Raw genomic sequence first — 115,343 nt, forward strand, 5'->3', positions numbered from 1 at the left:
TCGCTTCATCTTGGCGCGAACCGACTCGAAGTAACGCTCGTCTGATACAGTTTGCAACAAATGATAGAAGCTGCGCTGATTGAACAGCGGCGTCGCCAAATCGGCGATCGCTTTGACATTGGCCAGCCCAGCCGCAAAAAGACAGACCCTCTGGCAACCAGACAGCCGATGCGCAAGCCAGGCGCAATCACTTTGCTGTAGCCTTTCAAATAGATGACATGCCCGTTTTGATCCATGCTGCAAATGCTTGGCGGTATGGTTGCCGTATAATGCAGCTCTGACCACGGATCATCCTCGACGATCAGGCAGTGAAAACTTTCAGCCAGCGCAAGCAAACTTCTCCGCGTCTGCTCGCTCATGATTTTTCCGGTTGGATTTTGCCCGGTCGGAATCACGTAGATCAGCTTGGGCGGCCGCTGGTCGAACATCCGTGTCAGCAGATCGATGCGGATTCCGCTGCTGTCGCAAGGAATCGGCAAAATCGTCGCCCCGCGCGAGCGAAACGCATCCAAAGCAGCAGGGTACGTCGGAGATTCCACCATGACGATGTCGCCCGGCCCTGCGAAGGTGCGAGCCACGAGGTCAATCCCTTGCTGGCAGCCCGTCGTCACCATCAGCTCGCTTTCCGTAACGCGTATGCCTCTTTGCTGAAAAGCATGCGCCAAATGCTCGCGCAGCGGCAGATCGCCGAGTGGAGAGGAATATTCGGCAAAAGTATGCGGATCACGCGCTGCCAAAGCGGTTGCCTTTTGCAGCGCTTCGAACGGAAGGTGCTCTTCTTTTGACAAGGTCGCAGAGTGAAAAGGAAAAAGCAGGCGGCTCCCGCGCGGCGTCTGCTGCCCGAAAATCGACCTTCCCACGTAATCGTAATACGACTCCTGCCACTCGTAGTCGTGACTGGCAGCGGGTGGAGCCGCTTTTTCCAGCCTCCTGACGTATGTTCCCTTGCCATGCAGCGTCACGGCATAGCCTTTTTCCTCGACGATTTTATAGGCGCGAATGACCGTCAACACGCTGACCCCGATTTCTTTTGCCAGCTTGCGCACAGACGGCAACAGCTCGCCCGCCTCGTATATCCCGGAGCTAATCCGTTCGATCACGGCTTGGGCGATTTGGACGGTCAACGATTCTTTCCCGGTTTTGTCCAATGAAATATGCATCCGTTCCCCTCCTTACTTACCAACTGTTTTACCACGAGCTGTACTGTTATAACAACGGTTTGCTTTACTGGAAGAAAAGATGAGGGAGTGGATGGCAATGGTCAGCAAAATGCAAGCAGATCAGCAGGATTTGGCGGCCCTTTTGAATCGGGTGGTGCAGGAATCGCTCCAGTTTTTTGCCGGACTGGAAGAGCGGCCAGTCGCTGCGCAAGCGAAAACGGAAGCGGTGGAGTCGTTGCCGTCAGATGGCCGCGGGGGCTTGCAGGCATTGGAACGGTTTCAGCAGCTGTATGCGAAAAAGTTGAGCGCAAGCGCCGGGCCGCGTTACCTCGGATTCGTCACAGGCGGGGCGACCCCGGCTTCCATCGCGGGCGACTGGCTCGTCAGCGTCTACGACCAGAATCTGTCCGGGATTTCCGATTCGATCGCAGGTTACGTGGAGCTGGAGACGATCGCCATGCTCAGAGAGCTATTCCTGCTCCCGGACGATTTCAGCGGCGCATTTGTCAGCGGCGCGACGATGGCGAATTTCGTTGGTCTGGCCCAAGCCAGACAGTGGGCTGCCCGCAAGCAAGGGGTGGACGTGGCAAACGATGGCCTGTACCAGTTGCCTCCGCTCAAAATCGCCAGTGGCGCTCCGCATTCCAGCATCTATAAATCTCTCTCCATGCTCGGCATCGGCAGAAAAAGCATGCACTTGATCCCGTGCCAGCCGAACCGGGAAGCAATCGACATCGCTGCGCTGCGCGCTTTTTTGGAGGAACATCGCAACGAGCCGTGCGTGGTCGTAGCCAATGCCGGAACCGTCAACACGGTCGACTACGACGATCTTGCGGCTATCGCCCGGCTGAAAAGCGACTATGCTTTCTGGCTGCATGTCGACGCTGCTTTTGGCGGGTTCGCGGCATGCTCCCCTCGCTTCAGCCACCTCGTAAACGGCTTGGAGCACGCTGACTCCATCACCATCGACGCGCACAAATGGCTCAATGTCCCGTACGACTCCGCCATGCAGTACACGCGGCACAAGTCGCTCCAGGTAGACGTTTTCCAAAATAACGCCGCGTATTTGGGCAGCGCAATCGCCCAACCCGAATTTGCTCATCTCACTCCGGAAAACTCCCGACGTTTCCGCGCCCTCCCCGCCTGGTTCAGCTTGCAGGCTTACGGACGCGCTGGGTACAAAGAAATCGTGGAGTCAAACGCCGAGGCAGCCCGGCTGTTGGGCGAAAAAATCGCGGGCAGCGACAGCTTCGAACTGCTCGCGCCCGTCAGGCTGAATATCGTGTGCTTTTCGCTGAAAAGGAAAACGCGTGCGGAAGAACCACTGACTATGAATGACATCACTCGGTTTCTCGACCATCTCAGTCGGGATGGGCGTGTGTTCATGACCCCGACGAACTATCAAGGAAGCCCGGCAATTCGAGCCGCCTTCAGCAACTGGCGAACAGTGGGCCAAGATGTGGACGTGATCTGGCAAGCGTTGTGCGATAGTTTTGCCGGATATTCGCGGGAAGGGTGACTGCTTCGTCAGCATGCAAAAAAGCGAGACCCTGTGTGGGCCTCGCTTTGCACGTCTTTTGCTGAACAGGAAGATAGCTGCTGCTATTCAAATCTTGTAAACTTTTCTTCTGCTCTCGTCCGCGGACGAGCTTCCGGCACGTCTTCCTGGTCGAAAAAGCCCAGGTGCAAAAAGCCGACGATTTTCTCGCCTGGCGCAACGCCCAGCAGCTGGTGAGCCTTCGGGTCCCAGTTGTGCGCGTTCGTTTTCCAGACCACGCCCAAATCGCGCTCCCAAGCCAACAGCTGAAAGTTTTGAATCAACGCGCAAACGGCGCTGAAATCTTCCTCCCACTGTTTTTGGCGCGGGTCTTCCTTCATAATGACGATCAGGTAAGCAGCCGGCTGGTTGTACATTTCTCTGCGCGCCTCGTGCGATTCGGCCGGATAGGCTGTAATCAGTTTCTCTACAAAAGCGGCCTTGTTCTCCGTCGGCACAAACAAGAAGCGCCATGGCTCGCGCAAACCGTGATTCGGTGCGTACACAGCATCATTCAACAGTTCCAGTACGAGTTGTTCGGGTACGGCATCCGGTTTATAAGCCTTTTTAATCGAGCGGCGCTCGCGAATGACTTTGGCAATGGACACATCGTTCACCTTCTTTGGACGGACATAATTATATCCTGATAATGGTTATCAGTATCATATGTTATCGTTTGGCTGGGAGAAAAGCAAGGGGAAAAGCATGTTGGCTGCACTTTGCTTTTTGGGAAGCAAGGTTGGTAGGGCAGGAGAAAAAAGCTTCACCCTGACCACCTCTTGTTTCGCGTCTGGGATGAAGCTTTTTCTATCTGTTTGACGTATGCGAGCAAATAAAGAAACTTACACAGCCTGTTAACTATTCTTCATCGTATAGTTATAGAGTTTAGCTAAAAATTCACTGAAGCTCGCTGCCAGTGGGCTGATCGCTTGTCTTTGCCATTCATTTAATGTTTTCTCTTGCAGATCCGATTCATCTAAATCTGATTCAGAGATCAAAAATTCATGGTCAGCGTACACGACCACCGGGTCAGAAAGCGTTCCATTCGTATAGTCAAAGCAGATATCACCACCGCCAGCATCGTAACCAATCGGAATGACCCCTTCTGGCAAGTAATTCTTGGTGGCATTATATGCATCAAGTATATAGTAATGACCAACTGCATCACTCAAGCTATAAAATGTATGAAACACTTTCCCTTCCACTTCGCCATAATCAAACGCGCAAGGAACTGGGGAACCATCATTATTTTCCAGCATGCATTCTGTAAAATCCTTGGGGAAAGTTACTCCTAGCGCAGCTTCAACTTTTTTTATATCATCCATTGTGATTTTTTCACTGCAATTTTCAAAGATCACATGGTTCCACTTGTTCATTTTCATAGCCTCCAAAACTTCAGCAATATAAAAAAATAGACCAACAAGAAATGTTTTTCTAAATTCAATCTTTTATCAAACATACCATAATTCGGAATCTATCTTCAATCAGTCTTTCTCTTTTGTTTCCCCGGTAAATAAAAAAGGATGGCCTCCTCAGCCATCCCGCTTTCCGCCATCACTTCGGCCGCCGCTCCTCCAGCCAATGCCCTCCGGCGATTTTGCCGACGGACGCCATCAATACGGACAAATGCTCCTTGCCATCGATTCCCAAAAATTCGTTCATATCGTGATCCATCCAGTGGCCGACCGTGCTGACTCCAAGTCCCAAAGCGTTTGCTGCCAGATGCAGGTTCTGCGCGGTGTGGCCGGAGTCCCACCAAATGTAGCGGTAAGCCCGTTCGTTGTATTTATGCCGCACCCGATCCACTTTGGCCGTCCAGACAAAATTGACGGCTGCGCGCCGCGTCATCTCCTGCTCCTCTGTAAGCTGATAGGCTACTTCAGACACGTCTTGTTTTTTCAGGCCTTCCAGGCACCAATTTTTCACGTCGAGATGATACAAGCCTTTTTCTAAACCTTCGACATGGTTGATCAGCAAAAACGTCTCGATCGGATACAAAGCGCCTGCCGAAGGAGTCGTGCGCAGCTGGTAGTCTCCCATGTCTGCCGTGATGCCTTGCGTGCCCCAGAGCAGCAAGTTCAGCTCGTTCAGGCTGAGCGGCTGGGGCAAAAAGTTGCGTTTGGAGCGGCGATTTTGCAGAAGCTCCCACAAATCAGCCGAATCACCGGAGCTTGGAAAGTCGGGCTCGCCCAAAGGAATGCGCACAAACGCCTCTTCATACTGTAAATAGGTCGGCGGCCGTTTGGAAAAGTCGTAGCGGGCGGCCCAGCCCTTTTCCAGATCACCCAGCCGATACGATGTAGCCTGGATAAATTCATTCGCAATTCGTTGCCATTCAGGATGCATGCCAAAATCCTCCCCGTTTTTCAAATCGTTGTTGGTCTTGCTACGTCTTTTACTATACGGGGAGGTTTTCTATCAGTAAAACAATGCTTTATAATACATTCCATAAGATTTTACTAATGGAAAAGGAATGAGCCATGATGACGCTCACTCAGCTTCAGGTACTGGTCGCCGCAGCCAAGGCAGGCAGCTTTACTCGCGCTGCGGAGGAAATCGGTTTTACGCAATCGGCTGTGTCGCAAATGATTCAGGCGTTGGAAAAAGAACTCGGCGTCTGCCTGTTTCTGCGCAGTCGCAGCGGCATCACTCCGACGAGCATCGGCGAACGGATGCTGCAGCATGCCCGCGACATTTTGACGATTACCGCTTGCATGACGGAAGAGGCCAATCTGGCGAGGGGGCTTGCGTCCGGTACTTTGCGCATCGCCTCAATTCCGAGCGTCGCTTCGCGCTTTTTGCCGGGACTTCTCGGGAGCTTTCGCAAACGGTTCCCGGCGGTGGAGATCATGCTGCTCGAAGGCGACAGCGACGAGATCGACAAATGGATGAGCAGCTCGGTGGTGGACATCGCTTTTACCGCGATTCCGGGCCGCGAGCTGCAAACGATGCCGCTGCTGTTGGACGAAATGATGGTGATTTTGCCTGATACGCATCCGCTGAAAGATCGGGCGACTTTGCGCTTCGACGAGATTGCCGATCGCTGTTTTATCATGCCAAAAGACGGGTGTATCAAAAAGATGTTGCAGGAAAACGCGATTACGCCCGCAATTACGTTTGAAGTCCGGGAAGTGTACACGATTTTGACCATGGTTCAGGAGTACATCGGCGTCACGATCATGCCGGAGCTGTATATGCCCGCTGTTCTGCCCAAGGTCGTCGCCATTCCGCTCGACCCGCCGATCCGGCGCGAGGTCGTTCTCGCGGTGCGCGACTGGCAGACGATCTCCCCCTTGACCGCCGAATTTGCCGTGCACAGTCAAAAGTACGTGCAGGCAATGGAGCCGTTTTTGCCTGACCGCAAAGCTGTTGGGGAGGTTTAGTGACGTGGGCAGGTTAGCAGATTAATGACACCGTTACAAACAATGGAACCTTTTCTCCCTGCACAAAAAGCTGCTGGCGCGACATTATAGCCACTGGCAGGCGAGCAAACCAGCGCCGCTGTTACAAGCAATGAAGCCGCTTCTCCTTGACCACAAACCTGCTGGCGGGACATTACAGCCGCTGGCAGGCGGGCGAACCAGTTGGCAGCCGTTATACAGGCAATGAAGCCGCTTCGGCCTGACCACAACCCTGCCAACGAGACATAACCCGTTGTCACCAAGCCAAGCGAGCGAACCCGTTGCCGCCGTTACCGGAACAGGAGCTACTCTACTCCCCCGCCCCGCTCGCCCTCCTTTATTTCTGCAAAAGCGCAGCGACAATCTTGCCGAGACGCTCGATCCCGGTGTGCAGCTCTGCCACCGAAGCGTAGGCATAGGACAGGCGCACGTACCCTCCTTGCGTCTCGCCGTATATATAGCCCGGATTAATCAGCAACCCTTGGCGCTGCGCCGCGGTAAACAGCTCCGTCATGGACAGCTTGCCATTGATTTTCAGCCAGATAAAAAAGCCGCCCGCGGGCACTTCCCAGCTTGCCAGCCCGTTCATGTGCATGTTCAGCGCGTGGACGGCTGCCTCCTGGCGCATGAGCAGCTGCCAGCGAACCTCGTTCATCTGCTGCTCGTACATGCCGCTTGCCAGCCACTCCGCTGCCACCCGTTGCGACAGCGAGCTTGCCCCGTAATCTGTCTGCATTTTCAGATCGGCGAGCCTGGCAATCACAGGCTCCGGGCCAACTACCCAACCGATGCGCAAACCAGGTGTCAACGACTTGGACAAGCTGCCGAGGTACAGGACGTGTCCGTGGCGATCTCTGGCCTTGAGCGGCGGTGGCGGCGGTTCTGTCGTCCACAGCTCGCGGTATATATCATCCTCGATGACTGGCAACCGTTCTTGCTCGCACACCCGCAGCAACTCGCGGCGGCGGCGTTCTGTCATCAGGATGCCTGTCGGGTTGTGAAAGCACGGATTCGTGTAGAGAATCGCCCCGCTCCCCTGCTTGTTCCCCGGTGCAAGCTCATCCGGGACAAGCCCTTCCTGATCCATCCGCAGACCGGACAGCTTCATGCCCGCCGATTGAAACACGTGCAAAGAGTTCAAATAGGAAGGCTGCTCCAGATAGACCGTCGAGCCGCGATGCAACAGCCCGACAGATATCAACTGGAGCGCCTGCAAAGCTCCCGAGACGATCAAAATGGACGAGGCGGACGCCTGGATGCCCAACCTTTTCACGTATTCGCTCACCGCTTCGCGCAGCGGCAAATACCCTCTCGGCTCCTCGTAGCCAAAGCGTGACAGCCGCTGCGTCACCCGCTCCATCACCTGCTTCATCCCTTCCAGCGGGAAAATCTCCGGCGACAGCTCCCCTTTGCTGAGTTGAATCAGTTCGCTGTTAAATTCATCCTCGTTGATCTGATGCACAGCGGTCTGGCTCGGCTTGTGCAAGCCCGCCTTGACGTACTGGTCCCAATCCGGCGGAGGCGTCGTGGCGAGCAGTGTCCACGTATTGTTGACGACCACCGTTCCCATCCCCAGCCTGCCCTCGATCAAGCCGTCAGCAACAAGCTCCTCCAGCGCCGTGATGACCGTGCTGCGATTGACCCCAAAAGTAGCTGCCAGGACGCGCTGGCTGGGAATTTTGCTGCCGATGGGCCATTCCCCTGACGAGATTTTGCTTTTGATGTAAGCGATAATCTGCTTGTATTTTGGCGTTGCCTTGGCGCCGTTTGGCCCTTCGCTGCTCACTTGTCCCGCTCCCCTCGCCTTTTTCTTTTTGAGCAAAAGTGGTTGGTTTTTTTGTTGCCCGAGTGGTTGCAGCTATTTTACCACTTCTTGATTACCATGGAAAAAGCAACTCAACTGGTTGGGTTCATTTTATAGCGAGGGGATGTTGTACACGTGTCGGCTTATTCCAATTCCAAAGGACGAGTGTTGGCCGCTCACGGCGTCAGCCTGGTGCTGTGGGCATCTGCTTTTGCAGGCATTCGCGTCGGATTGCAAGGGTATTCGCCGGAGCATCTGTCGTTGCTGCGGTTTTTGATCGGTTCTGCGTTTTTGTTGGTGCTTGCTCCTTTCCTTCGCCTGCCGCTTCCCGCGAAAAAAGACATTCCCGCTTTCTTTCTGCTCGGAGGGTTTGGCTTTTCCGTTTACCATACGGCACTCAATATCGGCGAGTTGACGGTCAGCGCCGGAGTTGCCAGCCTGTTTGTGACGACTACCCCGATTTTTTCTGCCCTGTTTGCCTTTCTGTTCTACCGGGAACGCTGGGGGGCGCGAGGCTGGATTGGGGCGCTGATCGCTTTCACGGGAGTCGTTGTTTGTTCGCTAGGAACCGACAGCTCCTTGTCTTTTAATAACGGAATATTCTTGATTTTGTTGGCAGCAGTGAGTGAGAGCATCTACTTTGCCTTTCAGCGAAACTATGTAGAAAAATACGGCGTCTTCGCGTTTACCGCCTATACGCTCTGGGCAGGCACGCTGCTCATGCTCGTTTTTTTGCCGGGGCTTGGGAGCGCTATTTTGTCCGCCCCGTGGGCTGTCACGCAAAGTGTCCTGTACTTGGGCATCTTTCCGAGCGTCGTCGCCTATTTGGCTCTGGCTTACGTCACTTCGGCTGTCGGCACGAAGGAAGCGACCAGCTCCCTTTACTTGACGCCTGTCCTGTCCTTTTTGATCGCCTGGGGCTGGTTGGGCGAGGTTCCTTCCTGGCTGTCCATCGCGGGCGGTGTTGTGACACTTGCAGGCGTGCTGCTTGCCGTGAACAAAAAGCATCCTCAACAGCAAATAAAAGCGGATGCTCCGTTGTAACTTTCTACCAGTCAAGTGCGTATAATGAACGGGCTTGTCCCCTTTTCCACTAACGCTTGCAAACAGCAAAGGAAGTGACTGAAAAATGAAACCTTATTTGCTGGCAATCATGGCTGTCTTGTTTGCCACGCTGTCCGTTTTGCCTGCCAGGGCGGCAACTTTTACCGACGTGCCTGAACAACACTGGGCCAAAGATACGATTGCACGCGCCGTCGAGCAAGGCATTGTGCAAGGCTATCCGGGAAATCGCTTTGCCCCGGAGGAGCACGTTACCGTCGCCGCTTTTTTCACCATGCTGGCCCGGACTTATCACATCCAGATTCCGCCAAGCAAAAAGCAAGCCCTCCACTGGGCCGATCCCATTTATGACGCTTTGGCGCCTTATCACTACCCTTACTCAACTTTGCAGCAACAATACTTGTCCCGCTTCGAGCGCAACCAGTATTTGTACCGGGATCGACCGATTACCCGATACGAGGTAGCCGAAATCATCGCGGGTGCCGATGGCGAGAACTATCATGGCGATTTTGCCGTTCACTACCTGCTTGCCAAAGGCTATGCCAGCGGAAAAGCAGCGGGGCAGGCCAGCATCCAGTCTTACCAGGGCCAAAGCTATTTGACACGGGCAGAAGCCGTCGCCTTTTTGGAGAAGCTCAAAAGCAATGGCTTGAAACAATTAAAGGTTCGTCCCCAACAACCTAGCGATCCGCAAAAATTGCCGACGCTCTCTGGCCAGCAATTCGCCGATCCAAAAGAAGAGAAACTGTACACGGTGCTTTTTCAACACCCAGGCTATTTTGTGGAACGATACCAGCCGGGAGTAAACAGCATGTTCCGAACCATTCAACGCGAAATCACGCCAACCGAACAGGATGGAGACGACACGCAGGCCGTCCTCTATGTTCATTTTGACGATACTTCCGAATTGGGTCCCGATTTCCACGGCTTCAAAAACGAACAAGACCAGCGTCTGGCCGGGCTGACCAAAATTGACATTAACGACGTCCAAAACCAGACTGCGGTGCAAATCGCCATGGATGTGCTCCGCCAGTTCGGAATCGAGCCTCCTCCCCAGCTTCCGGCTACCATCAGCGAGATGAAGCAAGGCCCGGAGGACAAGGTGCTTTCTCACAACAAGGTGCGCTTTGTCATCACGTACAGACAACACAACTCGCTGTCGATTGCCTGGCAAAAAGAATAAAGCAAGCCTCCGCAAACAAAACGCGGCCTCCCGCCCAGGAGTGCCGCGTTTTACGTTCCAGACTCAAGCAGGCCAAGCTCAGCAGCAAGAACGAGAAACATCGCGTGCGACCACAACAGGGGAACCGCAGGCTGACCAGCCCTCTCTATCCATGCCGCATACTGCTCAGGCGCCAGCAAATGCTCCTGCACCTGTTCAGGCAGTCCCGCCGCTGCTTGCTTGGCGACAATCCAGTCCAAAATCTCTTGTGCCCTGTCCGTTTTGCCTGCACGCACATAGTACCAGCCAAGCCAGGCAGACAAAAGCGGCCACTGTCCTCCTCCGTAGTACGTATCCGCCGCATACCGATGCACGCCGCAGCCGAACAGCAACTCTTGCTCGATCGCCTCTACCGTTTTCACCATGAGCGGGTCTGTCACCTCGACCAGGCCGTACGGCAATGCCAACCACAAAAGACTGGCGTCTACCGCGTGATTGCCGACAGATTTGAGGAATTTTCCGTTTGCCGTCCCATGCTCAAGCACGTACTGACGAATCCGGTCCGCCAAAAGCGCAAGCTCGGATGCGCGCTCGGGCAGATGCCGCTCCATCGCTTTGACTCCGGCAAAAACGGCTGCGAGCGTGACAGGGTGAATCCGTTCGCCCCATTCCTCCCAGCAGTCGAAATTGGGCAGTGGCCAGCAGGCAGCCAAGTAGTCCAAAGTCAGCTCAATCGCCGGGGCGAGCCTGTCGATGATCGCTTGCTCCCCGCTCATCCGGACATGCTCGGACACCCCCCACAGCCATGTCCCATAGCCATCGAGTTGAAAGCTGCCCCACTCGCCCGCCACTTCTTTGCCATCCACGGTGTAGCGCGTGTGCAAAAACAGCTCGTTGCCTGCTTTGCCATCCCACTTGCCTGACTGTACGGCCAAAATGGCTGCTCTGGCCTTTTGTTCATGCCTGACGATGACATCTCCGCACCATTCATAAAAGCGGGAAGCGCTGTCATGTTGCCCTGCGCGATTCATCGCATACGCCGTGAACGTCCCGTCGCGCAGCCAGGCGTATTGATAGTGGAGAAAGCCAGGTGACGCGAGATACGCTCCACTGGCCGCCTGGTGCTGCAAGATCAACTGTACACTGTCAGCCATCAAGGTTTTGGCAGCCACACTCTTTCCCCCTTTTATGAGACAAGCCTTCTCCATGGAAAGCCTGACGATTTGTGCTCTCTTGTGCTCTGCTCGCTTTTTTGTAGCATATGCATCAAGCCCCGCGAAAGGCACCTTTTACGGCGCTCGCCTAGACAAAACCCACTGGCAGCCTGTGTCCAGTGGGTTTTGTCCGATGTGTTGCTCCCCTAATCGGTTTGCGTATTTTCTGCCACATGCAGGTATTGCTGCAATTCTTCGTAAAAAGTCGGGTTGCAGGCCATTACGCTGCTTTTTTCGTTGTAAGGAAGCGGCGTGCCCGTCATTGTCGTGACCCGGCCGCCTGCCTCTTCCACCAGGATTCGCCCCGCGCCAAAATCCCAGGCATTGAGCGAAAGGCTCACATAGCCGTCCAGCCTGCCTGCCGCCACGTAAGCCATCTCCAGGGCCGCGCTGCCGAGCAGGCGCATCCCGCGCACTTTTCCCGCGAGTTTTTTGACGATCAAGTCAATGCCCATCTGTTCGGCGCGCTTGTTCCAGAACACGCTCGTGCACAAAAGCGCCTCTTCCAGACTGACGATGCGGTCCAAATGAAGCGGACGGTCGTTCAAGTACGCCCCTTCGCCCTTCACCGCGTAAAACAGCTCGTCGCGGGAAGGATCGTAAACCACTCCAACCAGGCCCTCTCCCTTATGATAAACGGCAATGGAAACGGAAAAATTGATTTGCTGGTGCACGTAATTGGTCGTTCCATCAATGGGATCGATGACCCAAAGTGTCTCGAACTGTGCGGGGTCTTGCGCAAAAGTGCTCTCTTCCCCCAAAATCCCGTGATCGGGAAAGCGTTTCAAAATCATGCTGATGACATGCTTCTCCACTTCTTTATCTACTGCTGTGACAAGATCGGAGGCAGACGTCTTATATTCGACGGTAAAAGGCTCTTTCATTCGCTTCAGACTCAGCTCACCCGCTGAACGGGCGCATTGCAGAGCCAGCTCTTTTAGCGCCGCCAGAGTTGATGCTTGCACGCATATCGCCACCTAAAACTTGACTTTCTTTTTAGTGTACCATACTTTACCTGTTGATACACCACACGCAAAATCTGCGCTCACACTTGAATTTGCGTCTTGTTCACCGCGTACAAAAGGTGCCCACCCGCCATCTGCTGATGACAGGGGCACCTTTTGTTACAGACGTTGCAAACTAGCAGCAGCGCGTTACCCCGCCTTTTTCAAAGCGCTCTTGCAGGGCGTACATGTAGTATTCTCGCTCGGTCATCGGGAAAATGCCCGGCGCGCCGTGCGTCTCGTACCAATGCTTGAGGTAGCGGTCGTAGTCCGGCATGCCGAAAATCGTTTTGATCGCAGAGCTGACCCGCCGCAATGCCTTGCGCATCTCCCTCCACTTTCGCCTCATGCGACATGATGTCCTTTGCCGTCAATCACAACGCCTTTGGACTCGATGTACGGCGACTCGTGCAGCGGATACTTCTTGCCGCGCAGGATGTTGATCCACACCCGCGCTCCATCGAGAATAATCCCCGCGGTGATGACCATGAAAATCGCGCACACCGCTGCGTCGATATGGTCGTTCATGATCATTTTTTGCGCGGCCTCGATCGTCTTTACCCCGTTTGGCAGCGTTCCGGAATCCAACGCCTTCTGGAAAGCGTCTGCGTGAGCGAGGAAGCCGATTTTCGGATCGGCATGGAACAGCTTTTGCCAGCCTGCGGTCAAGGTAGCAGTCGTCAACCACGCCATAGGCACAAGCGTGACCCACGAATAAGCGGCCTTGCCCATTTTGAAAATCAGCGTCGTGCCAACTGTAAAGGCGATCGCGGCGAGCATCTGGTTGGCGATACCGAACAGCGGCCACAGCGTGTAGATGCCACCGAGCGGGTCCATGACGCCCTGGAGCAGGAAGTAGCCCCAGCCGAATGTAATGATCGCCGAGCCGATCAGGTTCCCCGGCAGCCAGTTGACTTGCTTCATTTTCGGGATCACGTTGCCGAGCATATCCTGAACCATGAAGCGGCCCACCCGGGTTCCCGCATCAATCGTCGTCAAAATGAACACCGCTTCAAACAAAATCGCGAAGTGGTACCAAAACGCCATCAGTGCTTTTCCGCCCAAAATGCCGGAGAAGATCGTCGCCATGCCGATAGCCAGAGACGGTGCTCCGCCTGTCCGGGACAAAATGGTTTTTTCCTGAATGTCGTTGGCAAGCGTCGTCAAATGATCGGGCGACACGGTAAAGCCCCAGCCTGTAATCGTCTGCGCGGCGGCCGCAGCATCGACGCCGATGACGGCAGCAGGCGAGTTGATGGCGAAGTAAACGCCGGGAGTCAAGACGCAAGCGGCAATCATCGCCATGATCGCCACGCCGGATTCCATCAGCATGCCGCCGTAGCCAATCAGCGGAGCATGCGATTCTTTGGCGATCATCTTCGGTGTCGTACCGGATGAGACCAAGGCGTGGAACCCGGACACCGCCCCGCACGCAATCGTAATGAACAAGAACGGGAACAGATTGCCTGCAAAAACCGGGCCCGTTCCATCAATAAACTTGGTGAGAGCTGGCATGTGCAGCGGCGGCAGCGTCAACACGATGCCTACCGCGAGCACAGCGATGGTGCCGACCTTCAAAAACGAGCTGAGGTAATCACGCGGCGCCAACAGCAGCCAGACTGGCAAGACGGAAGCGATAAAGCCGTAAATGATGATCATCCAGGCGAGCTGGACTTTGCTGAACGTAAAAGCTGGCCCCCACGTTGGCGATGCAGCGACAAGCTGGCCCAGCCAGAGGGAGAAAAACAGCAGCGCCAAACCGATGAGCGAGCCTTCCATGACTCGTCCGGGGCGAATGTAGCGCATGTACAGGCCCATCAAAATCGCGATAGGCAATGTCATGAAAATCGTGAAAGTAGCCCACGGAGATTCCGCGAGAGCGTTTACAACAACCATCGCCAAAACGGCAATCAAAATGACCATAATTGCAATAATTCCTACCAAGGCGAGGACGCCGCCGACCGGACCGATCTCCTCCTTGGCAATCTGCCCCAACGTTTTCCCGTTGCGACGCATGGAACCGAATAAAATGACAAAGTCTTGTACTGCCCCGCCGATGACGACCCCGACAATGATCCAGATCGTCCCTGGCAAATACCCCATCTGTGCCGCCAAAGTCGGACCTACCAGCGGCCCGGCTCCGGCAATCGCGGCGAAGTGGTGCCCAAACAAGATCCACTTGTTCGTCGGCACAAAATCTTTGCCGTCGTTGTTCACCTCGGCAGGTGTCGCCCGCTTGTCATCCAGCCCCATGATTTTTCGCGCAATAAATCGGCTGTAAAAGCGATAAGCAACCGCGTACGTACAAAATGCAGCGGTCAGCAACCAGAAGGAATTGACTGATTCTCCACGGCTGAGCGCGATAATCCCGAAGCCAACCGCACCCAAAGCGGCAATCCCGCCCCAAATCAGGAGAGAGAGAAGCCATTTTTTCATTCGAGTCGCCCCTTTCCATTTATCCAAAATTCAGGCAATTCACCTTGGTACAAGGTATCACGAAGGGGTTTCCTCACAGAACAAAAAATGGCTGAACCGTACAAAACCATGCACGAGATGCAACATATCCGTTTGAGCGAAAACGCATACATTTTCTTTTCCAAACCGAAACCTTTTCCCGCCTCGTTCGTAAACGTAAGGAATTGGATGATGCAAAAACGGAGGTACCCCATGCTGGCGCATTCTTCCGCACTGGTCCGCACATGGCTGGCAGCTCTTTTGCTTGCCTGTGTGTGCCTGTTGCCCACGGGCTCGCTGACAACCGAATGGACATCCGCAGATGACTCTGCTACATATACCCCCGCCCATCAGGGGATTTTTCATTGGGCTGGCTACCGTCCGCCTGCACCGATCGCTTCCTGCGACCTCAGACTCTCTCGGGCGATCCTGGTTGAACCGCCAGCGACGGTTCTGTTTTTGCTAGTTTTCCTGCTCGAACTGTTGCTGTTCCTCGTGCAAAAAAGACTGCACTGGCTCAAGCTGATGCCGCTCAAATTCGGGTCGCGTTTTTTGGACAACGCTCTTTTTCGGACCATGCAACTATCCGGAAAAGGAGCGTCGTCTAACTATGAAATATAGCAAAAAAGAAATGGAAATGATTCAGGGCACGGTCAAGAGCATCAAGATTTTTGCCGTCAGCCTGATTTTTGTCGTGATCGGTCTGTTTGCGTTGAAGTATTATATCGGATAAATCGATTCAGAACTGGCAGCCTCTCTCGCAATCTCCGGCGAAAGAGGCTGCTGCAGTCTGAGACACCCTCCGTCGCAAGGCCGATCCACGCTCCCGCCAATCGTGTTACACTTAGACATAATTGCCATTCCCACCCAAAAGGAGAACACGTTCATGCGACAAATCGGAGGCTATTTGCTGATTGGAATCGGCGCCATTTTTGTACTGACGACCTACCTCGGCATCCCCCTGGCCATTGACAAGCTGTGGCCTGCCTTTCTGCTCATCCCTGCTATCGGCTTTCATCTGTTTTTCTTCATGGACCCCAAGCCTCATCGTGCCGGGCTGCTCGTTCCCGGCGGCATTTTGCTCGTCTATGCCCCGCTGTTCTTTTTCAGCGCGGTGTTTGCGGACGGAGACATGAGCCATACGTGGCCTTTCTTCTTGCTTGGACCAGCGCTGGGACTGTTCGAGCTGTACGTGTTTGGCGGCCGCAGGGCAGCGCTGCTCATTCCCATCGCCATCCTGACGATTGTTGCGATCGTGTTTTTGATGGCCAACTTCCTGTCGACGCAAATCGGAGGAACTATCGGACTTTTGCTGATTCTCGTCGGCGGCTTCCTGCTGACGAAAAAGAAGCAGGATCAACAACCGTTCTAAACAAGCATTTCCGCTTGCCAAAAAGCCCCTTCTGCCCGACACGTTTTTCCGTGCGGGAGAGGGGGCTTTTTTTGCAAGCTCCGGCTGTCACTTCGCCCGAACGTCAATCCAGACGCCAGCCGACTTGAGCAGTATACGGACGATTGACGCCAGTTCCTCGCGTCTTGCGATGGAGTGCTTTGTTGGCACGTACTTGGGCGACAGGTAGATAGCCGCACTCATCTTGCGCTCACCCGATTGTATGGCGCATGATCGCTACGCCCTCTGCTCGCCGTGTCAAAACCCCAACCGCTTCTTCAGCTCCTTCACGACATTGCGGCTGACGGGCACCTCTGTTTTGCGGCTGTCCTGCATGACCAGATGAATCGAGCCTTTGAACCACGGAACCAGCTCCGCCGTCTTGGCCAAATTGACGATGAACGCCCGATGCGTCCGAAAAAACTGCTGGCGCGACAGCCTGCTCTCCAATTCTTGCAAAGTAAAGCTGGTGGCGTATTGCTCGCAATGGGTGTAAATGCTCGCATACCTGCCTTCCAGTGTGGCAAAGACGATCTCGTTCGGATCGATCAGCATGATTTTCCCGTTCTTCTCGACGGGAACACGGCGGGGCTGCTGATCAGCCAGCACGGTTTGCAGCAGGCTTTGCAATTGCTCCTCGGACAAGCGGACCGCCTCGGCAGGCGCTTCCATCGTCCGCAGCATTTTCCGGACGCGGTTCACCGTCTTTTCCAATCTCGCCTCGCTGAACGGCTTGACGATGTAATCGACCGCTTCTGTTTCAAACGCGCGAACGGCATGAATCTCGTACGCACTGGCAAAAATGATCACGGGCGGCCTCACCATCGACTCCAACAGCTCCTGTCCTACGTCGACGCCATCGCGATCCTGCAAGTGAATGTCCAAAAAGACGGCATCCGGTTCCAGCTGCATGACTGACTCGATCGCTTCCTCGCCGCTGGCAGCCTCGCCAATCACCGACACCTCAAAAAATTGCTCCAGCAAATAGCGCAACTCTTCTCGCGCAGGTGCCTCGTCATCCACGATGAACACTTTTAGCACTACTACTCACTCCTATTGGCAATTGTATCGTACACGTCGTCCCGCTCCCTGCACTGCTCTGGATGACGATTCCGTATGGCTCGCCGTATATGGAGGCAAGCCGGCTTTTCACATTCGCCAAACCGATTCCCGACAGACGCCGCCGCTCCCTGTTTGGCGTCTTCGCCTGTAAAAACGGGTCGGTATCCATCCCTACTCCGTCATCCGCCACCGTCAGTTCGAGCGTATCCGGCTGAATTTTTCGCGCCCGGATTTGAACGGTCCCGCCCTCACGCTTGGGCAGCAGCCCGTGCTTGACCGCATTTTCCACCAGCGGCTGCAAAATCAGTCCGGGCACTGTATAGCGTTCCACCCCGTCCTCGATGTCGTATTCGACGTGCAGCTTTTCGCCAAAGCGCGCCCGTTCAATCGCCAAGTACGCTTCAATATGCTCCAGCTCCCCCGCAAGGCTGACATAGCCGCTGGAATCGTGCAGGTTGCGGCGAAAATACTCGCCGAGATGGATCAGCAGCTCGCGAGCCTGCTCGGGCCGGAAGCGGATAAACGAGACAATCGTGTTGAGCGCATTGAACAAAAAGTGCGGGTTGATTTGCGCGTGCAGCGCTTTGATCTCGGCGTCTGCCAGCAGCCGCGACTGCTTTTCCAGCTCGGCCAGCTCCAGCTGGGTAGAAATCAGGTTGCCCAGTCCGCGCACCAGCTCCAAATCGACTGCCGACAGCATGCGAGAGCGATCCTGATACAGCTTGAGCACGCCCGCAACCTCCTGTCTGCGCATCAACGGGACGATAATCGCATAGCGCAGCGAACAGTTCGACTCCTTGCAGCCGATCTCTTCTTTTGTCCGGGCGATCATCAGCATTTTTCTTTCCAGCACTTCCTTGGTCGCCTTCGTCGTGATGCCTTCTCCCACCACATGATGCGATGAGCCTGCCCCTACATGGGCAAGCACGCAGCGTGTATCGGTGATCGCGACAGCGGCCACTCTCGTCGTGCGCAAAATTTCCTCTGCTACTTTTCGCGCGGATTCGTAGGTCAATCCTTCCCGCAAATAGGAAAGCGTCTTGTCCGCTACCCGCATCGTTCTTTGCGCTTGAAGCGCCCCGATCCGGTCTTCTTCTTTTTTCGCCAGGTCAATAATGATGATCAAAATGGCGATGCCGAACGAGTTGACCACAGACATCGGAACACTGATCGACTGCACGAGGGCAAGCGCATCCCCGTACGGCTTGGCGACGAGCAAAATGATGCCCATCTGCATCCACTCCGCCAAAAACCCGACGACGAGCGCCGTTGTCCAGCCGATCTCCTGATTGCGGTTGCGCCGAAACTGATAAATCCATCCGGCCATTACGCCTTCGCTGATCGTCGAAATCGTGCAGGCCAAATCCGTAAAGCCTCCCAGCGAGTAGCGGTGAATGCCGGCAACCAGCCCTGTCATCAGCCCTACCCCTGGCCCTGCCAGCAGTCCGGCTACCACCGTGCCGATCACGCGGGAATTGGCGATCGCGTCCTGATACCAGATCCCGTTGTACGTCCCGAGAATCGAGATCGCGGAAAAAATCACGACCATCACGGCTTTTTCCCGCCAGGTCGCCTGCTGGTTCAAAATGCTGCGGAAAGCCCGCACGCGCGTAAACAACAAAGCGACTACGATCAGAACTGCTGTACGCTCCGCCAGTGGAATCATCAAAAATACATCCATCTGCTCACCCTCTTCGCTCGCGTCAGGACGGGGCCACCTCCGGCTCGTCCGCCTTTGCTCCATTATCTACAGCGGGCAAAGATGCGGTCAAGACAATTGTCAGAGTAGGCAGATTAAGCAGAATAAAAGAACGAGACACAAACAAAGCCATCCATCGTGCTTTTGGGCACAACAGATGGCTTTTCTTGGGCGATGGAACGTATTACAGGTTGCCCCTGCGCTCTTGCTCGCGCTCCAATGCCTCGAACAGCGCCTTGAAGTTGCCGTTGCCGAAGCCGCGCGCTCCTTTGCGCTGAATCACTTCGATAAACAAAGTCGGGCGGTCGACGATTGGCTTGCTGAACAGTTGCAGCAGGTAGCCTTCATCGTCTCTGTCCACCAGGACGCCCAGTTTTTTCAGCGCCTCGATATCTTCGTCGATCTCGCCTACACGCTCCTTCAAATCCTCGTAGTACGTGTCTGGCACGGTGAGGAAGTCTACGCCATTATCGCGCAGCTTGGAGACGGTTTCGATGATATCGTTGGTCAACACGGCAATGTGCTGTACGCCTGGTCCTTGGTAGAACTCAAGAAATTCCTGGATTTGCGATTTGCGGCGTCCTTCTGCCGGCTCGTTGATCGGGAACTTGATTCGTCCCGTACCGCTTTGCATCACTTTGGACATCAAAGCCGAATACTCGGTGGAAATGTCGTCCTCGCTGAAATTTTGCACAGCGGTGAATCCCATGACCCGCTGATAGTAGCCAACCCACTCGTCCATCACTTCCACGTTTCCGACGATGTGGTCGATTCCGATCAGCCCGGTGCTTTCTCCTGTGACCGGAGCCTGATAAGCGACATAACCAGGCAGGAATGGACCGTTGTAATTTTTCCGTTCAATAAAAGAGTGCACGTTTTCGCCGTAAGTTCCGATTACCGCTTTTTTCACCGTACCAAATTCATCGGTGTACTCGGTTGGCTCCATGATCGGGATCGCACCGCGCGAGACGGCTTCGCGGTAGGCTTGCTCACAGTCGTCCACCCGGAGGGCAACGTCTTTGACGCCGTCTCCATGCTTTTTCGCAAAATCGGCGATGGGGCTGTCAGGCGTCAGAGCGCCACTGATGACAAAAGTCATGTGCTTTTGCTTGAGTACATAGGAAACTTTTTCGCGCGAGCCTGTTTCCAGCCCGGCGTACGCTACTGCTTCAAAGCCGAACGCTTTTATAAAATAATGCATGGCCTGCTTAGCGTTCCCTACATAAAATTCCAAATAGTCCCAGTCTTGAATCGGGAAAAAATCGGTATTGCTCATTGCCTACCCCTCCGCTTTCCTTCTTTTTCAATAATTATTACTTTTTGGTTTATTGGGATTATTTTGTCGTTATATTGAGATTACATTGGAAGCGCTTCCTCGCGCAAGAACACGGAACAACGCGAAAACGCTCAAACGCTTTCATCAATTAAAGTATGTAATTGAGCGCCCGCTTGGTACAATAAAGCCAGTTCACACTTTCATTAGGAGGTGGAAGAGTTGTCAGGTCAATGGAGCAAAGAAGCTGCCAGGCAGTGGGATGAGTTTGCCGCCGACTGGCACAAAAGAAGCGAGCAGATGTGGGAAAAAGGAAGCCGCAGCACGATTCTCCCGTTTTTACAGCGCCATGTGTCGGCAGAACAAGGGCCGATTCTGGATGCAGGCTGCGGAGATGGCTACGCAAGCTGCAAGCTGGCCGAGTACGGATATCAGGTCCAAGGAGTCGACATTGCCGGGGAAATGATTCGTCTCGCCCAAAGCAGGCAAACCGCTTTCCCGGAAAATGTCCGCTTCCAGACAGCAGATATCAGCAAGCTTCCCTTTGCAGACGGCACGTTTGCAGCAGTCATGTCCATCAATGTCGTCGAATTTGCGCCCGCTCCCTTGCAAGCTTTGCTGGAGCTGTATCGCGTCCTCGCTCCAGGCGGGATTCTCATCCTCGGTATTTTAGGCCCGACAGCAGGCCCGCGCGCCCATAGCTATCGGCGGCTGTATGAAGAAAATACGATTCAAAATACGATGATGCCGTGGGAAGCCAAGCAGCTTGCGGCTGAAAACGGCTTTGTGCTGCTTGCGGAGGAGCCTGTGTACAAGGAAGGCATTACTCCGGATATCGCCGGGCGCTTGAGCGTGGAGCTGCGAGAAGCTGTCAGTTTTCTGACTTTGTTTGCCCTTCAGAAGCAATAGGCAGGATTCCATAGCAAAAGGCTGCGGGAGCTAACTCTCCTACAGCCTTTTTTTGCCGTGTCTTACTGGGAATACGCGATGTTGTTTTTTTGCATCCATACTTGCTTGCTCGCGATCAGCTGAGCGATGGTTGGTTCCTCCATGCCGTGAAGCTGTTGATACAAGCGCTGGGTTTCTACCAAGTCGTTGTAAGTCAAAGTCGGATAGTCCCGCCTTCCGAAAGTTCCGTTCGGGAAGTAGGCATAGTGCAAGTCGCCGTTGGGAAGAATCCATTTGCTTCCCAGGTTAATGACCCCTGTCAGCATAACATCAGCCAAATCTTTGTCTGTCGGATTGCCGAATTGCTGGTAGCTGCTGTACAAGTAATTGATTTCCGCCAGCTGATGGTTGAGCGACACATGCGTCTGAATGCCAGGCTTGGCCGGATGGGCATAATCGGCCACGAGCCAGCCTTCCGTTACGCCTGCTGCTGAATAATGATGTTCAGCCGCGTATTTATGGAAATACGCGCTATATTTTTGCGCCGCCTGGCAAAATTGTTCTTCGTTGTATTTCTGGCAGCCCCGCAGCATCAATTCGGCTGCCCCTGTGTTAAACCGCGTGTCAAAAAAGCCTTCGGGAATCCCGTAATCGTCGCTCAGCCATTGGGAAAGAGGCAGCGTCTTCCAATCTCCCTCCGGCTCCTGCTGCAACATGCTCGCCTTCAACATGACGTATGCCATGTTTTCTCCCGCTCTGGCACCGCCCGTGTACAAAAAGGAGCGCAATACATAATTTTCTGGAATCCGCCAATAAGAAGTATCCGAAGTCGGTACATAGGTGGACGGACTTTTATAGTAATAGCCGTCCTGCAACCATTTCGCATTTTGCGAAACATCGAGTGCGAGCCAAATTTTGTCATAATGTTTCTCGCCCCACGGCACGAGCGGTTCCCTGGAGTCAAGCGCCCACATCTCGCTTGTATACCCCGCCCTGATCGGCAGCTTGATTTCCAGCTCGACCCCTTTTGCCTTCTGTTTGACTTCAACTGGCAGGGCAAGCTCGATATGTTCCTGTATCGTGCCCTGGCCTAAGTGGGCATATACTGTCGGCATTCCCAGCCAAATATACCGCCCTTCTGTTTCCACGAATCCGGCAGCCAATGGCAGCTCTTTTACCTGATCGAGCGAAACGGATTGCCAATATGGCTGTTTATCCTCCGTGTAGGCTCGATAGCGAAACAGCATGTTCTGGCTGTTGCCCTGGATCGGAACGGTAATCACGTGCGGCTGCTTATCTTGCTTGCCCGTGATCTGCTGGCTCCAATACACTTCGCCCTCGCCGAAGACAAACTCCCGCGTGGAAAGAGTACCGCCATTTACTTTGCTCGTTGTTGCTTTTTCAGCAGGCTTTTGCCAAAACTGCGCCGTAGCCGAACCGTAAAGAAACGAAGATACGGCAATCGTCACCATCAATAGAGTCAAGAAGCTCAATTTTTTAACCATCTCATCCTCCTGTTTGAAAAAAACTCCTCCATTTCATACTTGCGAATCAAACATTTCTTGTATCAGCTTGAAAATGATACCATCTAACGCGAAAGCACTCCCACGATGTCGCGTCGCACAGACTCAACAACAGCCGTCCTGAGCAACTCGATCAAGTTTCGACTGGCGCTTACCCCATTCCCGCAAGCCAGCGCCCAACCATATCCGCCTATCACGAATGGCTGCCAAGCTGGATCGGCTCGGCGTACACTGCCAGGTGTTTTTTTCCATAAAAAAAATCCCTCACCTTTAAAGACTGTGGTGAGGGACTTTTCGTTTCTAAAAAAATGAATTAGGACAATACTTTTTTGAGTTCCTTCAAACTTGCCTGCAAAAGATGATCGACCACACCCGCTTCTTTGACGTGCCCGATCAAATCGTCGTTCAAGCCGTCCAGCAAGTCCCGCGCTTCATTGACCTGGCCGGAAACCTCATCGGCAAAGCGTTTTTGCTGCTGGATGATCTGCATCACGCCTGCCACTTCGCCGTTGACTTCGTGGAAAGCACGCGCGATGCCCTCCATTTTCTCCGATGCTTCCTTGCTGATGGACAGTCCGCTTTTGATCGCGTTGCCGCTCTTCTCGCTGTTGGCGAGCGCTTCCTTCGTCTCTTCCTGGATTTTGCCAATCAAATCAGCGATCGTCTTGGTCGAATTGGCCGTCATTTCCGCCAGCTTGCGCACCTCGTCCGCTACTACGGCAAAGCCGCGGCCTTGTTCACCCGCACGCGCCGCCTCGATGGCTGCGTTGAGCGCGAGCAAATTCGTCTGGTTGGCGATGTCGCTAATCACTTTAACGATGCTGGTAATTTCCGAAGAACGTTCTTCGAGACGGCTCATGGAGCGGGATGTGTTCGTCGATTCCTTTTCCAGCTGGCTCATGACATCTACGACTTCTGTCATCGCCTTTTTGCCCGCATCGGAACGCTCTACGGACTCTTTGCAGATAGCCGTCAACCGCTCGCCACGAATGGAGAGCTGGTTGGCGGATTCATCGTCTTTTTCGTTGATGGCCTGAATTTTTTCTACGACGTTTTTCATTTGTGTCGCCAGACGGGCAAGCCCATCATGCTGAGCATTTACTTCATTGTGCTGCGAAATGATGGCGCCCATCTGCTCGTATAACCCGCGAAGTTCCTTTTTCCACGTGTCTGCCTGGTGTGCTGCGCTCTCTTTTGTCACGGTTGTCACTGCTGCCGCTGCTGCTGTTTCTTTTTCCGCAAGTCCTTTGTCCTTTTTCCAAAACATCCGCTTTCCCTCTCCTTTTTCGCTTTACATGTCTTTTCGCCGAGAGTACGCGCGGGATTCGGTGATCCCGGGGTGCTGCTTGGCGAGACTCAGCAAATTCTCCAAGAAATAGTAATGTCCCTCCAACAACTCCACGTCTTTGCGCTCAAATTGCTTGACCTGCAAATACTGTTGCATTTCCAGGGCATAGCGCTCCAATCTATCGTGAAAATCGTTGGCTCGAAGCATCTGATCCACTTCTGGATATTCTGTTTTTAACCGGCTGATTTCGCTGTACACTTTGCCGCCCTCCAAAATCATCTGGTAGGCCGTGCGCTCCAGCGAAGCAGCCGTAGCTGCCTCCTGCTCCTCACGCTCCTCGCGCAAAGCGGACAAGTACGTGATAAAATGGTAGACAGTCAAAAACAAAGGCCCTAAAAATAGAATGATCCCTGCCTTGTACACATGCTGATTGGACAAGTTGCTGATGAGCAGGAACAGGTGAAACAAGATCGCCCCCAACCATACATAGATGATGATCTGGTGATTGATCTTCCCTGCCTTTTGATGGCGGGAAAAGGCAAAGGTAAGCCCGAGCAGGTAAAAGGCGAGCAAAGTAAAGCTGGCCGAAAACAAAGCCATCTCCATATCCACAAGCCAATCTGCATCGGCGGGAATTTCGATGAAGAATTCAAAAGCGAGCACCAGCAGTGAGAAAAGCAACCCCATGATCCAAAACCGGCTGACTTCCGAGTCGTTCCTCCGCCGGGAGCGGTAGCGTTCTGCACGGGATCCCTTCATAAAAGCTCTCACCTCATTTTCTATGATTCGCCATGATTCTAGCTTTTCCTTTTACTTGCGGCCAAAATCTGACAACGGAGGCATTTATGACACAAAATCTACCCGGACTCTTCACAGAACGTATGAAAAGCCTGCTGAACCAGGAGTTCGCAGCGTTCCTCGCATCCTACGACCAACCTGTTACGCACGGATTGCGGGTCAATCCGCTCAAAGTCGCGCGCGAGCAGTTTCTGTCCCGCTCGCCTTTTGCTTTGGAGCCGGTATCCTGGTGTGTGAACGGGTTTCGCTACCAAGACCAGGAGCGTCCCGGAAAACATCCGTATCACGCCGCTGGGTTGTATTACTTGCAAGAGCCAAGCGCGATGTCTGCGGCCGAAGCGCTGGACGCCCAGCCAGGGGAGCGCATTCTCGACCTGTGCGCCGCTCCGGGAGGCAAGTCGACGCAGCTCGCTGCGGGCCTGAACGGTCAGGGCTTGCTCGTTGCCAACGAAATCCATCCGGTTCGCGTCAAGGCTTTGGCGGAAAACCTGGAGCGCTGCGGCGTCAAAAATGCGGTTGTGACCAACGAGACACCGGAAAAATTGCAAGAGCGCTTCCCGCAGTTTTTCGACAAAATCCTCGTGGACGCACCGTGCTCGGGCGAAGGCATGTTCCGCAAGCTGCCGGAAGCCATCGAAGACTGGTCGCCCGACAAAGTGACAGAATGCCACCTCATGCAGCAAGATATTCTCGACGCTGCCAGTGCCATGCTCAAGCCCGGGGGAACGCTGGTCTACTCGACGTGCACGTTCGCGCCGCTGGAAAATGAGCAGTCTCTCGTCGATTTCCTGACCCGTCACCCGGAATTTACGGTCGTGGAGCTGCCTGAGCCAGGATGGTTTGCGCCGGGGCAACCCGACTGGGCCAATCCTCGCTGCGAGCCGCTCGGCAAGACAGCGCGCTTGTGGCCGCACCTTTTGCAAGGGGAAGGTCATTACCTCGCCAAGCTGCAAAAAAGCCGCGATGCCGACTCTAGCGAGCTACCAGAAAAGCGCAAGGACAAACGCGCGGCAAAAGCCAAAGCCGCTCCCGCCGGACGCAAGGAAGCGCTCTTGGCCTGGCGCGCTTTTGCCGAGGAAGCGATGCCCGAGCTTCTCGCCGAGTTTGCGGACGAGTCCGCATTTCTTTTGTTTGGCGAACAGCTTTACTACTCGCCGCTGCCTGGCTTTGATTGGGACAAGCTGAAGGTCGCACGCGTCGGACTCCACCTCGGCACCGTGAAAAAAAATCGGCTGGAGCCAGCCCATGCGCTCGCGCTCGCCAGCACACCCGCACAGGCAGCCCGCGTAGCCTCCTACGCTTCGGATGATCCGCAAGTCGTGCGCTATTTGAAAGGCGAAGCCCTCGCAAGAGACGGAGCCAACGGCTGGACACTTGTCACCGTCGACGGCTTTTCGCTCGGCTGGGGCAAACAGTCCGAGGGGCAGTTGAAAAATCATTATCCGAAAGGACTGCGGTGGCTGTAGCCAGCACTGTCATCATTACACTGGCACAATCAAGTCTGAATCTTGATTACACAAAAAATGACCACCCTTATGCATGCAGAGCACGGGCAGTCATTTGCTGCAACCTATTGAACCGAACCTTTCGGAAACGACCGTCTTCATGTACTGAGGCCAAGCTGCGTGCACAGCTCTGGCCTCTTTTTAATTTGTCCACACACCGTCTTTGTACTGCGAAAGAGTGCGTAAACACGCTGGAGGATCTTTTTAAATAGTAATGGGCTGGATAACAACCGTTTCGATTTGCTTTTCGTGTGTATCCAGCGATTTCCTATATGTGTTGCAGAAAGCATCGACATTTGCTATTACTCCATGCTTATCGTAAATAAAGAAGTAAATGTACTTTTCTTGATAATGAAAAGCATCCGATCCGATTTGCTCGGTTAGCTCACGTTCTTGCATCGATGGCCGGGAGCATTTGACTTCGATAACCGTTTCGTATGCATCAAAAAAAATATCATAGCGATAACTTTTATATCCACCATCCCCGTAGATTTCAACTCTTGCATCAGGGAAAATCGGGCGGATTAATGAATAAAGCATACGTTGCACATCGTACTCATTCCCGAGAACAATCTTCTGTAAGTCCGCTTTTGTCAATGTCCCTCTGCCGTGCACAGGCTTTTGATACATTTCCTGAATATGCTTATAAAAATTGGCAAGGATTCTCCGAATAATGATGTGAAAATGCTCCGCGTCAATTTCATCTCGGGTTCCATTAGGTTCGAATAAACCTTTATTTATATCACGAATCAAGCTTTCAAGATAAGATACTCCAAGTAGATGGGAATCCCTCTTCATTGACCCAAAGACGCTTATTGCAAAAGACTGTCCGATTGTCTGATCAGAAAATAAGCGTTCTAAACCTCTGGCGGTGGTCGTTTTCCAAGAAGAAAATTGTTCCTCCAGAGTTAATTTCCGCCCTTCGTCTATCAGCTCTTGTATTGCTCTAATTGCATCAGCTTTACTTTGAATTAACTTAGTCAAGATAATCCCCCCTTTGAATAAACCTGTGCCTGCTACGTTCAGTCAAGCCTTCCCCACCGCAAATAGAAAAGGAAAAGAGGCTCTAGTATATAAACCTCGTCGTCTTTATATTCAAATACTTGATACATTGGTTCACTGGTTTGCATAATTGACTGCACTTGACCAATTGTCGTTTTGATTTTTAATCGATCCGGTTTATCTGTATCACTTACCAATGCATCCATTCTTCTTTTCATTTCATCGATAAAAAGACTTACCTTCGGCGGATCAACACTTAATGCCTTTAAAAGCAATTCGTAAATATCAACTTGATTACCACTGTTAATGGTGTACGTTTTCCGCTTTTGTCCTCTCGGATTGGGGCCATTTTTGAGCTTTCTAGCAACTTCTCTGTAAGAAAGAAGGTTCAAAGAAGTCATCTCATATGCTTTTTTCAGCATGGATGAATCGAGTTTGGGGTTATCTTTGTTGTCTATATCAAGTAACAGGGAGAGATTTAGGCAAATGGATTGCATGAGCTGTGGTGAAGACAAACTTTCCTGAGCCATGTTATTCGCTAAAGTAGAATTTATATTTAGCCCAAGTTTACCAAATCCAGTTACGGCGATTTCTCGTAATTCCTTCGTATTCCAAGGTTCAATATTAATCAAATTCAATCTACCGCTCAAATCTGAGTTTTTTCTAATCGCATCATCAGATCGATGGGGTAAGGAAATGACCACTGTCTTAAAATATTTGCGTATGGCGTCTTTTAGCTGATAAGCTATTTCCATTTGCATATTTGGGGAAGCGTAATGAAAATCATCTAAAACCAGCACCCAATCATTTTCGAGAAAATATTGAATGACTTTGTCTTTATTTGAATGATACTTTTCTGTTGTTGAAGATGCTACACCCTCTCTAGTACCAGCGATCCCCTGTCCTTGTATCGTCCTTTGCTCTGTTTGGTCACTCTCAAGTGGCAATCCAACTCTTTTTGCAATTGTTACCCAAAAGTCTTCGGATTCCTTGAAATCACTTCCTGAAAAATCCTTCATTTTATCAATACCTATTACTTTTTCACACAATACGGTTTTACCCGTCTTCGAAGGACCGACAATTGAGGTAAGAAAGCCAACTGTGTTTAAAGATTGGTTTAATCGAAATTCATAGGAAATATCAAATTCGGACGATTGCCGAGAAATATACGTATATTTAGGGAAAGCACCCGGAATAAATACTTCATTTGCTTTTAATTTCATGTAATCACCCCTGAATTATCTAAAATATTCCATTATATGAGTGTAAATTATTCCCTCCTCCTAATTATAAACCTTAAACTTTGTTAATTAAACACAAATGACATCCTTTTCAAGCAAATACCCCTAAAAGTAACTAAAAGTCATCTTAAACCACATGAAATTATACCGTATGTAACCTGAGCAAAATAAAAAACAGCCCATTTCCGAGGGCATGTGGAGGCAAGCACGATTGACATTCATATGAGATACTTACTGGCATGCTCTTACAAGCTGCTGGACACCATTTGCTTTCAGCACAATAAAGCCCGCACGCTCACATGCTTTTACGCATGTTGCCGCGTGCGGGCTTTTCGTCCATCTCCGGTTCAGTCAAAACGCCGTCCTCTGCGCGACTGATTGTCCACGACGGTCAGGGAGCCATTTTTGATGTAGCGCAATATTTTCGAGACGGAGATGCCCGTCGCGTTGGCAATTTGCATCGCATTCGAATTGGGATAACTCCGCACGTAATTGCGAATCATCCGATAGTCTTCCATTTCGTTTTGACCACAGACGTGACAGCTATATTCGTTCGGATTCATTTTGCTTCCGCATTTGAAACACGTATCCATCATCACTCGTTCTCCTCACGCCCTCTACGATCCATTGCTTTCTCGCACACGGTTCTATCTACCTATATATTACCCTCATTCTACTAGGAGGAAAACACTATTTCACAACATTGCCTTATCTCTGCTTGTCTGTTCCATAGGAAAAAGGAGCCTCCCTGACTTGAGAGGCTCCCCTTGTTTTCTTGCGTGTCCCGGGCCAGCGGGCACGATTTATTCGGCTACCTTTTTCGCCTGGCGGAAATCCGGCTCCCGCGTTACGCTGTACTGGATTCCTTCGATTTTTTTGCTGTTCAAGTAGTTTTGTGTATAGAAGTAGACCGGAATGATCGGCAATTCTGCCATCAATACATCTTCTGCTTCATGCAAAAGCTTGTTGCGTTTTTCCTGATCCTGCTCCACTCTCGCCTGTTCGATCAGCTGGTCGTACTTCGCATTTTCCCATTTGGTGAAGTTGCTGGAGCTTTTGCTTGTGTACAGTTCCAGCACAGCCAGCGGGTCCAGATACGATCCGTTCCAGCCCATGCGCGCGATTTGGAAGTTCATTTGTTTGTACGTATCGATGTAAGTCTTCCACTCCTGGTGCTCCAGCTTGATTTCTACGCCCAGGTTTTTGCGGAACATTTCTTGCAGAGCTTCTGCTACTTTTTTATGCGTCTCTCCTGTGCTGTATTTCAACGTAACGGCAGGGAGCGTCGACCAGCCTTGCTCCTTCATGCCTTCTTCCAGCAGCTTTTTCGCTTCGGCTGGATCGTTGCTGTAATAAGGCGCTACTTCATCGCGGAAGTCTTTGCCGGATGGCGTGGTCACGCCGTAAGCGACGTAGCCGTAGGCCGCTTTTTGATCGCCTTTGGTGATGTTATTGGTGATCGCCTCGCGGTCAATTGCCATTGTGAATGCCCGTCTGATTTTCGCGTTGTTGAACGGTTCTGCGGAAGTGTTGAACGTGTATGTATACACGCCAAAGTCAGCGACTGCCTTGTACTCATCCTTGCCTTTTTCCTGTTCGATCACATCGGTTGGCAACGTATCGATCAGATCAAGCTTGCCTGTCTTGTACATTTGATAAGCGGTCGTGGCATCGTTGACCATTTTAAAATGCACGGTTTCCATCGTCACGGCATCTTTTTCCCAATACTGGTCGTTTTTCGCCAGCGTCAGTTCGTTGTTGTGCTCCCAGGCGCCAACTTTGTATGCGCCGTTTGTCACGATGCTTTTCGCTTCTCCTGCCCAGTTTTTGTCCGCTTGCACGACTTTCGGGTTCACAGGCAAGTACGGGCGGCCAATCGCCACTTTCGGGAAGAAACTTGCCGGATTTTTCAGGCCGACGACGAGCGTATATTCATCCGGCGTCGAGATTTTCACCTTGTCCAGCGGGCCTTTTCCTGTGTTGTACTCCTCGGCGCCTTCGATGTAGTACAGGGCAGAAGGCTCATATGCCGCTGTTTGCGGGTCCAGTACCCGCTTCCAGGCAAATTCGAAATCTTTGGCGGTCAACGCATCGCCGTTGGACCATTTCAAGCCTTTGCGAATGTGAAAAGTGTACGTCTTTCCGTCCGGGGAAATCTCGATTTTTTCGGCTGCGCCTTCCACCAGTTCTCCCTTGTCGTTATAGCGATACAGCCCTTCGTACAGATGGTCGATCACCCAGTACGAAGTCGAGTCGGAAGCGAACGCCGGGTCGAGCGTGTACGGCTCTCCTTTGAGGTTGGCGGTCACTTCTTGCTTGATGGCGGCCGCTTGCGTAGTCGTTTGGCCTGTCTTTGTATCCGAAGCTGCTGGCGTGTCCTTACTGCACGCGGCCAACCCTGGAACAACCAGCATCAGCAAAGCAGCAGCGGTAAGTAGTTTCTTTTTCATGTCTCTCTCCTCCGTATGTTTCTCTCTCAATTACTCGTATAAAAAGCAGGCTACCCAGTGCTTGGCCTCCACCTCCCTCCAGGTTGGCGCGATTTGTTTGCAAATGCCCATAGCCTGCGGGCATCTCGTCTGAAACGGGCAGCCTGTTGGCGGATTGATCGGGCTTGGCGGTTCGCCGATGACAATGCGTTCGCGTTCTGCACGATGCTTCGGATGAGATACCGGCATCGTAGACAGCAGCACTTGCGTATACGGATGCAGCGGCTTGGCAAAAAGGTCATCGCTTTCAGCCAGCTCCATCATGCGGCCCAAATACATCACGCCGATCCGGTCGCTGATGTATTTGACCATAGCCAGATCGTGGGCGATGAACAAATACGTCAGTTGGCTTTCCGCTTGCAAATCGGCCAGCAAATTCACCACTTGCGCCTGAATCGAGACGTCCAGGGCGGAAATCGGCTCATCCGCCACGATGAAGCTGGGCTGCACAGCGAGCGCCCGGGCAATTCCGATCCGCTGCCGCTGTCCGCCGCTAAATTCGTGCGGATACCGCTTCGCATGGTCCGGGTGCAAGCCGACTTTTTCCAGCAACTGGTGCACCCGCTCCGCTTTCTCGCGGCCTTTTGCCAAGCCGTGGGCCTCGATTCCTTCCGCGATGATTTCGCCTACTCGCAGGCGCGGGTTGAGCGAAGATTGCGGGTCTTGAAAAATGAGCTGCATCTGGCGATTGATCTCGCGCTTTTGCCTGCCGCGTGCCGTAGCCAGATCGGTTCCCGCAAAGCTGACCGAGCCGCTCGTCGGCGGGTACAGGCCGACTATGGTCCGGCCGAGCGTCGACTTGCCGCTGCCGCTCTCGCCGACCAGTCCGAGCGTCTCGCCTTTGCGGATCGAAAACGAGATGTCGTCTACGGACTTGACCTGTCTGCCGTTGCCGATCGAATAATATTTGCGCAGTTCGTTTACCTGTACCAATATGTCAGACATGCTGCTCCCTCCCTGCACTCACCAGTTCCTCCACGCAGTGCGCACGCCGATCGTGCAGCCAGCATTTGGCCTGATGCTGCGCTGAAAACGCCGTGCTTTTCGGCATGTACTGCGCGCACACTTCCATCGCGTGATCGCATCTGGCGGCAAACGGGCAGCCCGCAGGCGGCGCAAACAGATCGGGCGGTGCGCCCTGGATCGGAATGAGCCGTTCCTCGCTCGGCTGATCCAGGCGCGGCACCGATTGCAGCAGCCCTTTTGTGTACGGATGCTGCGGGTTGTCGAATATTTCCTCTACTGGCCCTTGCTCGACGATGATCCCGGCGTACATGACCGCCATCTGATCGGCCACTTCCGCCACCACGCCCAAGTCGTGCGTGATCATGATGATCGACGTGCCTTTTGTGCGCTGCAAATCGTTCAATAGAGCCAAAATCTGCGCCTGGATCGTCACGTCCAGAGCGGTCGTCGGCTCATCCGCAATGATCAGCTCAGGGTCGCAGGCCAAGGCTATGGCGATCACGATCCGCTGTCTCATCCCTCCGCTGCATTCGTGAGGATACTGCTCGTACCGTCGGGCAGGCTCCGGGATGCCGACCGCCGCCAGCAGCTCGATCGCCTTTTCGCGCGCCTGCTTTTTGGCCAGCTTTTGATGCTTGATCAGCACTTCCGCGATTTGCGTCCCGATCTTCATCGTCGGATTCAGCGAAGTCATCGGGTCTTGAAAAATCATGCCGATTTGTGCTCCGCGCACTTGTTGCAGCTCTTTTTTCCCGAGACAGGACAGCTCTCTGCCCTGCAAACGCACGCTCCCTTTCTTCACGCGGCCCCGCGGCGCTTTCACCATGCCCAAAATCGCCCGCGCCGTCACGCTTTTTCCGCAGCCGCTCTCCCCGACAATCGCCAGTGTCTCGCCTGGCCGCACGGCGAAGCTCACGCCGCGAACTGCCTGGATTTCCCCGCCATAAGCTCGGAAGGAGACATGCAAATCTTCCACTTCCAGCACATTCCTCATCTGTCGTTCCTCCTTCAAGCTTTGCCGCCCCTCGGGTTGAAGGCGTCCTGCAATCCGTCTCCGATCGCGTTAAAAGCAAACATCGTCAAGGAAATCATGACCCCCGGAAAAAACAGCCTCCACCATTGCCCGCTCAAAATCACGGCTAACCCATCGTTTGCCATCGTGCCCCAGCTCGCGGTCGGAGCCTGCACGCCCAAGCCGAGAAAGCTGAGGAATGATTCGGCAAAAATGGCCTGCGGGATCGTAAAGGTCAAGTTGACGATAATAATCCCGGCGACGTTCGGAATCAGGTGCCGCCAAATGATTTTCGCGTGCGGCGTTCCCAGCTTTTCCGCCGCCAGCACGTACTCCTGGCCTTTTACCTGCAAAATTTGCCCGCGTACCAGCCGAGCCATCCCGACCCAGCCCGTGATCGACAACGCCGTAATAATCGTGGCCAGTCCAGGCTCCATGATGACCATCAGCAAAATCACGACCAACAGATACGGGATTCCGTACAAGATCTCGACCAGCCTCATCAGGAAATTGTCAATGCGATCGCCCCATTTGCCGCGACCCGCCATGTAACCCGACAACCCGCCGACCACTACGCCGATAACCAAGTCGATCAGGGCGGCAACGACTCCGATGAACAGGGAGATTCGCCCTCCCTCCCAGGTGCGCACCCACATGTCGCGGCCGAGGTCGTCCGTTCCAAACCAATGCTCGGCTGACAGCGGCAAATTGCCCGAGACGAGAGATTGCTCGCTGGCGGAGTAAGGAAGCATGCCCGGCCCAAAAGCGGACAAGATCACGATTGCCCCGAGCAAACAAAAGCCCAGAACCGCCAGCTTGTTGCGAAAAATTTTCCGGATGCTTTCCAGGCCGTAGCTCGCACTCGGACGCATGGCGTTGTGACTGTCGAACCGGCTGCGATCAAGCGGGCGAAAAAGTTCATCTGGCACATGTGATACTTCTGCCATCGCGCTATTCCCCTCCATTGGCTAATTTGATTCGCGGATCGACGAATCGGTACAAAATATCGGTGACAAACAAGGTCAAAATCAGGACGGCACTGTAAAAGACAGAAGTTCCGAGAATAACCGGATAATCGCGATTGAAAATACTTTCCACGAAATATTTGCCGATGCCCGGGATCGCGAAAATCTTTTCGACGACAAATGTGCCCGTAATCAGGTTGGCAAACAGCGGGCCGATAAACGTAATGACCGGAAGAATCGCATTGCGGATACCGTGGCGGAACACGATGTGAAAAGTCGAAAGCCCTTTTGCCTCCGCCGTGCTCATGTAGTCCTGGTCAAACACCTCGATCATGCTGGTGCGGACAAAGCGGGCAATAATCGCCAGCGGCCCGATCGCCAGCGCAACGGAAGGGAGCACGGAGTATTCCCAGCCATCCCAGGACGCTACCGGAAGCAGCTCCCACTTCACCGCAAAATACTTGATGAGTAAAGGAGCCAGGATGAAGCTCGGAACCGAGATGCCGAGGATGGCAAAAAACATCGCCGCATAATCCATCAGGCGGTTGTGAAACAGAGCTGCAACGACTCCGAGCGCGATGCCCCCGGTCAGGGCGATCACCAGCGACTGCAAACCGAGTACGGCTGACGCTGGAAAGCCGCTTTGAATCAACGTCGTGACGTCCTGCGACTTTTGTTGAATCGAAGGGCCGAGATCGAGATGAATCAGTCCATTCATATACTGGACATACTGCTCAATCAGCGGTTTATCGAGGTGGTATCGCTCCCGCATGTTCTGCACCACCTCTTCCGGCAGCATGCGCGCTTCCGTCGCGAACGGATCACCGGGAATCAGGTGCATGATGACAAACGTCAATGTGGCGATGAGCCATAACGTTATGACCATCGACAGCGACCGCTTGAGCATGTATTTCCACATAATCGCTTCCTCCCCACTACAACTAATCAGATAAAAATAATATGATTTAAATTGCGAACTTAGGTTAGAGTCTAATCGATAAAAAGATTTTATTCAACATTATTCCGATATGTTTTATCAGAATTAATATTTTTGCACTTTTGTTTTATGGTTCAAATAATTCCAACAATAACTCGCCATCGGACACACGCGAAAAAGGCCCAGCTCGCACGAAGCGAATCTGGACCTTTTCTTATGCTTGCATTACCCTCTGGACTTGCCCGAATCTTGACGGAACGGTCTTGCCCCTTTGGCAGAGCGGTTTGCTCCGCCTTTTCCCGCTTTTTTGGCATCTGCCGGCTTTGCCGATTTCCCTGCTTTTCTGGCAGCAATCGCTTCTGCCTTTTTGCGGTTTTTCTCATACTGCGTCTGAAGCTCGCCCAGCTCGCGCGCCAGCTTTTTCTTGTAGCCTGGCTTTACTTTCGCTTTTTTCTTCAAAGCTTCGCGCACTGGAGCGAACTCTTTGTCTTTTTCCTTTTGCTGTTCTTTCGCCTGTTGGGCGCGCAGCTCGATGAAGTGGGCCTCACGCTCCTGCGCACGTTCGCGACGGCCTGCATCCAGATGGCGGCCTGGCTCCAGAATGCGCTCTTCAATCGACGCCTTCGTCGCTTTGGCAAAGCGGCCCATCAAGTTTTTCTGGCGCGGGGAAATGAGCGAGATCGCTTTTCCGCTCTGTCCCGCACGTCCTGTACGGCCTACGCGGTGAATGTAGCTGTCGACGTCGTTGGGCAAATCGTAGTTGATGACATGCGTGATGCCTTCGACGTCCAGCCCGCGCGCCGCGATATCGGTGGCAACCAGGTACTGGAAGCGCATCTCGCGGAACTGTCTCATCAGCTGCTCGCGCTTGCTTTGCGACAAATCTCCGTACAGCGCTTGCGCGGACAGTCCGTTTTCCTGCAAACGAGCCGTGAGTTGCTGCACGCGGACTTGCGTGTTCGCGAACACAATCGTCAAAAACGGCTGTTCCTGCTCCACGACATCGACGAGCGCATCTGTTTTGTCACTTTGGTTGACGACGTAGTAAAATTGCTCGATTTTCTCTACGGTCTTTTGCTTGCCCTCGATTTTAAGATGCGGCGGCTGCTTCATGAAGCGATGAGCGAGCCGCTTGACCAAATCGGGCATGGTTGCGGAGAAGAGCAGCACTTGACGCTGCGATGGCGTGTGGACGATCACTTGCTCGACATCCTCCAAAAAGCCCATCTCCATCATCTTGTCCGCTTCGTCCAAGACAAGCGTGGAAATCCGTCCGAAATGCAGCGAACCGCGCTTCATGTGATCGAGTACGCGGCCTGGCGTCCCGACGACCACATGTACCGTCGCTTTCAGCTTGCTCAGCTGTTTGTCAATATCCGCTCCGCCGTGCAAAGACAGTACATTCACATCGAGGTGCTTGCCCAGCTTCTCTACTTCTTTGGCGATCTGAATGGACAGCTCGCGCGTCGGGGTCAAAATCAGCGCTTGAATGTCGCGCTTTCCTTCCTCCAGACGGTTCAGGATCGGCAGCATGAACGCTGCTGTTTTTCCGGTTCCGGTCTGCGCTTGTCCAATCACATCTTTCCCTTCCAGAATCAGCGGAATCGCTTCCTCCTGGATCGGTGTCGGTTCTTTATAATACAGGTCTTGAATCCCTTGCATCAGCTCCGGTCGAAAGCCAAAAGACGCAAACGATTTTGCCATCATATCCACTTCCTTTCACATCACACGCGGTCCCGTTCTGTACACCCTTGGCTGCATGGACAGCGGGTGTGAATCATCCCAGGCAGGTTGTACCCTTGCGAAATCCTATCCTACCTATACTATAGGAGTCGCTTGAAAAATACAACCAAACCATTCGACACGCTTTCGCTTTTTGCCGTGGTCAGGAAGGTGATTTCTGCTGGAAATTAGTCGATCAATCGCGCTACCGTATCATGATCGAGCTTTTTGATCACCGCCGTCAACAGCTCGGCGGCCTGTTCAAAATCTTTTTTGGACATGATCGAATTATGGCTGTGGATGTACCTGGTGGCAAAACCGACGACCAAGGACGGGCAGCCGACACCGCTCGTATGGAACTTGTCGGCGTCCGTTCCCCCGCCTGCCATCGCATCGACTTGCACGTGGATTCCCAGCTCCTCCGCCGTATCCATGACGAGATCGCGCAGTCCGGTATGCGGAATCATCGTCGCGTCGTAGAGGAAAATCAGCGGGCCGTCGCCCATATTGCACGTGAACGGATGCGACTCGCTTCCCGGCGTATCGTAGGCGACCCCTACATCCAGGGCAAAGGCAATGTCTGGCTGCACCAAATGGGCGACCGTACCTGCTCCGCGAGAGCCGACCTCTTCCTGCACGGTTGCCCCGGCGTATACGACATTGGGGTGCTCCTCTGTCTGCAAACGCTTGAGAACCTCAATCGCGAGCGCGCACCCTGCCCGATTGTCCAGCGCTTTGGCTACCCACAACTCTCCGTCGCGCATCGTCGTAAACTCGCTTGCCGGAACAGCCCAATCGCCGGGGCGGACGCCCATCGCTTTCGCCTCTTCCTCGTTTTTGGCCCCGATGTCGATGTACAAATCTTTGAGCTTCATCACTTTTTCCCGCTCCTCTTTTTCCAGAGAGTGCGGCGGTTTCGAGCCGATGATCCCCACGTATTCGCCTTTTCGCGTCTTGACCTTCACCCGCTGCGAGAGCAAATTGTGCGGCCACCAGCCGCCAAGCTGCATGAAGCGCAAGTAGCCTTTTGGCGTAATCTGCGTAATCATGAAGCCGATTTCGTCGAGGTGTCCCGCCAGCAAAATTTTCGGGCCGCCCGCATCCCCCGTTTTCGCACCGAGAACTCCGCCCAGCCGATCTTTTACGAGCTGCTCGCTAAGCGGCGCCAAATGCTCCTCCATCTTTTTTCTCACTTCGCGCTCGTGTCCGGGAACGCCGTCCACCTCTGTCAGTTCCTTGATCAATTTGGTGATGTCATCCATCAGAAAAATTCCTCCTATTGGAAAATCAATTTTTTCTTTATTCTTTTTCGCGACAGCCCAGCTAATTCCCTTGAACGCTAGACAGAGAGAAAGCAAGCTCAGGCTCCGGTCTGGATCGGGGCGGCAGAAGTCTCGGGTTCTTGCGCAAGCCGTTTGGTGATAACTGCGAACATGCCCACGCTGACAGCTCCCATGCAGGCAAATCCGGCACTGAGAAGCAGCGGCGGCACCCAGGCGCTGATGAGAATAAACACGCCGGCGCTGCTGACTCCCACGATATTGAGCAAGGAATAAACCGCCATGTACGTGCTTCGCGCATCATCTGGCACCATGTTCGCCAGCATCGTTTGCTTTGTAGGGATGTGCATCAACTCGCCGATCGTGGCTACGAGCATCGCAAACAGCAACAGCCATGGCGAGGCGCTGTAGCTGATCACGGTGTAGCCGCTGAAAAAAAGCACGAGACCCCACAGCAAGCTGGCGCGCTCCTTGACCTTTTTCATCAGCAGGGAGACGAGTCCGGTCAGGCATACAACCAGGAGCGTATTCTCCGATCTCAGTATCCCCAGCATGTTCATTCCGTCTACCTGAAAGGCGAGAAACGGCAGGAGCGCTTGCGGTTCCGCCAGCTCCTTCACCAGGCGAATCCCGATGGCGTTCGTCAATTGTTCTTCCACCGAGATGATCAGCAAGCTTGCTAGGGCGAACCACATGAACCATTTATGGCGAAAAACGCTCGCGTACGCCGTTAGCACCCGACTGAACTTCCGCCCTTCGTCGTCTCTTGTCTGCGCTTCCTTTTTGCCGGGCTGGCTTTGGCTTTTCGGCACATACGTCTCGCCAATGTACAAAATCGTGATGAGCAAAGAAATAGCCGTGCTGCAAGCGACTCCGACAAACAGCCAAAAGTGATGCTCCTTGAACAAAAAGGCTCCGATCATGCCGCCAGCCGCACCCGCGAGATTGTTGAGCCAGTACAAAGCCGTAAAGATCGCGCGCCGATTGTCGGGACGGCTGACATCGATAATCAACGCCTGGTAAACAGGTCCCGCCGCGCCTGTGCACAGCTGAATGAACACAAACAAGCCAAACGTCACATACGGCAGCTGATACCCCGGCGCATTTACCCAGGCAACCGCACTAAAACCTGCAAAAATAACCGCTTCACATGTGACGATCACTTTTTTCCGGCCGATCCGGTCCGCTGCATATCCCCCGGCAAACGTCCCGAGAATGCTCGCCGCCATGACCCCGATGAACATCATTCCGGTGACGGCTGTGCCCAGTTGGCTGGAGAAAAAGACGATCAAGTACGGCACAACAGACATCACCGCCAGATTCGTCCAAAATTGCAGGACCATCCGAATGCGAATCGTTCGGTCAAACGCGAAAATGCCCACGCGCGATTCCTCCTTTTTACGATTGATCAATCAATCATTTATTGGTCATAAAAAGAGCGAACACGGTTAGTCGGTCTTCGCTCCAAAAAGCTGCATGGCAAACGGCACAAATTGTTCCCACATCTGGCTGTCTGGCGAGTCGATGAGATTCACCCGCAGGCCGATCAAAAAGCTGGTGTAGGCAGTCGCAGCGTACTTGGCATCCTGGATTTGCAGCTCGCCCCGCTCCTGGCCGTTTTTCACAAGCTCGCCGATTTTCGCCCGAAACGTATTGTGAAAAGCGTCCAGCTCGGCAAACGCTTCGGCAAAGCGGTTGTGATAGCCGATGACCTGCACGACCAGCCGCAAGTACGGGCCGAAGCTCGAAAAGATTTTGATATGCTTTGCCACCATGTTCCAAAGCTCTTGCGTCGGCTGCTTGGCGTTCGGATCAAAGTCGAGCAGCTTAGGTGCGTACACTTGCAACGGCTCCACGACTGCCGCGAAAAAGAGCTGGTCTTTGTTTTCAAAATACGTAAACACACTGCCAAAGCTGACGCCTGACGCCTTCGCTACTTTCGCAATCGTCGTATCGTTATAGCCGTGCTCGGCAAACATCAGAGTGGCTTGCTCCAATATCGTCTCGCGCTTCTGTTTCATTTTTTGGACTTGCGAATCGGACAGGGCCATGCAAACACGTCTCCTCATGGATGATTACTCAATCAATCGTACTTCCAAAGTATAAACCGCGCTCCCACAAATTGTAAAGGGGATGCAGCCAATCGCCGCATCCCCGGATTATCCTGTCGATTATTTTGCCAGCTCGTAAATCGCCTGAGCGTAGATCGCTGTCGCCTTGACCAGATCGTCGACCAAAATGTACTCATCGCGCTGATGGGCACTGTCCGGGCGTCCCGGGAACAGCGGGCCAAACGCTACGCCCACATCCAGGGAGCGGCCGTAGGTGGCACCGCCAATAGCGATAATGCCTGCCTCTTCCCCTGTCTGTTCCGTGTACACCTTTTGCAGGGTAGTGACCAGCGGGTGATTCGGGTCGACGCGGTGCGGAGTCAGGTGCTCCACGACTTGCAAGTCAAAAGCAGCAGCAGCGAATCGGTCTGCGAGAGTCGTCGACCACTTCTCGAACGAGATCGAGTGCGGATAGCGAATGTTCAAGCGGAACAGCGCGTCTCCTTCCGCTTCATACTCCAGCACGCCCGTGTTCAATGTGAGCGCGCCCATCTCCTCGTCGTCATGGGCGATGCCGATCGCTTGTCCGTCATGCTGCTTGTGCAAGTAGCGATCTGCTGCGGCAACGTACACAGCCGCACGCGCGTCCAATGTCAGTGTGTGCAGGAAGTGGAGCAGCTCCGTACCTGCGTTGACCCCTTTTTTCGGGTCCATGCCGTGGACAGAGACGCCTTCCATATGCAGCACGACCAAGCCGTCTTTTGCTTCCGCCTGCCCCTTCAAGCCTGTTTGTGCCAAATGCTTCTCGTAACGCTCCACAATCGCCTGACTGTCCAGTCCCTGTGGCGCCAACTTCGCTGTTCCTTTGTCCGGCACCATGTTCATGCGCAGGCCGGATTGGAAGGACACGAGCTTGGCGTCTGCCTGCTCGACAGCCGAAGCGCCGAGCTTTTGGAACGCTTCATACGATTGGGACAGCGTCAAGTCAGTCAAACCTTTTTCGGCATAGATCAGCGGAAAATCGGCGTCAGGCGTGAAACCCATCGTCGGCATTTCTTCCGTTTCAAAATACGTTTTCACGCATTGCCAGCTGGACTCTTCGTCCGTCCCGAAAATGAAGCGGACACGCTTGGAAAGAGGCAGTCCCAGTCCGAGCACCACTTTGGCTGCAAAAATCGCCGCCATGGTCGGCCCCTTGTCGTCAATCGCTCCGCGCGCGACCAGCTTCCCGTCTACGATTTCGGCGGCGTACGGCGGAGTGCTCCAGCCATCCCCTTCCGGCACGACATCGACGTGGCTCAAAATGCCGACCAGCTCTTCCCCTTGCCCGAACTCGGCGTGAGCGGCATACCCGCGAACATCCTTGGTCGTCATTCCGGCTTGCTTGCATACGTCCAGGGCAAAATCCAGCGCTTCGCGAATGCCTTTGCCAAAAGGCGCTCCTTCGCCAGCCGTAGCAGGATCGAGCACGCTTTTGATCCGCAAAAAGTCCTGCGTCGTCGCGATCAGCTCATCCTTGAGTTTATTCGTTTCTTCCAGCCAATTAATGGTCGTCATTTTCGTTTTCTTTCCTTTCATGTGCGCTGCTTTCCATCATTCCAGCGTCAATGTCCAGGTCCAGCTCCACCAGCGAGAGCAGCGATTCCATCGGCACTTCCTTTTTCGTGAACTCGGCCTGTGCTTCCTTGATCTCGTCGCGGATGTTGTTCATCTCGCTGTCCAGCTTGTACGAAGCTTTGGCGGCCTCAAACAGCCGCTGGCGAATGTTCGACGGAATGATTCCTTCGTATTTGTAATTCAGCGAGTGTTCAATCGTTGCCCAAAAGTTCATTCCGAGTGTACGAATTTGGATTTCCACCGGGATCGTCACTTGTCCGCCCGCCATCATGATCGGGTATTCGACCGCCAGGTGATAGCCGCGATAACCGCTTTCTTTTGGCGTGGACACGTAGTCTTTTTCCAAATAGACGCGCATGTCGCCGCGCTTGCGGATCATCTCCACCACAGCGGGAATGTCGTCGATAAACTGACAGATGACGCGCACGCCCGCGATGTCCCTGATCTCCCAGCATATATTTTCATCAATCGGAAATTGCAGGCGGTTTGCTTTGTTGTAGATGCTCGGGATCGATTTGACCCGGCCCACGGCGAACTCGATAGGCGAATGCTCCTTGCGCTTGCGCAGCTCGTTGCGGATATTTTTAATTTTGACTTTGATCTCTTCTACAGCTTGCTCGAACGGCAGCAAATAAAGTTCCCAATCTAGTTTGTGCACGCTTACGTCCCTCCGGCCCGAAACTCTCCATCGTCCTTATCATTCAACATTTTGTGTGAGATATCCTTCCAAAATGCAAAAAGAGCCGGGAAAACGAACATTTCCCGGCAACGTTATGCGATTTTCCCCGCCTGGTTACTTGAGGACAAATGCGGCCAGCGAGCCGCGCAAATCGTCGGCCAGCTTCGCCAGCTGATCGGCAGATTGGGCGATCAGTTCCATCGCTGCGCTTTGCTCCTCCACCGCAGCAGAGATGCTTTGCACGCCTGCCGTAGCTTGTACGGAAGCAGCCGAAACTTCTTTGGCGACGACGACGACTTGCTGCGCATCCGGGGCCATCCGCGCGAAAGCGTCGCTGACCCGCCGGATTTCCTCCGACACGCGCAAAATGTTTTGCTCGATATGCTGGAACATTTCCCCCGACTGGCGGGCGGTTTTCATGCCGTGCGCCGTCGTCTCGGCTCCCTCGGCCATTTTTGCCACCGCGATCGCCGTGTCGTTTTGTACGTCATTGATCATGCGCACGATTTGCTGCGCAGCCTCGTTCGTGCCTTCGGACAGCTTGCGGACTTCTCCGGCGACGACTGCAAAGCCTTTGCCGTGCTCTCCGGCACGCGCTGCCTCGATCGCCGCATTCAAAGCCAGCAAGTTCGTCTGTCTGGCAATTTCCGTAATGACCGCAATGATGCGCGATATATCTTGCGAGCGCTGCTCCAGGACGTGGATCACAGAGGTGGCAGCTTCTACCGAGCGGTTGATTTCCTCCATGCTGAGAATGACGGCGGTTACTGCTTCCCTGCCTTCCTCAGCGTGCTGCTTCATCTCGGTCGAGGACAGCGTGACTTGCTGCACATTTTGCGTGACCCCCGCTACGTCATTCGTCAAGTCCACGGCCAGATTCAGCGTTTGCCCCATTTTCTCCATCTGGTTCTCACTCGAAGCTGCCACCTGATCGACCACCTGCACAATTTGCTGGCTCGATGCGGCAATCTCGTTCGTATTCCCGTGAATTTCCCGCACGGCGTGTGCCACAGATGCTGCCGCTTGTCCGACTTGCAAAAGAATGCCTTGCAGCTGCTTTTGCATCGCCGACAGCGAACGGGCAAGCTCGCCCAGCTCGTCTTTGCGCTTCAAAAGTTTGCTTGGAAACGAGGTCGTGAAGTCGCCTTTTCCGATCCGTTCTGCGGCCAGGAGCATTCCGCTGAAAGAACGGCGCAGCCAGCCTGCCGTGTAGAGCGAAATCGCCACGATGAGCAAGAGAACCGCCCCGTTGAAAACGACCATCGCCGTTTGAATCCGGCTTGGCCCCGCCAAAATTTCCGTCATGTCCATCTCGGCGAGAATGACCCATGTATGCTTCGCTACTTTGATCTGGTCATAGGAAACGAGAACGGGCTGTCCGCGATAATCGACGCTCTCCTGCGTCCCTGAAAACCCTTCGGACTGGAAAGCCTGCCCGATGATCGGCGTGTCTACGACCTGCTTGAGAATCGTCTCCTCGCCGCTTCCCAACTGCGAACGCATCAGCTTGTCCGGCCCGACGAGATAAATTTTTCCGGTTTCGCCCAAGCCCTCTCTCTGGTTCAAGAGGCGGGAGATGTAATCGAGCGGCACTTCGACCGCGAGCTGCCCCATCATATAGCCTTTTTCGTAAATCGGAGCCGCAATGTAGACACCTGGCACATTGCCTGACGGTTCGTACCTGCCCAGATCAGACACCTCGGCGCTCTGTCCCTTCACGACCTGCTGAACAGTCTTGCCCAATACGGAGCTTGCATGCGGGCCTGTCAGCAAATTGGTGCCAAAATCCGCTTGCGGCTTTGTCTCGTACACGATCTCGCCTGTTTCACTGAGCAAAAAGGCGTTGGAAAACCCGTAGCGCGCGACTTCCATCTTCAACTCTTTGGCGTAGGACAGCTCTGCCTCTTTGTAGGCGGCAGATTCCCTGCCTCCTTGCCACAACTCGGAAAAGACAGAAACGGCAGAGATTACTGTTCCGGAGGCCGCCAGCGTATCGACGTTTTTCGTGCGCTCCCGCAAGTAATTCTCCACCTGCTCCTTGTTGCTGATTCGCAACGCTTCCAGCTTGGCTGCACTGCCATTCAGCAATTCCTGTTTCGTCTCTTGGTAAGCAAACACTCCTGCCGCGGTCAATGGTACGATACTCGCGACCAGGAGCACGATCAGTACGCGCGCGCCCAGCTTCATGGAAAGCCCCCCAATTCGAACATCTTTTCTGATTCAATATTCTCTATATTTTTATTATTGTTACGAATATAGTACCAGAAAAGAAAAAAGGAAGGCTATACCAAATGTATCAGGCAGTCTCGAAAATCATTGCGATTTCGTCGCACATGGGCAGCTTGGAACAGTTAATGCAGTCTTTCCACACTTTTTGCGGCAACGTTTCCTTCGCTACGATCCAAAATCCGCACTTTTCAAAGAACACTTTTTGATAGGTTAGCGCAAGCACACGGTTAATGCCCAGGTTGCGGCACTGGTCTACGAGATGAAGGACGAGATGCTTGCCCACGCCCATCCCTTTTGCTTTTTCCGATATCGCCAGGGAGCGGATTTCCGCCAGGTCCTCCCATAAAATATGCAGTCCGGCAACGCCAACCACTGTATCTCCATCATGAGCGACGATAAATGACTGCAAATTTTCACAGACAGAAAGTTTCGTTCGCGGCAACATCAATCCCTGTTGTGCATATTCATTAATGATTTCCAACATGGCATCGACGTCCTTCATCATTGCCTGACGTACTGTCAGCGCTTTTGCAACGCTCATTTTACTCTCCTCCACCCCATGCTCTAACAGCTCGGTATGATTAAATATTTATTCATTATAGTATATAAATATACATTCGGCTCGCACAGAAGTCTATCCCTTTTTTTGCCCTTTTGCTCCTGAAATGTACGGAAAATTCTTTTGTAAGTAAGTGTTATGTTATAATCATACAAACGAGCAGAGGAGGTACTACCTTTTTGACGACGAGACGGGAGAGAAAAAAGCGGGAAACACGCGAAAAAATCTTCAACGCTGCCATCAAGCTGTTCAAGCAGCACGGCTTTGAAGCAACGACCATCGACATGATCTCGGAAGAAGCAGATGTCGCTCGCGGCACCATTTTTCTGCATTTCACGTCAAAGGAAGCAATCCTCGCCAACTGGGGATATGAACGGCTTCACGAAATCGAAGAACGCCGTGCGGAGTGGGACTACGGGGACGATTGCAAATCCAAGGTTCTGCGGATTTACAAAATCATGAACGAAGTGACGATCACCAATTTTGATTTCATCAAAGTCGTCGTGGAATCGTCGATGAAGCATCGCAAAGTGCTGGAGAACGAAAAGAACATGTACTTTGAGCTGCGCCAGCTTTTTGCAGACCTGATCGAAGAAGCGCAGGATCGGCAACAGCTGAAGGCCAAGTTCAATCCGCTCGTGGCGGCAAACATGTTGGAAAACATCTACTACAACGCGCTGTATGACTGGGTGCGCAGCGAAGGCGCCTGGGCGCTGGAAGAAATAATGGAAGAGAAGGTCTCGATTGTATTCGAAGGGCTGGTCGTGGATTAATCCAAGCGACCAGCCCTTCACATTTTTGTTAGGAACGATTATTCAAAATAGGCCCATTTGTACTGCGCATTGCCCAGCCCGGAAATGACGACATCTTTCAAGTTCGGATTTTTCGCGTAAACTGTGGATTTGAAGTAGAACGGAATTACTGGCATTTCATCCACCAGCAGCTTTTCTGCATCCTGCAAGATCGCCTTGCGTTTGGCAGCATCCTTTTCCTTGGAAGACTTGGCGAGCAGCTCGGCGTATGCCTTGCTTTCCCATCCGGTGTGGTTGTTGCCTTCTTTCGTGCGGAAAATTTCCAGGAAGTTGATCGGATCGTTGAAATCGCCTGTCCAACCCATGCGGGCTACCTGGAACTTGCCATTTTTCACGTTTTCGTAGTACACGTTCCACTCTTGGTTCTCCAGCTTCACTTGTACTCCGAGATTTTTTTGCCACATGTCTTGCACGGCTTGCGCGATTTTGGTCTGCGCTTCTTCTGTGTTGTAGGAGAGCGTGATTGGCGGCAGCTTGTCGGCGCTCGCGTATCCTTCTTCCTTCATGCCTTCTGCCAGAAGCTGTTTCGCTTTTTCCACATCGTTGTCCTTGAACAAGCCTTGCGTGTTTTCTGCAAACATGGTCGGAGGCACTACGGCTGTCGCAACCAGTTCGCCGCCTTGCGTCACGTTGTCGACGATGTCTTGGCGGCTGATCGCCAGTGCGAACGCTTGGCGAATTTTTTTGTTATTGAACGGTTTTTGTTGCGTATTGAACTCGTACCAGTACGTTCCTGCTTTCGGCGTAATCTCCAGAAGACCTTTTTCCTTCAGCGTCTGCATCGCGTCGAGCGGCAAGTTTCCGGTAGGCGCTCCTGCCCAGTCCAGATCGCCGTTCTCCAGCATGGACAACTCGGTATTGGCGTCATTGATGATGTTCATTTCGATTTTCGTCAGCTTGACTGTGCCAGCATCCCAGTAGTTCTCGTTTTTCTCCAGCACCAGCTTGTTTTTGTGATCCCAGGAAGTCAGCTTGAACGGTCCGTTCGAAGTGTAGTTCGGACCTGCGTCCTTCGCCCAATCCGGGTGCTCTTTCGCTACTTTTGTGTTAACCGGGAAGTAGCTGTAGAAAGCGGTCAGCTCCAGGAAAAACGGCGTCGGGTTTTCCAACTGGACGACCAGTGTCTTGTCATCCGTCGCTTTTACCCCGATCTCTTCCGGCTTTGCTTTTCCGCTGAATGCCGCTTCTGCATTTTTCACATAAAAGAGCTGGTAGGCGTATTCGGAACCGTTTTTCGCGTCCAATACCCATTTCCAGGCGTTCTCGAAGTCGTGTGCCGTTACCGGATCACCGTTTGACCATTTGGCGTTGTCCCGCAGTGTAAAGGTATAGGTGAGCAGATCGTCGGACGCTTTGATTTCTTGGGCAATCGCCGGTTGTGGCACGCCGTCTTTGTCGATTCGTGTCAGTCCCTCAAACGTCTGGAAAATGACATTGGAAGACCATACATCTGTAATCATTCCCGGATGCAGAGAAAGCGGCTCCGTAAAGTTGTTCAGTCGGAGCACCTGCTCAGGCTGTTTGGTTTCCTTCGCTGGTGCCGGCTGAGTTGTCGCCTGTTGCGATGGCTGGGCTGGTTTTGCGGCTTCCGGTGCCTGTCCGCACGCCGCCAGAGATACGGTCAAGCCTGTCGCGAGTACCGCTTTGACCGTTTTATTCCACCAGTTGCTGTTCTTGTTTGCTGTCATCATCGTTTATTCCCCTTTTTTAGGGAGCCGTTGTTGTCCATTCTGCTGTTGCCATTCTTTCAGCTCGTCTTTGATTTGGTATAGTTCTGCCCGGGTTTCAAGCTTAAACGCTTTTAACTCGCTTTTGATGCAGGCAAGCTCATGAAACAGCTTGTCCCACATTTCCTGGTCCTGTGCCATGTTCGCCTCCTTTCTGCGCTGCTGTTGCCAGTTGTCATTCGGCTAGATCACGAGCCGAGCTATAAGCTGTGCAAACGATGGCTATAATGGTGGGGAAGCTTGTTGCTCAAAAAAATCCACGAATTTTGTCGATTTGGCTGATCATTCCATTGTGGAATCTTTTGATTTTTCTTACAGAATACCATCAAACTCACACTTACTGGAAGCGACAATTTTCAACATTTGGAGAAGTGGAGGTTTTTGTTGCGGGAGCAAGGACATTTCCCTATGATGAAGAAGAGCTTTTTTTAAAGACCTTGGAGGTAATGACATACACATGCGAAACAACATAAAGCGTGAAGATATTGAGCTGTTGGCCCCCGCAGGCAACTGGGACTGTTTGAAAGCCGCCGTCGCGAATGGTGCCAACGCCATCTTTTTCGGTGTAGAAAAGTTCAACGCACGCGCACGCGCGGAGAACTTTCAAATGGCTGAGCTGCCTGAGATTATGGCTTACTTGCATATGTACGGTGTAAAAGGTTTTCTTACCTTTAATATTCTCGTATTCGAAAACGAGCTGGAGGATGCCCGCGAGCTGATTGACGCCTGTATTCACGCCGGGGTGGACGCGGTTATCGTCCAGGACCTCGGTCTGGTGAAGCTGATTCGCGAAATCTCCCCTGACTTCCCGATCCACGGCTCCACGCAGATGACGATCACTTCCCCGGAAGCTGTCGAATTTACGAAACCATTCGACATGGAACGCGTCGTTTTGGGCCGGGAAAATTCCTTGAAGGAAATCAAGAAGATCGGCGAAAAAGCGAAGCTGCCGATGGAAGTTTTTGTCCACGGCGCTTTGTGCGTCTCCTACTCCGGTCAGTGTCTGACTTCGGAAATGTGGGGCGGCCGCTCTGCCAACCGCGGCGAGTGCGCCCAGGCTTGCCGACTGCCGTACGATTTGATCGTGGACGGCGTGCAAAAGGATATGGGCAACATCGCCTACGTCCTCTCGCCAAAAGATCTGGCTGCCGTCGACCTGGTTCCCGAGCTGATCGAGGCAGGCGTCACTTCTTTTAAAATCGAAGGGCGCCTGAAATCTCCGGAGTACGTAGCCAACGTGGTCAGCAAATACAACGCGGCAATCGAGCGCTATTTTGCCGGACAAGACACAGGCCCGTCGGAAATAGAAATTCGCGAGTTGCAGCAAAGCTTTTCCCGTGGTTTCACCCACGGATTTTTGGAAGGAACGAACAACAAGCAGCTCATAGATGGATCGTTCCCGAAAAGCCGCGGCGTCTTTTTAGGTACAGTGAAAAAGTTGCTGGGCACAAGCGTGCTCGTGGAAATTGCTGCTCCTGTCAAACGCGGTGACGGCATCGTGTTCGACGCGGGCGACCCGACGCAAAAAGAAGAAGGCGGACGCGTCTACGATATTTTGTCCCGCGGCAAAAAGATCGAGGGCGAAGTGGAAAAAGGCGTGTACGAGATCGTGATGGGCCGAAACGACGTCAACCTGAAACGACTCCACGTAGGCGACCGCGTCTGGAAAACAAGCGATCCCGAGCTTGACCGCCGCCTGCGCAAAACGTTTGAAACGGAAAAGCCGTACCGCACGTTCCCACTGTCGGTGCATGTCAGCGGCAAGCTGGGCGATAAACTCTGCATCACCTGGGTGGACAAACAGGCGAACCACGCTGTCACCGTTCCGTCGGAGAAGCTGCTGGAATCTGCCGTGAAGCGACCGCTGACGCACGAGCTTTTGCATGATCAGCTCAGCCGTCTGGGCGGAACGGTTTACCATCTGGACGCTCACGATTTGACGGTTGACCTTGCCGGAGACTTGATCGTTCCGGTCAGCGAGCTGAACCGGATGCGCCGTGAAGCGGTAGAGCAGCTTGTGTACTTGCGTTCCAAGCCGCCTGTCTACCAGCATCGCGATGTGAATGTGTATGCGGACGTGCCTCGCTCGCAGCCGGTGGAAAAGCCGCTGTTGACAGCTTTGTGCCGCTCGCTGGAACAACTGGAAGCTGCGGCGCAGACGGACGTCGATTTCCTTTACGCGGACTTCGAATTTGTCAAACAGTATCCAGAAGGCGTCAAGCTGGCGCACAAATACGGCAAGAAAATCGGGATTGCCACGATGCGCATCCACATGCCGGATGAAAACGGCGTGCTCGCCCTGATTGCCAAAAGCAAGCCGGACGCGATTTTGGTGCGCAATACAGGGGCACTCTACTACTACCTGTCCCGCAAGGATGAGATCGACATCCCGCTGATCGGCGATTTCTCCCTGAACGTGGCCAACCATAAAGCGGTGGAGCTGTTCCTCGAAGCTGGCCTGACACGGGTCACGCCTTCGTATGATCTGAACATCCAGCAAATGGTGGACTTGCTCAGCCGCTCCAACGCAGCAAACATGGAGCTGGTCATCCATCAGCATATGCCGATGTTCCATACCGAGCACTGCGTATACTGCACGTTCATGAGTGAGGGAACCGACCATACCAACTGCGGAACCCCATGCGAAACCTCTCGCATCTCGCTCAAGGATCGCGTCGGCTTCTCGCATCCGGTGCGGGTAGATACCGGCTGCCGCAACACGGTGTACAACGCCATCGACCAGTCTGGCGCGGAGTATTTGAAAGAGTTCCGCTCCCTGAATGTAGGCAGCTACCGCATCGAGTTTCTGGAAGAAGAACCGGAGCGCGTGCGTGAAGTCATCAGCCTGTATCGTAAGGCTCTGCGCGGAGAAGTTAGCGGCACACACGTATGGCGCACGCTGAAAGCGACCAACCAGCTCGGCGTCACGCGTGGACAGCTGACCAAATAACAAGCAGCGTTGGAGAGGAGACCAAGCAATGGCAGATTTGAAAGAGGCAACCCAGGAAAATTTGGCGGTTCTGATCGAGGGCATCAAAGCCAAGCTCAACATGGCGAACACAGCGGTTATGCGCCCGGAAGATTTTGACCTCGCCCACTACGAAGACCTTTTGTACCTGTACAACATGGTGCAGAAAAAAACGGCGTTTGGCATCAATGAGATGACGGCGATCGTCGAAGAATTAGGGGCTATGAGAAAACAAGGCTAGTACGCAGCACGCGTCAAAAAGCGGCGCCTCCCTTTTGCGGAAGCGGCGCTTTTTTTATGTTATGGTTTTTGGTTTTTTTATGGCTTTTGGCGGACTGCGCTTGCTTACGACGGCTGGGGTACTCTTTTTTGTGCGGCAGCCTCTTGTCTTCGCGGCGTTTTGTTGCCGAGGAACAGCGCTAAAACGAGCGCGATGACGGTAAACAGCGTGGCGATCATAAAGGCATCGTTTGTGCCCATGGCAATTCCTTGCTTCGTCGCCAGCTGCATCTGGGCGAGGTCAGCCGGGTTGAGGTGCTGGCTTCGGACGATATCCGCCGTGTGGGCTGCGCTTTTCGTCGTCATGATCGTGACGAACAACGCTGTGCCGAGCGCTCCCCCTATCGCGTTGATCGTGTTGGACATCGCCGTCCCGTGCGGATTGAGCTGCAATGGCAGGGCGTTCAAGCCTGACGTCATGACGGGCATCATCAGCATCGACAGTCCGAACATGCGCACGGTGTAAAGCGTCACCAAGTAGCTGTAGCTTGTCGAGAGGCTCAGCTTCGTGAAGCCGTAAGTCGTGACGATCGTGATAATGAGTCCGATCAGGGCGAGCCATTTTGCGCCAAACTTGTCAAACAGCTTGCCTGTGATCGGAGACATGATGCCCATGATGATGCTCCCCGGCAAAAGCAGCAAGCCTGATTGCACAGGTGTGAAGTGCAGGATGTTTTGCACGTAGACAGGCAGGAGAATCATCCCCGAGTAGAGCGACATGTTGACCATCAGGCTGATCAGGACGGCCAACGTGTAGGCCGGAGTTTGAAAGATGCGAAACTCCAGCATCGCATGGTCAATCGACAACTGCCGCCAGACAAACGCCCCCAAGCTGATACAGCCCACGAGCAGCATGCCGATGACTTCTGCACTCCTCCAGCCCGCCGCGCCTGCGGAGCTGAAGCCGTAGAGCAGCCCGCCGAAGCCGATCGTCGACAAGACGACTCCCCATGAGTCCAGCTTCGGATTTTGCGTCTCGGTCACATTTTTCAGGACGAAAAAGGACGTGACCAGCACGATCAGCGCAATCGGCAGGACGACGAAAAACAGCAAGCGCCACGAGTAATGCTCGACAATCCACCCGGACAAGGTCGGCCCGATCGCCGGGGCAAAGACCATGGCAATCCCGACGATGCCCATCGCGGAACCGCGCCGATCAGCGGGGAACATGTTGAAAATGACATTGGTCATGAGCGGCATGAGAATCCCTGCCCCCGCTGCTTGCACCACGCGTCCGATCAACATGATCGAGAAGCTGGGGGCAATGCCGCAGATGAGCGTTCCTGCGGCAAAAAGGCTCATTGCGGAAATAAACAGCTGTCTGGTCGTATATTTTTCCATCAGAAAAGCCGTCGTCGGGATCAGGACGCCGTTGACCAGCATGTAAATGGTGATGACCCATTGGGCTGTGGAGGTAGTGATGTGGAATTGCTCCATCAGCTTGGGGAGGGCTACGTTGAGGAGTGTCTGGTTCAGCAGGGCCGCTATCGCTCCGGCAATAATGACGCCGAGAATCGGTGCCCGCTGGATGTTTGTTTCTGTCGCTCCCTGCTCGTTCGTCATGAATGATTCCCCTTTTTTGGTTCTGGTTTTTGTTAGTATGCTGCCTTTTTCCTAGGGGCATTCTTGGAGTTGGCGGGGGGTTCTAGGCGGAATGGTGAATGACTGAAAGATTGCTTGGGATCGTGCTTTGGAGTCTGCTTTATTTCGAAACTTCGGAGATCGCGAAGAAAAGGATGAAGGATTGAAAGATTGGTTTGGGGGGGCGCTTCGTAGTCTGCTTCGTCGGTACTTTTGGCGTGGCGAGGAAAGAGACGAATCGCTGTAGCTTCTTGGGATACCCCCTGTTGACTTAGACTGCACGGCTCCGGGGAAAAAGCGAAACCGCGTCAAAAGCAGCATCTCACAGAAGCGAGGGCACGTTGACGCTTAAAACCGTGTTTCGCTTTTTCCTCGCAGCCTCGGTCGGTATCCCAAAGAGCTTTCGCGGATTTCGTCTCTTTCTCGTCTGGGGCTGGTTGTGGTCGGCGGAGGTTTTAAAGAAAAGGCTGAATGATTGAAAGCTTTGTTTGAGATGGCGCTTCGTAGTCTGCTTCGTCGGTACTTTAGGCGTGGCGAGGAAAGAGACGAATCGCTGTAGCTTCTTGGGATACCCCCTGTTGACTTCACTGCACGGCTCCGGGGAAAAGCGAAACCACGCCAAAAAAGAGATTTCTCATCCCTGATCAACTTTCAAAAAGCACTATCCAACCAAAGCACACGTCGGCCGAGGAAACAGGGGAAACAAGCGAAAGGGCTTTGGGACTCCTTCCAAGGCGCAGGCGAAAAAGGAAAACACGCTTTCAGGCGGCAACGTGCGTCCGCTTCCCTGATCTCTAATCAAGCAAAAAAAGAGCCTCCCCAAACACCCCGGAAGACTCCCTCACTCTAACTTTCAGACTTCCTTACCCCTCGTACTTCCGCAGCACAATCACCGCATTGTGTCCACCAAAGCCAAAGGAATTGGACATCCCCACGTTCAGCGCCATGCGACGGGCTGTATTTGGCACATAGTCCAGATCACAGACGGGATCGCGCTCGTCCTGGTTGATCGTCGGCGGTACGACTCCCTCCTGAAGGCTCTTGATCAGCGCAATCGCCTCCGCGCCGCCTGCCGCCCCGAACATATGCCCTGTCATCGACTTGTTGGCCGTGATCGGGATGCGCCCGGCGTGGTCGCCCAACAGACGTTTGATCGCCAGCGTCTCCGAACGGTCACCGACTTCCGTACCTGTAGCGTGAGCGCTGATCACATCCAGCTCCGCAGGCTCGATTCCCGCTTCCTCCAGCGCCCATTTCATCGCCCGGTATGGGCCAAGCCCTTCCGGATGGGTAGCAACCATATGGTAGGCGTCGGAGCTTGCTCCGTAGCCGATTACTTCCGCGTAAATCCGAGCGTCACGCTTCCTTGCATGCGAGTAAGACTCCACAATCAGGATACCCGCTCCCTCCGCCATGACAAACCCGTCACGCTTGGCATCAAAAGGGCGGCTCGCCGCAGCCGGATCGTCGTTTCGCGTGGACAAGGCAGTCGCATTGCTGAAGCTCGCCAGCGATACCTCGTTAATCGCGGCTTCCGTTCCTCCGGCAATCACTACGTCAGCTTTGCCCGATTGGATCAGCCGATACGCTTCGCCGATCGAAGTATTGCCAATCGAGCAGGCCGTGACAGGCGACATCGTCGGGCCGTATATGCCGTATTTGATGCTGATCATTGCTGCTGCTATATTGGAGATCAGCATCGGCACCAGCGTAGGGCTGACCCGCTCCGGCCCGCGGCTTCTCAGCGTGTCGTACTGGTCCAATAACGTCTGCACGCCGCCAATTCCAGAGCCGACATAGACGCCTATCCGTTCGCGATCGCAATCGTCGAGCCGGAGTCCTGCATCTGCCAGCGCTTCGTCCGCCGCTGCAATCGCAAACTGGCAAAAGCGGTCCATTCTTCTCGCCTCTTTGCGCCCGAATCGCGCCTCCGGGTCAAAATCCCGGACAAGACCCGCGATTTTCGTTTTAAACCGGGATGTATCAAATATGTCAATGTGGGAGATGCCTGGCTTTCCTTCAACCAGGCTGCTCCAAAATTGCTCGACATTGCTTCCGATAGGGGAAATGACGCCCATCCCCGTAACCACTACTTTCTCCATCATTATCCTCCTTTACAAGCCCTTATGGAAACCATCTTGTCACATGATTTATCCTATTACAAGTTGTTGTTTATCCTAGTATAATAAGTAACAGTTTTACCCATTTTCGACTTGGAAAGGAAGTCCGCATGAACAATCAGACACGCCTGCAGGCACTCTCGTCCTTTTTAAAAGCGCAGCGAGCAAAAATTTTGCCTCAGTCCGTCGGGCTTGCTCCTGGCACAAGGCGGCGGACGCCTGGCCTGCGCCGGGAAGAAGTGGCACAATTGGCAGGGGTAAGCTCCACCTGGTACACGTGGCTGGAACAAGGCCGGGATATCAAAGTATCCCCCTCCGTTCTCGATGCCGTATCCAAAGCACTGCAACTGACTGTCGACGAGCGCAAGTATTTGTACGCGCTCGCCTTGGAAAGCGGCACAACTGTCGGCACCACGCTGCACAAAGACGAGTCGCCCCAGATCAGTCCAGCCCTGGAGCGAATTGTGAACGAGCTGCACTCCTGTCCTGCCATCATCTCGGACAGACGACTCCACATCGTCGGTTGGAACAAAGCGGCGGCGCACGTCTTTCTCGATTTCGAGCAAATACCAGTGGAAGAGCGCAATCTGATCCGATTGTTGTTCACGCGAAAAGAGCTGCGGCGGCTCGCCGTCAACTGGGAGCACTTCGTCAGCGGCTTTCTCGCGATTTTTCGCGCGTACTACGGACAGTACGTGGAAGACGAATGGTACGAGCACTTTTTGCGCGAAATGAGAGACGTCCACCCCGACTTTCATCGGCTGTGGGAACAGAGCGACGTCAGCACGGCTCCTGAGGTGCTGCTGGAGTTTCGCCATGCCAAAGCCGGAAAAATGCAGTTTCACCTCACCTCCCTGCAAGTACAGGGCAGTGCTGACTTGCGTTGCAGCATTTATACCCCGGACCCCCAATCGTCGACCGAAACAAAGCTGCGCCAGCTGATGGACCGTCCCGCTGCGGAGACGCCAGACTGAGCTGGCACGCGCAACGCAAAAAAGACCAGCCCACGCTCATTCGGACAGCCCCTCCTGTTCGCTCTGTCTCACAACAGGAGGGCCAATTCGCTGAACTGTAGCTGGTCATTTTTAAGCGTGCGTGTGTGCAAACATGCCACGCTTCCTTGCATTTTTGTTCCCTTTACATGGGGTGTTTCCAACTAATGATTGACGATTCCGACCCGCGCCTCTGCTGCGGACAAATGTCCCGCTTCCTCGCAGCCTTCCCGCCACAACAAGTAGCGAATACTGTCTGCGAGCGCCTCCCAGCTTGCTTCGATTACGTTGGTAGACACCCCGACCGTGCTCCACTTCTCCCCGTTGCTTGCCGACTCGATCAGCACGCGGACTTTTGCCGCTGTCGCTCCGTTTTCATCCAGAACACGCACCTTGTAGTCGGCCAGATGCATGTTGGCGATACAGGGGTAGTAGCTCTCCAGCGCTTTGCGCATGGCGTTGTCCAGCGCGTTGACAGGGCCGTTGCCATCCGCGGCTGTATGTACGCTCTCCCCGTTTACCCGCAGCTTGACTGTCGCCTCGGACGTGATCGACTGGATGGCCGCCTTTTCCATCAAAATCTTGAAAGAATCGAGCGTGAACAAATTTTTCAGCTTGCCGGCAGCCTCAAGCAGCATGAGCGTGAGCGAAGCTTCCGCGCCCTCGTACTGGTAGCCCTGGAACTCGCGCTCTTTGATGCGTGTAATGATCTCGCGGGTCTTTTCCCGATCCAGCGACAGATCGATTTCCAGCTCTTCCATTTTGGCGAGCAGATTGCTCTGTCCGGCCAGCTCGGAGACGAGCACGCGGCGCTTGTTGCCGATGTTTTCCGGCTCGATATGCTCGTACGTTTTCGGATCGCGCAATACGGCGCTGACGTGGATTCCGCCTTTGTGGGCAAAAGCGCTGTGTCCGACAAAAGGCTGGTTGTTCGGCAGCGTCATGTTGGCGATCTCCGCCACATAGCGCGAAAGCTGCGTCAGCTCTTGCAACTGCTCGCTGCTCACGCACTCGTAGCCGAGCTTGAGCTGCAAATTGGGCACAACAGAAATAAGGTTGACGTTGCCGCAGCGCTCCCCGATCCCGTTGATCGTTCCTTGCACTTGCTTGGCTCCCGCCTGAATCGCGGCCAAAGCGTTCGCCACAGCTACGCCGCTGTCGTTGTGCGGATGAATCCCCAGCGGCGTACGAAGTTGTCCGGCAGCCGCCTTGACGATCTCGTATACTTCGTGTGGCAGACTTCCGCCGTTTGTATCGCAAAGGACAATCCAGTCGGCACCCGCCTCTTCGGCAGCCGCAAGCACCCGCAGGGCATACAGCGGGTTTGCTTTGTAGCCGTCGAAGAAATGCTCCGCCAAAAAGAGTGTCGTCAAACCGTTCTGTTTCAAAAAGGCCACCGAATCAGCGACCATGCGCACGTTTTCTTCCAAAGTCGTCTTCAAGGCGTCCGTCACGTGCAAGTCCCATGACTTCCCGAAAATCGCCGCAGCTTCGGCACCGCTGGCGATCAGCGCCAGCAAGTTGTCGTCTGCGGCTGCTGCCACATTCGGACGACAGGTGCTGCCAAAAGCCGTCACTTTGGCGTGCTGTAGCGGAATCTCGCGGATACGCTCAAAAAACGCCATATCCTTTGGATTGCTCCCAGGCCAACCGCCCTCGATAAAATCAATTCCGAACTGATCCAGCCGCAGTGCGATCTTTATCTTGTCTTCCACCGACAGGCTGATCCCCTCTCCCTGCGTACCATCTCGCAGGGTGGTATCGTACAGATACACCTTGCTGTTCATGTTTCTTCTCCACCTATCTCTGGTATTTTCTGAATAGTCACATCATTTGAATCTTTTGACGTTCCCCAGTATACCATAGCCCAAATGGATTGAAAACGCAGGAAAATCCAGGCTTTTTCTATGTCCGCGGGGTACGGACAAAAGCAGCCGTTTGCTCAATGACCGCTTCCAGTTGCGGAGAAGTTCCTGCAAACGGATGACGCGTGTTCCACGTATGGTCGCCGCCTTCTATCCAGTGCAGCTCGCTGTGCTTCGCCGCCTGATGAATCCGTTTGGCACCCTCTACCAGACGGACAAAATCTTTTTCTCCGCTCAAGATGCACAAAGGTGTTTCCATCGAAGACACTTTCGCCAAAATGTCATACGCTTCCCGGTTTTGATCCACATCCTCGATCACCGTCCGCGTAATCGGCATATCTTGCCCGGTGCGCGCATTGGCGATATAGCCGACGCCTGTTTCCGCGATTTGCTTGCGCAGTCCCGCATCAAACAAATTGACATCGGCAATTCCATTCCAGGTCACGATTCCCGCCACGCGCGGATTGCCCGCTCCGAACAGGATGGCATCCCCGCCGCCTTTGCTGTGTCCAAGCACGTACAGTCTGGATTTGTCCACATAGTCTGGCCAGACAAACTCACCGGAATCGATCCATTCGACCAGCGCTTGCAGGTCGGCAAGCTCACGCGCGTACGTGTTGCGGCCGAATTTTTCCAGCTCGTCAAATTCGGTCAAGCTCTCGCCCACACCGTTGCAGCTAAAATTAAAGCGAATCGTCGTCACGCCTCGCTTCGCCAGCTCGTCTGCCACATAGGGGAAGCTGCCCCAATCCTTGAAGCCTTTGAACCCGTGGCAAAACAGCAACAGCGGTTGGCCGGCACCCGCTGCCTCGTCTGTATGTACATTCCCCCGAAGCGTCAAGCCTTCGCCCAACTCAATCGAAAAAGCTTCCTGTCTCATGCTCATCTCCTCCATTCCTTTGTTTGTGAACCTTGCACGCCGTCAAGGAGCACGCGTCCACCTGGCTATTATTATGCCGCATGCCTTGCGCAAAAGAAATGAAAAAGACCCTCCAAGCTGTGGAGAGCCTTTTCACCCGAGTCCGAATCGCTGGTCTTTCATCCGCTCATTTTTTTCGATCAAATACAAGGCGTATTCCAACGGCCTGCGCACTGCCTGCCGATAGCGCCGATGCTCCCCGAGCTGCCGGAATATTTCCCTGCCAGGCTTCGGATTGATCTCGATAATCCACACATGGCCGTACACATCGATGCCTAAGTCAAACCCGAACTCCATCATCTGCCCGAAATGCTGCTCGATTCTGCCGATAGTCAGCGTGACAAGCTCTTTGCATTCGAGCACGATTCTTTTGGCGGCTTCTTGTCCGAAGCGGCTCGCCAAAAAAGGAATGGCTGGCATCGCCGTCCCGCCGCCGTGCAAATTGGACGTCGAAGAGCGCGTCGAACCGATGCGTATGCCCATGCCTGTCAGCCGCCAGATGCCTTCTCCGTCTTTTTGCGCAAGCACCCTGGCATCGACGGTTCGCCCAGGCACCAGAGCCAATTGCAAACCTTGCTGGAGAAAAAACTGCTCTTTTCCGTTCTTTTCTTTTTCCATCCACGCTTCGAGCCGCTCGCATACTTTGCTGATCGAGGACAGCTTTTCCCTGCTTTTCGCCTGCTGTTTGGTTCTGCCATGCAGCAAATAGCCCTCTTCTGTTTTTTCCACGCGCAAAATGCTTCGCCCGCCCGAGCCGTTTGTCGGCTTGAGATACACCTGGCGATGGCGTTTCAGCATCGAAACCAGCGTGCTTCTTGCGTAAGCGAACGTCTCGGGCAGCCATTTCGTCAAAAACGGGTCTTCCAGCAAAATTTGATGGAGATTGAATTTATTCGTAAAACGGCTGTTGGCATAGCGGAACAAGTTTTGCTTGCGAAACGGCGGATAGTGGCTATGCTTCGCCAACGGATAATACCGATAGCGGTCTATGACAATGTCCGGCCACTCAAACCATTCGCTCTTCCAGCCTTTTTCGGCAGGGATGAAGCCTTTGATTTTCCGCTCGGACACATGCACATCCTGCGGCCCGAAAACAAAGACGTCGGCGCCCAGCTCTCTCCCTTCCTTGACCAGACGGCGAAAAAATCCCGGTTCGATAAAGCCGGATTCTCCCCGGTAGGTCAGTATGCCGATCCGTTTTCTCACTGGAGGCAGCCCCCTCCTTTGCTCATCTGATTGCCGTGTGCGGTATGCGATGCCTCATTTCAACAGTTTATGGCAAGACGCCAAAAAAGCGCCATTGCCACTGCTAGGCAAAAGCGCATCTTTGCAAGGGAAAGGTTTATACTACCCCTCTTTTTTCTCCAGATAGAGCAAAGCTGTTCGTCCGAGCAGCTCTCCGGCGATGAGCATGGAGTCTTCGTCGATGTCAAAATGCGGGTGGTGGTGCGGATACTTCGCCAGCTTCTCCGGGTTGCCGGCCCCGACAAACAAATACGCCCCAGGCACCTTTTCCAAATAGTAAGAGAAGTCTTCTCCTCCCATGAGCGGCTTCATCGGTTCCACGCGCTCCGGACCAAAGGCAGCCAGCGCCGCTTCACGGGCGATTTGCGCTTCCGCTTCATGATTGATCACCGCAGGATAGCCGCGCTCGTACGACACTTTCGCCTCTGCGCCCATCATGGCAGCCGTGCCGACAGCGATTTCCGTGAGGCGAAGCTCAGCGCGATCACGCACGTCCGGCAGGAACGAACGCACCGTTCCCGTCAGGCGACAGCTGTCTGCGATGATATTGTTGTTGTCACCGCCGTTGAACGTCCCGACCGTCACGACGACGCTTTCCAACGGACTGACGTTGCGGCTGGCGATCGTCTGCAAATTTCCTACGATTTGCGAGCCGACCACGATCGAATCGACTGTCTCCTCAGGAACAGCGCCATGACCGCCGCGGCCCTTGATTTCGATCACAAAGTCATCTGTATTCGCCATGATCGGGCCACCGCTGATGAACACTTTGCCTACTGGCAGCATGGACCAGAGATGGACGCCAAATACAGCGTCTACGCCGTCGACTGCGCCGTCCGCTGTCATCTGGATCGCTCCGCCTGGCGATTCTTCTTCCGCGTGCTGGAACAAAAAACGGATTTCCCCGGCAAACTGGTCGCGATGCGCCGCCAGCACACTCGCCAAGCCCAACAGTTCGGAGGTATGGGCATCGTGGCCGCAGGCGTGCATGACACCAGGAACCGTCGATTTGTACGGAACATCTTTTTGATCCTGAATCGGCAACGCGTCGAAATCAGCCCGCAAAGCGACGACTTTGCCCGGACGGCTGCCCTTGAGCACTCCGATGACCCCGCGGCCGCCCACTCCGGTTTTTACTTCGTCAAACTCCAGGCCACGCAAAATTTCCGCGATCATCGCCGGAGTTTTTTCCTCTTGAAAGGACAGTTCCGGATATTGGTGAAGATGGCGGCGCCACGCGATCATTTGCGGCTCCACCTCTTTGAGCAACGATTTCAAACGTTCCTGCAACGACATGCTGTGTTCTCCTCCCGCTGGATGCATATTTATACGCTTGTCTCTATCATAGCAAAAAAGCGCACCTAGCGGGGAAGTCTGCTATTCAATCTCCATCAGGCTCCTTTTTCTGTCAGCAAAAACGGCTAAGCTGGCATATCCTGCGCGCCTCAGCTGCATTCGCGCTTCCGCGAGGTGCTGCCCGACCTGATCAGGAGCTGTCGCATGGGAGGACAGCGTAATCGGCACTTCATGCTGCGCCAATATTTGCAAAAAGCGATAGCTCGGCGAAAACTCCCGCTGCGTCTGTCCGCGCACGCACGCTGTGTTCAGTTCGGTTGCCGTATCCATCCGCCGCAATGCCCGAGCGATCCGCTGATAGTACGGCAACAGCGTCATTTCATCCGCTTTCGGGCCAAACGCCCTGACCCCGTCCAGATGCGTCAAAACATCGAACAGGCCACTGTCAATCGCCTGCTCCACCACATCAAAATAACGCACGAACCATCCCGGTGATGCATGCACTTCCAGCTGCTCCTGGAGATTGCGAACGAGATAGCCTTTTCCGCCAGGGAAATGGACGGCTCCCATGCATACGTCCCACGGATATTTTTCGATCACCTCGCGCAGCTCGCCTTCCCCGCCCGGAAAATAATCCAGCTCGATCCCGATGCGAAGCGCCACCCCATCTTCCGCCCACCGCTCGCGCTCCTCTGCAAGAAACGCCACATAAGCTGGCAAAGAGTCGTTCGCCATCTGTCCAAGCCACTGCCGCTGCGCTTTGCCTAAACGGTCGTGCCCCACGTGAATAAATTGCTCATAATAAGGACGAAAATCGGCAAAGCGATACAAATGCTCGACGACACACACTTGCGAGATGCCAGCTTGTTTCGCCCGCGCCCGGTACAAATCCAGCCACTCCCTGGAATAAGGCCCTCTTTGGAGCCTATGGGCAAGCCCCTTGACCAGCTCGTGTGCCCAGCCCCTGCTTCCGCTCTCTTCCTTTTCGTCCAGAAGCGGCCGCAGTGCGCACGCTTGCCCGACCAGCCAGTCCAGCGAATACGGTCCCTCTTCCAGATGCACATGAAAGTCGACTTTCATCCCATCCCCCCTGCGGTTTGTCCAACCGTTTTCTACTGTTTGTATGCGCGAAACCGCCGGGATATGTATGAAGGCTCTGTGTCGTTCCTCCCAGGCTGCGAGCCGCTTGTCCGGGACTTTTCGATCTGGATACAACAAGACGGTCACATCCAATTTCATGAAAAACGCCGAGACGTTTTGCACAAAAAAAACCCCCTGATGTTCAGGAGGCAGTTTGCCCGGTTTCAACGGGAAGGGCTAACCATTTTTGCGTTCATACACGTAAAACGTATGCGGGTAGGCATTCTTTTCATCGACAACACCTTCGCGCTTGTCCACAAGCACAAACGCGTCTTTGTCCCACGCAGGGAAAAACGTGTCGCCCTCTGTTTCCAGCTCGATTTCGGTAATGTACATGCGATCTACCACGTCCAGGAACTGCCCGTAAATGTTGGCGCCGCCAAAAATGATGACGTCGCCCAGAGCGAGCACTTCTTCCTTCGTATGGACGACATCGACACCTTCCGGATGAAAGTCGCGGCTTCTCGTCAGCACGACATTTCGTCTGTTCGGCAGCGGTCTGCCGATCGATTCGAACGTCTTGCGGCCCATCACAATCGTGTTCCCTGTCGTGATTTCCTTGACGTTTTTCAAATCGGCGGGCAGGCTCCACGGCATGTCGCCATCTTTGCCGATCACCTGATTTTTCGCGTAGGCCACAATCAGACTGATCATACAGCCACCTCGCCTTTGATGTGCGGATGGGCCTCGTAATCGACGATTTCAATGTCGTCATACGTGAAGTCAAAAATGGACGTCACTTCTGGATTGAGCTGCAGCTTAGGCAACGGCTTCGGCTCGCGAGTGAGTTGCAGCTTCACTTGTTCGATATGGTTTGTATACAAGTGCGCGTCTCCCAGCGTGTGAACGAAGTCGCCCACCTCAAGTCCTGTCACATGGGCAACCATATGCGTCAAAAGCGCATAGGAAGCGATGTTGAACGGCACCCCCAAAAACGTGTCGGCACTGCGCTGGTACAACTGGCACGACAGCTTGCCGTCTGCCACATAAAACTGGAACAGCAAATGACACGGCGGCAAGGCCATCTCCGCGAGATCAGCCGGATTCCACGCACTGACGATCAGGCGTCTTGAGTCGGGATTTTTTTTGATTTCGTCGATCACCCACTGGATTTGGTCGACCGTCTTGCCGTCGCGCCCGACAAAAGAACGCCACTGCTTTCCGTAGACGGGTCCCAAGTCGCCGTTTTCATCCGCCCACTCATTCCAAATCCGCACCCCATTTTCCTGCAGGTAGCGAACATTCGTGTCTCCGGCCAAAAACCACAGCAACTCGTGAATGATCGATTTCATATGTAGTTTTTTCGTCGTGACCAGCGGGAAGCCCTCGCTCAGGTCAAAACGCATCTGGTGTCCAAAAATGCTAATCGTTCCTGTGCCTGTCCGATCCTCTTTCGTCACGCCTTCTGTCAAAATGCGCTGGCACAAGTCTAAATATTGTTTCATCCCCACCACTCCTTCCGTTCTCTATACTAAACAAAGCTGGTCGAAAAGGAAAGCCTTCCATTGCGTGGTATAATAGGCTGGATGATTTTGGTTTTGGAACCGTTTGGAAACCTTTTGAAAACCGGAAACGACCACGTACAGAAAGCAGGATTGGCATGGATGACAAGACAGCAGGGCCAAAAAACAAGCCTTTATATAAACAAATTGCCGAACAGATCGAGCAGCGCATCAGCAGCGGCGAGTTCGGCCCGGGCAGCAGTCTGCCCTCGGAGCGCTCACTGGCAAAAGAACTCGGGGTCAACCGTTCGACGATCGTCGCCGTCTATGATGAATTGCAGGCCGCCGGGATCGTAGAGCGCAAGCAAGGGAGTGGAACACTCGTCAGTCAGGACATCTGGGGGCTGGCTCGCACGCGTGTGCCGAACTGGCGGCATTTGACGGAAACCGGGTCGTTCAGGCCCAATTTGCCGCTGATCCGCAAAATCCGCAGGGAGACGCAGGAAAATGAACTGATCGATCTGGCGAGCGGCGAGCTTTCGCCTGACCTCGTTCCCCGCCACACGCTGTCGCACTTGATCAGCCCGGACGATTTTCCCGATCACCTCGGCTATGAGCATCCGCAGGGCAACTGGTCGCTGCGCGAAACGCTCGGCAAACACATGAAAGAATGGCGAAACATCGAAGCGCCTGCCACGTCGATCATGATTACATCGGGAGCGCAGCAAGCCCTCCACCTCGTCGTGCAATGCCTGCTCAAGCCCGGTGACGCCGTGGCGATCGAGGCGCCATCGTATTGTCACTCCCTGCCGTTGTTTCACTCGGCAGGACTGCGCACCTTTTCGCTGCCCGTAGAGCAAAACGGCATCGATCCGAACCATTTGGCTGAACTGCATCGCAAGCACCGGATCAAAATGGTGTTTCTCAACCCGAACTTTCAAAATCCGACAGGCACTTTGCTGTCGCTGGCCCGGCGGCAACAGCTGCTCGCTTTTTCCGCCGAAAACGGCATCCCGATCATCGAGGACGATCCGTACAGCTTGACTTCGTTTTCCAAAGAGCCGATCCCTACCCTCAAATCGTTGGACAAACACGGCACGGTTTTGTATATCAGCTCGCTGACCAAAATCGTCGCTTCCGGCTTGCGCATCGGCTGGATCGTCGGGCCGCAGACGGTTATCGAGCGGCTGGCGGATGCGAAGCAGCAGTTTGATTTTGGACACAGCATTTTCCCGCAGTGGCTGGCGGACCGTTTTTTGGCTTCGCCTGACTTTGCCCAGCACGTCGATCGGTTGCGCACCCAACTGGCTTTGCGCCACGATCAGCTGCTGTTTTCCCTAGAGGACAAGTTCGGCGAGCAAGTCGCCATGGCAGGTGCACAAGGCGGCATTCATCTGTGGTGCCGCTTTGCCGGAACATGGAGTGAGCAGCAGCTTTTGACGGAAGCGGTCAAGCGCGGCGTGGTCTTCGTACCCGGCCACTTGTTCGGAGCAGAGCCGGGCCACGTACGCTTTACTTTTGGCAGAGCTTCCCTTGCGCAAATTCCTGCTGCTGTGGAACGGTTTGCGGAAGCTTTTACCGCAAGTGGATGAGCAAAAAAACAGCCAAGTGGATGGCCCCTTTTTTTGACGGACGGTATATGATCAAAGCAGAGTGATACAGAAAGGACGATTGACCGTCATGAGTATTTATCCCTTTATTATTGCCGTCATCATCCTCGTGGTCATCGCTTTTGTCGCCACGTTCCTGATCGGTTTGAAACCGACGGAAGGCAAGCAACTGAGCTTCAAGCAACGTTCGCGCAACCTTTTGCTCATATACGGATGTATTACGTCGATGCTTGTCATTGCTTTGGCTGTATTTCTATACAATGTATAAGTCTGACAACGCCAATCTGTTGCGAATGGAATCGAATCGATGATCAACAAAGACGCCGTCTGCCCTGGCTGGGTATGACGGCGTCCAGAATGGAAAGATGACGGCTTAGGTCATCTGCTGTTTGTAAGTGACTGAAAAAGTTGTGCCCTAGCTTTTGCGCGCTACGTTGGCTGCTTGCAATCCTCGCTGCCCATTCACAATCTCGAAGACAACCTGCTCGCCTTCCTCCAAATTCCGGTAGCCTGTGCCGGTGATCGCTGAATAGTGCACGAACACGTCAGGTCCTCCATCCCGCTCAATGAAACCGTATCCTTTTTCCTTGCTGAACCATTTCACTTTCCCTTGAATCATTGCGTTTCCTCCCTGTAATCAGTGCAGCTCTTACGCTTACCTCATCATATGCGGATGCGCCGAAAGTGGATATACAGTAAAATAAATAAAGTACGCTATAAGAGCGCGTGAAAGGAGTGGAGCAACACTATATGAAAAAAGCATGGATCATTGGCTGCGCCCTGATGCTTACAGCATGCTCGGAAATTTCCGAAGGGGTGCAGACGGCACAGCAGGCAGTAGAGACAGGCAAGCAAGCGATTGAAGTCGGCAAACAAGCCGTGGAAGCAGGGAAGCAACTGGCAGAATCGGAAGTTGCCCAGCAATTGCAAACGTACCTCCAGCAAAAGTACGAATCGTCTGAGTCGCTGCGCAATGCGATGTTCAGCGGCGACGGTCAGTTGCTTGTCGACGAGTTGCAAAAGACCGAACTCGCTACCTTCAGCTTTTACAAATCCGACACGTTCGGAGTGGAATACACAGGCAAGCTTGCCGCAAACGGATCGTTTCAGGTGCTGAAGCACGACCTGAACAATCCAAGTGCAGAGCCTACCGTCGTGAAAGAGTTTAAAGTCAGTCTCGACAGCAATGGACAAATTCAAGTCCAATAAAAAAGTAAATAATTAGCAAACGAACCTGCGATAGCGATATCGCGGGTTTTTTAGTTCAATTAAAAACTTTTTATTGCTTCTCTACACAATTTTCTGTGTTTTGTTCTAGATTTTCATATCTGGGCATGATAATGTGTAAGACGTTACTATAATTTTTATAAATATACAACACAACAAGAGGTGCTATCCATGAATATGCTGCTCGCGTCCATTATTGTGTACATGCTAGGCATGCTGCTCATCGGCTACTATGCCTACAAGCGTACCTCCAATCTGACTGACTACATGCTCGGCGGTCGGTCACTCGGCCCAACCGTCACCGCCCTGAGCGCGGGAGCCTCCGACATGAGCGGCTGGCTGATGATGGGCTTGCCCGGTGCGATGTTCGCCTCTGGTTTAAGCGCATCGTGGATTGCCATCGGACTGACTCTCGGTGCGTATGCAAACTGGCTGTATGTAGCGCCGCGCCTGCGAACGTACACAGAGGTAGCCAACAACTCCATCACGATTCCGGCCTACCTGGAAAACCGCTTCGGGGATAGCTCCCGCATGCTGCGTCTCGTCTCTGCTCTCGTCATCATGGTCTTTTTTACGTTTTACGTCTCGTCCGGTCTCGTTTCTGGCGGCGTCCTGTTTGAAAATACGTTCCACATGGACTACCACACTGGTTTGTGGATTGTCGGCCTCGTTACCATCGCGTACACGCTGTTTGGCGGCTTCCTCGCCGTAAGCTGGACCGATGCCGTGCAAGGGCTGATCATGGTCATCGCGCTCATCCTCGTTCCGCTGGTGACGATTTTGACCGTTGGCGGTGTGGGTGAAACTTTTACAACGATCCAGGCGGTGGACCCGTCCCTGCTTGATATTTTCAAAGGGACAAGCTTGCTCGGCATCATCTCCCTGTTCGCCTGGGGGCTTGGTTACTTCGGGCAGCCGCACATCATCGTCCGCTTTATGGCGATTACTTCTACAAAAGAAATCAAGAAAGCGCGTTCAATCGGAATGGGCTGGATGATCTTCTCGGTTGCCGGAGCCATGCTGACGGGTCTGATCGGTATCGCCCTGTACTCGAAACAAGGCTGGACGATTGCCGACCCTGAGACGATCTTCATTCAGCTCGGCACCGTGTTGTTCCACCCGATTATCACCGGATTCTTGCTCGCTGCGATTTTGGCTGCGATCATGAGTACGATTTCGTCCCAGTTGCTCGTGACGTCCAGCTCACTGACAGAAGACATTTTCAAGACGTTTCTCAAACGCTCTGCAAGCGACAAGGAGCTTGTGACCGTTGGCCGCCTCTCCGTCCTGCTCGTCGCTGTCATCGCCTTTTTGCTCGCATTGGACAAAAATGACACGATTCTCGATCTCGTCGGTTACGCTTGGGCCGGATTCGGCGCTTCGTTCGGCCCTGTAATCCTGCTCTCCCTGTACTGGAAACGGATGAACAAGTGGGGCGCACTCTCCGGCATGATCGCTGGCGCCTTGACCGTGATCATCTGGACGCGTTTCGATGTGCTGAAAGACTTCCTGTACGAAATGGTTCCAGGCTTTGCGATGAGCCTGCTTGCCATCGTGATCGTCAGCAAGCTGACCAGCTCTCCATCCAAAGCAGTAACGGATCAGTTCGATCAGTACAAAAAAGTAACGGAATAAGCTGGACTAGTGAATGAAAGAAACGCCCGAGCCTTGCCGATTGTGCAAGTGCTTGGGCGTTTTGCTGTCGCGAGCGCAGCCTGCGCTTGCTTTTCCGCTTCCCATCGTGATGATTCCTGATTCTCCGGGCACAATCGCCCGCTACGCGTCCGGCCACGCTTTTGCCAGCAGGCGAATCCCTTCCCGTATATCGTCCTCCTCCATCCCGCCAAAGCCGACGATGATGCGCGGCAGCTCCATGTCCGGGGCCGTCATCCAGTTGCGCCCGCTCGAATACACGCGGATTCCCGCTTCCCAAGCCGCTGCGATCAGCTCTGCCTCGCACTGCTTCGTATGTACCGCAAGCAAAATGTGCAGCCCGGCAGAATGGCCGAGCACCGTGACGGTAGGTGGCATATAGTCGCGGATCGCTTGCAGCAGGATCGCATGCTTGCGCTGATAGATCGTGCGCATTTTCCGCACATGCTTCTCCCAGTGCCCTTTTTGCATGAACAGCTGCATCGTCCGTTGCAGGTGGCGCGACACCACAGCGGGATAGGCTTGAAACGATTGCAAATAGCGCTCAAGCAGTTCCGCTGGCAGCACCATATAGTCCATTCGCAGAGCCGGGGAGAACGCTTTGGAAAAATTGCCGACATAAACGACGCGCCCCTCCCGATCCAGTCCTTGCAAGGAGGGCGTCGGCTGCACATTATAGCGAAATTCTCCATCGTAGTCGTTTTCGATGATGATCCCGTTTGTGCGCTCCGCCCATTGCAACAGCCGCTGCCGCTGCGCAATCGGCATGACCATTCCGTACGGATACTGGTGCGAAGGTGTCGTATAGACAACCGTTGCCCCGCTCTGCGCAAGGCATTGGATAGATAGCCCGTCAGCGTCCAGCGGAATCGGAACTACCTCATACCCGTGCTGCGAAAACACAATCCGCGCATCGGCATAGCCGGGTTCTTCTACCGCGATCACGCGATGCCGATCCGCAAGCAACAGGCACAAGAAGCTGAGCGATTGCTGCAATCCCGTTCCGATCCATATTTGCTCAGGCGTACAAGCGAGCGTGCGCGCCCTGCGCAAATAGCTCGCCAGTTGTTCCCGCAGCTCCCACTCCCCCTGATCGTCTCCGTAAAAAGCGAAATCGTCCGGATAGCGGTCCAGTGCTTCCAGCATGCACGACCGCCAGGCTGCATACGGAAAATGCTTCGTATCCACGACGGAGCCGTGAAAATTAAAGCGGCAGCTCAAATGATCGCCCTTTTTCTTTTTCAGGCTCCATGCTTTTTGCCGAATGTCCGCCCCTCCCTGCTCCGGCTCCCCCCACACTTCCACCTGTGCGGCAAAAAAACCGCTGCGCTCCCGGCTCGTCAAATAACCTTCGGCAAGCAGCTGCTGATAGGCGGCTTCTACCGTATTTTTCGCTACACCGCTCGCCTCTGCCATCTGGCGGATCGATGGCATCCGCGTGCCCGCCGCAATCTCGCCCGACACGATTTGCTTGCTGATTTGCCTGTACAACTGCCGATAGAGCGGCTCACTGGCATCGTTATGTAAAGTGGGCGTAAACTCCATGTGCTTCGCCTCCTTTTTGTCCCTATTAAAAACACGCACTCTGTCCCTATGTATGCAGAACATTTTCCCGTACAGTAATGGTAACAGATTGTTCAAGCAGAGAGGAGAAAAATCATGCACGTCCATTTGCAAGGAAAAAAAGTTTTGTTGCGCGACATCCGCCATGAGGATATCGATACGCTCTACTACTGGAACTACGAAGCGAAAGACCGGGAGCATCTCAACTGGAACGGCCCGTACAAGCCGCTCGATCCAATGACGCTGGACGAGTACCGCACCCTGCCTCGCCGCGCGGAATCACTCGCGCTGGCCGGCACAGATGCTCCGCGCACACAGCTGATCATCGAGATCGACGGAGAGCTGCGCGGCAGCGTCGGCCGATATTGGGTATCCCAGGAGACGAACTGGTTTGAAATCGGCATTGTCATTTACGATTCGCGCTACTGGTCAAATGGCTACGGGCAGGAAGCGTTCGCGATGTGGATGGATTACTTGTTCACCCATATGGATACGGTGCGGCTGGGAATCGGCACCTGGTCGGGCAATGAGCGCATGATCAAGCTCGCCGCTCGACTCGGCATGCAGGAAGAAGCCAGAGTGCGAAAAGCGCGGATCGTTCGCGGCGAATACTACGATGCGATCAAAATGGGCATTTTGCGCGAGGAATGGGAGCAGCTTGCGCGGAAACAATAGCCACATCGCCAAAAGAAGGCAGGCTGCGCCCCCCATGCTCAGGCGCAGCCAACAACAAAAGGCAGTCACGCCCGTCATTTGCCTGACGAGAGCGCGAACTGCCTTTTGTCTTTTGCCTTATCCTTTTGACTTGATGAGGTGTTAGGAAAGCTCTGCCGCTACGCGATCTACTTTCGCTCCCAGCTCGTCCAGATCGACCGTCATATCCAGCGCGGCGAACAATCCTGTGAAGTATTCGTTGATTTGCTCGACTACCCGGTTGCGCTCCGTGGTGACAAGCTCGTTGAACAAAGCCGTAAACTGCTGATTCAGCTGTTCGCTTCCGGTCGCCACGTAAGCCGTTACAGGCTCCTGCATGCGCTTTTCCAGTTCTTCGCGCAGCTTCAGCTTGCCGTCCAGTTCGAAAAAGTCTTTCGTGTTTTTGAACAGTCCGAGCGCTGGCTGGAATGCCCCTTCCGCTACAGGCAATTCCTCGGCAAAATTCAACGTCTCTACCTGGCGCTGCTGGTACGGCGCCAGTGTCAAGCCTGCCGCGAAAGCATGCACATCTTTTTGCCAAGCGGAAACGAGTGCTGTTCCCTGCTTGCTCAAAAACTTCTCCAGGCGCAGCGTGGTCGCACGCAGCTCCTGCGCCAGGTCGTAGCTGATCGAGCGCAACAGATCGGTCATGCAGCCTTGGAGGGCTTGCTTCATGTTGCGTCCGTCTTCTTTCAGGACAGCCGGGTTGAACGCCACATTGAACAACTCGTTAAAACGGAAGAACAGCCGTTGCTTGACGTAGTAGAGCAGCTCTTCCCGTTCTTTTGCCAAGTCGCGCTCGTACGAAGCAGTCGCCAGCGCGGAAACAGCAGCCAGTGCCCCGGATTGGGCCTTGCTCGCCGCTTCTTTGCGCGCGAGGCGCTCGTCTTCGCCAGATTGAGCCATGCGCATGAACTCGTTCAGCGTGTCGAAAGCGCGGCGAATTTCGCCTGTCGCTGCGTTCACGGCAATTTGCGTCAGTTCCTCGATAGTGAAACGCAAGAACTCTGCCTCAAACGAAGCCATGCCGGACAGCTTGAACGCTTCGTCTGCTGCCATAAGCGGCTCGCCTTCTGCTGTTTGCGTGCGTTGACGGTATACTTTTTCCGCCGAGGCAGCCAGCTTGCCTTTTTCGTGCATGCGCGCCAACAGCGCGGTCTGGCTGGATACCGGATAAATGCGCGGCAAACGGATGCCACAAGTGAGCAAGTTTTTCTCTACGTGCGTAATCACGCCCTGCAACTCTTCCTGGGAAGCGGCGAGATCGGCTGCATTGACGATGAAGAACATCTTGTCCATCTCGAAGGTGTCCTTGACCCGGCCCATTTGCAGCAAAAATTCGCGGTCTGCCTGGGAAAACGCATGGTTGTAATAAGTGACGAACAGAACAGCGTCCGCGTTTTTCATGTATTCAAACGCCACGCCCGTATGGCGGGCATTGATCGAATCCGCCCCAGGCGTATCGACCAGCACGATGCCCTGGTCAGTCAGCGGGCAGGAATAAAACAGCTCGATGTATTCGGCGAAGCAAGCTTTTTCTTCTTTGGCAACAAAGCCTTTGAACGCCTGCATGTCGACAATCAGCTCTCCGCCCAGGTGAGCATTCATCTCGCCCAGCCCTTTTGTGACGGCTTTCAGGAACGTATAGTGCGGCTTCGCTGTCGGCGGAATTTGCGCCACATCGATCTTGTCCAGCTCGGCCAAAGCGCTTTCCAGACTGGAAGCGTGCAATCCGAAAACAGCGAGCGAGCGCAGCACATCCTGCTCGATCGCTTCCCTGCTTTTCAGCACCACGCGGACTGTGCCGTGCGGATGCTCCTCACTCGGCGGCATGATTTTGTTGATCGCTGCCGTAGTCGGATTCGGGGATACAGGCAGGACGAGATCGCCCATCAAGGCATTGGCAAAAGAAGATTTACCCGCGCTGAACGCGCCGAACAGCGCAACAGTGAAGCGGTTCGCTGTCAGACGGTCTGCGCGATCCAGCATCGCCTGCGCCTGTGCTTGCATCCCTGGTACGGAAACGATTTCGTGACTCGCGCGCCGCAGACGTTCTGCTGCTGCAACTAATTTGTCTCGTAGCTGATTCATGATTCTTGTTCTCCTTCACGCATGATTGCCTGCAATCGCTCTCTTATGTTTTCCTCGCTTGCAGTAAAGCTGGCCAACTGCCCGTGCACCGCGGCCATCTCGCGCAGCACGTCGAGACGCTCCTGCTGCGAAGCGCTCTCCGCCTGCATGTTGGTCGCAAGGCGCGCGATGACTTCCTCGATGAACGCAAGGCCAGCGCGTCTGTACTCCAGTTTGATCGCGCTTGCGACATCTGTACAGTAGTTCATCACATATTCGCGGGAAGCCGCTCCATCCTTGATGTGCTTGGCAAGAAACTCGCCCGTAATCACAATCTCGGTCGCATGGACGCGTGCGTGGTAATCTTCGTCGCGCAGCTCGTACGCTTGCAATTGTTTGCTCATCAATTCCTTGAAATGGAAGTCGAGATTGCCCGCCACCTTTTCGCGGAACTCGGCCAGAAGTGCTTCCTCGCGGCGCTGACGCTCTTCCTCCGTCTTTTTCCCTGCGAACAAAAAGCCCATTTTGAAGCCTGGCTTGCGGCTTTCCAGGTAGCTTGCCGCTGCTTCGCTCGTGCTGTAGTAGGTCAAGCGGGCGTTGTCGAGCAAAACACCCAACTCTTTTTCCATCTGGGCACGCGCTTCTGCCGCACGGTTGCCGAGCGACTGCATGATCGCCTGCGCCTGTTCAAGCGCAGCGGCGACAGCATGTGCATCGCGGCTGTCTACATCCGCCACATTCAGGCTGTCCAGCTTGTTCTCAAGCTCCTGGCGCGTTTGCGCATGGCTTGCCTTCACTGCCTGCACGTGCTCCTCGATCAGATGCTCGGCGGCACTGCGCACGCTTTTTGCTACCAGTTCTTCGCGTCCGGCAATCAGCGAGAGCAGCTTTTGCTTCAGCTCCACGTACTGATTTTCCGGGTGGTCAGGCTCAGCCAGGGACGTGTAAAAAATGCCGTCCGGATGAATGTTCCAGGTCGCAAACGCTTCCTCCACACTTTCCTTGTAGCTCTCGAAATCAAGCTCAAAGTCAATGTGCTTGTCGATCATGTTCACGACCAGATACACTGGTTTGCCGCGGTCTTTCAACGTTTTCGTAAAATTGAAGTTCTCTTCTGCCTGGACGTGGTTGTAATCCATCATGTAAATGACCACATCTGCAAGGTGCAGCGCGGATTCCGTAGCGATTTTGTGCGCGGCGTCCGTCGAGTCGATCCCCGGGGTATCGAGCAGGCTGGAGTGTTCGTCGAGCAGCGTTCCGGGATAGGAAACTTCCACCGATTCAACGGTATCCCCATCGACCGCAAACTGCTTGAGCTTCTCCATCTCCGTATCCGGATCAAACGTCACGACATCGCCGTTCATTGTATAGACGCGAGCGGCTTTTTCGCCCCCGCGGATCTTCACTACATTGGCGCTGGTCGGTATGGGATTGGACGGCAGCAGGCTGACGCCCAGAAGCGTATTGATCATCGTGGACTTTCCTGCGGAGAAGTGTCCGCAAAAAGCGATGTTCAACTCTGCTCTCCTTGTTTTTTCAGCCAACTGTCTCAGTTTGGCAGGGGTTGTCGCATCTCCCTGCTCCCCCATCAACTGCGCAAGCTGCTCCCATGTAAGCGCGAGTCTTGAAAAGTCTGTATCCCGAACCAAAACTTGACTGTCAAGCACTACTATTCCACCCTTCTCCGTCATTCCTACTCTCTCTACTACTCTCTATTCTACCATGCCGAATGTATCATACCTCATAGGGTTGTTCAATTCTTTGTGCGAAAGTTTGTCGTGGAACTTTCATCCGCATAATTTCCCTCTGTTCTGGAAAAAATCGCACTAACATGCTATTCGCATTTTGAACGGGAGGGAATTCCATGATGCGAAAATTTTTCGCCCAGCGACGCAAAAAGAAAACCTCTCCCTTTTCCCAGCACATGCAACAGCGGCAAACGCCTGAATTAACGCTCTCTCCCAACCTTGCGGATAACTTGGAGCTGTTCCGTACTTTATTGGGCAACCCCCACGATTTGCTGATCCGCACGTTTCTCATCGGCAATACAAACCATACGTGCGCGGTCATTGCCCTTGACGGATTAGCGGATTCGGATATGCTGCATAACCAAGTCCTGGGGCACATCCAGTTGATGATCTCCACCTCGGAAAAATCGGTTCCCCCTGAACCTGACGAGATCATCCAGCTCCTTTTTGAAGAAGTATTGTCCGTTGTCGAGATCAAAAAAGAAACATCGCTTACCGCAGCCCTCGACTGTATTTTGTCCGGAGACACAGCCCTGTTTGTCGATGGTTCCAGCGAGCTGATCCTCATCGACAGCAAAGGCTGGAAAACCCGCGGCATCGAAGAGCCAGTCTCCGAGGGACTCGTTCGCGGCCCACGGGACGGCTTCACGGAAAGCATCCGCGATAATACCGTGCGCATCCGCAGACGGGTAAAAGACCCCAATCTGCGCTTTGAAAGTTCATGGGTAGGGACACGCAGCAAAACCGAGCTGATCATCGCCTATATAGATGACATCGTCGATCACGAAATGCTGGACGAGGTCAGACGGCGGATTGCCACGATTGACATTGACGAAGTCGAGGAATCCGGTTTTATCGAACAGTGGATCGAGGACGATTTTCTCTCGCCCTTCCCGCAGGCTCACAACACCGAACGGCCGGACAAGGTCAGCGCTTCGCTGTTTCAAGGACGCGTAGCGATCCTGCTCGACGGTACGCCGATGGTGTTGATCCTCCCTGTCACAATTGGCCTGCTTCTGCACTCGCCGGAGGATTACTACGAACGCTGGATCGTCGGTACACTGACACGGCTTTTACGCTATCTGGCCGCTTTTTTCGCGGTGTTTTCCCCATCGTTGTATATCGCACTTGTGACGTTTCACCCGGGCTTGATCCCGTCCGATCTCGCCTTCTCGATTGCCGCCACGCGAGACGGTGTTCCGTTTCCCGCCTTCATTGAATCGCTCATGATGATCACGACCATGGAGTTGCTTCAGGAAGCCGGGCTGCGCCTGCCCAAGCCGATCGGACAAACCGTCGGGATCGTCGGCGGTTTGGTCATCGGAGATGCAGCCGTATCCGCCGGGATTGTAAGCCCGGTCATGGTCATCGTCGTCGCGCTAACAGCCATCTCCTCTTTTGCGATCCCGTCCTTTCAGTTGGCGATCGCTTTTCGCATGATCCGGTTTTTCGCCATGTTTGGCGCGGCCATCTTCGGAATATACGGGGTCATTTTGAGCTTGATCGCCATCATGATCCACCTGTCGAATTTGACGAGCATCGGCTATCCGTACCTGGCTCCGCTTGCGCCGCAAATGCCCAGGGACTGGAAAGATTTGATCTTGCGCGCACCTGTGACCTTCTTGAAAGAGCGGCCGCAAGCCCTGCATCCAGAAGATGAAATTCGCATGAGAACAGGGGATTCCAAATGAGTGCACAAACCTTGTCGGAAAAAATGATTAGCAAAAATCATATGGGCATCAACATCGCCTCGGTTACAGTCGGGGTGGGCATCCTCACTTTTCCCCGCGCCCTGGCAAAAGCAACGAGCGGGTTCGACGGCTGGATTTCTGTCGTGATCAGCGGGCTTGTCGCTTTATTGATCGGGTGGTTGCTGGCGAAGCTGGCGGCACGCTTTCCCCGGCAAACGTTTTTTGACTACACCGCTATCATCGCGAGCAAACCTGTCGCCTATGCGCTGACCTTGCTCGTCTGTCTGTACACGATGCTGTTTGTGTCGTTTGAAATCCGCGCGATCGGAAATATCGCCAAGCAGTATTTGTTTTACAGTACGCCCGTCGAGATGATTACCCTCAGCTTTTTGTTGATCGTACAATACGCCGTGGCTGGATCGCGTATCGCCATGCTGCGGCTGAACCTGCTTTTTCTGCCCGTTGTCCTCGTCGTGATCTTTTTCGTTCTGGTGTTCACCACGCAACTGTTGGAAATCGAAAACATCCGGCCTTATTTTTCTTCAAGCTGGAAATCACTTCTGGAAGGCTCCAAAGCGGTCGGGCTTTCTTACTCCGGCTTTGAAATCATCCTGTTCTATACGATGTTGATGAGAAATCCAGAGGAAGGACCTAAAGCAATGCTTCTGGGGCTGTTCATCCCCGTCTCCCTTTACGTCACCATCTACATTTTTGTCATCGGGGTCTTTTCCGCCGAGGTCGCCAAAAATCTGACCTATCCGACCATTGACCTCGCGAAGGAAGTAGAAATTCCCGGCGGTTTTTTTGAACGGGTAGAGTCCATGTTTTTCACGATCTGGATCATGACCATTTTCAACACGTGCGTCATGTGGCTCGACATCACCATTCTCAATCTGACCTCCATGTTTCGCAAAGTGAAAAAGATGGTCTGGATTTTGGCCCTGTCGCCGATCATTTACTTCGTGGCGATGTTGCCGCAAAACCTGGTCGACTTCTTCGCTTTTGCGGACGCCATCACGTATTTCGGCATGATCATCGTCTATTTATGTCCGATCTGTCTGCTCCTGATCGCCATCATGCGCGGGGTGAAGGGGCATGAATAAGCGCTTTGCCTTGCCGACCATCCTCGTCATCGTCTCGGCTCTGCTCGCCGGGTGCTGGGATCAGGTGCAAATCGAGGAGCGCGGCTTTGTCGTCGGAATTGCGATTGATGCGCCCCGGACAAAAGAAGTGGAAAAACGGGCGGCCAAAGAGGCACCGCGAAAACCGAAAGTGAAGCAACGCTTTCTCGTCACCCATCAGCTCGTCATCCCCGGAGGATTGATCGCGGGTAGCCAGGGAGGCGGCGGCGGGCAAAACACGACGAACGAAGCGTTTTTGAACCTCACCTCAGAGGGTGACTCGCTCTTCGAAGTGTCCCGCGAGCTGGCTACGCGTACGAGCCGCGCTCCTTTTTACCAGCATCTGAAAGTGCTCGTCATCTCCGAAGAAGTGGCGCGTACTCCCAACGGCTTCGCCAACGCCATGGACTTTCTGCTGCGCGACCCGGATTCCAGACGGAGCGGCAAAGTGTTTATTGCCAACGGGTTAGCCAAAAGCATCATCGAGGTCAAGCCGAAAACAGAAAAGCTGCCCTCGCTCTACATCAATTCGATTGGCGAAAATATCGAAAAAAACGCGCGCATGCTCCCCGAGGTACGCATCGGCGATATTCATGAAGAATTGCTTAATCCGTTCAGCTTCGTCATCCCCCGAGTACGGGCGGAAAAAAATGAAATCAAGATGGCAGGAAGCGCCGTATTTTCCCTCTACAATCAGATGGTCGGCTTTCTCGGCGAGGAAGAGACGGAAGGCTTGAACTTTCTCACCGGGAGCATTGATGGAGGACTGTTGAAAGCCAAGGTAAAAGGCGATCTCGTCGTATTGAACATTCAAGGAACGAAGCATGAAATCGTGCAAGACTTGCGAGACAAGCAAAATTTCAAGTTCACCATCAAAATCGAATGCGAGGGCATTTTGGCGGAAGCCTACGCGCTCATGGATTTTCTCAGCAAAGAAGAGACGAAAAAGCTGGAACGCGCCTTCGCCAAGGAAATCGAGCGGATGTGTCTGGACACGCTGCAAAAGGTGCATAAGGAAATGAAAGTGGATGTCATCAAGCTGGGCAGCAATATCCGGCAAAAAGAATACTCGCTCTGGAAACAAATCCAGAAAGATTGGGAGAGCGGACAGCGCCTGTACGAAAAGAGCACGATCAAGGTCGAAGCAAAGGTGTATTTGCGCAATGTCGGCTCCATCAACCGTTCAGAGTTAGAGGAAGGAAGGTGACAGTTATGTTCAAATACTTCGGTTCTCTGCCTCCGTTTCTCACTTTCGGCGGAGCCTTGCTCGCTTTTTTGATTCCGTACCTGTTTTATGTCGCAAGCAACAAGCTGCACGAATGGGGCGATCCGCCCTGGAAAAAAGACAGAAAAACCAACTCGTGAAGAGCAAGCTGACGGACATAGAAAAGGCACACCCGCTTGATCGCTGCGGGTGTGCCTTTTCGTTCCACTCGTATATTCGGATTGCCTGCTTGCTACTGTGCGAGCAAATCGGCGAAAGCTTTGGCGTACGCTGGCAAATCTGGCGGACGACGGGAACCGACGATGTGTCCATCGACCACGACCTCTTCATCGATCCAAATCGCACCAGCGTTTTCCATGTCATCCTTGATGCCTGGCGTCGACGTTGTTTTCACTCCATGCAAAATTTTTGCCGAAGCGAGCACCCAACCTGCATGGCAGATGTGACCGATCGGCTTTTTCGCCTCGTGCATGGCACGGACAAACGCGAGCACCTCCGGATAACGCCGCAGCTTGTCCGGCGCCCAGCCGCCCGGAACGAGCACGCCGTCGTACTGCGAAGGATCAATCTCGCTCATCGCCTTGTCCGCTTCGCATGGCACACCGTATTTTCCGATGTAGACATGTCCCGCTTTCGGTCCAACCAGATGAACAGCCGCCCCTTCCTCGCGCAGCCGGAGCACCGGGTACCACAGTTCCAGATCTTCAAATTCGCTTTCCACAAAGCAGACTACTTGTTTTCCCGCAAGTCTCACGCGATCCGCCTCCTTTTCCTCTTTATTGTACGCTCTTTTCTAAGAAATTGTTGCTTTTAGAAAAGCCGTGAGTTGCTTGATATTTATAGTACCAAGCGAAGCGTGCATTCACGGTAAATGGAAATCCTATAGACTTCCTGATTTTCATTATAGAACACACGTTTCCACAACAGCAATAGCAACAAAATTTGCGAAAAGAGCCTTATTGTAAACAAACGAAAGAGCAATTGGAAAGGCTGCGAGCTGCAACGTCCCTTTTTCGGACAAAATGAAAAAGTGAGAAACAGGTCTACTCACTGTTTCCCACCTTATAACGAAAACCATATGTATAGATTGCTGGTGCCGGTAGAGGGACTTGAACCCCCACGGTTTCCCTCACGATTTTGAGTCGCGCGCGTCTGCCAATTCCGCCATACCGGCCTGTTCGTGTGTAAAATGGTCGGGAAGACAGGATTCGAACCTGCGACCCCTTGGTCCCAAGCCAAGTACTCTACCAAGCTGAGCTACTTCCCGATTTCCCACACGTTATTGCTCCTTCTATTCGACAAAATCCGATAGGAGTCGCAACACTTAGATATTTTACAGGCAAGTCGTCCCAAAATCAATACCGTTTTTTAAAATGATCTGCCTGCCCGCTCCTTGTCCGTTTTTTGGCGCTAGATCGCTTCCGGTTCATATAGGCGCAAGGACGTGCTGAACAAGCAGCGCAAGTTTTCCCGCCTGCTTTTTTCGGATGTTTTTTGCGCAGCCAGTCCATATACAAATGCCGCGCCGCTTTGCAGCCCCACGCCTGAGCCTGCCGGGCAGCTTGAATCGAGAGGGAGAGCATGGCACGGTGACAAGTCTCCTGCAATAACTCTTCGGCAATTTCGCGCAACCCGCACACCCGGTACAAATAACGATACAGTGGGTGCTGGTGCTCAGCGATCCATTCGCTCCATAATTGTGCCTTCATCTCCCACCTCCCTTTCATCCAAACGGAGTCAGTACGAAAATGTCACCACTTCTTTCCTGAAAATTTGCGATCGCTTCTCAGGCGCAGCATGCGCTCCTGCGTTTTGTTAGCGCCGCCCTCGCCCCAGGCCGCACCTTGCCCCTCACCCGCCGCCTGCATCCGCGCACACACGGCTTGCAGCAACCCGGCACGATTCTGAACAGTTGGTTTGGCAAATTGAATGGATAGTCCAAAGGATGACGCCCGACTATAATCCAGCGGCCGTCCGGCAGCTTTTTCAACTGATACACGCGAAAAAAGCGGTCGCTCGGGTCAAACTGAAACCAGACTGCGATGGTCACGCACCTCGCACTCTTTTTCAACACCTGCGATTTGACGATTGGAGTCGCTCCGATCCCGTCTCCAACCGGAACGGCAAGCTGGCCGTTGATCCTTCTCAGATCGAGATTGCCGATCACGCGGTTTGCGAGGCAAGGCGTCATGAATCTCGTCAAGAACCGGCGAATTTTGCTGACGGAATTAAAGCGTTTGGGCAAAATGACGCCTCGATTGCCTACACGCTTGTGTGCTGAAAACACGATCGTCCAAAAAGCCTGCTCCGCTTGCCGGACAACCCCAACCCACTTTTTCTTCATCTCGCATTCCTCCCCTCCTACAAGGGTATGCAACCACCAGCGCAAACGGTTGGGCACATCCCCCATACATAATTGCGGGCAAACAGGAGAAAGTAGTACGGTGTGCCACATCAACCATCTGTTCAAGGAGGAACAAACATGCCAAGCCAAATCAACACAGACTCTCTGAAAAAAGCCGAAGTGGCGACCACTCTCGCGAAAAATATGATTACGCAAGCCATCGAGCAATCCGCTGCCAACCCGCAACTGGCCGAGGAAGCATTGAAGCAAGCTTCCCAGGAGATTGCCCAGGCGCAAACGATGGTGTCGCAAGTCCAATCCACGCTGCAAACACAAGCCCAGTCGCAACAGAGCCAATCCTAGCCCTGGTGCTTGAACAGGCAAAACAGGCAGCCGCATGGTGCGGGATGCCTGTTTTTGCCGCTCGCTATTCGCCTGTCCTGTCCAGTTGTCCGATTGATCGTCGTTGGCACCCCGCTCCTTGTTACCGTAAAATAAAGGCAACTTGTGTGCAAAGGAGAAAGAGGCGATGGCTATGCAACCACTGGGCGGAATCAACCATTTTCTGTTTTCGGTAGCCGATTTGGAACGCTCCTTTTGCTTTTACCGTGACGTGCTCGGCGCCAAGCCGCTCGTCCGCGGCAGAAAGCTGGCTTATTTTGACTGGAACGGCTACTGGCTCGCTTTGAACGAAGAACCCGACATCCCCCGCAACGAGATTTCCTTGTCCTACACGCATCTGGCCTTTTCGCTTTCCGAAGCCGCTTTTGACGACTGGAAACGTCATCTGCAACAGCACGGCGTCCCCATTTTGCCGGGCCGGGAACGCGATGAACGGGACAAGCGCTCGCTTTATTTCACCGACCCCGACGGGCATAAGTTCGAGCTGCACACTGGAACGTTGCAGGATCGGCTCGCCTACTACCGCGAAGCTATGCCACACATGACTTTTTTCGATTGAAGCAGCCTGACTTACATAAACATTTCACAAATTCACAGTAGTTCCACAGTATCATTTCTTCCTCGAATGGTATAATCAGGTAGGTAGTGAGAACTATTTTGGATGACGGTGGCTGACCTATTCCGTGGCATGGATAGGTCAGTTTTTGATAAAAAAGCGGAGGGATTCTATGTTTGGCAAGCGTTGGGCGCGATCACAAACGGCCCCGATCCAGGAAAGCGATATCGCGATGACAGAGCAATTGCGGGCAAAAGTAAACTTTTTGCAAATGAACAATGACGATCTCAGGCGGCTCGCGCAAATCGAACCGCTCATAACCGAGCATATCGACACGATCACCGAGCGGCATTATCAGATGCTTGGCCATTATGCGAATTTGATGAATATCATTGAAGTCCATACTACTGTAGGACGCCTCTCCGGTTCCTTTCGCCACTATTTGCAATCGCTTTCCAACGCACAACTCAACGATGCCTACGTCGCGGGACGGGAAAAAATCGGGGAAGTCCACAGCAAAATCGGACTCGCCCCAGAGTGGTACACCGGCTCTTACATGCGGCTGTACGAATGCTTTATTCCCGCCATCGTCCATACTTACAGCAAAAAGCCGGACGAACTGTCTTCCATCTTGCTTGCCTTGATCAAGCTGCTCACGCTCGACTCCCAGATCGTGCTGGAAGCTTATCAAGAGGATCACGACTACAAAACGATCGACCGCCTGGGCAATGTCCTGGAGCTGGTCATGCAAATCGATAAAATCAAGCATGTACTCGATACCATCGACACGACAAGCGTGGAAACCGGCACGGTCAGACACGCAGCCGAGCAATTGTCCGAATCGGTGCAAAAGGTAGCCGCCTCCGCCGTGCACGTGGCGGAAAATGCTGCGACGACCATGGAGCAGGCCACAGCCGGGCAAAAAATCATCCAGACGTCATTGACAAGCTTCCTGTCCATGGCGGAAGAATTTAATGAGATGCAGGCCAAAATCTCGTCGCTGACGACTTCCATCGAAGCTGTCTCCCAAGTCGTGCAAGTGATCAAAAGCGTCGCGGATCAGACGAATTTGCTCGCCTTGAACGCCTCTATCGAAGCTGCCCGGGCGGGTGAGCATGGGCGCGGCTTTTCCATCGTCGCCGAGGAAGTGCGCAAGCTCGCGGAACAAACCAAACATTCCGTACAAAGCATCACCAGCACGATGGATACCGTCCGCCATGAAGCGAGCCTGGTCAAAGAAACGGCGGCTCTGCTTGGCACTCATTTCAACGACAATGCCACTCAGACACGCGAAGCGATCGAGTTGTTAGGCGAGATTGTGCAAAATATCGAACAAGTAGGCCATGCGACGGGACACATCGCTTCGTTGACAGAAGAACAGTCAGCTTCAACCGAAGATATTTCCATGCGAATTTCCCAGGTGGAGAACAATATGGAACAAATTTTCACCCACGTCTCCCACGCAGGCAAAAACGTCTACGAAATCGGGGCTGGCATCAACGCCCTGCACAAAAACAGCATCAGTCAAATTACACGCCTGAAAGCCAAACACAGCTTGCGCATCGTCAAAACCGACCATCTGCTCTGGAAATGGTGGGTGTACAACTTCTTGCTCGGTTATCATTCCATCACGGAAAAAGACCTCATCGATCACCACAATTGCCGTCTCGGGCTTTGGTATGACGGGGCGAAACAAAACCAGGCGATCAGCTCCCTCCCCGCTTTCAAACGGCTGGCAGAGCCGCACAGAGGGTTTCACGACGCGATTCGCCATATTTTCACGCTGGCTTCTACGGGCAAACAAAAAGAGGCCGAGATGGCATTTGCCATCCTGGAAGCACGCTCTGCGGAGGTGCTTGCCTGTCTGGACGATCTCGCTTCCGAAATGAACCAGATTACTTCCTAACCTTTTTCCTGCGGCGAACAGCGCGTTTTCTGGACGAAAGCGCGGAAGCAGGCTGGGCCACCCGCAAGCCAAGCGCGCGCATCGCCCGGTGAATCGGAAAAGCGATCGACAGCCTGCCGTCTGCTGAGCCTGCGAAGTTGACGGCAGCGGCGTAGTTGTTTGCGGTCAACCAGACAGAGCCGGAATCACCTGGCAGCGAAATCGGCGCGGCGCTGCGGATCACGGTCTGGTTGCGGAAGCGAATCGTTCCCAGTCCGCCGTAATCTCCGTAATCGACGTTAATATCGGTGTGAGTCGACTCTACGACTCCATGGACGAAGCCCGTGGTCCGGCCTACCTTTTTCAAACGGCTGCCGATCGCATAAGAGCGGACATATCCGGGAATCGTGCCGACTTTCGCATAGCGCGGAGCAAGCAGGTTATTGGAAGTCGGAATGCTGATCGCCACATCCATATCGTTGACGGCATTTTTTCGCAGCCGGACAAAACGGTACAGTTGTCCAATCCGGTCGCGTCCGGAACGCCCGCCATCCGATCCTCCCGGCTGGATTGTCTCCGTGTAGCCTCCGGTATTGTTGCGGTTCAAAACGTGGTTGTTGCTCAACAAAAAGCGTTGTGCCCGTCTGAGCGCTCCGGTCACGATCAGGCCCGCCGTCCCGGACGCTCCCGGATATCCTACGCTGACGCCTGCTATCACCGGACGAATCCTCCGGCGATAGCTCGACGTTGCCCGCCATTTTTGATGGCTGCTGCATCTCCCCGATGTCACTGTTCGCACAGGGACAGCCACATGGGAAGTAATCTTTGGCCGCTTTCCGCCTTTTTTCCGTTTGACCGCCACGCAGCTCGGGCAGCCTTTTTTCACGGCGGCACTAGCGTCCAGCGTATACAGTACGACACAAGCGCCCTTTTGGTTGTTCCTGCCGTTTACATATCCGACGCCAATGCCCATGACACCGGGCATTCGCTTCCATTTTTTCACGAGATGGTTCTTCGCTTTCAGCGCCTCCCGAAAGGTAGCCATGCACTCATCTTTCCTTCCCTGTTGATTTCGTACATAGCCATCGTATGTCTGACTTGGCCAAGGCCATTAGACGCTTGCCAACCTCGGGAGAGCCTTTTTTATCGCCAAAAAAACCGCCATCCTCTGCACACAGCTAGAGAATGGCGGTTTTCATCTTTTTAATGGACTGACGATTGCCTGACAAGCCTCAGGAAGCTTCTGAGATCGTACTCGGCACAGGAGCCTGTTGCACTTTTTTATTCGTATGAACGAGCAAAATGTTCAAAATCACAGCAGTCAGCGAGCCTGTCACGATGCCGTTTTGCAGCATCATTTTCGCCAAAGTCGGCAGTTGGTCAAACATCGTTGGAACAGCTGCGGAGCCAAGACCGACTGCGATACTGCAAGCGGCAATCAGCAAGTTTTCGTTTTGGCGAAGATCCACCTGCGACAAAATGTTGATGCCGGACGCTACCACCATGCCGAACATCGCGATCATGGCGCCGCCCAGCACGGCATTCGGCACAACGGTCGTCAGGGCAGCCAGCTTCGGCAAAAGGCCGAGGACAACCAGCAGGCCGCCGGCTCCGATCATCACATCGCGCGTTTTGATGCCTGTCAAGGAAACCAGACCAACGTTTTGCGAAAAGGCTGTGTACGGGAAGGCATTGAAGACACCGCCCAAAACGATCGCGATTCCTTCCCCGCGCAAACCTTTGACTACGTCTTTGTCCGTAACCTTCGTATCGGTTACTTTTCCAAGCGCAAAATAAACGCCAGTCGACTCAGCCATACTGATAATGTTGACCAGAATCATCGTCACAATCGCCACGATGGAAAATTGCGGGGTGCCGAAGTAGAACGGCTCGACCACGCTGAACCAGGACGCCTCCGCCACATTGGCGAAGCTGACCATGCCCATCGTGTACGCCACGACCGTACCGATCACAAGGCCGAGCAGGACAGAAATCGCCCGAATAAATCCGGTAAAGAAACGGTTAATAACCAAAATGATAACCAATGTACCCAAAGCCAAGAGCAAGTTTCGCGGGGAACCGAAATCAGGCATGCCCTGGCCGCCAGCCGCGTTGTTCATCGCCACAGGAATGAGCGACAAGCCGATAATCGTCACGACGGAACCTTGCACCACCGTCGGGAAAAACCGCAGCAGCTTGCCAAACAGGGGAGCTGCCAATACTACAAACAAACCGGAAACGATAATGGCCCCGTAGGCCGTCGCCAAATTGCTCGTCGAGGCAATCGCAATAATCGGCCCTACCGCTGTAAACGTACACCCGAGCACGACCGGAAGACGAATCCCGGTGTAACGCGTGCCGATCACCTGCAACAGGGTGGCGATCCCGCACGTAAACAAGTCAGCGGCAATCAAATAGGCAATCTGGGCGGGAGTCAGGTTCAAAGCCCCGCCAATAATGAGCGGCACGACAACAGCACCGGCATACATCGCCAAAACGTGCTGCAAACCTAAAGTAACTATCTTTTGTTTGGATAGCATGAAGTAATCTTCTCTCCTCTTGATCGATCGGTTTTAGACGCGAACAGATTCCGGTTGAATAAAGTGAATGCCTTCTGGCGACATGGACTCGATACGGGCCAACGATTCAATGCGCACACCCGCTTGCTCCAGCAGTCCGCGACCTTCCTGGAAGCTTTTCTCGATCACGGCTCCGATGCCGACCAGATGAGCATTCGCATCTTTGATGATTTGGGTCAACCCAATCAAAGCTGCTCCTGTCGCAAGGAAGTCGTCGACGATCAGCACGCGGTCATCGGCAGACAGGTACTGCTTGGACACACTGATCTGATACGTTTCCTGGCGGGTAAACGAGTGCACAGGAGCCGAGTACACGTCTTCCGTCAGCGTCACGGCCTTTTTCTTTTTCGCGTATACAAAAGGCACACCGAGGGCAAACGACGTCGCCAGCGCAAAATGAATGCCGCTTGCCTCAATCGTCAATACTTTCGTAATCTTTTCACCTGCGAAAAGCTCGGCGAAGCGCTCCCCGATTTTCATCGTCAGCTGCGGGTCTACCTGATGGTTCAAAAACGCATCCACCTTCAACACGGATGCGGACAACACTTTGCCGTCCTGGACAATGCGCTCTTGCAATTCCTTCATCTGTTCTTCCTCCTCCATCAACACTCGGACGTTGCCTGCCAACGCCACTCGCTCAAACCTGGTGAAAAAAATAAAAGCCCCGAACGGACAGTTCACAAGCAGGCTCAGGTAATAAAACCAACGCCAAGTGAAACTGTCCCTCGGGGCATTTTTCCCTTTAGGTGCAGCACGCCAACAAATGCGTGTCAGCGCCGTTCGAATCGGGATAAAACCACTCCTTTTGTTGCGAAGAACAAAGGAACGGCAGCCGCGATGCCAAACAGACGCTATTTCACTCGTAGTCAGGCGATTTACGGTCACCCGGTAGAAACTGTTGGGCCTTATTCCCAAAATTATACGAGCACTTCTTCTGCCTATTACCCAGCCTGTTTGCTGGGTCTTGACCAAATCTATCACAACTGGCTTGCTGTGATCAAGGGTAAATTTCTGAAAGTCTGCCAAGCTGTTTTTGCTTGCTGAAAAACGGAAAAAACCCCCGAAGCTTCGAGGGTCTTTTCGTTTATCGCTTAGGCTTTTTGCTGCGATGCTGCATCGTCATTTTCTTCCATTTGTCTTTCTCGGCCGCTGCCAGCCTGGCGTCTTCCTTGCGCGCCAGATGAGCCAGTTCCCGTTGCAGCTTCAAATAGCTGTCGAAGCGAGCCTGCTTCAATGTGCCATCCGCAATCGCTTCCCGGACGGCACAGCCCGGCTCCCGCCCGTGCTGGCAATCGCTGAATCGGCAGTCTTCCGCCAGCTTCTCGACATCGTCAAAAGCGCCACGGAATCCTTCATCGGCTTCCCACAGCTGCAATTCTCTCATTCCCGGCGTGTCGATCATGAGAGCGCCACCTGGCAACTGGAACAGCTCGCGGTGCGTCGTCGTATGCCGTCCGCGATCATCTCCGTCGCGAACGCCGCTTACTTTTTGACGGTCTGCTCCGCTCAGCTTGTTGATCAGCGTCGATTTGCCGACCCCCGACGAGCCCATGAGCGCCACCGTCTGTCCGCTGCCCAGGTAAGGTGCGAGCTGTTCCAGCCCTTCTCCCTGCTCTGCACTGACTACGTGCACGGGCACGCCGATCGCAACGGTTTCCACTTCAGCCATGCACTTTTCCAGATCGTCGCACAAATCAGCCTTGGACAGCACGATCACCGGATTGGCTCCGCTTTCCCAGGCGAGGATGAGATAACGCTCCATCCTGCGTATATTAAAGTCGTTGTTCAAGGCAGTCACCAAAAAGACCGTATCGACGTTGGCTGCCACGATTTGTTCTTCGACCGTTTCCCCGGCCACTTTTCGCGAAAACTTGCTCTTGCGCGGGAGCAGCGCATGAATCGAGGCTTTCTTTTCCTCGGGACGCGCCTTGATGACTACCCAGTCTCCTACCGCCGGATAATCCTCGCGACCCGTCGCCTCATAGCGCAGCTTGCCCGTGACTTCGCCCAACAGCTCGCCATGCTCGCTCATCAGACGGTAAATGCGTTTATGTTCCAGCGAGATTCTTCCCACGCTGAAGCCTTCTTCGGCATAAGGGGCAAACAGATTGGCAAAATGCTCATTCCAGCCCAAAGATTGCAATGTTGATTGATTGGTTGCTTGATTCACTACGGATTCCCCCTGCAAATGGTTAATGATTGGCCGTACGCCAACACCAGTCGCAGTCGAATCCTCATTTTGTGAACGGTGTTATTTTCCGCTTGAAAGGAGGATTCCTGCGACGAAACTTCCTACACTCTGAGCGTTTTTCATGTTTGACATAAAACATCTCTCCTTTTCAAGACCGCACCATTTATGGTTTGGAATCATTTTCCCAATCATTGTAACATACAACGCGGCGTGGCAAAAGCGTCAGTCTCCACCGCCGCCTCCGCCGCTGTCTCCGCCTCCGCTATCACTGCCGCTGCTGCTGCTGTAGTCACTGCCGCTGTCGCTGCTTCTCCAATCTCCATCTGTATCACGGTCGCGATGGTGATGGCTGCTGTCGGCGTAGAAGGAGCTGCTGCTATCGGTAGAATTTGAGTACGAGCGTCTGGTTGTGCCAGTTTTGGCTTTGTTTGCAAAGACAATGACTAAGATTACAAATACGACGACGATGAGAATAAAAACTTCCATCTGTATCCACTCCCTCTCCATCCTACAAGAAACAATGTTTGTTACCTAAGTATACCACAAGCTTGCTCCCACTTTTGGAATCAGTTGGAACGGTCAGCCTGCCCACATGCGCATCAAAAAGGCATGCAGCCTATCGGGACACATGCCAAAAGTTTCATTACCGAACATGGTAAAAGTATTACAATACGTTATTTTCAAAGCACAACACAGAATGACCTCCGATAGAGTTATTGAAGCCACTAACCATCCGGTGCGTAGGTTATAATGCTGAGATGTATTTTTAATGTCATCCTTATAACATTGAAATCATATAAAACACTAATTTTACAATAATAAGAGAAAAGTCCCTTTATTTACAAAAGAACATGATGTATTTATAAATATGTAAAAGAATTACAAGTAAGGGGGATTCTTGTGAAACTTCGCAAGTCTTTAGTAGTTTTTACACTGCTACTTACGTTATCCGTATTGTCGTCAATTTCCGCTTTCGCCGCGACATCTTACGTCTATAATGGGGATATTTCCTCAGGGTGGTGGTCGTCAGGGGTAATGAATAGTACGAGTAGCTGCGGTTATGATGGTAAAAGCTACTGGTATTATGGTAGCAGTAGTCCAACTTCTACGGGAGAGTGGGCCAAAGAACTTAATGGACGTACTGAATACGCGGTTTACATTCCGAGTTGTAATTCTACTGGTTCCGTCAAATATCATGTTTGGTATGAAGATGGGCAAAGGGTAGATCTTAATGTAAATCAACTCAACTATTCTAATGAATGGGTTATTCTAGGAACATATTATGGAGATAGCTACTCATCAATAGGTATGTCAAATAATTTGGCTTCTTCGTCATCCAAAGTTGTTTGGGACGAAGTTCGATTTAAGAACTAAATTTGTCAGGGGGGAGCACTATCATGAGCAATTCAAAAAAGATCATAGGCAGTATTGTTGCAGGTGCCACTTTAGGAGTCGGTATATATGGATATATGCACCTTAGTAAACCGGAAATAACGGAGGCTAATTCGAAATCACAATACGTCAATTCAGTAGCAGAGTTAAAAGAAGAACCAATCATTGGTGCAAAAATGTTTAAAGCCAACGATAATTACGGTTCCCTTTCAGGGACTATCGTCAAAACGGGTGAAGTAGAAAATTCTATAACCGAGGTAGTTATAGCGCAGCCTGATCGTTATTACGTAAAGTTTATTCCTAATTCAAATGATAAGGACGTTTATTTTGAAGCAGTTAACGATGGAAAATCAGTACAAATCAAGGAAGACAAAGGTCAAATTGTTGAGTCTAATCCATTTCCAACACAAAGTATAAGGGAATCACAAAATTTAAAGGAAAATAAGAAAGATGATAACGAAGTTAGGCTTAACTTAAACGGTACTTTCCTTCCAATTGGGAACGTCAATGAGATGCTTCACCCCGAAATGTATGTACAAAGTGTTTTTAGAAGAGGCGACATGAATGTTCTTGGTGAGGAAAAATATTTGGAAAGAGATGTAACCGTGATTGAAATCTCGAATGCACAACTTAAAATTGGGGACAGGCAGAAATTCTGGATAGACAACAAAACTGGGATAGTTTTAAAAACAGTACTGTATGATGATGATGATGAAGTACAAAGTCAGTATTTTGAAAGCATCGAATTTAATAATAAGAAAAACACGGGAACGTTTAAGTTGTTTAAGTAAAGTAAAATATTAATATCAAATATAAAATGCAAAGAGAACCCCAACTAGCTGGTTCTCTTTGCATTTTTCCTTGTTATGAAAGAAAAGGGAAGTAGCTGCGTTTGTTCATTCAAGCTAAATCTTTGCGAGGGGATAGCAGAATCGGGAATGCAGGGTGTTATTATTTACTGGGATATAGCTGATCCCCTAGACGGCACTGAAGTGGCAGCGATGTGGCAACTACTGGCTACAAAGGACATTGATGAAGGTCTTGAAGTTGTAAGTGAAAGGATTTTATAAACAGTACTTAAAAACCGTATGAAAGAATTAACAGGGTCCGCGTTAAGTCGATGCCTACCTCTTCCTATTAAGTCAGGTGCGAGCAAAACGACGAGTATAGAATTACTCTATCGAAATTGGATCAGTTACTTTTCAAATCCGCGGAGATCGTTTCTTCCTTCATTTATGCACCGTCTAACGTTTACGCAGCACTCGACCGAACACAGCGAGAATCGGAATCAGCAGCAAGCCTGCCGTAATCAAGGAAGCGCGAATCGACAGCCGATGCCCGATCCAGCCGACTACAGGTCCCCCCATCGTCTGTCCAAGCGCGTTGGACTGGCTCATCATCGACAAAACCGTCGCCCGCACACTGCTCTCGATATTCAAATTCAGCCACGTCTCGTACAAGGGACTGGTGAGTGAATCGATCACGCCGATCATAAGCAAGGCAACCAGCGCCCAGCCAAAATCGGGGGCGGTAGCAAAAGCGATGACCGCCGCGATTTTCAAGGCCGTCAACACGAACATGCCGACGACGACGATCCGTTCGTTGTTGACATCCAGCCGCTTCTCGGCAAAGCTGACAGCGAACAGCCCAAGCAAGCTGGACAGCGCAGCGATGATTCCGAACCACATCGCCATGGAAATCCCGGCAACCTGCGGGAAGCCGATCTCGGAAATCAAATGCGCTTCATGCAAGCGGTCATACCCTTCGGAAGCTGCTCCTGTAAACAGCGTCACCAGCAAAATCAACAGCAAAATCGGCTCTTTGCGAATGACTCGCGCTCCCGACAGCCACGTCTCGCTCATCTCTTTCCACTGGGACGTGCCTTTCTCCCTCTCTCTTGGGGTAAAGCCCGTTTCTTTCATAAAGAAGATCAGAAAAACGCCCAGTGCCAGGTAGATCAACCCGCCAAACAAATACGGCAAGTTCGGGGCCAGCGTAGACAGCCACACACTCAGCCCGATTCCGAGCATATTCGCCAAAAGCGAGTAACGCTTCGCGCGCATAAAGATGCTGCCCAGCTTTTCCTCGCCCACCTCATCCACAATCCACGCTGTGTCGGCTCCACTGACGAACGTATCGCCCACGCCAAAAAACAGTTGGGCAATCAAGACCCAAACAAACGCAGAGACAAAAGGCAGCCAGCCATCGAGCACGGGAAGAATCCCTTGCAGCGCAAAGCCGATCCCCAACAGAAACATCCCGATGATAATGGACAGACGGCGGCTGTACGTATCGGCCACCACGCCTGTCACACCCTCAAACAGCAGGACGGACAGCTCCAGCACCATACCGACCAGCAAAAGCTCGAACGGGTTCAGGCCCAATGTCGCGATGTAAAAGATCGCGTAAGTCGTAAACATCGTCGTGTTGGCGAGTGACGCCATAAAACGTTTGACCATATATACAGTCGTTGCATTCATAACCATGGAAGCAGTCTCCACCTATTCTGGCAGAGGACACGTTCCGTCATTTTTCAGCCGTGAACAGGCTACTTCAATCGTTCCTTATCGCGAAGAAAAACCGCACGTGCCGCACTGCCGATTGTATTGTTTTCCTACCTGTTTACTTGCTTGCTCCAATTTGATGACTGACATCATTTAACACCTCCGAAAGTAATTAGTCATAATTATAAGGAGATTCCGCCCAAAAAGGTAGGGGAAAATAAGAAACCGCGCAGCATGTTGCTCGCTGCACGGTTTTTCCCGCCGTGTTTCTTCTCCGCTACTCTATCTCTCTTATGCTTTCTTTCTGAACAGCCCCACGATGGAGAGCAAGAGCGCCAGTCCGGAAAGCACCAGAGGCAACGTGTTGCTTGTGCCTGCGCTTGCTGCTGCTTGACCGGTCGCAGGAGCCGGAGTTGTCGCTTCTGCTGCACCATGGCCATGATCGTGTCCAGCCTCGCCAACACCTGCTTTGACAGTCGTCACGGACGCTGGAGTCTTGGCATCCTTGTCGCCTGTCCACTCCACTACCTCGCCATCCGCATACGTTTGGTACGCTTTCCACGCCAGCGTGCCTTCTTCTTTCGGATTCGCCCCGACAAAAGCGAACTCCATGAACTCGTGCGCTTTGATCCCGCCGTTTGTCGCTGTCCAGACAAGTGCCGTGTTCACGCCGTCCTTGTCTTTTTCAAATTCATAGCTCCAGCCAGGAACAGGCTGAACGGTGTTTACTTTTACGCCAGCCGGAAATTCCAGCTTTACCTTCACTGTGTTGACGTCTTTTTCTACAGGAACGCGAACGGTGTATTTTTCATACGATCCGGTAGTCGTTTCTTTCGGATAGACGTTGACGTGCGCCTGTGCTGCTGTCGCGAGCGTCAGGACAGCTCCTGCCACCAATACACTGCTCATCCATTTTTTCATGTTCATCGAGAAAACCCTCCTAGTTTGTCGCTGCTTGCATAAGCGGCTTGTGTGTTTGTCGTGTCTGTTTTGTTTGTCGCGTCGGTCGGGTAGTTGGTTTGACTCATCCACAGCCCTGCCAACACAGCGACGATGCCAAAAACGATTTCCCAGCGCAGCCACTTCCTCTGCAACTGGTTGCTTCCCCGCCAGCGCTTTGTCTGTCTGTAGGCGAGCGCCAGCATGATGACGACGCTGACGATTTTTCCGTACAGCAGGTAGTTCCAGGCAAGCGAGCTTGCGAGAATGCTCGTCACGTCCGTTTGTACGAGCAGCATGAATACTCCCGTCACAACAGCAAGCACAGCCGCTGTCGCAACCAGGCGCAAAAAGAACCGCTTGAACGGCTCATTGCCCCGCTCCGCCTCTTTGGACACCAAGAGCAGGTAGACGAGCGCCCCCAGCCAGAGTGCCACTGTGAGCACATGCAGCAGCCGCAGCACGATCGACAGCCAGACGGGAACAATTCCCCAAGCATGACCGCCAAAAGCTTGCGCGCTGATCAACAACACCCATATGCCCGCATACCAGCCAGACACCATGCCCGGTATCGCCAAAAGCAGCAAGAGAATAAAGGAGACGATCAGCATGACGGCAAAGGGAGACTGCATCAGCAAGTTGCTGTCCACATGCAGCAAGGCGTCGGTCAAAGAAACAGCCTTCAGTGACTCGTCGTACAAAAACCAGAGAAAAATAAGTCCCACGATCGCAAGCGCCCAGCCGATCTGTCTGCCGATTCCGATCAGTGCCGCGAGCTTCGGCAAGCCGTAGCGCTGTCCCCACGCTGCGATCAAATACAGTCCGCCGCCCAGCAAAATGATCCCTTGGGCGAGGTAGCGATACACAATCAAGTAATTCGTGTCGGTCTTGTTTTCACCCGGCGGCACGACTACCGCGCTCTTTTGCCCGATCGAAAAGGTCAGGCGCTCCTCTACCGGATGGCCGTCCTCGGACACGACCGAGACGATGACGGAATACGTGCCTTCCGCCAAATCGGCCGGAAGCTGCGCATTGGCCTGCGAAGCGTCTCCCGGCTGAAGAGTCGGGCGTTGCATTTGTATTTCTTTCCCGTCCCAATCAAACAAACGTATGGTGACAAGGTCAGGCTCCAGTGTTTCGGTAAACCTCATGGAGATTTGCCCCGGATTCGTCTGTAGCAGCTCGCCGTCTTGCGGACTGCTGCCCATCATGCCGGCATGGGCGTAAGCCAAATTCGTTCCAATCGCAAGCACCAGAAAAAAGGCCAGCGAAAGCACGGTCCATAGTCGCTTTATGCTGTGCATCAGCATATCACCTACTTCCTTCGCCTTTTCGTCCTTAATCCTATCAAACTCGTCTACTTTTCTGTATGGCTCCATCGGGCTATCTGCTGTGACGATTTTTTGAAGCAAAAACTGGCGTTCCCGCCCTTCTTTCCCTGGTGCAGGTAGTTTTTCCATAATCGTCCTGACCCCATCCGTGCCCAAAACAAAAACCGAGACAGGATGCTTCATTCATCCCATCTCGGTTCTTCTGCTTGTGGCAATTCGGTTTATCGGCCGCTCTTCATCTCAGTCCAGTAGCGGTCGTATTCTTGCAACGTATCTCCGACATCAACCAGCCACTCGGCGCGGGCGATGTCCGCTTTGTCCAGGAAGATCATTTTGTTCGCGCGATATTCTTCGCTGTGCAGTGGATATGCCTGTTCGTTCGGGTTGCTGTAGCCGATCGACTCGTAGTTTTTCACGCTGACTTCCGGCTCCATCAAGTAGTTGATGAATTTCTCCGCCAAATCTTTGTGCTTGGCTCCTTTTGGAATCGCCAGCGTGTCTGCCCAGATCGTCGCGCCCTCTTTTGGAATGACGTACTCCACATCCGGGTTTTGTCCGTTAATAATCGCAGCGTCGCCAGACCAGACCGTACCGATCCACGCTTCTTCCGCGATCATTTTTTGCTTGATGTTGTCCGTATCAAAAGCCATGACGCTCGGCAGCACTTTTTTCAGATCAGCGAACGACTTTGCCAGCTCGTCCTTGTTTGTTGTGCTGTTGGAGAAGCCGTTTTTGATCAGAGCCATCCCCATCACTTCACGCGGGTCGTTCAGCATGATGACGCGACCTTTGTACGCTTCGTTCCACAGATCGTTCCAGCTTGTCGGCGTTTCTTTGACATACTTTTTGTTGTAGGCAATCCCGGTGATTCCCCACGTGTACACGAGCGAGTATTTGTTTTCCTTGTCAAAAGGAGGCGTCTTGAACGTAGACACGATGTTTTTCATGTTCGGAATGTTTTCTTTGTTCAACTCTTCGAGAAGGCCGAGCTGAATCATCGTTGCCACCATGTAATCGGACGGCTGAATCAAATCGTAGCCCGATGCGCCAGCCTGGATTTTTGCCAGCATTTCCTCGTTGCTGCCGTACACGTCGTAGTTGACTTTGACATTGTACTTTTGCTCGAAATCTTTGATGACATCCAGGTCAAAATTGTCTGCCCAGCTGTAGATGTTCAATACTTGCTGCTCGGGTTCGGACGACGAGGAGCAGCCGACAGCTGTCACTGCGAGTACGGCGGTCAAAGCGCCGATCATCATGGATTTGAAACGTTTCATTTTTTCTTCTCAACCTCCAAATCGGTATGGGATACGTCTGGTCAACTAAAAGTGAATCTGACCGTTTTTGGAATCTTTGCGGCGGAAAAGCTCGGCAATAATCACCAGCAGCACCGTGCTTGCGATCAACAGCGTCGAAAGCGCATTGACTTCCGGGGATACGCCGCGTTTTACCAGGCCGTAAATGTACAATGGCAGCGTGGTCGAATTAGGACCAGCTACGAAGAACGAAATAATGAAATCATCGAGCGACAAAGTAAACGACATCAAAAAGCCAGCGACGATTCCGGGCATGATCAATGGCAGCGTCACATGACGCAATGTTCCCCACGGGGTAGCGCCCAAATCTTGCGCCGCCTCCTCCAGCTCTTTGCCCATATCGGCCAGGCGGGCGGAGACGATCACCATCACATACGGCATGGAAAAGGTCACGTGGGCCATGATGAGTGTCCACTTGCCCAACTCCATGTGCACCTGGCTGAACAAGACGAGAAGGGCAAGTCCCATCATGATCTCGGGAATCACAATCGGCAAGTAGATCAGCCCGTTGACGACATTGCGCCAGCGCAAGGAGTAATGCTTGATGGCGAGCGACGCAGCCGTGCCCAAAACCGTTGCCAGCACGCTGCTGATCACCCCGATGGACAGGCTGTTCATGAGCGCCTGCATGACTTGTCTGTTGTCAAACAAAGAGACGTACCACTTCCATGTAAACCCGTTCCACGTCGCGTTGATCCGCGAGTCATTGAACGAATATAGAACGAGAATCGCAATCGGCAAGTACAAGAAGACCAGCATCAGCCAAGAGTAGCCGGAAAGCGTATGTCTGCGCCACGTTTTCATGCTGCCCCCTCCTTTGCCTCGCCCGCTTTGACAGCGCGGAAGTACAGAAGAATCAGGAGCATCGACAACAGCATCAACACGATCGACAATGCCGAGCCAAACGGCCAGTCACGCGCCGAAAGGAACTGGTTCTGAATCACGTTTCCGATCAGGGCCGACTTCGCCCCGCCCATCACGTCCGGCACGACGAACATCCCGATCGAGGAGACAAAGACGAGAATCGATCCGGTGACGACGCCTGTTTTGGTCATCGGCAGCGTAACGTGCCAGAAAGCTCTCCACGGAGTCGCTCCCAGATCGTACGCCGCTTCCAGCTTGCGGCGATCCATCTGCTCCAGGGACACGTAAATCGGCAGCACCATGAACGGCAGCAGCGTGTACACCATCCCCAAAAGCACCGAACCGGAATTGTACAAAAGCGGCAATGGCTCCGTAATAATCCCTAATGATTGCAAAATCGTATTGACGACCCCCTGGGAGCGCAGGATGATCACCCAGGCGTAGGAACGGACCAGAAAGTTGATCCAGAACGGAATCATCACAAGCAACAGCCAAATTTGCTGGGACGACTTTTCCAGGCGGGAAATGTAATACGCAAGCGGATAGCCGCACACGATCGACAACACCGTTGTCAAAATGGCAACTACCAGCGTGTCCGCAAAAATTTGCCCGTACAGCGGGTCCCAAATGCGCACGTAATTGTTCAGCGTAAATTCATAGACAACTTGCCCGTATGTGCCTCTTTTGAGGAAGGACATCAGCGCAATCATAAGCATGGGCAGGACGAAAAGCACACCCATCCACAAAAGGGCGGGTGCTGCGAGCAGTTTTACCGGCTTTTTGTTCAACAAGTCAGGATCACCTCGTCCGTCTGCGCCCAACCAATGGCTACCCGATCTCCCACCTTCCAGTCCAGACCGTCTCCTGCGTACTGATGGGCCATGACTGTCATGTCTTGACCGTCGAGGCGGATGAACACTTTGCGCAGGTTGCCGAGGAATACCGCGTCAGCAATCGTTCCCAGCTTTTTGTGCTTGTCCTTGTCTGCTTCTGGCTGGTACAGCTTGATCTTTTCCGGGCGGACAGCTGTATTCGTCCCATTGTCGCGGAAAATGTTGTTTTCCCCGATGAAAGTAGCGACGAACAGCGTCTGCGGATGGTTGTAAATCTCGGCAGGAGAAGCGATCTGTTCGATCCGTCCTTTGTTCATGACGGCGATCCGGTCCGACATGGCCATTGCTTCTTCCTGGTCATGGGTTACGTAAATAAACGTGATCCCGAGGTTCTTTTGCAGATTTTTCAGTTCCAGCTGCAAGCTTTTGCGCAGTTGGTAGTCCAGGGCGCCAAGCGGCTCGTCCAGCAAAAGGACGCGCGGATTGTTGATGATCGCCCGGGCAATCGCCACACGCTGCTGCTGGCCGCCGGACAGTTGCTTTGGCGTACGTTTTCTCAGCTCGGTCAGCTGCACGTACTGCAAAACTTCCTCCAGGCGCTGTTTTTGCTCTGCTGCACTTACTTTTTTCATTTTCAAACCGAACAAAATGTTTTGTTCGACAGTCATATGCGGAAACAGGGCGTACTGCTGGAACACCATGTTCATATCCCGCTGATAAGGCGGCACATGGGTGAGCGGCTTCTCGTCGAGGAAAATATCCCCGGAAGTCGGCTCCTCAAACCCTGCAATCATCCGCAAAAGCGTCGTCTTGCCGCAGCCGCTGGGGCCGAGCAACGTCAAAAACTCCCCTTCTTCAATGGAGAGAGAAAAAGAGGGGACGACGACAGTACCCTGAAAGCTTTTTTCAATTGAATCCAGATGAATAATCGTTTTCATTCCGTCATCTCACCATATGTCATTATACTCATAGCAACAATCTAGGTAACTATATCGTGTATGTCGACTTTTGTAAACAGTTTCACCCGCATTGGTCCTGATTTTTTTGCGGCTGGTCCCTCCTGTCAGCGGACAAAAACAAACGGAGCAGCCCAACAGTCTCTGCTCCGTTTTTCCTGTGCGTTTGTTCTTACAAAGATTGCGATTTGAGCTTCCCGTTGGTGTCTACCGCGGTTCCTTTTTTCTTTCCCAGGAAATTCGTCCCGATGACACCGAGAATGATCATGAGCGCTCCGAGCAGGTGGTAGTAGGCGATCTGTTCCCCGAGAAGCGCCACACCCCCGGCAATCGTCACGAGCGTTGACAAGTTGTTGAAAACACTCATCTTCGACGCTTCCATTTTCGACAAGGCAAAATTCGTCATGAAAGATGTCACCAAAGAAGACAGCACACCCAAATAGAGCACCGAGATAATAAACGACGAATGCGTGAGCGGCAGGAAAAACTCCGACAGCGTGCCGTTTGCGCCATGCTGGATCAAGGCCAGCGCGTTGAAGGCCAAAAAGCCGATTACGGAAACCATATACGTGACGTCTATATAATGGAAGGCTTTCGTCATCTTCTTCGCCAACACGCTATACCCCGCGAGCGACAAGGCCGAGAGCAAGATCAAAATGGTGCCGAGGCTGCTGCCCATCCCTACCCCTGCGCCCTTCATCGCGAAAATGAACACGACACCTGCTACAGACAGCAGCGTACAAAACTTTTGCAGCCACGTAGATGTCTCGCCGAGAAAAAAAGCGGCCATGACCATCGTGAAAATCGGAACGGTGGCGACAATGATCCCGGCTTCCGACGCGGTCGTGTACACCAGTCCAAACGTTTGCAGCCCGAAAAACAGCGCCGGATAGAGCAAAGCCAATGGCAAAATGACCAAAATGTCGCGCGGCTTGATCGACAGCCGGACCCATCCGAACAAAACGGGAATCGTCGCGGCGACAAAAGCGATCGTAAAGCGGTGCGCCATCGCGTCCATCGGAGTGGCTGACGTCAGCGCCATTTTTACGAAAATAAACGACAAGCCGACGATCATGGCATTCAAAAGTGCGGCCCCTATAGCTTTATGTTGATCCTTCAAGCTGATCTCTCCCCAATCGTTGCCTATGCAGCAATTATTTCCTGCTTTCATAGTAATGGGGCGGCAATCATGCTACAATGCAAAAAAAGACGATCTGTACCGATACAAAGTCCATGCGCCAGGAAGGGATTTCATGCATAAATATTTGCAATTGCAGAACGAGTTGGAGACGCTGATCGAGGGCAACACCTACCAGGATGGCGACAAGCTGCCGTCCATCCGCGAGTTGGCAACCCAATATCAATGCAGCAACAGCACGGTGATCCAGGCGCTGAACGAGTTGGAGAAACGTCATCTGATCTACTCGGTAGACCGCAGCGGCTTTTACGTCGTCAAAAAGCAGCGAGACAGCGAGCCAAACAACTGTAACAGCATCGACTTCGCCACCTCTGCCCCTGATCCTGACGTGTTTCCGTACCTTGACTTTCAACACTGTATCAACAAAGCGATTGAGACATACCGCAACGACCTGTTCCTGTACGGCACCGCCAAAGGGCTGCCTACGCTCATCCCCGTGATCGCCAAGCATTTGGCCAACCATCAGGTTTTTGCCAAGCCAGCGAACATCTTCATCACATCCGGCGTTCAGCAGGCGCTGTCGCTTTTGTGTACGATTCCGTTCCCCAACGGGCGGGAAACCGTCCTGATCGAGCAGCCGAGCTACCATCTGTTTATCGATTACTTGCAGATGCACAACATTCCGGTGACTGGGATCATGCGAACGGCGCAAGGAATTGATCTGGACGAGCTGGAGCGCATTTTCCGGACAGAAAAGATCAAATTTTTTTACACGATGCCGCGCTTTCACAGCCCGCTCGGAACGTCGTATACCCGCAAGGAAAAACAGCGCATTGCCGAACTGGCCCACCGCTACAACGTTTACATCGTGGAAGACGACCATATGGCAGATTTGGAGCATGACAGCAAGGCAGACCCGCTGTTCTCCTACGATCGTTTCGAGCGGACGATTTACATGAAAAGCTATTCCAAAATCATTTTTCCCGGGCTGCGCCTCGGTGTCGCCGTCATTCCCGATGCGCTGTGCGAGTCGTTTTTGCAGTTCAAACGGCTGCGGGACATCGATAGCTCCATGCTGTCCCAAGCCGCGCTGGAAATTTATTTGAAAAGCGGCATGTTTGAACGGCACAGGCAAAAAATCCGCCAATCGTATCAGCTCCGATCGAAGCTTCTGACAGAAGCGCTGCTCGCCCATGCAGCCCGCGCTGACGCTCTGTTTGCGTTTCGCCCTCTGCCTTATCCGGGGATTCACACGCATCTTGTGCTGGACCCGCGAGTTGACGCATCCCGTCTGATCCAGCTGGCTAAAAAACGCTCGATCTTGTTGGAAGCGGCAGACAGGCATTATTTGCCCCTGTTTCCCCGGGAAAATATTTTGAAGCTGAATGTATCCAACGCCAAGGCCGAATCGGTGGAAAAAGGAATTGACGAGTTGATGGCAGTATTGCATGCGATGCGGTTATAATGAAAGAAAAAAGTTTTTGCAAAAGCAGCAACCGTAACCATATTTCGGGAATATCCGTCTTAATTTGTATACAACATCGTTACGCCACACGACTCTACCCATTTTTATCCGTCGCAGCAGGCGGATCGCATGAGATGGACAAAGGAGAATGAAATGGTTCAGAACGTTTTAGATTTTTTGATGGAATACGGCATTTGGGGAGTCGTCATCCATTCTTTTGCAGACGCCGTCATCTTCCCCATTCCTGTATTCTTTCTGCAAGTTTCATTAAGCCTGATTGATCCATCCGCTGCTTTATGGATTGCAACCGCAGGATATATCGCGTGTCTGGTTGGTACACCCGTCGGCTACTTTCTCGGTAAACTGCTCGGCCACTCTGTCCTGTACAAACTGCTCAAAAAAGAGTGGATTGACTCGGCAACCGAGATGTTTCAAAAAAGAGGCGAAGTCGCCATTTTTGTCGGCTCCTTCACCCCGATTCCGTTCAAAGTATTCACGATCTTGTCCGGCTGTCTGAATTATCCGCTCTGGAAGCTGATCGGTTATGCCGCAATCGGCAGAGCCGTGAAATTTTACCTCGTCGGTTTCCTGTTTTACTTTTACGGGCGGATGGCGGAAAATATGGTCGGTCACGCCTCCCTGTACGTGTTCTTGCTGATGATCCCGATTTTGCTGATCGGACTTTTGGTGCGAAAAATGCGGGCCAAAAAACAGCTGATGCAAACTGCCAACAAGCAAGCAGGGGAATGATCAGCTTGTAGCCTGGCTTGAACCGTTATTCAGAAAGGAGCTGCAATATGAGCCAAACATATAAAGTCATGATTCAGCACCGAATAAACTACCCTACCCCCATTGAATTGACTCAAGGTCAAACCGTCATACTCGGTCGAGTCGACGATGATCCCGACGGTTGGAGGAACTGGAGGTACTGCTATACGCTTGACCATAGCATGGAAGGCTGGGTGCCTGAACAGATTATTCAAGCAAAGGACAAGGAAGGCATCATTACGGAAAATTACTCCGCAAAAGAGCTAGATGTAAATGAAGGAGATACGGTTGAGTTGCTCCAAGAGCTGAATGGCTGGGGATGGTGTATGTCCACCAACCGGGAATACGGATGGGTTCCGATGCGAAATCTTCAGCTTGCAAGCCAATAGCAATCTCTTTTTTCGCAAACGCTCGCTTCTATCTCTATATAGGAAAGAAAGAGTCCCTGTCTAGCCGTCAGGGACTCTTTTTGGGACAAACCCTTATGCTTTTTTCACGCGAATCGCTTCTTCCTCAACTTCCACCACGATCTTGCGCACATCCGCTTCCTCCATCAACAGATCGGCGATGCCATCTTCGACCTGCTGGGCGATCACGCGACGCAGCGGGCGTGCCCCGAAAGCGGGATTGTAGCCCAGCTCAGCCAACATTTCTTTGGCAGCGTCTGTCACTTCAAGCTCGATTCCTTGCTCGCCGAGATTCAGCACGACTTCCTGGAGCAGCAGCTCCACGATTTGCACCAAGTCTTGTTTTTCCAGATGAGCGAAAGAAATAATCGAGTCGAAGCGGTTCAAAAATTCCGGTTTGAAGTACGCTCCCAGCGAATCAAGCACAGTGCCAGGCTGCTGTTCCTCGGCGCCGAAGCCTAACGCTTTTTTGCGCTCAGCCACTCCGGCATTGCTCGTTGCGATAATGACTGTTTCCTTGAAGCTCACGGTACGGCCCTGGCTGTCTGTCAGGCGGCCATCCTCCAAAATTTGCAGGAACATGTGCATGACGTCCGGGTGCGCCTTTTCGATCTCATCCAGCAAAATGATGCTGTACGGATTGCGGCGCACTCGCTCGGTCAACTGTCCCGCTTCCTCGTGGCCCACATAGCCTGGAGGCGAACCGATCAGCTTGGAGACGGAATGCTTCTCCATGTATTCGCTCATGTCGAGGCGAATCATCGATTCTCTCGTGCCGAACAGCTCCTCGGCGAGCGCTTTGGACAGCTCTGTCTTCCCTACGCCAGTCGGTCCGACGAACAGGAAGGAGGCAATTGGCCGATTTTTCGGCTTCAACCCGGCGCGGCTGCGGCGAATCGCCTTGGCGACCTGTGCGACAGCTTCCGATTGCCCGATGACTTTGGCTTCCAGGTGAGCAGCCAAATTTCTCATCCGCTCCTGCTCGTCGCTTTGCAGCTTGCGGACAGGGATGCCTGTTTTTTGCTCGATCATCTCCTGAATATCCGATACTTCCACTTTCGTGCGATTAGCGGCCCCATCAAGCTGATCCAGCTTGCCGAGAATTTCCGCTTCCTCATCGCGCAGGCGGGCAGCTTGCTCGTAATTTTCTTGCTCGGTCGCTGCTTTTTTCTCCTGGTTAATTTGCGCCAGACGCTCATGCAGCTGGCTCGTATCTGCCGCAGAAGAGCGGAGATTCAGCCGCGATCCGGCTTCATCCATCAGGTCGATCGCCTTGTCAGGCAGGAAGCGATCCTGGATGTAACGATGCGAGTATTCGACGCAGGCGCGGAGCACGTCATCGGAGTAAGCGACCTGGTGGAAAGCTTCGTATTTCGGACGCAGTCCTTGCAAAATCTCGATAGCGGCCTCCACTGTCGGCTCTTTGACCATCACAGGCTGCAAGCGGCGCTCCAGCGCGGCATCCTTTTCAATGACGCGGTACTCTTTTAAGGTAGTGGCCCCAACCAGTTGCAGCTCGCCGCGCGCCAGGGCAGGCTTGAGAATGTTTCCGGCGTCCATCGAGCCTTCCGCAGAGCCTGCTCCCACCAGCAAATGAATTTCATCCACGAACAGGATGACGTTTTTGCGCGATTGCAGCTCGGCAATCACTTGCTTCATCTTTTCCTCGAATTGTCCGCGAATCCCCGTGCCTGCGACCAGGGAAGCCACGTCCAGCACGTACACTTGCTTGTTTTTCAGCTTGGCAGGCACTTGACCTTCCGTAATGCGCAAGGCCAGACCTTCGGCAATTGCCGTCTTCCCTACACCCGGCTCCCCGATGAGCACCGGGTTGTTTTTGTTGCGGCGGTTCAAAATCTCGATCACACGCTCGATTTCCTGGTCGCGTCCGATGACCGGATCAATCAGCCCTGCGCGGGCCGCATCGTTCAGATTGCGCCCCAGTTCGTCCAGAAGGCCGCCTCTGTCCGCAGTTGTCGCCTGTCCCTTCATGTTCGGCTGTTGACCGCCTTTTGCATGGGCCTGCGCTTGTGCGAAGCCTTGCAGGAAGTCGTCCAGACCGGAGAAGGAAGAGAACGGGCTGAAGCCCATCCCTACTCCCATTTTGCTGCCGAGCTTGGCATTGCACTCCCGGCACAGGTTGTAGGCTTGCTGCTTGTCTTGCACGCGTATATGGACGGACACAGTTGCTTGTCGTTGTTTGCAGATTTCACATTGCATGTTTCATACCCCCAAAATCATGCTTTTGGATTTTTTCTTATTTGTGTGTTCGACAGGTCAACGGTTGTTTGACCATTTCTGACCTTCGATGACTTTATTATAGTTTGACCTTCTTTGACTTTCAAGAGGGTAACTTTGGATTTTCTGCTTTCGCTTGGGAGAAGCTATACAGGACGCAGGTTCTCTCTTGCTTCGCCAGAAAACCCTTCCTATAATGAGGTTGATATTCGCTAAAGTCAGGGGGCTTTTCACTTTGAACACACTCGCGTATGGACTCCTCGGGCTGGTTGCCCGCACACCAAGCTCCGGCTATGATTTGATGCTCCAGCTGCAACCATTTTGGCAGGCCAAGCACAGCCAAATTTACCCGCTGCTGGCGAAGCTGGAACAGGAGGGCTATCTGGAGTTCACTCGCATCCACCAGACGGATCGTCCTGATAAAAAAGTGTATTCCATTACAGAAAAAGGACAGATTGCACTAAAAGTCTGGCTTAGCGAGCCGGCAGCAGAGCCTGTTTTGCGTGACGAGCTGGTGCTGAAAACGTACTGCCTCGGATTGGCGGACGAAAAAGCGGCCTCTACGATGTTTGTCGAGCGCATCCAGCAATGTCGCGAGCATTTGGACATGTACGAGCACTACTTAAAGGAGTACGAGAGTGATTCTGCCGAACATTCGTATCCGCCCGACCATCCGAACCATCCCGAATTTGGGGATTATTTGCTGCTTTCATGGGGATCACGGCGCATGAAAGAAGATATCGCCTGGTGCGAGTGGGTGTTGGAGCTGTTGCAGAAGCGTTCCTAAAAACAAAAAGCAAACGCGTCTTTGGAACATTGCGCTCCAAAACACGTTTGCTTTTTCTTTCGTTTTCGTCCATGACATGATAGAAAGGTACAGACGCTCGCTAAAAGGAGTGCGCCTCTACTTCTGCCAGCGTGGGCAGCGATGGCTGCGCCCCGCGTCTGGTCACGACGATCGCAGCCACTTTGCTGGCAAATCCGGCTGCTTCCACATCCGACATCCCTTTTGCCATGCCCACGGCAAAAGCTGCGGTAAACGAATCGCCTGCCGCTGTCGTATCCACTGGCTCGACCCGACAAGCAGGCACATGCACGGTTTTCTCCTCCGTGACCAAAAGCGCGCCTTTTTCGCCCAGGGTGACAATGATCCGTCTCGGACCGCTTGCCAAAAGCTTTCTCGCCGCTTCCCCGGCTTCTTCCGGCGTCGTGACGGGCAGACCGCTCAAAATGGCCAGCTCCGTTTCATTCGGCGTCAAGGTGTGCACATGCTGTAACAGTTCCTGCGAGAGTGCCTTTGCCGGAGCCGGATTCAAAATGACCAGCTTGCCGAGCGCAGCTGCCTTTTTCACGACGTATTCCACGACGTGGAGCGGGATTTCCAGCTGCAACAGCACGACGTCGCTCTGCTCGATAATCGACAGGTTCTCATCGATGTGCTCTATGCTCACTTGTGCATTGGCTCCGGGAACCAGCACAATGTTGTTTTCCCCGTCATCGCTGACATTGATGAAGGCCATGCCAGTCGTACCCGCGCGCTTGATTCCTTCGACATGAACCTGCGCCTCTGTCATGCCCGCAAGCATGATGGTGCCATTTTCATCCTCGCCCACCATTCCGATCATGGATACGTGCGCGCCCAGACGTGCGGCAGCAACTGCCTGATTCGCCCCTTTTCCGCCTGGAATCAGCATAAAGTCATGGCTTGCAATCGTTTCTCCTGCCTTGGGCAGATGGTGGACGTGGGAGACGAGATCCATATTGATGCTTCCTACTACTGCGATTTTCACAACGTGCTACCTCCCCAGCCGCTTTTTACAGCATGGTCTCTACAAATTCTTCGATCGTCAAAATTTGCTTTGGCAAGCCGAGCGTATGGCTCAATCTGCTAATGTGCGGCTGCTTCAGCATGCTTTCTTCCAAAATCGCGTGATTCCAGAAAATGTCCCGCTTGTTCGTATCCGCTACTACATTTTTGTGGGCCATGACGATGACACGCTCAAAATTTTGCACGACAAACTCCATGTCATGCGTGATCGTAATGACGGTTTTGCCTTCGCTTTTCAAGGCGGCGATCAGGGAAGAGATGCGTTGCATCCCCTGCATGTCTTGGCCTGCGGTCGGCTCATCGAGAATGATCACATCGCAATCCATCGCCACTACTGCCGCCATGGTCACGAACTTGCGCATGGAATACGGCAAATTGTACGGGTTTTCCTGCAAGTACGGCTCGATCCCAGCCAGTTTCGCCGCTTTCATGACATTTTCCTTCGTTTGCTCTACAGACAAGCCGAGGTTTTTTGGCCCGAACTCGACTTCGCTGTAAACATCGCTATGGAAGATCTGGTCATCCGGATTTTGGAACACGTAGCCTACCTTGCGCGAAATTTGCGCGGTCGTATGCTCTTTTGTATTCCAATCATCAATAATAACATCGCCTTTGGTCGGCTTCAACAAGCCATTCATCAGCTTTACCGCCGTCGTTTTGCCCGCGCCATTTTGGCCGACGATGGCGACCGTCTCGCCTTTGCCAATCTCCATGGAAACGTTTTCTACCGCTGTATGTCCGTTCGGATAAGCGAAAGTGATATTTTTCAAGGAAATGAAGCTCATATGCGAACTCCCCTTTCTGCCATCCACCAGTTCATTTCTTCGACGGCCTGCTCTTCGGTAATCGGGATTTTGCGCAGCGGCACTCCGCGTTTTTTCAGCTCCAGTCCCAGCATGGCGTACTGCGGAAGCATGACATCGTAGGAGAGCGCCTTTTCATCGGAGAGGACGTCTTGCGTTGTGCCCTCCATGACGATTTCGCCATCGTGCAGCAAAATGACGCGATCCGCAAATTCGGCAATCAGTTCGATTTTGTGCTCGACCAGAATGATCGTCTTGCCTTTTTCCTTCATGATCTGGATGATCTCGAAAACTTCTTCCGTACCTTGCGGATCTAGCTGCGAGGTCGGTTCGTCGATGACCAAAATGTCCGGCTCCATCACGATGATCGAGGCCAAAGCGACGCGCTGGCGCTGACCGCCGGACAGTTCAAACGGATTTTTGTCACGCAGATGCTCGATCTTGACCAGCTTCAAAATCGCTTCTACTCGCGTTCGAATCTCGTCAGGATGCACCCCGAGGTTTTCCAGTCCGTAGGCGACTTCCTCGAACACGGTTTCTTTGACGCCACTGATTTGAATGAACGGATTTTGGAAGACAAAGCCGACAGACAACGACAACTCGCCCAATGTGCTCTCGACGATGTTTTTCCCGTTGACGAGCACCTCGCCGCGCAAGTCCCCCCGATAAAAATGCGGAATGAACCCGCGCAGGACGTTGCAAAACGTGGTTTTCCCTCCGCCGTTGGGGCCAACCACAGCGTACAGCAGTCCTTTTTCGATCTCGATGTTGATGTTTTTCAGGACGTCGACCTTGCCCGTCGGGTATTTGTAGCTCATGTTGGATATTTTGATTACGCTGTTCATAACAAAATCCTCCCCGCAATCAGAATCAGCAAGGCAACGAGCATTCCGATCCGCACGACCGTGTCATGCTTGGTTTTATATATTTCGTACAGGTGTGTTTTCTTGACTGGCGCAGAAAAAGCGCGCGATTCCAATGTAATCGCTCTTTCCTCCGTGCTTGCCAGCGAAGAGAGGATCAGCGGACTGATTGTCGGGAGAAACGCTTTTGCCCGCACCATCATCGTCCCTTCCGTTTCCACACCTCTCGTTTTTTGCGCATCCATAATGACACTCGTCTGCTTTTTCATTTCCGGAATGATTTGCAGTGTCGCCAGTACGACATAAGCCCCTTTTGGAGGCAGACCCAGCTTTTCAAGCGAATACACGAAGTCTTTGACAGAAGTAATGCGGAAAAACAGGATGAACGCCGAACCGATCGCCAAAATCCGCGAAGTCATATTCAAGCCGTACAAAATGCCTTCCTGGGTGATTTTCAAAATGCCTGCTTGCCACAAAATTTGCGCGCCCGGATAGAAAAAGGCTTGCATCAGGAAGATAAACACGAGCAGAATCAACAGCCCGTTGCGAACGAGTGTGATAAATTCCTTGCCCTGCCCCGCCGCGATGGCGATGATCAGGCACACTGGCAGCATCGCATAAGCGTACCAGTAGGTTGGGACGATGAAGACAGAGAGCGCGATGAACAAAGTAAACAACAGCTTCGTTGTGGGATACAAGTTAAGGATGTAGTTGGTCTTGGCAGCTTGCGACATAATCCTTACCTCCTCTTCCATGGGGTAAAATGAATCGCTGCCTGGCCTCCTCGAACAGATGCCCAAAGAACCAGACAGCGATGAATCACGTTTAGTCTTTCATGTAAATTTGTCCGTAGTTAAGCTTGGACAAATAGCGGTCAGACATGTTGCGAACGATCAGGAAGCAAATGAATGCCGACAGCAGCTTGTCGCCGATTTCCTGAATGAACTGTGTGGAGAACACAGCCGTCCAGATTTGTTGGCCGGATGCCAGCAAGACAGCGGTAATCGCTCCGCCAGTCGAACCGGTAACGCCGCCAAACAAAATGACAGTGATCGGAGCCGCAATAATAGTAGAGACGAATGCCAGGATAATGCCCGCGATAATTACTTTCCAAACCTTCTTGAACATCCCTTTCATGGAAAGGAAGCCTGCTGCCAAGCCTACTGCCATGGAAACGAGGGAGAAGGGAAGATAAACCGGGTTGAAGATCGAGTTGATCAGGTTGGTAATCAAGCCTGCCACGAGCGCTACCCACGGACCTGCTACCATGGCGATAACCAGCGTGCCGATGCTGTCCAAGAAGATAGGCAGACGAAGCAGCTGAGCAATTTGGAAGCCGACCATGTTGATAGCGACGCAAACAGGAATCAGCAGGATTGCCATGAGAGTGAAGTCATTCTTGATGCCGGTTTTCATACCAGAATCCTCCTTTTGCTGAAAAATTTTTATACAAACTGCTTGATGGCAGCGTGTAGCATATCTGCAAAACGTGCTCTGTCAATCTCGAACAGCACTTTGGCGTTCGCCGGTTTGCCCGTCACGCGGTTGTAGTCCACGACGGTGCAGCCTGTGGTCAAACGGCCGGATGTTTCAATCTCGACGTAGCAATCCAGTCCGCGGAACAGCGTCGGGTCAAGCAAGTACGCGACTGCGCAAGGATCGTGCATGTGCAAGCCCTCCACATGTCCCGGCTCTGCCAGAAAATGCGGCGTGTTGGAAAGATTGAAAAAGTCGAGCAAGCCTGCCATGACTTGGCCTGTCTTGTTGCCGATGTGGCGAATGCGGTCGATATCTTCCTGGAACAGCTGCGCTTTCAGCGTCACATCAAGGCCGCTCATGATGATCGGAACTCCGGAGCGGAAGACGATATCGGCTGCCTCCGGGTCAACGTAAATGTTGAACTCGGCTGCTGGCGTGATGTTACCACCAAAGCAGGCCCCGCCCATCAGCGAGATGCACTCGATCTTTTCTTTCACTTCCGGGTAGGCGTTCAACAGGATCGCCACGTTGGTCAGCGGCCCGGTCGCCACAATGGTAACGCTTTCTTTTGCATTCAATAAAACATCACGCATCGCATCCAACGCGCTTCTGTTGCTGGCGGCAAACTTCGCCTCGCCCAAGTCCGCGCCGTCAATGCCTGTCTCTCCGTGAATATCTTCGGCAATAATCAGGTCGCGTACCAACGGCTTGGGAGCGCCTCCTGCCACTTCGATATCGGTTACCCCGATAAAGCTGAGCAGCTTCAACGTGTTGTTCAACGTTTTGTCCGGCGTCTGATTGCCGGCACTTGTCGTAATGAGCTTCACATCCAGCTTGTCCGATGCGAGCGCCAGCAAGATTGCCAGCGCGTCATCGTGTCCGGGATCGCAGTCCATGATAATCGGTCTTTTCATCGCTTCCCTCTCCCTTTTTTGGTGGCTTGGTGACGATTACAGTTTGGTTGTGCTCTGGCGGATCATCAGCTCCGGCTCCCAATACACGACCTTTTGCTTGATCCCCTTTTTCTTGATGCTTTGAATCAAGATTTTCGCCGCTTCCTTGCCCATCTGGTAGGCGGGCTGGCGAATCGTTGTGAGCTTGGGCATCAGGGTGGAAATCAGCCGGATGTCGTCAAACCCTACGACCGATACATCGCGCGGAATGCTTTTGCCAAGCTCCTGCGCGGCTTCGTAGACGCCGATTGCCATCAAGTCGTTGCAGGCGAAAATCGCAGTGACCTCTCCGTCAGCCAGCATTTTTTTCGCGACCTCATAGCCGCCGTCGATCCGATAGCCGCCAGAGACGATCCATGATTCCTGAACGGAAATCCCTGCTTCGGCCAACGCTCGCTTGTAGCCTTCGACACGATCCTGGGAGTTCTGCACGCTTGGCGGCCCGCTGATGCAGCCGATCCGCGTGTGGTTTTGCTCCAGCAAATGCTTCGTCGCCATGTAAGCGCCTTCTTCATTTTTCATGTAAACACCGCTGTAAGCGTCTCCTGATTCTCCCCGGTCAATCAGGACGACTGGAATGTCGGCCGCGATCAGCTCGTCATACAAATCCTTGGAATACTTCGCCGTGCTGGAGAAGATGATGCCGTCCACTTTTTTCTCTGTCATCAACTGGACGTATTTCTTTTCTTTTTTCGCATTGTCATCAGAATTGCCTAGGAATACGCTGTAGCCTGCCTTGTTTGCGGCATCCTCAATCCCGCGCACCAAATCCGGAAAAAACGGGTTGGTGATATCGGGAAGAATCAGCCCGATCGTGCTTGTCTTGCGTGTGATCAACCCGCGAGCCAATGCATTTGGCTGATAATTCAGCTCCTTGATGATCGACTGGATGTACTCCCGCGTCTGCGGCGAGATGCCTTCCGATTTGTTGTTGATCACCCGTGAAACCGTTGCGGTTGATACGTTTGCTCTCTTGGCAATGTCCTTAATCGTAATCGCCATGCCCTCACCCTTTTTAGGTAAACGTTTACGTAATCGTTTACTTAACAAAATAGTCCTTTTCACACAGGTTGTCAACGTATTGTTTTTGCAGTTTTCCGAAAAAAAATACTCCTTGCTTCACCCTACTCCCCGATTTATGATGGGACTACTATGGAGCTTTTCTTGGACAAACCTCCTTGCTAAGTGCCTCACCCTCACCCTTTTTCTGGTGCAGGACTTTCTTGACAGGAGAGGGGAAAACTCCATGAATACCGCACACTCCAGCTTCAAGCCCGTCTTGGCTGGCATCGTCTCGTCACTCATTTTCGGCTTTTCGTTTCTGTTTTCCAAAGTGGCTTTGGATGAACTGCAAAACAATACGATCCAGATGATCGCCTATCGCTTCGGCATCGCTGCGGTTGTGCTCGGCCTGTTGAAGCTTGCTGGCGTCATCAAAATATCGTATCGGAACAAGAGCATTGCCCCGTTGCTTTGGCTCTCGTTTTTTTATCCGTTTCTGTACTTTATTTTTGAAGCGCAAGGCATCCGCTACACCTCTTCCTCCGAAGCGGGTACGATGATCGCGCTGATTCCGATTGCCGTCACCATCATGGCGACGATCTTCCTCAAGGAAAAAACGACGCTTTTGCAATGGCTGTTTATTGTATTGTCCGTCGGCGGCGTGCTGTTTATCAATTTGATGAAATTCGAGGCGCAATCCAGCCTGACAGGCATCTTGTACCTGTTGGCGGCCATTGTCACTTCCGGCGTCTACAACATTTTGTCGCGCAAGTCCTCAGCGCAATTCAGTCCGCTGGAAATCACCTACGTCATGATGTGGACAGGCGCGCTTATTTTTAATACGATCGCGCTCGGGCAGCATGCCGTGAATGGCACGGTCGACCAGTATGTCGCACCTCTCGCCAATCCGGCTCTCTTGCAGGCGATTTTGTACCTCGGCGTTCTCTCGTCTGTGGTCGCCTTCTTTTTGATGAATTACATGCTGGCCAAGCTGGAAGCCTCCAAGGCAGCCTCCTACTGGAATCTCAGTACGGGTGTCTCCATCATCGGCGGCGTGCTGATCTTGCACGAATCGTTTTACTGGTACCAGGCGGCAGGGATTGGCTTCATTCTCATCGGCGTGTGGGGTGCGAACCGTTTTGGACAAAAGCAAAAACAGCAGCCAAGCCAGGCCAAAGCTCATTAACGGCAAATGACATCCAAAAAAGCCAGCCCTCCGAGTGCGGGGCTGGCTTGATTTATCGTTGGGCTGTAAACTACTGGTAGTTCTTTTTTGCGAGATCACTTCAGTCAGGAGGTCACCAAATGCAACCCGTCATCCACCATCCGTGGACTCTCACGGAGCAGGAAGCCATTTCTCTGCAACAGCAACTGGCCCTGCAAGTCAAAACGGAAGATCAAGTAAAAGAAGTGCAGCATATCGCCGGAGTCGATGTCGCCTACCATGTAGCGGAAGATGTGCTCGTCGCCGGAATCGTCGTTCTGGATGCGGCAAGTTTGCAAGTCGTGGAATCTGTCGTCGTTTCGGATTCGGTAGCTTTTCCGTATATTCCGGGTCTGTTCTCGTTCCGGGAGCTTCCCCCGCTGATGAAAGCATTCGAAAAGCTGCAAACCGTGCCGCAACTGATCGTTTGCGATGGGCAAGGCATCGCTCACCCGCGCAGATTCGGACTTGCCAGCCACGTCGGACTTTTGTACGACATTCCTGCTATCGGCTGCGGCAAAACGCGTCTGCTTGGCGAGTACGCACAGCCCGATTCACACAGAGGAGCCTGCTCTCCCTTGCTGGACGAGGGCGAGATCGTCGGCGCTGTTTTGCGCACGCAAGCGGACACAAAGCCTGTATTCGTCTCCGTCGGGCATGGCATTTCCTTGCCGACTGCCTGCGAGTGGATCACGCGGCTTGCTCCCAAGTACCGTCTGCCGGAGACGACGAGACAAGTCGATCAGTTGGTGAACAAAGCATTGGCTGGCTTGGGCAACTAAGCGCTTTGCTCTGTTTTTTTGCTTTGCCGCGCTGCGCGGACAGCTTTTGCCTGGACCGGACAAGGACAAGTCAAACCCTCGCAGCGACGTGCTTTAATGCAAGATCGGCCAGACGTTTTCGTCATGCTCGTCAAGCACCGCTTCCAGTTGCTCGCCATCGAAAACAGCGAGATAACCGGGCGGCAGCGCCAGCACCTGCAAGACAGACGGGCGGTGTTTCAACAGTTGGAAAATGTAGTACGATTGCAAATCATCGCTGTCCACTTCCCCTTCCACTGGCCCGAGATACCAGCCTGAATCGCCGTCGCCTGCATGGTCGCCACGCTGCAAATAAATCCGTTTTTGCTCCAAGGCGCCTTTGGCGACGACGATCTTGTCCTGGAACAAAGCGGCTTCACCCGCGATCTGCAACGTTTGCAGGCAATGGTTTTGCGCCAGCTGCACATAGAGCGACACGGACAAGTCCGGATTGGTGTCCGTGAACGGATTGGTATCGTAGTCTGGTGCCACGACTTCCATCTGCCCATCGCGTTCGTTCACGATGAAAATAGTCCACCCTACTTGAATCTTCGCGCCATTTTGAATCGGCCCGCTCTCGTTTTCCACATCCGCCAGCAATTCGAGCAAAAAGTCGGCCTGCTTCGCGAAAAACTCCCGGCAAGTCACCACGAAGGTTCTGTTGCCGATTTGCCGGGAGCGTTGACAGAAAGCAGACGACTGATTGTCGGGAAACGGTTTGTTGCTCATCGTTACCATCCTTTCTCCATCGGTATATCGATATGTATGTTTGTACGAAAATAGTTCACTCACAGGCAAAACATGCACGTTCATTGTCAATAGGGTAACACGATTCCAACAGCAGCGCAGCATTTTCCCGTTGAAATGGCGACGCGCGAAAAGACGCGTTTGGACGGGTAAACCGTAGCTGAGTCGCTGGGTTGTTGCTTCGTTCATGCAAAAGAAGCAGGAAGAGGGATGCCCCCTCTCGCTCTGCCCGAGGCAGGTTCATGGAGCGATCCCTCCCTTGTTCTTTATTTTTGTGTGAACGGCGCTTCCAGCAATTGCGCCAGCCTGCTTACATTCGGCTCCATCATGCAACTGAAATGGTTGCCCTCAATCGTAATGACGTCCAGCTCGCCAAGGCATACATCCTGCCAGAAGGACAGCGTCGTGTCATCTGTGCGCGGCAGGAACAAGAACGGTTCGCTTGCCAAAAGGAAGCGGATGTCGCCCATGTACGGCAACGGCGTGTAGCGGGCGGCTTTGAAGCTTTGGCGGAACACCTGGCACAAGCCCTCCGCCATCTCGATCGGCATTTGTTCTCCGGTTGTTCTGGCCTTCGCTTCGACATAAGCCTGGAAGCGCTCCGCTTTGCTGACCGCAGCCATTTTGCCAAATAGCTCTCCTACCTGATCCAGCCCGGCATCTCCGCCAATCGTCACGGCAGAGCCTTGCGGAATGCACTCTCCGTGCCGCTCCACGAGCTGCATGACGCCACGAGCCAAATCTTGCTCATCCACCTTGCCAAAGCCTGCCTGCTCCAGCGAAACATTCAGGTTCGGGATAAAAAGTGTTTCGACGAGCAAATCGTCATCCACTTCGGTGAAGATCGGCGGAATGTCGATCAACACAAGATCCGCGACCTGCACGCCCCGCTCCATCAACCGCCTTGCCACTTCGACGGCGATCAGGCCGCCCAGGGAATACCCGATCAGTTGCAGTTCGCTGTGCCCTGTTGCCATCAGGCATTCGGCGTAATCGTCTGCAACTGTCTCGATCAGTTCTGCCGAGTCAAGCGAGCAGTAGCGTTCCATGTCAGCAATCGCCACACCTACAATGCTGCCGATCCCTTGCGCTTTGAGGTGCTCAAGCAGCGGACGGAAAATGTCCATCGTCCCGAGCACAGCGTGGAACACGACGCGCAGCGGCCCTTCCTGCGCCGTTCCATACGGAATCAGCACAGCGTTGCTTGTACTGTTTTGCTGGTGGATCGTCCATGCTTCCTCGGTATGCGGCTGCTCCTCTTGTTCACGGGAGCGAATAAACTCAGCCAAGTCGGCTACCGTTGGATAGTTCAGCATTTGCCGCAGCAGAGCGTCGAACGGGATGGCTGGTTGCACCGGGTCTTCCGCCAGCTTGTCGCGCAGTCTTCCCGCCACCTGCGCCATGATGAGCGAATCCGCGCCATGCTCGTAAAAGCTTTGCGACCGACCGATGGAAGCCAGCCCGAGCGATTCCGCCCACAGCTTAGCCAGTATGCTTTCCAGCTCATCCAGCTTCTCCTCGCTCGCAGCGACCATCTCTTGTGTTCCGTTTGCAGCGGGACGCCATTTTGCCAACGTGCGCCGATCGACCTTGCCA

108 protein-coding genes, 2 tRNA genes and 1 riboswitch (2 of these 111 running past the window's edge) are annotated in these 115,343 nt (G+C 53.1%); of the genes, 34 read left to right on the forward strand and 76 right to left on the reverse strand.

What is annotated here, in order from left to right; all coding sequences use genetic code 11:
• Together DEP07_RS10510 and DEP07_RS10515 are read right to left on the reverse strand one after the other, a co-directional pair.
• Positions 1-9: the start of a hypothetical protein gene (locus tag DEP07_RS10510; RefSeq protein ID WP_287102440.1), read on the reverse strand. The gene continues 312 nt to the left of window position 1, outside the view; the window shows 9 of its 321 coding nt (coding positions 1-9); it begins with the start codon at positions 7-9; its stop codon lies off the left edge, out of view.
• Positions 6-1,160 carry an aminotransferase-like domain-containing protein gene (locus DEP07_RS10515; RefSeq protein WP_287102441.1) on the reverse strand — a complete coding sequence of 385 codons (1,155 nt, stop codon included), beginning with the start codon at positions 1,158-1,160 and terminating at the stop codon, positions 6-8. Before DEP07_RS10515 ends, DEP07_RS10510 begins: the two co-directional genes overlap by 4 nt.
• Positions 1,161-1,251: 91 nt before the next feature.
• Between DEP07_RS10515 and DEP07_RS10520 the strand changes: the two genes are divergently transcribed.
• Positions 1,252-2,679 (forward strand): pyridoxal phosphate-dependent decarboxylase family protein, encoded by a 1,428-nt coding sequence (locus DEP07_RS10520; protein WP_287102442.1) that lies wholly within the window; start codon positions 1,252-1,254, stop codon positions 2,677-2,679.
• Between the two features lie 83 nt (positions 2,680-2,762).
• Here the strand turns inward: DEP07_RS10520 and DEP07_RS10525 are convergent, their stop codons facing one another.
• The 3 genes from DEP07_RS10525 to DEP07_RS10535 form a co-directional block, all read right to left on the reverse strand.
• On the reverse strand, positions 2,763-3,305 hold the full coding sequence (locus DEP07_RS10525; protein ID WP_122963892.1) for a nitroreductase family protein: 543 nt from the start codon (positions 3,303-3,305) through the stop codon (positions 2,763-2,765).
• 246 nt (positions 3,306-3,551) lie between these two features.
• Positions 3,552-4,073: an SMI1/KNR4 family protein gene (locus tag DEP07_RS10530; RefSeq protein WP_122963891.1), complete on the reverse strand. Its 522-nt coding sequence runs from the start codon at positions 4,071-4,073 to the stop codon at positions 3,552-3,554.
• 178 nt (positions 4,074-4,251) lie between these two features.
• Entirely contained in the window at positions 4,252-5,043 is a 792-nt protein-coding gene (locus DEP07_RS10535; protein WP_281868131.1) for a SagB/ThcOx family dehydrogenase, read from the reverse strand.
• A gap of 134 nt (positions 5,044-5,177) precedes the next feature.
• Here DEP07_RS10535 and DEP07_RS10540 point away from each other — a divergent pair, with 134 nt between their 5' ends.
• Positions 5,178-6,080 carry a LysR family transcriptional regulator gene (locus tag DEP07_RS10540; protein ID WP_229049725.1) on the forward strand — a complete coding sequence of 301 codons (903 nt, stop codon included), beginning with the start codon at positions 5,178-5,180 and terminating at the stop codon, positions 6,078-6,080.
• Between the two features lie 355 nt (positions 6,081-6,435).
• On the opposite strand, the gene DEP07_RS10545 is transcribed toward DEP07_RS10540, so the two are convergent.
• A complete protein-coding gene (locus tag DEP07_RS10545; protein ID WP_287102443.1) occupies positions 6,436-7,884 on the reverse strand; it encodes an aminotransferase-like domain-containing protein in 1,449 nt (482 codons plus the stop codon).
• A gap of 153 nt (positions 7,885-8,037) precedes the next feature.
• Between DEP07_RS10545 and DEP07_RS10550 the strand changes: the two genes are divergently transcribed.
• Positions 8,038-8,946: a DMT family transporter gene (locus tag DEP07_RS10550; protein ID WP_287102444.1), complete on the forward strand. Its 909-nt coding sequence runs from the start codon at positions 8,038-8,040 to the stop codon at positions 8,944-8,946.
• Positions 8,947-9,031: 85 nt separating this feature from the next.
• Positions 9,032-10,147: an S-layer homology domain-containing protein gene (locus DEP07_RS10555; RefSeq protein ID WP_287102445.1), complete on the forward strand. Its 1,116-nt coding sequence runs from the start codon at positions 9,032-9,034 to the stop codon at positions 10,145-10,147.
• A gap of 50 nt (positions 10,148-10,197) precedes the next feature.
• On the opposite strand, the gene DEP07_RS10560 is transcribed toward DEP07_RS10555, so the two are convergent.
• The 4 genes from DEP07_RS10560 to DEP07_RS10575 form a co-directional block, all read right to left on the reverse strand.
• Complete coding sequence (locus DEP07_RS10560; RefSeq protein ID WP_287102446.1) at positions 10,198-11,298, reverse strand: glycoside hydrolase family 15 protein; 1,101 nt, start codon at positions 11,296-11,298, stop codon at positions 10,198-10,200.
• A gap of 188 nt (positions 11,299-11,486) precedes the next feature.
• Positions 11,487-12,305 (reverse strand): inositol monophosphatase family protein, encoded by an 819-nt coding sequence (locus tag DEP07_RS10565; protein WP_122963885.1) that lies wholly within the window; start codon positions 12,303-12,305, stop codon positions 11,487-11,489.
• Positions 12,306-12,480: 175 nt separating this feature from the next.
• Complete coding sequence (locus tag DEP07_RS10570; protein WP_063227988.1) at positions 12,481-12,693, reverse strand: CstA-like transporter-associated (seleno)protein; 213 nt, start codon at positions 12,691-12,693, stop codon at positions 12,481-12,483.
• On the reverse strand, positions 12,690-14,780 hold the full coding sequence (locus DEP07_RS10575; protein ID WP_122963884.1) for a carbon starvation CstA family protein: 2,091 nt from the start codon (positions 14,778-14,780) through the stop codon (positions 12,690-12,692). Before DEP07_RS10575 ends, DEP07_RS10570 begins: the two co-directional genes overlap by 4 nt.
• A gap of 231 nt (positions 14,781-15,011) precedes the next feature.
• Between DEP07_RS10575 and DEP07_RS10580 the strand changes: the two genes are divergently transcribed.
• The 3 genes from DEP07_RS10580 (at position 15,012) to DEP07_RS10590 (ending at position 16,170) form a co-directional block, all read left to right on the forward strand.
• The gene (locus DEP07_RS10580; RefSeq protein ID WP_287102447.1) at positions 15,012-15,419 is read left to right on the forward strand and encodes a hypothetical protein; all 408 of its coding nucleotides are present in this window, start codon (positions 15,012-15,014) and stop codon (positions 15,417-15,419) included.
• The gene (locus tag DEP07_RS10585; protein ID WP_255679119.1) at positions 15,409-15,531 is read left to right on the forward strand and encodes a hypothetical protein; all 123 of its coding nucleotides are present in this window, start codon (positions 15,409-15,411) and stop codon (positions 15,529-15,531) included. The genes DEP07_RS10580 and DEP07_RS10585 overlap by 11 nt, the downstream gene beginning before the upstream one ends.
• Positions 15,532-15,684: 153 nt before the next feature.
• On the forward strand, positions 15,685-16,170 hold the full coding sequence (locus DEP07_RS10590; protein ID WP_122963882.1) for an LPXTG cell wall anchor domain-containing protein: 486 nt from the start codon (positions 15,685-15,687) through the stop codon (positions 16,168-16,170).
• An 87-nt stretch (positions 16,171-16,257) separates the two neighbouring features.
• On the opposite strand, the gene DEP07_RS10595 is transcribed toward DEP07_RS10590, so the two are convergent.
• The 4 genes from DEP07_RS10595 to hppD form a co-directional block, all read right to left on the reverse strand.
• On the reverse strand, positions 16,258-16,392 hold the full coding sequence (locus DEP07_RS10595) for a hypothetical protein (RefSeq protein ID WP_287102448.1): 135 nt from the start codon (positions 16,390-16,392) through the stop codon (positions 16,258-16,260).
• Between the two features lie 54 nt (positions 16,393-16,446).
• Positions 16,447-17,229, reverse strand: a complete 783-nt coding sequence (locus DEP07_RS10600; protein WP_287102449.1) for a LytR/AlgR family response regulator transcription factor — start codon at positions 17,227-17,229, stop codon at positions 16,447-16,449.
• The gene (locus DEP07_RS10605) at positions 17,204-18,931 is read right to left on the reverse strand and encodes a sensor histidine kinase (RefSeq protein WP_122963880.1); all 1,728 of its coding nucleotides are present in this window, start codon (positions 18,929-18,931) and stop codon (positions 17,204-17,206) included. Before DEP07_RS10605 ends, DEP07_RS10600 begins: the two co-directional genes overlap by 26 nt.
• 202 nt (positions 18,932-19,133) lie before the next feature.
• Entirely contained in the window at positions 19,134-20,225 is a 1,092-nt protein-coding gene (hppD, locus tag DEP07_RS10610; RefSeq protein ID WP_122963879.1) for a 4-hydroxyphenylpyruvate dioxygenase, read from the reverse strand.
• 219 nt (positions 20,226-20,444) lie between these two features.
• Here hppD and DEP07_RS10615 point away from each other — a divergent pair, with 219 nt between their 5' ends.
• Complete coding sequence (locus tag DEP07_RS10615; protein ID WP_122963878.1) at positions 20,445-21,131, forward strand: class I SAM-dependent methyltransferase; 687 nt, start codon at positions 20,445-20,447, stop codon at positions 21,129-21,131.
• Positions 21,132-21,193: 62 nt separating this feature from the next.
• Here the strand turns inward: DEP07_RS10615 and DEP07_RS10620 are convergent, their stop codons facing one another.
• From DEP07_RS10620 to DEP07_RS10630, 3 genes are all read right to left on the reverse strand, one after another.
• Positions 21,194-22,615, reverse strand: coding sequence for a hypothetical protein (locus DEP07_RS10620; protein ID WP_122963877.1), 1,422 nt, complete (start codon positions 22,613-22,615; stop codon positions 21,194-21,196).
• 331 nt (positions 22,616-22,946) lie between these two features.
• Positions 22,947-23,900, reverse strand: coding sequence for a methyl-accepting chemotaxis protein (locus DEP07_RS10625; RefSeq protein WP_122963876.1), 954 nt, complete (start codon positions 23,898-23,900; stop codon positions 22,947-22,949).
• A gap of 24 nt (positions 23,901-23,924) precedes the next feature.
• Positions 23,925-24,680, reverse strand: a complete 756-nt coding sequence (locus tag DEP07_RS10630) for a hypothetical protein (RefSeq protein WP_122963875.1) — start codon at positions 24,678-24,680, stop codon at positions 23,925-23,927.
• Positions 24,681-24,766: 86 nt separating this feature from the next.
• Here DEP07_RS10630 and DEP07_RS10635 point away from each other — a divergent pair, with 86 nt between their 5' ends.
• A complete protein-coding gene (locus tag DEP07_RS10635; RefSeq protein ID WP_287102450.1) occupies positions 24,767-26,185 on the forward strand; it encodes an RsmF rRNA methyltransferase first C-terminal domain-containing protein in 1,419 nt (472 codons plus the stop codon).
• Between the two features lie 243 nt (positions 26,186-26,428).
• On the opposite strand, the gene DEP07_RS10640 is transcribed toward DEP07_RS10635, so the two are convergent.
• The 16 genes from DEP07_RS10640 to DEP07_RS10715 form a co-directional block, all read right to left on the reverse strand.
• Positions 26,429-27,208 carry a hypothetical protein gene (locus DEP07_RS10640; protein ID WP_173596823.1) on the reverse strand — a complete coding sequence of 260 codons (780 nt, stop codon included), beginning with the start codon at positions 27,206-27,208 and terminating at the stop codon, positions 26,429-26,431.
• A 38-nt stretch (positions 27,209-27,246) separates the two neighbouring features.
• Positions 27,247-28,449, reverse strand: coding sequence for an ATP-binding protein (locus DEP07_RS10645; RefSeq protein ID WP_287102451.1), 1,203 nt, complete (start codon positions 28,447-28,449; stop codon positions 27,247-27,249).
• Between the two features lie 365 nt (positions 28,450-28,814).
• Positions 28,815-29,063 (reverse strand): hypothetical protein, encoded by a 249-nt coding sequence (locus DEP07_RS10650; protein ID WP_217365125.1) that lies wholly within the window; start codon positions 29,061-29,063, stop codon positions 28,815-28,817.
• 207 nt (positions 29,064-29,270) lie between these two features.
• Positions 29,271-30,917: a peptide ABC transporter substrate-binding protein gene (locus DEP07_RS10655; protein ID WP_287102452.1), complete on the reverse strand. Its 1,647-nt coding sequence runs from the start codon at positions 30,915-30,917 to the stop codon at positions 29,271-29,273.
• A gap of 30 nt (positions 30,918-30,947) precedes the next feature.
• Positions 30,948-31,901, reverse strand: a complete 954-nt coding sequence (locus DEP07_RS10660) for an ABC transporter ATP-binding protein (RefSeq protein WP_173596820.1) — start codon at positions 31,899-31,901, stop codon at positions 30,948-30,950.
• On the reverse strand, positions 31,894-32,916 hold the full coding sequence (locus tag DEP07_RS10665) for an ABC transporter ATP-binding protein (protein WP_274874171.1): 1,023 nt from the start codon (positions 32,914-32,916) through the stop codon (positions 31,894-31,896). Before DEP07_RS10665 ends, DEP07_RS10660 begins: the two co-directional genes overlap by 8 nt.
• A 14-nt stretch (positions 32,917-32,930) precedes the next feature.
• A complete protein-coding gene (locus tag DEP07_RS10670; protein ID WP_217022349.1) occupies positions 32,931-33,881 on the reverse strand; it encodes an ABC transporter permease in 951 nt (316 codons plus the stop codon).
• Positions 33,882-33,885: 4 nt separating this feature from the next.
• On the reverse strand, positions 33,886-34,818 hold the full coding sequence (locus DEP07_RS10675; RefSeq protein ID WP_122963868.1) for an ABC transporter permease: 933 nt from the start codon (positions 34,816-34,818) through the stop codon (positions 33,886-33,888).
• Positions 34,819-35,061: 243 nt separating this feature from the next.
• On the reverse strand, positions 35,062-36,540 hold the full coding sequence (locus DEP07_RS10680) for a DEAD/DEAH box helicase (protein WP_122963867.1): 1,479 nt from the start codon (positions 36,538-36,540) through the stop codon (positions 35,062-35,064).
• A gap of 206 nt (positions 36,541-36,746) precedes the next feature.
• Positions 36,747-37,820, reverse strand: coding sequence for a M42 family metallopeptidase (locus DEP07_RS10685; RefSeq protein WP_122963866.1), 1,074 nt, complete (start codon positions 37,818-37,820; stop codon positions 36,747-36,749).
• Positions 37,821-37,918: 98 nt separating this feature from the next.
• Entirely contained in the window at positions 37,919-39,220 is a 1,302-nt protein-coding gene (locus tag DEP07_RS10690; RefSeq protein ID WP_281868114.1) for an MFS transporter, read from the reverse strand.
• A 66-nt stretch (positions 39,221-39,286) separates the two neighbouring features.
• Positions 39,287-39,889, reverse strand: coding sequence for a TetR/AcrR family transcriptional regulator (locus DEP07_RS10695; RefSeq protein WP_217022351.1), 603 nt, complete (start codon positions 39,887-39,889; stop codon positions 39,287-39,289).
• A gap of 120 nt (positions 39,890-40,009) precedes the next feature.
• Complete coding sequence (gene pepV, locus DEP07_RS10700; RefSeq protein ID WP_242774836.1) at positions 40,010-41,446, reverse strand: dipeptidase PepV; 1,437 nt, start codon at positions 41,444-41,446, stop codon at positions 40,010-40,012.
• Complete coding sequence (locus tag DEP07_RS10705) at positions 41,433-42,164, reverse strand: GTP pyrophosphokinase (protein WP_122963862.1); 732 nt, start codon at positions 42,162-42,164, stop codon at positions 41,433-41,435. Before DEP07_RS10705 ends, pepV begins: the two co-directional genes overlap by 14 nt.
• A gap of 135 nt (positions 42,165-42,299) precedes the next feature.
• The gene (locus DEP07_RS10710) at positions 42,300-44,372 is read right to left on the reverse strand and encodes a methyl-accepting chemotaxis protein (protein ID WP_122963861.1); all 2,073 of its coding nucleotides are present in this window, start codon (positions 44,370-44,372) and stop codon (positions 42,300-42,302) included.
• A 109-nt stretch (positions 44,373-44,481) separates the two neighbouring features.
• Entirely contained in the window at positions 44,482-44,955 is a 474-nt protein-coding gene (locus DEP07_RS10715; RefSeq protein WP_122963860.1) for an N-acetyltransferase, read from the reverse strand.
• Between the two features lie 197 nt (positions 44,956-45,152).
• Here DEP07_RS10715 and DEP07_RS10720 point away from each other — a divergent pair, with 197 nt between their 5' ends.
• Positions 45,153-45,746, forward strand: coding sequence for a TetR/AcrR family transcriptional regulator (locus DEP07_RS10720; protein WP_063227964.1), 594 nt, complete (start codon positions 45,153-45,155; stop codon positions 45,744-45,746).
• 38 nt (positions 45,747-45,784) lie between these two features.
• On the opposite strand, the gene DEP07_RS10725 is transcribed toward DEP07_RS10720, so the two are convergent.
• Together DEP07_RS10725 and DEP07_RS10730 are read right to left on the reverse strand one after the other, a co-directional pair.
• Complete coding sequence (locus DEP07_RS10725) at positions 45,785-47,476, reverse strand: peptide ABC transporter substrate-binding protein (RefSeq protein ID WP_370641081.1); 1,692 nt, start codon at positions 47,474-47,476, stop codon at positions 45,785-45,787.
• A gap of 3 nt (positions 47,477-47,479) precedes the next feature.
• Positions 47,480-47,653: a hypothetical protein gene (locus DEP07_RS10730; protein WP_167470274.1), complete on the reverse strand. Its 174-nt coding sequence runs from the start codon at positions 47,651-47,653 to the stop codon at positions 47,480-47,482.
• Positions 47,654-47,969: 316 nt separating this feature from the next.
• Here DEP07_RS10730 and DEP07_RS10735 point away from each other — a divergent pair, with 316 nt between their 5' ends.
• Both DEP07_RS10735 and DEP07_RS10740 read left to right on the forward strand, forming a co-directional pair.
• Positions 47,970-50,462: a U32 family peptidase gene (locus tag DEP07_RS10735; RefSeq protein ID WP_173596813.1), complete on the forward strand. Its 2,493-nt coding sequence runs from the start codon at positions 47,970-47,972 to the stop codon at positions 50,460-50,462.
• A 28-nt stretch (positions 50,463-50,490) separates the two neighbouring features.
• Complete coding sequence (locus tag DEP07_RS10740) at positions 50,491-50,721, forward strand: DUF1128 domain-containing protein (protein WP_063227962.1); 231 nt, start codon at positions 50,491-50,493, stop codon at positions 50,719-50,721.
• A 104-nt stretch (positions 50,722-50,825) separates the two neighbouring features.
• On the opposite strand, the gene DEP07_RS10745 is transcribed toward DEP07_RS10740, so the two are convergent.
• Positions 50,826-52,322, reverse strand: coding sequence for a DHA2 family efflux MFS transporter permease subunit (locus tag DEP07_RS10745; RefSeq protein WP_122963857.1), 1,497 nt, complete (start codon positions 52,320-52,322; stop codon positions 50,826-50,828).
• A gap of 881 nt (positions 52,323-53,203) precedes the next feature.
• On the reverse strand, positions 53,204-54,442 hold the full coding sequence (gene fabF, locus DEP07_RS10750; protein WP_173596812.1) for a beta-ketoacyl-ACP synthase II: 1,239 nt from the start codon (positions 54,440-54,442) through the stop codon (positions 53,204-53,206).
• A gap of 128 nt (positions 54,443-54,570) precedes the next feature.
• On the opposite strand from fabF, the gene DEP07_RS10755 reads away from it, so the two are divergent.
• Complete coding sequence (locus DEP07_RS10755) at positions 54,571-55,434, forward strand: helix-turn-helix transcriptional regulator (RefSeq protein WP_242774830.1); 864 nt, start codon at positions 54,571-54,573, stop codon at positions 55,432-55,434.
• Positions 55,435-55,616: 182 nt separating this feature from the next.
• On the opposite strand, the gene cimA is transcribed toward DEP07_RS10755, so the two are convergent.
• The 7 genes from cimA to DEP07_RS10790 all read right to left on the reverse strand — a co-directional run bounded on the left by cimA (position 55,617) and on the right by DEP07_RS10790 (position 63,362).
• Entirely contained in the window at positions 55,617-57,239 is a 1,623-nt protein-coding gene (gene cimA, locus DEP07_RS10760) for a citramalate synthase (RefSeq protein WP_287102453.1), read from the reverse strand.
• A gap of 118 nt (positions 57,240-57,357) precedes the next feature.
• Positions 57,358-58,197 carry an alpha/beta hydrolase gene (locus tag DEP07_RS10765; RefSeq protein WP_287102454.1) on the reverse strand — a complete coding sequence of 280 codons (840 nt, stop codon included), beginning with the start codon at positions 58,195-58,197 and terminating at the stop codon, positions 57,358-57,360.
• Positions 58,198-58,329: 132 nt separating this feature from the next.
• The gene (locus tag DEP07_RS10770; protein ID WP_122963852.1) at positions 58,330-59,442 is read right to left on the reverse strand and encodes a YheC/YheD family endospore coat-associated protein; all 1,113 of its coding nucleotides are present in this window, start codon (positions 59,440-59,442) and stop codon (positions 58,330-58,332) included.
• A 141-nt stretch (positions 59,443-59,583) separates the two neighbouring features.
• The gene (locus DEP07_RS10775) at positions 59,584-60,777 is read right to left on the reverse strand and encodes a M20 metallopeptidase family protein (RefSeq protein WP_122963851.1); all 1,194 of its coding nucleotides are present in this window, start codon (positions 60,775-60,777) and stop codon (positions 59,584-59,586) included.
• An 81-nt stretch (positions 60,778-60,858) separates the two neighbouring features.
• Positions 60,859-62,040, reverse strand: coding sequence for a PHP domain-containing protein (locus DEP07_RS10780; protein WP_287102455.1), 1,182 nt, complete (start codon positions 62,038-62,040; stop codon positions 60,859-60,861).
• A gap of 54 nt (positions 62,041-62,094) precedes the next feature.
• On the reverse strand, positions 62,095-62,571 hold the full coding sequence (locus DEP07_RS10785; protein WP_122963850.1) for a dihydrofolate reductase: 477 nt from the start codon (positions 62,569-62,571) through the stop codon (positions 62,095-62,097).
• On the reverse strand, positions 62,568-63,362 hold the full coding sequence (locus tag DEP07_RS10790) for a thymidylate synthase (protein ID WP_173596807.1): 795 nt from the start codon (positions 63,360-63,362) through the stop codon (positions 62,568-62,570). The genes DEP07_RS10785 and DEP07_RS10790 overlap by 4 nt, the downstream gene beginning before the upstream one ends.
• Before the next feature lie 155 nt (positions 63,363-63,517).
• On the opposite strand from DEP07_RS10790, the gene pdxR (DEP07_RS10795) reads away from it, so the two are divergent.
• Together pdxR (DEP07_RS10795) and DEP07_RS10800 are read left to right on the forward strand one after the other, a co-directional pair.
• A complete protein-coding gene (pdxR, locus tag DEP07_RS10795) occupies positions 63,518-64,951 on the forward strand; it encodes a MocR-like pyridoxine biosynthesis transcription factor PdxR (RefSeq protein WP_242774827.1) in 1,434 nt (477 codons plus the stop codon).
• Positions 64,952-65,039: 88 nt separating this feature from the next.
• The gene (locus DEP07_RS10800; protein WP_063227951.1) at positions 65,040-65,237 is read left to right on the forward strand and encodes a hypothetical protein; all 198 of its coding nucleotides are present in this window, start codon (positions 65,040-65,042) and stop codon (positions 65,235-65,237) included.
• A gap of 147 nt (positions 65,238-65,384) precedes the next feature.
• On the opposite strand, the gene DEP07_RS10805 is transcribed toward DEP07_RS10800, so the two are convergent.
• Complete coding sequence (locus tag DEP07_RS10805; RefSeq protein WP_063227950.1) at positions 65,385-65,588, reverse strand: cold-shock protein; 204 nt, start codon at positions 65,586-65,588, stop codon at positions 65,385-65,387.
• A gap of 131 nt (positions 65,589-65,719) precedes the next feature.
• Here DEP07_RS10805 and DEP07_RS10810 point away from each other — a divergent pair, with 131 nt between their 5' ends.
• Both DEP07_RS10810 and putP read left to right on the forward strand, forming a co-directional pair.
• A complete protein-coding gene (locus tag DEP07_RS10810) occupies positions 65,720-66,178 on the forward strand; it encodes a hypothetical protein (protein ID WP_122963847.1) in 459 nt (152 codons plus the stop codon).
• Positions 66,179-66,367: 189 nt separating this feature from the next.
• The gene (gene putP, locus DEP07_RS10815; RefSeq protein ID WP_167470273.1) at positions 66,368-67,831 is read left to right on the forward strand and encodes a sodium/proline symporter PutP; all 1,464 of its coding nucleotides are present in this window, start codon (positions 66,368-66,370) and stop codon (positions 67,829-67,831) included.
• A 6-nt stretch (positions 67,832-67,837) separates the two neighbouring features.
• On the opposite strand, the gene DEP07_RS10820 is transcribed toward putP, so the two are convergent.
• Together DEP07_RS10820 and pdxR (DEP07_RS10825) are read right to left on the reverse strand one after the other, a co-directional pair.
• On the reverse strand, positions 67,838-67,963 hold the full coding sequence (locus DEP07_RS10820) for a hypothetical protein (protein ID WP_267901891.1): 126 nt from the start codon (positions 67,961-67,963) through the stop codon (positions 67,838-67,840).
• Between the two features lie 9 nt (positions 67,964-67,972).
• The gene (gene pdxR / locus DEP07_RS10825) at positions 67,973-69,394 is read right to left on the reverse strand and encodes a MocR-like pyridoxine biosynthesis transcription factor PdxR (RefSeq protein WP_122963845.1); all 1,422 of its coding nucleotides are present in this window, start codon (positions 69,392-69,394) and stop codon (positions 67,973-67,975) included.
• A 114-nt stretch (positions 69,395-69,508) separates the two neighbouring features.
• On the opposite strand from pdxR (DEP07_RS10825), the gene DEP07_RS10830 reads away from it, so the two are divergent.
• On the forward strand, positions 69,509-70,087 hold the full coding sequence (locus DEP07_RS10830) for a GNAT family N-acetyltransferase (RefSeq protein WP_122963844.1): 579 nt from the start codon (positions 69,509-69,511) through the stop codon (positions 70,085-70,087).
• 141 nt (positions 70,088-70,228) lie between these two features.
• On the opposite strand, the gene DEP07_RS10835 is transcribed toward DEP07_RS10830, so the two are convergent.
• A complete protein-coding gene (locus DEP07_RS10835) occupies positions 70,229-72,196 on the reverse strand; it encodes a dynamin family protein (protein WP_122963843.1) in 1,968 nt (655 codons plus the stop codon).
• The gene (locus DEP07_RS10840; protein WP_373926274.1) at positions 72,193-73,842 is read right to left on the reverse strand and encodes a dynamin family protein; all 1,650 of its coding nucleotides are present in this window, start codon (positions 73,840-73,842) and stop codon (positions 72,193-72,195) included. Before DEP07_RS10840 ends, DEP07_RS10835 begins: the two co-directional genes overlap by 4 nt.
• Before the next feature lie 197 nt (positions 73,843-74,039).
• On the opposite strand from DEP07_RS10840, the gene DEP07_RS10845 reads away from it, so the two are divergent.
• From DEP07_RS10845 to DEP07_RS10860, 4 genes are read left to right on the forward strand one after another with little or no spacing between them, the layout of a single operon-like run.
• Positions 74,040-75,614 (forward strand): spore germination protein, encoded by a 1,575-nt coding sequence (locus tag DEP07_RS10845; RefSeq protein WP_122963841.1) that lies wholly within the window; start codon positions 74,040-74,042, stop codon positions 75,612-75,614.
• Positions 75,611-76,717 carry a GerAB/ArcD/ProY family transporter gene (locus DEP07_RS10850; RefSeq protein ID WP_173596801.1) on the forward strand — a complete coding sequence of 369 codons (1,107 nt, stop codon included), beginning with the start codon at positions 75,611-75,613 and terminating at the stop codon, positions 76,715-76,717. Before DEP07_RS10845 ends, DEP07_RS10850 begins: the two co-directional genes overlap by 4 nt.
• Complete coding sequence (locus tag DEP07_RS10855) at positions 76,710-77,942, forward strand: Ger(x)C family spore germination protein (protein ID WP_122963839.1); 1,233 nt, start codon at positions 76,710-76,712, stop codon at positions 77,940-77,942. The genes DEP07_RS10850 and DEP07_RS10855 overlap by 8 nt, the downstream gene beginning before the upstream one ends.
• Complete coding sequence (locus DEP07_RS10860) at positions 77,939-78,100, forward strand: hypothetical protein (RefSeq protein WP_167470270.1); 162 nt, start codon at positions 77,939-77,941, stop codon at positions 78,098-78,100. Before DEP07_RS10855 ends, DEP07_RS10860 begins: the two co-directional genes overlap by 4 nt.
• A 92-nt stretch (positions 78,101-78,192) precedes the next feature.
• Here DEP07_RS10860 and DEP07_RS10865 read toward each other — a convergent pair whose 3' ends face one another.
• The 5 genes from DEP07_RS10865 to DEP07_RS10885 all read right to left on the reverse strand — a co-directional run bounded on the left by DEP07_RS10865 (position 78,193) and on the right by DEP07_RS10885 (position 80,304).
• Positions 78,193-78,714, reverse strand: coding sequence for a type 1 glutamine amidotransferase domain-containing protein (locus DEP07_RS10865; protein WP_122963838.1), 522 nt, complete (start codon positions 78,712-78,714; stop codon positions 78,193-78,195).
• A gap of 337 nt (positions 78,715-79,051) precedes the next feature.
• A tRNA-Leu gene (locus DEP07_RS10870) sits at positions 79,052-79,134 on the reverse strand.
• 16 nt (positions 79,135-79,150) lie between these two features.
• A tRNA-Pro gene (locus DEP07_RS10875) sits at positions 79,151-79,227 on the reverse strand.
• A gap of 88 nt (positions 79,228-79,315) precedes the next feature.
• A complete protein-coding gene (locus DEP07_RS10880; protein WP_229049728.1) occupies positions 79,316-79,669 on the reverse strand; it encodes a sigma factor in 354 nt (117 codons plus the stop codon).
• Positions 79,670-79,746: 77 nt separating this feature from the next.
• Positions 79,747-80,304 (reverse strand): hypothetical protein, encoded by a 558-nt coding sequence (locus tag DEP07_RS10885; protein WP_173596800.1) that lies wholly within the window; start codon positions 80,302-80,304, stop codon positions 79,747-79,749.
• 138 nt (positions 80,305-80,442) lie between these two features.
• Between DEP07_RS10885 and DEP07_RS10890 the strand changes: the two genes are divergently transcribed.
• From DEP07_RS10890 to DEP07_RS10900, 3 genes are all read left to right on the forward strand, one after another.
• Complete coding sequence (locus DEP07_RS10890) at positions 80,443-80,667, forward strand: hypothetical protein (RefSeq protein ID WP_063227938.1); 225 nt, start codon at positions 80,443-80,445, stop codon at positions 80,665-80,667.
• Between the two features lie 172 nt (positions 80,668-80,839).
• On the forward strand, positions 80,840-81,265 hold the full coding sequence (gene fosB, locus DEP07_RS10895; protein WP_173596905.1) for a metallothiol transferase FosB: 426 nt from the start codon (positions 80,840-80,842) through the stop codon (positions 81,263-81,265).
• Positions 81,266-81,434: 169 nt separating this feature from the next.
• On the forward strand, positions 81,435-83,168 hold the full coding sequence (locus DEP07_RS10900) for a protoglobin domain-containing protein (protein WP_173596799.1): 1,734 nt from the start codon (positions 81,435-81,437) through the stop codon (positions 83,166-83,168).
• Here the strand turns inward: DEP07_RS10900 and DEP07_RS10905 are convergent.
• From DEP07_RS10905 to rsgA, 4 genes are all read right to left on the reverse strand, one after another.
• On the reverse strand, positions 83,158-84,192 hold the full coding sequence (locus DEP07_RS10905) for a hypothetical protein (protein ID WP_173596798.1): 1,035 nt from the start codon (positions 84,190-84,192) through the stop codon (positions 83,158-83,160). The two genes, DEP07_RS10900 and DEP07_RS10905, sit on opposite strands and share 11 nt — an antisense overlap.
• A 187-nt stretch (positions 84,193-84,379) precedes the next feature.
• Complete coding sequence (locus DEP07_RS10910) at positions 84,380-85,687, reverse strand: nucleobase:cation symporter-2 family protein (RefSeq protein WP_122963835.1); 1,308 nt, start codon at positions 85,685-85,687, stop codon at positions 84,380-84,382.
• 33 nt (positions 85,688-85,720) lie between these two features.
• Complete coding sequence (locus DEP07_RS10915; protein ID WP_173596797.1) at positions 85,721-86,311, reverse strand: xanthine phosphoribosyltransferase; 591 nt, start codon at positions 86,309-86,311, stop codon at positions 85,721-85,723.
• 258 nt (positions 86,312-86,569) lie between these two features.
• Positions 86,570-86,671, reverse strand: a riboswitch (purine riboswitch).
• A 139-nt stretch (positions 86,672-86,810) separates the two neighbouring features.
• On the reverse strand, positions 86,811-87,896 hold the full coding sequence (rsgA, locus tag DEP07_RS10920) for a ribosome small subunit-dependent GTPase A (protein WP_173596796.1): 1,086 nt from the start codon (positions 87,894-87,896) through the stop codon (positions 86,811-86,813).
• A 231-nt stretch (positions 87,897-88,127) separates the two neighbouring features.
• Here rsgA and DEP07_RS10925 point away from each other — a divergent pair, with 231 nt between their 5' ends.
• The 3 genes from DEP07_RS10925 to DEP07_RS10930 all read left to right on the forward strand — a co-directional run bounded on the left by DEP07_RS10925 (position 88,128) and on the right by DEP07_RS10930 (position 90,100).
• Positions 88,128-88,310 (forward strand): hypothetical protein, encoded by a 183-nt coding sequence (locus tag DEP07_RS10925; RefSeq protein ID WP_167470271.1) that lies wholly within the window; start codon positions 88,128-88,130, stop codon positions 88,308-88,310.
• 642 nt (positions 88,311-88,952) lie between these two features.
• A complete protein-coding gene (locus DEP07_RS27805; protein ID WP_441299847.1) occupies positions 88,953-89,291 on the forward strand; it encodes a golvesin C-terminal-like domain-containing protein in 339 nt (112 codons plus the stop codon).
• A gap of 23 nt (positions 89,292-89,314) precedes the next feature.
• On the forward strand, positions 89,315-90,100 hold the full coding sequence (locus DEP07_RS10930; RefSeq protein ID WP_274874182.1) for a hypothetical protein: 786 nt from the start codon (positions 89,315-89,317) through the stop codon (positions 90,098-90,100).
• A 453-nt stretch (positions 90,101-90,553) separates the two neighbouring features.
• Here the strand turns inward: DEP07_RS10930 and DEP07_RS10935 are convergent, their stop codons facing one another.
• The 8 genes from DEP07_RS10935 to DEP07_RS10970 all read right to left on the reverse strand — a co-directional run bounded on the left by DEP07_RS10935 (position 90,554) and on the right by DEP07_RS10970 (position 99,172).
• Complete coding sequence (locus DEP07_RS10935) at positions 90,554-91,795, reverse strand: MFS transporter (RefSeq protein WP_217022355.1); 1,242 nt, start codon at positions 91,793-91,795, stop codon at positions 90,554-90,556.
• Positions 91,796-92,104: 309 nt separating this feature from the next.
• Positions 92,105-92,740: a YcnI family copper-binding membrane protein gene (locus tag DEP07_RS10940; protein WP_122963829.1), complete on the reverse strand. Its 636-nt coding sequence runs from the start codon at positions 92,738-92,740 to the stop codon at positions 92,105-92,107.
• Positions 92,737-94,212 carry a copper resistance CopC/CopD family protein gene (locus DEP07_RS10945; RefSeq protein WP_287102456.1) on the reverse strand — a complete coding sequence of 492 codons (1,476 nt, stop codon included), beginning with the start codon at positions 94,210-94,212 and terminating at the stop codon, positions 92,737-92,739. The genes DEP07_RS10940 and DEP07_RS10945 overlap by 4 nt, the downstream gene beginning before the upstream one ends.
• A 92-nt stretch (positions 94,213-94,304) precedes the next feature.
• Positions 94,305-95,360, reverse strand: coding sequence for a polyamine ABC transporter substrate-binding protein (locus DEP07_RS10950; protein ID WP_122963828.1), 1,056 nt, complete (start codon positions 95,358-95,360; stop codon positions 94,305-94,307).
• A gap of 45 nt (positions 95,361-95,405) precedes the next feature.
• Entirely contained in the window at positions 95,406-96,203 is a 798-nt protein-coding gene (locus DEP07_RS10955; protein WP_122963827.1) for an ABC transporter permease, read from the reverse strand.
• Positions 96,200-97,003, reverse strand: coding sequence for an ABC transporter permease (locus tag DEP07_RS10960; RefSeq protein ID WP_063228172.1), 804 nt, complete (start codon positions 97,001-97,003; stop codon positions 96,200-96,202). Before DEP07_RS10960 ends, DEP07_RS10955 begins: the two co-directional genes overlap by 4 nt.
• Before the next feature lie 44 nt (positions 97,004-97,047).
• Positions 97,048-98,034 (reverse strand): ABC transporter ATP-binding protein, encoded by a 987-nt coding sequence (locus DEP07_RS10965; protein WP_287102457.1) that lies wholly within the window; start codon positions 98,032-98,034, stop codon positions 97,048-97,050.
• 190 nt (positions 98,035-98,224) lie between these two features.
• On the reverse strand, positions 98,225-99,172 hold the full coding sequence (locus DEP07_RS10970; RefSeq protein WP_287102458.1) for a DMT family transporter: 948 nt from the start codon (positions 99,170-99,172) through the stop codon (positions 98,225-98,227).
• A gap of 133 nt (positions 99,173-99,305) precedes the next feature.
• Here DEP07_RS10970 and DEP07_RS10975 point away from each other — a divergent pair, with 133 nt between their 5' ends.
• The 3 genes from DEP07_RS10975 to DEP07_RS10985 all read left to right on the forward strand — a co-directional run bounded on the left by DEP07_RS10975 (position 99,306) and on the right by DEP07_RS10985 (position 101,812).
• Positions 99,306-100,655, forward strand: coding sequence for an aminotransferase-like domain-containing protein (locus DEP07_RS10975; RefSeq protein WP_122963824.1), 1,350 nt, complete (start codon positions 99,306-99,308; stop codon positions 100,653-100,655).
• A 153-nt stretch (positions 100,656-100,808) separates the two neighbouring features.
• Positions 100,809-101,405, forward strand: a complete 597-nt coding sequence (locus DEP07_RS10980) for a YqaA family protein (RefSeq protein ID WP_122963823.1) — start codon at positions 100,809-100,811, stop codon at positions 101,403-101,405.
• 47 nt (positions 101,406-101,452) lie between these two features.
• Positions 101,453-101,812 (forward strand): SH3 domain-containing protein, encoded by a 360-nt coding sequence (locus tag DEP07_RS10985; RefSeq protein ID WP_122963822.1) that lies wholly within the window; start codon positions 101,453-101,455, stop codon positions 101,810-101,812.
• A 93-nt stretch (positions 101,813-101,905) separates the two neighbouring features.
• Here the strand turns inward: DEP07_RS10985 and DEP07_RS10990 are convergent, their stop codons facing one another.
• A complete protein-coding gene (locus tag DEP07_RS10990; RefSeq protein WP_173596792.1) occupies positions 101,906-104,050 on the reverse strand; it encodes an ATP-dependent Clp protease ATP-binding subunit in 2,145 nt (714 codons plus the stop codon).
• Between the two features lie 253 nt (positions 104,051-104,303).
• Between DEP07_RS10990 and DEP07_RS10995 the strand changes: the two genes are divergently transcribed.
• Complete coding sequence (locus tag DEP07_RS10995) at positions 104,304-104,855, forward strand: PadR family transcriptional regulator (RefSeq protein ID WP_122963820.1); 552 nt, start codon at positions 104,304-104,306, stop codon at positions 104,853-104,855.
• A 100-nt stretch (positions 104,856-104,955) separates the two neighbouring features.
• Here the strand turns inward: DEP07_RS10995 and rbsK are convergent, their stop codons facing one another.
• The 7 genes from rbsK to DEP07_RS11030 form a co-directional block, all read right to left on the reverse strand.
• Positions 104,956-105,858, reverse strand: a complete 903-nt coding sequence (gene rbsK / locus DEP07_RS11000) for a ribokinase (protein WP_280648698.1) — start codon at positions 105,856-105,858, stop codon at positions 104,956-104,958.
• Between the two features lie 25 nt (positions 105,859-105,883).
• Positions 105,884-106,681, reverse strand: a complete 798-nt coding sequence (locus DEP07_RS11005) for an energy-coupling factor ABC transporter ATP-binding protein (RefSeq protein ID WP_242774801.1) — start codon at positions 106,679-106,681, stop codon at positions 105,884-105,886.
• Positions 106,678-107,544, reverse strand: a complete 867-nt coding sequence (locus DEP07_RS11010; RefSeq protein ID WP_122963817.1) for an energy-coupling factor ABC transporter ATP-binding protein — start codon at positions 107,542-107,544, stop codon at positions 106,678-106,680. The genes DEP07_RS11005 and DEP07_RS11010 overlap by 4 nt, the downstream gene beginning before the upstream one ends.
• The gene (locus DEP07_RS11015; protein WP_122963816.1) at positions 107,541-108,296 is read right to left on the reverse strand and encodes an energy-coupling factor transporter transmembrane component T; all 756 of its coding nucleotides are present in this window, start codon (positions 108,294-108,296) and stop codon (positions 107,541-107,543) included. The genes DEP07_RS11010 and DEP07_RS11015 overlap by 4 nt, the downstream gene beginning before the upstream one ends.
• A gap of 91 nt (positions 108,297-108,387) precedes the next feature.
• A complete protein-coding gene (locus DEP07_RS11020) occupies positions 108,388-108,978 on the reverse strand; it encodes an ECF transporter S component (protein ID WP_122963815.1) in 591 nt (196 codons plus the stop codon).
• 29 nt (positions 108,979-109,007) lie between these two features.
• On the reverse strand, positions 109,008-109,955 hold the full coding sequence (locus DEP07_RS11025) for a nucleoside hydrolase (RefSeq protein ID WP_173599907.1): 948 nt from the start codon (positions 109,953-109,955) through the stop codon (positions 109,008-109,010).
• Between the two features lie 36 nt (positions 109,956-109,991).
• The gene (locus tag DEP07_RS11030) at positions 109,992-110,996 is read right to left on the reverse strand and encodes a LacI family DNA-binding transcriptional regulator (RefSeq protein WP_173596789.1); all 1,005 of its coding nucleotides are present in this window, start codon (positions 110,994-110,996) and stop codon (positions 109,992-109,994) included.
• A gap of 244 nt (positions 110,997-111,240) precedes the next feature.
• Here DEP07_RS11030 and DEP07_RS11035 point away from each other — a divergent pair, with 244 nt between their 5' ends.
• Both DEP07_RS11035 and nfi read left to right on the forward strand, forming a co-directional pair.
• Positions 111,241-112,182 (forward strand): DMT family transporter, encoded by a 942-nt coding sequence (locus DEP07_RS11035; RefSeq protein ID WP_287102459.1) that lies wholly within the window; start codon positions 111,241-111,243, stop codon positions 112,180-112,182.
• A 119-nt stretch (positions 112,183-112,301) separates the two neighbouring features.
• Positions 112,302-112,982: a deoxyribonuclease V gene (gene nfi / locus DEP07_RS11040; RefSeq protein WP_242774793.1), complete on the forward strand. Its 681-nt coding sequence runs from the start codon at positions 112,302-112,304 to the stop codon at positions 112,980-112,982.
• Between the two features lie 93 nt (positions 112,983-113,075).
• On the opposite strand, the gene DEP07_RS11045 is transcribed toward nfi, so the two are convergent.
• Together DEP07_RS11045 and DEP07_RS11050 are read right to left on the reverse strand one after the other, a co-directional pair.
• Positions 113,076-113,729: an immunity protein Imm33 domain-containing protein gene (locus DEP07_RS11045; protein ID WP_287102460.1), complete on the reverse strand. Its 654-nt coding sequence runs from the start codon at positions 113,727-113,729 to the stop codon at positions 113,076-113,078.
• A 284-nt stretch (positions 113,730-114,013) separates the two neighbouring features.
• Positions 114,014-115,343, reverse strand: the 3' portion of a protein-coding gene (locus tag DEP07_RS11050) for a non-ribosomal peptide synthetase (RefSeq protein ID WP_287102461.1). It continues 4,190 nt past the right edge of the window; the window shows 1,330 of its 5,520 coding nt (coding positions 4,191-5,520); the start codon falls outside the window, past its right edge; its stop codon occupies positions 114,014-114,016.

The organism is Brevibacillus sp. (assembly GCF_003521185.1).
GTDB lineage: Bacteria > Bacillota > Bacilli > Brevibacillales > Brevibacillaceae > Brevibacillus > Brevibacillus parabrevis.

Coding starts and splice junctions, on each gene's coding strand:
- DEP07_RS10880 (WP_229049728.1), bottom strand. CDS start 79,669: ATGAAGGCACAATTATGGAGCGAATGGATCGCTGAGCACCAGCACCCA.
- DEP07_RS10935 (WP_217022355.1), bottom strand. CDS start 91,795: ATGGTTATGAATGCAACGACTGTATATATGGTCAAACGTTTTATGGCG.
- DEP07_RS10985 (WP_122963822.1), top strand. CDS start 101,453: ATGAGCCAAACATATAAAGTCATGATTCAGCACCGAATAAACTACCCT.
- pdxR (WP_122963845.1), bottom strand. CDS start 69,394: ATGGAGTTTACGCCCACTTTACATAACGATGCCAGTGAGCCGCTCTAT.
- putP (WP_167470273.1), top strand. CDS start 66,368: ATGAATATGCTGCTCGCGTCCATTATTGTGTACATGCTAGGCATGCTG.
- pdxR (WP_242774827.1), top strand. CDS start 63,518: ATGGATGACAAGACAGCAGGGCCAAAAAACAAGCCTTTATATAAACAA.
- DEP07_RS11030 (WP_173596789.1), bottom strand. CDS start 110,996: ATGGCGATTACGATTAAGGACATTGCCAAGAGAGCAAACGTATCAACC.
- DEP07_RS10785 (WP_122963850.1), bottom strand. CDS start 62,571: ATGATCAGTCTGATTGTGGCCTACGCGAAAAATCAGGTGATCGGCAAA.
- DEP07_RS10905 (WP_173596798.1), bottom strand. CDS start 84,192: ATGGCTACCTTTCGGGAGGCGCTGAAAGCGAAGAACCATCTCGTGAAA.
- DEP07_RS11035 (WP_287102459.1), top strand. CDS start 111,241: ATGAATACCGCACACTCCAGCTTCAAGCCCGTCTTGGCTGGCATCGTC.
- DEP07_RS10960 (WP_063228172.1), bottom strand. CDS start 97,003: ATGGGTGTGCTTTTCGTCCTGCCCATGCTTATGATTGCGCTGATGTCC.
- DEP07_RS10955 (WP_122963827.1), bottom strand. CDS start 96,203: ATGAAAACGTGGCGCAGACATACGCTTTCCGGCTACTCTTGGCTGATG.
- DEP07_RS10630 (WP_122963875.1), bottom strand. CDS start 24,680: ATGAAGGGATCCCGTGCAGAACGCTACCGCTCCCGGCGGAGGAACGAC.
- DEP07_RS10775 (WP_122963851.1), bottom strand. CDS start 60,777: ATGTCGTTGCAGGAACGTTTGAAATCGTTGCTCAAAGAGGTGGAGCCG.
- DEP07_RS10625 (WP_122963876.1), bottom strand. CDS start 23,900: ATGTTTTGGAAAAAGGACAAAGGACTTGCGGAAAAAGAAACAGCAGCA.
- DEP07_RS10745 (WP_122963857.1), bottom strand. CDS start 52,322: ATGACGAACGAGCAGGGAGCGACAGAAACAAACATCCAGCGGGCACCG.
- DEP07_RS10980 (WP_122963823.1), top strand. CDS start 100,809: ATGGTTCAGAACGTTTTAGATTTTTTGATGGAATACGGCATTTGGGGA.
- DEP07_RS10885 (WP_173596800.1), bottom strand. CDS start 80,304: ATGAAGAAAAAGTGGGTTGGGGTTGTCCGGCAAGCGGAGCAGGCTTTT.
- DEP07_RS10900 (WP_173596799.1), top strand. CDS start 81,435: ATGTTTGGCAAGCGTTGGGCGCGATCACAAACGGCCCCGATCCAGGAA.
- DEP07_RS10520 (WP_287102442.1), top strand. CDS start 1,252: ATGGCAATGGTCAGCAAAATGCAAGCAGATCAGCAGGATTTGGCGGCC.
- cimA (WP_287102453.1), bottom strand. CDS start 57,239: ATGAACAGCAAGGTGTATCTGTACGATACCACCCTGCGAGATGGTACG.
- DEP07_RS10755 (WP_242774830.1), top strand. CDS start 54,571: ATGAACAATCAGACACGCCTGCAGGCACTCTCGTCCTTTTTAAAAGCG.
- nfi (WP_242774793.1), top strand. CDS start 112,302: ATGCAACCCGTCATCCACCATCCGTGGACTCTCACGGAGCAGGAAGCC.
- DEP07_RS10910 (WP_122963835.1), bottom strand. CDS start 85,687: ATGCTATCCAAACAAAAGATAGTTACTTTAGGTTTGCAGCACGTTTTG.
- DEP07_RS10725 (WP_370641081.1), bottom strand. CDS start 47,476: ATGATGACAGCAAACAAGAACAGCAACTGGTGGAATAAAACGGTCAAA.
- DEP07_RS11025 (WP_173599907.1), bottom strand. CDS start 109,955: ATGAAAAGACCGATTATCATGGACTGCGATCCCGGACACGATGACGCG.
- DEP07_RS10660 (WP_173596820.1), bottom strand. CDS start 31,901: ATGTCTGACATATTGGTACAGGTAAACGAACTGCGCAAATATTATTCG.
- DEP07_RS10535 (WP_281868131.1), bottom strand. CDS start 5,043: ATGCATCCTGAATGGCAACGAATTGCGAATGAATTTATCCAGGCTACA.
- DEP07_RS10730 (WP_167470274.1), bottom strand. CDS start 47,653: ATGGCACAGGACCAGGAAATGTGGGACAAGCTGTTTCATGAGCTTGCC.
- DEP07_RS10555 (WP_287102445.1), top strand. CDS start 9,032: ATGAAACCTTATTTGCTGGCAATCATGGCTGTCTTGTTTGCCACGCTG.
- DEP07_RS10595 (WP_287102448.1), bottom strand. CDS start 16,392: ATGAGTGCGGCTATCTACCTGTCGCCCAAGTACGTGCCAACAAAGCAC.
- DEP07_RS11045 (WP_287102460.1), bottom strand. CDS start 113,729: ATGAGCAACAAACCGTTTCCCGACAATCAGTCGTCTGCTTTCTGTCAA.
- DEP07_RS10585 (WP_255679119.1), top strand. CDS start 15,409: ATGAAATATAGCAAAAAAGAAATGGAAATGATTCAGGGCACGGTCAAG.
- DEP07_RS10845 (WP_122963841.1), top strand. CDS start 74,040: ATGATGCGAAAATTTTTCGCCCAGCGACGCAAAAAGAAAACCTCTCCC.
- DEP07_RS27805 (WP_441299847.1), top strand. CDS start 88,953: ATGAATAGTACGAGTAGCTGCGGTTATGATGGTAAAAGCTACTGGTAT.
- DEP07_RS10965 (WP_287102457.1), bottom strand. CDS start 98,034: ATGAAAACGATTATTCATCTGGATTCAATTGAAAAAAGCTTTCAGGGT.
- DEP07_RS10710 (WP_122963861.1), bottom strand. CDS start 44,372: ATGAAGCTGGGCGCGCGCGTACTGATCGTGCTCCTGGTCGCGAGTATC.
- DEP07_RS10915 (WP_173596797.1), bottom strand. CDS start 86,311: ATGAAGGAATTGCAAGAGCGCATTGTCCAGGACGGCAAAGTGTTGTCC.
- DEP07_RS10735 (WP_173596813.1), top strand. CDS start 47,970: ATGCGAAACAACATAAAGCGTGAAGATATTGAGCTGTTGGCCCCCGCA.
- fosB (WP_173596905.1), top strand. CDS start 80,840: ATGCAACCACTGGGCGGAATCAACCATTTTCTGTTTTCGGTAGCCGAT.
- DEP07_RS10830 (WP_122963844.1), top strand. CDS start 69,509: ATGCACGTCCATTTGCAAGGAAAAAAAGTTTTGTTGCGCGACATCCGC.
- hppD (WP_122963879.1), bottom strand. CDS start 20,225: ATGAGCAATACCGATTTTTTCCCGATTCAAGACTGGGACTATTTGGAA.
- DEP07_RS11020 (WP_122963815.1), bottom strand. CDS start 108,978: ATGAAAACCGGCATCAAGAATGACTTCACTCTCATGGCAATCCTGCTG.
- DEP07_RS11010 (WP_122963817.1), bottom strand. CDS start 107,544: ATGAACAGCGTAATCAAAATATCCAACATGAGCTACAAATACCCGACG.
- pepV (WP_242774836.1), bottom strand. CDS start 41,446: ATGACGACCATTAATTGGCTGGAAGAAACGAATAAACTCAAGGATGAG.
- DEP07_RS10810 (WP_122963847.1), top strand. CDS start 65,720: ATGAAAAAAGCATGGATCATTGGCTGCGCCCTGATGCTTACAGCATGC.
- DEP07_RS10790 (WP_173596807.1), bottom strand. CDS start 63,362: ATGAAACAATATTTAGACTTGTGCCAGCGCATTTTGACAGAAGGCGTG.
- DEP07_RS10765 (WP_287102454.1), bottom strand. CDS start 58,197: ATGAGACAGGAAGCTTTTTCGATTGAGTTGGGCGAAGGCTTGACGCTT.
- DEP07_RS10515 (WP_287102441.1), bottom strand. CDS start 1,160: ATGCATATTTCATTGGACAAAACCGGGAAAGAATCGTTGACCGTCCAA.
- DEP07_RS10800 (WP_063227951.1), top strand. CDS start 65,040: ATGAGTATTTATCCCTTTATTATTGCCGTCATCATCCTCGTGGTCATC.
- DEP07_RS10590 (WP_122963882.1), top strand. CDS start 15,685: ATGCGACAAATCGGAGGCTATTTGCTGATTGGAATCGGCGCCATTTTT.
- DEP07_RS10685 (WP_122963866.1), bottom strand. CDS start 37,820: ATGGATGACATCACCAAATTGATCAAGGAACTGACAGAGGTGGACGGC.
- DEP07_RS10890 (WP_063227938.1), top strand. CDS start 80,443: ATGCCAAGCCAAATCAACACAGACTCTCTGAAAAAAGCCGAAGTGGCG.
- DEP07_RS11005 (WP_242774801.1), bottom strand. CDS start 106,681: ATGAGCTTCATTTCCTTGAAAAATATCACTTTCGCTTATCCGAACGGA.
- DEP07_RS10670 (WP_217022349.1), bottom strand. CDS start 33,881: ATGGCAGAAGTATCACATGTGCCAGATGAACTTTTTCGCCCGCTTGAT.
- DEP07_RS10680 (WP_122963867.1), bottom strand. CDS start 36,540: ATGGCAAAATCGTTTGCGTCTTTTGGCTTTCGACCGGAGCTGATGCAA.
- DEP07_RS10805 (WP_063227950.1), bottom strand. CDS start 65,588: ATGATTCAAGGGAAAGTGAAATGGTTCAGCAAGGAAAAAGGATACGGT.
- DEP07_RS10540 (WP_229049725.1), top strand. CDS start 5,178: ATGATGACGCTCACTCAGCTTCAGGTACTGGTCGCCGCAGCCAAGGCA.
- DEP07_RS10620 (WP_122963877.1), bottom strand. CDS start 22,615: ATGGTTAAAAAATTGAGCTTCTTGACTCTATTGATGGTGACGATTGCC.
- DEP07_RS10695 (WP_217022351.1), bottom strand. CDS start 39,889: ATGGCCCTGTCCGATTCGCAAGTCCAAAAAATGAAACAGAAGCGCGAG.
- DEP07_RS10950 (WP_122963828.1), bottom strand. CDS start 95,360: ATGAAACGTTTCAAATCCATGATGATCGGCGCTTTGACCGCCGTACTC.
- DEP07_RS10655 (WP_287102452.1), bottom strand. CDS start 30,917: ATGAAAAAGAAACTACTTACCGCTGCTGCTTTGCTGATGCTGGTTGTT.
- DEP07_RS11015 (WP_122963816.1), bottom strand. CDS start 108,296: ATGTCGCAAGCTGCCAAGACCAACTACATCCTTAACTTGTATCCCACA.
- DEP07_RS10835 (WP_122963843.1), bottom strand. CDS start 72,196: ATGAATCAGCTACGAGACAAATTAGTTGCAGCAGCAGAACGTCTGCGG.
- DEP07_RS10530 (WP_122963891.1), bottom strand. CDS start 4,073: ATGAACAAGTGGAACCATGTGATCTTTGAAAATTGCAGTGAAAAAATC.
- DEP07_RS10945 (WP_287102456.1), bottom strand. CDS start 94,212: ATGGAAAAACTACCTGCACCAGGGAAAGAAGGGCGGGAACGCCAGTTT.
- DEP07_RS10570 (WP_063227988.1), bottom strand. CDS start 12,693: ATGAGGCGAAAGTGGAGGGAGATGCGCAAGGCATTGCGGCGGGTCAGC.
- fabF (WP_173596812.1), bottom strand. CDS start 54,442: ATGGAGAAAGTAGTGGTTACGGGGATGGGCGTCATTTCCCCTATCGGA.
- DEP07_RS10580 (WP_287102447.1), top strand. CDS start 15,012: ATGCTGGCGCATTCTTCCGCACTGGTCCGCACATGGCTGGCAGCTCTT.
- DEP07_RS10665 (WP_274874171.1), bottom strand. CDS start 32,916: ATGAGGAATGTGCTGGAAGTGGAAGATTTGCATGTCTCCTTCCGAGCT.
- DEP07_RS10940 (WP_122963829.1), bottom strand. CDS start 92,740: ATGAACATGAAAAAATGGATGAGCAGTGTATTGGTGGCAGGAGCTGTC.
- DEP07_RS10975 (WP_122963824.1), top strand. CDS start 99,306: ATGCATAAATATTTGCAATTGCAGAACGAGTTGGAGACGCTGATCGAG.
- DEP07_RS10930 (WP_274874182.1), top strand. CDS start 89,315: ATGAGCAATTCAAAAAAGATCATAGGCAGTATTGTTGCAGGTGCCACT.
- DEP07_RS10645 (WP_287102451.1), bottom strand. CDS start 28,449: ATGAAATTAAAAGCAAATGAAGTATTTATTCCGGGTGCTTTCCCTAAA.
- DEP07_RS10605 (WP_122963880.1), bottom strand. CDS start 18,931: ATGGATGTATTTTTGATGATTCCACTGGCGGAGCGTACAGCAGTTCTG.
- DEP07_RS10715 (WP_122963860.1), bottom strand. CDS start 44,955: ATGAGCGTTGCAAAAGCGCTGACAGTACGTCAGGCAATGATGAAGGAC.
- DEP07_RS10990 (WP_173596792.1), bottom strand. CDS start 104,050: ATGCAATGTGAAATCTGCAAACAACGACAAGCAACTGTGTCCGTCCAT.
- DEP07_RS10740 (WP_063227962.1), top strand. CDS start 50,491: ATGGCAGATTTGAAAGAGGCAACCCAGGAAAATTTGGCGGTTCTGATC.
- DEP07_RS10635 (WP_287102450.1), top strand. CDS start 24,767: ATGACACAAAATCTACCCGGACTCTTCACAGAACGTATGAAAAGCCTG.
- DEP07_RS10855 (WP_122963839.1), top strand. CDS start 76,710: ATGAATAAGCGCTTTGCCTTGCCGACCATCCTCGTCATCGTCTCGGCT.
- DEP07_RS10650 (WP_217365125.1), bottom strand. CDS start 29,063: ATGATGGATACGTGTTTCAAATGCGGAAGCAAAATGAATCCGAACGAA.
- DEP07_RS10850 (WP_173596801.1), top strand. CDS start 75,611: ATGAGTGCACAAACCTTGTCGGAAAAAATGATTAGCAAAAATCATATG.
- DEP07_RS10675 (WP_122963868.1), bottom strand. CDS start 34,818: ATGTGGAAATACATGCTCAAGCGGTCGCTGTCGATGGTCATAACGTTA.
- DEP07_RS10575 (WP_122963884.1), bottom strand. CDS start 14,780: ATGAAAAAATGGCTTCTCTCTCTCCTGATTTGGGGCGGGATTGCCGCT.